96 protein-coding genes, 2 other RNA genes, 1 pseudogene and 1 other annotated feature (1 of these 100 only partly in view) are annotated in these 97,262 nt (G+C 41.7%); of the genes and pseudogenes, 72 read left to right on the forward strand and 27 right to left on the reverse strand.

What is annotated here, in order from left to right; genetic code table 11:
* Positions 1-191, reverse strand: partial view of an AraC family transcriptional regulator gene (locus tag NR125_RS13845; protein WP_009334259.1) — the 5' portion only. It extends 688 nt beyond the left edge of the window; only the first 191 of its 879 coding nucleotides appear in the window; its start codon is at positions 189-191; its stop codon lies beyond the left edge, outside the window.
* A 106-nt stretch (positions 192-297) separates the two neighbouring features.
* On the opposite strand from NR125_RS13845, the gene NR125_RS13850 reads away from it, so the two are divergent.
* From NR125_RS13850 to NR125_RS13870, 5 genes are all read left to right on the forward strand, one after another.
* Entirely contained in the window at positions 298-1,251 is a 954-nt protein-coding gene (locus tag NR125_RS13850; protein WP_009334260.1) for an EamA family transporter, read from the forward strand.
* 254 nt (positions 1,252-1,505) lie between these two features.
* Positions 1,506-2,507, forward strand: a complete 1,002-nt coding sequence (locus NR125_RS13855) for an LLM class flavin-dependent oxidoreductase (protein ID WP_009334261.1) — start codon at positions 1,506-1,508, stop codon at positions 2,505-2,507.
* Positions 2,508-3,009: 502 nt separating this feature from the next.
* A complete protein-coding gene (locus tag NR125_RS13860) occupies positions 3,010-4,572 on the forward strand; it encodes a spore germination protein (protein ID WP_009334262.1) in 1,563 nt (520 codons plus the stop codon).
* Between the two features lie 24 nt (positions 4,573-4,596).
* Positions 4,597-5,688, forward strand: coding sequence for a spore germination protein (locus NR125_RS13865; RefSeq protein ID WP_009334263.1), 1,092 nt, complete (start codon positions 4,597-4,599; stop codon positions 5,686-5,688).
* A complete protein-coding gene (locus NR125_RS13870) occupies positions 5,685-6,857 on the forward strand; it encodes a Ger(x)C family spore germination protein (RefSeq protein WP_009334264.1) in 1,173 nt (390 codons plus the stop codon). The genes NR125_RS13865 and NR125_RS13870 overlap by 4 nt, the downstream gene beginning before the upstream one ends.
* A gap of 325 nt (positions 6,858-7,182) precedes the next feature.
* On the opposite strand, the gene NR125_RS13875 is transcribed toward NR125_RS13870, so the two are convergent.
* Together NR125_RS13875 and NR125_RS13880 are read right to left on the reverse strand one after the other, a co-directional pair.
* Positions 7,183-7,335, reverse strand: a complete 153-nt coding sequence (locus NR125_RS13875) for a hypothetical protein (protein ID WP_198286706.1) — start codon at positions 7,333-7,335, stop codon at positions 7,183-7,185.
* 29 nt (positions 7,336-7,364) lie between these two features.
* Complete coding sequence (locus NR125_RS13880) at positions 7,365-7,619, reverse strand: hypothetical protein (RefSeq protein ID WP_256815510.1); 255 nt, start codon at positions 7,617-7,619, stop codon at positions 7,365-7,367.
* 141 nt (positions 7,620-7,760) lie between these two features.
* On the opposite strand from NR125_RS13880, the gene NR125_RS13885 reads away from it, so the two are divergent.
* Entirely contained in the window at positions 7,761-8,765 is a 1,005-nt protein-coding gene (locus tag NR125_RS13885; RefSeq protein WP_083805701.1) for a LysM peptidoglycan-binding domain-containing protein, read from the forward strand.
* A 32-nt stretch (positions 8,766-8,797) separates the two neighbouring features.
* Here the strand turns inward: NR125_RS13885 and NR125_RS13890 are convergent, their stop codons facing one another.
* Entirely contained in the window at positions 8,798-9,022 is a 225-nt protein-coding gene (locus NR125_RS13890) for a hypothetical protein (RefSeq protein WP_009334268.1), read from the reverse strand.
* A gap of 194 nt (positions 9,023-9,216) precedes the next feature.
* Between NR125_RS13890 and NR125_RS13895 the strand changes: the two genes are divergently transcribed.
* The 5 genes from NR125_RS13895 to NR125_RS13915 all read left to right on the forward strand — a co-directional run bounded on the left by NR125_RS13895 (position 9,217) and on the right by NR125_RS13915 (position 12,242).
* Positions 9,217-9,642 carry a VOC family protein gene (locus tag NR125_RS13895; RefSeq protein WP_019381306.1) on the forward strand — a complete coding sequence of 142 codons (426 nt, stop codon included), beginning with the start codon at positions 9,217-9,219 and terminating at the stop codon, positions 9,640-9,642.
* A gap of 43 nt (positions 9,643-9,685) precedes the next feature.
* Positions 9,686-10,105 (forward strand): hypothetical protein, encoded by a 420-nt coding sequence (locus NR125_RS13900; RefSeq protein WP_009334270.1) that lies wholly within the window; start codon positions 9,686-9,688, stop codon positions 10,103-10,105.
* 119 nt (positions 10,106-10,224) lie between these two features.
* Positions 10,225-10,782 (forward strand): GNAT family N-acetyltransferase, encoded by a 558-nt coding sequence (locus NR125_RS13905; RefSeq protein ID WP_019381308.1) that lies wholly within the window; start codon positions 10,225-10,227, stop codon positions 10,780-10,782.
* A gap of 215 nt (positions 10,783-10,997) precedes the next feature.
* Complete coding sequence (locus NR125_RS13910; protein ID WP_009334271.1) at positions 10,998-11,642, forward strand: DUF6944 family repetitive protein; 645 nt, start codon at positions 10,998-11,000, stop codon at positions 11,640-11,642.
* A gap of 12 nt (positions 11,643-11,654) precedes the next feature.
* The gene (locus tag NR125_RS13915) at positions 11,655-12,242 is read left to right on the forward strand and encodes a DUF6944 family repetitive protein (protein WP_009334272.1); all 588 of its coding nucleotides are present in this window, start codon (positions 11,655-11,657) and stop codon (positions 12,240-12,242) included.
* A gap of 165 nt (positions 12,243-12,407) precedes the next feature.
* Here the strand turns inward: NR125_RS13915 and NR125_RS13920 are convergent, their stop codons facing one another.
* Genes NR125_RS13920 through NR125_RS13930 form a run of 3 tightly spaced genes read right to left on the reverse strand, consistent with a single transcriptional unit; the run spans position 12,408 to position 15,544 of the window.
* Positions 12,408-13,499, reverse strand: a complete 1,092-nt coding sequence (locus tag NR125_RS13920) for an acetyl-CoA C-acyltransferase (protein ID WP_256815529.1) — start codon at positions 13,497-13,499, stop codon at positions 12,408-12,410.
* Positions 13,495-14,946 carry an AMP-binding protein gene (locus NR125_RS13925; RefSeq protein ID WP_217028357.1) on the reverse strand — a complete coding sequence of 484 codons (1,452 nt, stop codon included), beginning with the start codon at positions 14,944-14,946 and terminating at the stop codon, positions 13,495-13,497. Before NR125_RS13925 ends, NR125_RS13920 begins: the two co-directional genes overlap by 5 nt.
* Before the next feature lie 34 nt (positions 14,947-14,980).
* A complete protein-coding gene (locus NR125_RS13930; RefSeq protein ID WP_019381312.1) occupies positions 14,981-15,544 on the reverse strand; it encodes a biotin transporter BioY in 564 nt (187 codons plus the stop codon).
* A gap of 236 nt (positions 15,545-15,780) precedes the next feature.
* On the opposite strand from NR125_RS13930, the gene NR125_RS13935 reads away from it, so the two are divergent.
* From NR125_RS13935 to NR125_RS14030, 20 genes are all read left to right on the forward strand, one after another.
* Positions 15,781-15,921, forward strand: a complete 141-nt coding sequence (locus NR125_RS13935; RefSeq protein WP_198286707.1) for a hypothetical protein — start codon at positions 15,781-15,783, stop codon at positions 15,919-15,921.
* 196 nt (positions 15,922-16,117) lie between these two features.
* The gene (locus tag NR125_RS13940; RefSeq protein ID WP_009334276.1) at positions 16,118-16,936 is read left to right on the forward strand and encodes an alpha/beta fold hydrolase; all 819 of its coding nucleotides are present in this window, start codon (positions 16,118-16,120) and stop codon (positions 16,934-16,936) included.
* Positions 16,937-17,012: 76 nt separating this feature from the next.
* Entirely contained in the window at positions 17,013-17,795 is a 783-nt protein-coding gene (locus NR125_RS13945; protein WP_009334277.1) for an IclR family transcriptional regulator, read from the forward strand.
* A gap of 288 nt (positions 17,796-18,083) precedes the next feature.
* Entirely contained in the window at positions 18,084-19,361 is a 1,278-nt protein-coding gene (locus NR125_RS13950; RefSeq protein ID WP_251264999.1) for an MFS transporter, read from the forward strand.
* 147 nt (positions 19,362-19,508) lie between these two features.
* Positions 19,509-20,045, forward strand: coding sequence for a cupin domain-containing protein (locus NR125_RS13955; RefSeq protein ID WP_019381315.1), 537 nt, complete (start codon positions 19,509-19,511; stop codon positions 20,043-20,045).
* A 153-nt stretch (positions 20,046-20,198) separates the two neighbouring features.
* Complete coding sequence (locus NR125_RS13960) at positions 20,199-21,113, forward strand: VOC family protein (protein WP_256815511.1); 915 nt, start codon at positions 20,199-20,201, stop codon at positions 21,111-21,113.
* 23 nt (positions 21,114-21,136) lie between these two features.
* Positions 21,137-21,928: an SDR family oxidoreductase gene (locus NR125_RS13965; protein WP_019381317.1), complete on the forward strand. Its 792-nt coding sequence runs from the start codon at positions 21,137-21,139 to the stop codon at positions 21,926-21,928.
* A gap of 27 nt (positions 21,929-21,955) precedes the next feature.
* Positions 21,956-23,677: a thiamine pyrophosphate-binding protein gene (locus tag NR125_RS13970; protein ID WP_256815512.1), complete on the forward strand. Its 1,722-nt coding sequence runs from the start codon at positions 21,956-21,958 to the stop codon at positions 23,675-23,677.
* Between the two features lie 14 nt (positions 23,678-23,691).
* Positions 23,692-25,137 carry an aldehyde dehydrogenase family protein gene (locus NR125_RS13975; RefSeq protein WP_256815513.1) on the forward strand — a complete coding sequence of 482 codons (1,446 nt, stop codon included), beginning with the start codon at positions 23,692-23,694 and terminating at the stop codon, positions 25,135-25,137.
* Positions 25,138-25,149: 12 nt separating this feature from the next.
* Positions 25,150-25,932, forward strand: a complete 783-nt coding sequence (nadX, locus tag NR125_RS13980) for an aspartate dehydrogenase (RefSeq protein WP_035329820.1) — start codon at positions 25,150-25,152, stop codon at positions 25,930-25,932.
* Positions 25,933-26,024: 92 nt separating this feature from the next.
* Positions 26,025-27,332, forward strand: coding sequence for an aromatic ring-hydroxylating dioxygenase subunit alpha (locus tag NR125_RS13985; RefSeq protein WP_019381322.1), 1,308 nt, complete (start codon positions 26,025-26,027; stop codon positions 27,330-27,332).
* A gap of 37 nt (positions 27,333-27,369) precedes the next feature.
* Positions 27,370-27,879 (forward strand): aromatic-ring-hydroxylating dioxygenase subunit beta, encoded by a 510-nt coding sequence (locus NR125_RS13990; RefSeq protein WP_019381323.1) that lies wholly within the window; start codon positions 27,370-27,372, stop codon positions 27,877-27,879.
* 15 nt (positions 27,880-27,894) lie between these two features.
* Complete coding sequence (locus NR125_RS13995; RefSeq protein ID WP_009334287.1) at positions 27,895-28,680, forward strand: 3-(cis-5,6-dihydroxycyclohexa-1,3-dien-1-yl)propanoate dehydrogenase; 786 nt, start codon at positions 27,895-27,897, stop codon at positions 28,678-28,680.
* Between the two features lie 31 nt (positions 28,681-28,711).
* Positions 28,712-29,674: a VOC family protein gene (locus NR125_RS14000; protein ID WP_256815514.1), complete on the forward strand. Its 963-nt coding sequence runs from the start codon at positions 28,712-28,714 to the stop codon at positions 29,672-29,674.
* A gap of 100 nt (positions 29,675-29,774) precedes the next feature.
* On the forward strand, positions 29,775-30,101 hold the full coding sequence (locus NR125_RS14005; protein ID WP_019381325.1) for a hypothetical protein: 327 nt from the start codon (positions 29,775-29,777) through the stop codon (positions 30,099-30,101).
* Positions 30,098-30,658 carry a hypothetical protein gene (locus NR125_RS14010; protein ID WP_256815515.1) on the forward strand — a complete coding sequence of 187 codons (561 nt, stop codon included), beginning with the start codon at positions 30,098-30,100 and terminating at the stop codon, positions 30,656-30,658. Before NR125_RS14005 ends, NR125_RS14010 begins: the two co-directional genes overlap by 4 nt.
* Positions 30,659-30,767: 109 nt before the next feature.
* Complete coding sequence (locus NR125_RS14015) at positions 30,768-31,532, forward strand: alpha/beta hydrolase (protein WP_251156978.1); 765 nt, start codon at positions 30,768-30,770, stop codon at positions 31,530-31,532.
* 278 nt (positions 31,533-31,810) lie between these two features.
* Entirely contained in the window at positions 31,811-33,265 is a 1,455-nt protein-coding gene (locus NR125_RS14020; protein WP_256815516.1) for an ABC1 kinase family protein, read from the forward strand.
* 111 nt (positions 33,266-33,376) lie between these two features.
* Entirely contained in the window at positions 33,377-34,339 is a 963-nt protein-coding gene (locus NR125_RS14025) for a bile acid:sodium symporter family protein (protein ID WP_192908667.1), read from the forward strand.
* A gap of 349 nt (positions 34,340-34,688) precedes the next feature.
* Positions 34,689-35,141 carry a S1 domain-containing RNA-binding protein gene (locus tag NR125_RS14030; protein WP_009334297.1) on the forward strand — a complete coding sequence of 151 codons (453 nt, stop codon included), beginning with the start codon at positions 34,689-34,691 and terminating at the stop codon, positions 35,139-35,141.
* Positions 35,142-35,316: 175 nt separating this feature from the next.
* On the opposite strand, the gene NR125_RS14035 is transcribed toward NR125_RS14030, so the two are convergent.
* A complete protein-coding gene (locus tag NR125_RS14035; protein ID WP_251156976.1) occupies positions 35,317-36,990 on the reverse strand; it encodes a ribonuclease J in 1,674 nt (557 codons plus the stop codon).
* A 176-nt stretch (positions 36,991-37,166) separates the two neighbouring features.
* Positions 37,167-37,391: a binding site (T-box leader), on the forward strand.
* A gap of 45 nt (positions 37,392-37,436) precedes the next feature.
* Between NR125_RS14035 and proB the strand changes: the two genes are divergently transcribed.
* The 9 genes from proB (at position 37,437) to NR125_RS29920 (ending at position 48,089) form a co-directional block, all read left to right on the forward strand.
* Complete coding sequence (gene proB, locus NR125_RS14040) at positions 37,437-38,558, forward strand: glutamate 5-kinase (RefSeq protein WP_009334300.1); 1,122 nt, start codon at positions 37,437-37,439, stop codon at positions 38,556-38,558.
* Entirely contained in the window at positions 38,558-39,790 is a 1,233-nt protein-coding gene (locus tag NR125_RS14045; RefSeq protein WP_284951718.1) for a glutamate-5-semialdehyde dehydrogenase, read from the forward strand. Before proB ends, NR125_RS14045 begins: the two co-directional genes overlap by 1 nt.
* Before the next feature lie 92 nt (positions 39,791-39,882).
* The gene (locus NR125_RS14050) at positions 39,883-41,577 is read left to right on the forward strand and encodes a sigma-54-dependent Fis family transcriptional regulator (RefSeq protein WP_019381334.1); all 1,695 of its coding nucleotides are present in this window, start codon (positions 39,883-39,885) and stop codon (positions 41,575-41,577) included.
* A 186-nt stretch (positions 41,578-41,763) separates the two neighbouring features.
* On the forward strand, positions 41,764-42,756 hold the full coding sequence (locus tag NR125_RS14055) for a 2-keto-3-deoxygluconate permease (RefSeq protein WP_009334303.1): 993 nt from the start codon (positions 41,764-41,766) through the stop codon (positions 42,754-42,756).
* A 14-nt stretch (positions 42,757-42,770) separates the two neighbouring features.
* Positions 42,771-44,078 carry a four-carbon acid sugar kinase family protein gene (locus NR125_RS14060; RefSeq protein WP_217024528.1) on the forward strand — a complete coding sequence of 436 codons (1,308 nt, stop codon included), beginning with the start codon at positions 42,771-42,773 and terminating at the stop codon, positions 44,076-44,078.
* Complete coding sequence (pdxA, locus tag NR125_RS14065; RefSeq protein ID WP_192908663.1) at positions 44,065-45,072, forward strand: 4-hydroxythreonine-4-phosphate dehydrogenase PdxA; 1,008 nt, start codon at positions 44,065-44,067, stop codon at positions 45,070-45,072. The genes NR125_RS14060 and pdxA overlap by 14 nt, the downstream gene beginning before the upstream one ends.
* Before the next feature lie 133 nt (positions 45,073-45,205).
* The gene (locus NR125_RS14070; protein ID WP_256815517.1) at positions 45,206-46,465 is read left to right on the forward strand and encodes an ATP-binding protein; all 1,260 of its coding nucleotides are present in this window, start codon (positions 45,206-45,208) and stop codon (positions 46,463-46,465) included.
* A 101-nt stretch (positions 46,466-46,566) separates the two neighbouring features.
* Complete coding sequence (locus NR125_RS14075) at positions 46,567-47,646, forward strand: TDT family transporter (RefSeq protein ID WP_159346875.1); 1,080 nt, start codon at positions 46,567-46,569, stop codon at positions 47,644-47,646.
* Positions 47,647-47,996: 350 nt separating this feature from the next.
* Positions 47,997-48,089 carry a putative holin-like toxin gene (locus NR125_RS29920; RefSeq protein ID WP_019381338.1) on the forward strand — a complete coding sequence of 31 codons (93 nt, stop codon included), beginning with the start codon at positions 47,997-47,999 and terminating at the stop codon, positions 48,087-48,089.
* 30 nt (positions 48,090-48,119) lie between these two features.
* Here the strand turns inward: NR125_RS29920 and NR125_RS14080 are convergent, their stop codons facing one another.
* The 3 genes from NR125_RS14080 to NR125_RS14090 all read right to left on the reverse strand — a co-directional run bounded on the left by NR125_RS14080 (position 48,120) and on the right by NR125_RS14090 (position 48,998).
* Positions 48,120-48,446 carry a redoxin domain-containing protein gene (locus NR125_RS14080; RefSeq protein WP_226280775.1) on the reverse strand — a complete coding sequence of 109 codons (327 nt, stop codon included), beginning with the start codon at positions 48,444-48,446 and terminating at the stop codon, positions 48,120-48,122.
* 18 nt (positions 48,447-48,464) lie between these two features.
* Entirely contained in the window at positions 48,465-48,632 is a 168-nt protein-coding gene (locus NR125_RS14085; protein WP_009334309.1) for a hypothetical protein, read from the reverse strand.
* Positions 48,633-48,824: 192 nt separating this feature from the next.
* Entirely contained in the window at positions 48,825-48,998 is a 174-nt protein-coding gene (locus tag NR125_RS14090; protein WP_009334310.1) for an aspartyl-phosphate phosphatase Spo0E family protein, read from the reverse strand.
* Between the two features lie 276 nt (positions 48,999-49,274).
* Here NR125_RS14090 and NR125_RS14095 point away from each other — a divergent pair, with 276 nt between their 5' ends.
* The 5 genes from NR125_RS14095 to NR125_RS14115 all read left to right on the forward strand — a co-directional run bounded on the left by NR125_RS14095 (position 49,275) and on the right by NR125_RS14115 (position 56,873).
* A complete protein-coding gene (locus NR125_RS14095; RefSeq protein ID WP_372675461.1) occupies positions 49,275-50,114 on the forward strand; it encodes a glycerophosphodiester phosphodiesterase in 840 nt (279 codons plus the stop codon).
* Positions 50,115-50,480: 366 nt separating this feature from the next.
* Positions 50,481-51,743: an L-lactate MFS transporter gene (locus NR125_RS14100; RefSeq protein WP_009334312.1), complete on the forward strand. Its 1,263-nt coding sequence runs from the start codon at positions 50,481-50,483 to the stop codon at positions 51,741-51,743.
* Positions 51,744-52,003: 260 nt separating this feature from the next.
* Positions 52,004-54,364 carry an FdhF/YdeP family oxidoreductase gene (locus tag NR125_RS14105; protein ID WP_009334313.1) on the forward strand — a complete coding sequence of 787 codons (2,361 nt, stop codon included), beginning with the start codon at positions 52,004-52,006 and terminating at the stop codon, positions 54,362-54,364.
* A 1,010-nt stretch (positions 54,365-55,374) separates the two neighbouring features.
* Complete coding sequence (locus NR125_RS14110; RefSeq protein ID WP_009334314.1) at positions 55,375-56,256, forward strand: LysM peptidoglycan-binding domain-containing protein; 882 nt, start codon at positions 55,375-55,377, stop codon at positions 56,254-56,256.
* Positions 56,257-56,363: 107 nt separating this feature from the next.
* Complete coding sequence (locus NR125_RS14115; protein ID WP_019381340.1) at positions 56,364-56,873, forward strand: hypothetical protein; 510 nt, start codon at positions 56,364-56,366, stop codon at positions 56,871-56,873.
* A 45-nt stretch (positions 56,874-56,918) separates the two neighbouring features.
* Here NR125_RS14115 and NR125_RS14120 read toward each other — a convergent pair whose 3' ends face one another.
* Entirely contained in the window at positions 56,919-57,395 is a 477-nt protein-coding gene (locus tag NR125_RS14120) for a CBO0543 family protein (RefSeq protein ID WP_256815518.1), read from the reverse strand.
* Between the two features lie 192 nt (positions 57,396-57,587).
* On the opposite strand from NR125_RS14120, the gene ssrS (NR125_RS14125) reads away from it, so the two are divergent.
* A non-coding RNA gene (ssrS, locus tag NR125_RS14125) (6S RNA) lies at positions 57,588-57,783 on the forward strand.
* Between the two features lie 93 nt (positions 57,784-57,876).
* On the forward strand, positions 57,877-58,587 hold the full coding sequence (locus NR125_RS14130; protein WP_019381343.1) for a polysaccharide deacetylase family protein: 711 nt from the start codon (positions 57,877-57,879) through the stop codon (positions 58,585-58,587).
* 30 nt (positions 58,588-58,617) lie between these two features.
* Here the strand turns inward: NR125_RS14130 and NR125_RS14135 are convergent, their stop codons facing one another.
* Positions 58,618-58,893: a YqhV family protein gene (locus NR125_RS14135; protein WP_009334318.1), complete on the reverse strand. Its 276-nt coding sequence runs from the start codon at positions 58,891-58,893 to the stop codon at positions 58,618-58,620.
* A gap of 344 nt (positions 58,894-59,237) precedes the next feature.
* Between NR125_RS14135 and NR125_RS14140 the strand changes: the two genes are divergently transcribed.
* Both NR125_RS14140 and NR125_RS14145 read left to right on the forward strand, forming a co-directional pair.
* Complete coding sequence (locus tag NR125_RS14140; protein WP_019381344.1) at positions 59,238-59,936, forward strand: class I SAM-dependent methyltransferase; 699 nt, start codon at positions 59,238-59,240, stop codon at positions 59,934-59,936.
* A gap of 24 nt (positions 59,937-59,960) precedes the next feature.
* Positions 59,961-60,482 carry a GrpB family protein gene (locus tag NR125_RS14145; RefSeq protein ID WP_009334320.1) on the forward strand — a complete coding sequence of 174 codons (522 nt, stop codon included), beginning with the start codon at positions 59,961-59,963 and terminating at the stop codon, positions 60,480-60,482.
* Between the two features lie 9 nt (positions 60,483-60,491).
* On the opposite strand, the gene NR125_RS14150 is transcribed toward NR125_RS14145, so the two are convergent.
* Together NR125_RS14150 and NR125_RS14155 are read right to left on the reverse strand one after the other, a co-directional pair.
* Entirely contained in the window at positions 60,492-60,689 is a 198-nt protein-coding gene (locus NR125_RS14150; RefSeq protein WP_162272004.1) for a hypothetical protein, read from the reverse strand.
* Positions 60,690-60,791: 102 nt separating this feature from the next.
* Positions 60,792-61,523 (reverse strand): GntR family transcriptional regulator, encoded by a 732-nt coding sequence (locus NR125_RS14155; protein WP_019381345.1) that lies wholly within the window; start codon positions 61,521-61,523, stop codon positions 60,792-60,794.
* Positions 61,524-61,808: 285 nt separating this feature from the next.
* Here NR125_RS14155 and NR125_RS14160 point away from each other — a divergent pair, with 285 nt between their 5' ends.
* From NR125_RS14160 to chbG, 5 genes are all read left to right on the forward strand, one after another.
* Positions 61,809-62,114: a PTS sugar transporter subunit IIB gene (locus NR125_RS14160; RefSeq protein WP_009334322.1), complete on the forward strand. Its 306-nt coding sequence runs from the start codon at positions 61,809-61,811 to the stop codon at positions 62,112-62,114.
* Positions 62,115-62,116: 2 nt separating this feature from the next.
* Complete coding sequence (locus NR125_RS14165; RefSeq protein ID WP_019381346.1) at positions 62,117-63,451, forward strand: PTS sugar transporter subunit IIC; 1,335 nt, start codon at positions 62,117-62,119, stop codon at positions 63,449-63,451.
* Between the two features lie 12 nt (positions 63,452-63,463).
* Positions 63,464-63,778 carry a PTS sugar transporter subunit IIA gene (locus NR125_RS14170; RefSeq protein ID WP_009334324.1) on the forward strand — a complete coding sequence of 105 codons (315 nt, stop codon included), beginning with the start codon at positions 63,464-63,466 and terminating at the stop codon, positions 63,776-63,778.
* Positions 63,779-63,791: 13 nt separating this feature from the next.
* On the forward strand, positions 63,792-65,114 hold the full coding sequence (locus tag NR125_RS14175) for a 6-phospho-beta-glucosidase (protein ID WP_256815519.1): 1,323 nt from the start codon (positions 63,792-63,794) through the stop codon (positions 65,112-65,114).
* 475 nt (positions 65,115-65,589) lie between these two features.
* Positions 65,590-66,288 (forward strand): chitin disaccharide deacetylase, encoded by a 699-nt coding sequence (gene chbG, locus NR125_RS14180; RefSeq protein WP_009334326.1) that lies wholly within the window; start codon positions 65,590-65,592, stop codon positions 66,286-66,288.
* A 39-nt stretch (positions 66,289-66,327) separates the two neighbouring features.
* Here the strand turns inward: chbG and nagE are convergent, their stop codons facing one another.
* Positions 66,328-67,704, reverse strand: a complete 1,377-nt coding sequence (gene nagE / locus NR125_RS14185; RefSeq protein WP_256815521.1) for an N-acetylglucosamine-specific PTS transporter subunit IIBC — start codon at positions 67,702-67,704, stop codon at positions 66,328-66,330.
* Between the two features lie 290 nt (positions 67,705-67,994).
* Between nagE and nagB the strand changes: the two genes are divergently transcribed.
* Genes nagB through NR125_RS14200 form a run of 3 tightly spaced genes read left to right on the forward strand, consistent with a single transcriptional unit; the run spans position 67,995 to position 69,695 of the window.
* On the forward strand, positions 67,995-68,732 hold the full coding sequence (gene nagB / locus NR125_RS14190) for a glucosamine-6-phosphate deaminase (protein WP_026041826.1): 738 nt from the start codon (positions 67,995-67,997) through the stop codon (positions 68,730-68,732).
* A 14-nt stretch (positions 68,733-68,746) separates the two neighbouring features.
* Positions 68,747-69,484 carry an SIS domain-containing protein gene (locus tag NR125_RS14195; protein ID WP_009334329.1) on the forward strand — a complete coding sequence of 246 codons (738 nt, stop codon included), beginning with the start codon at positions 68,747-68,749 and terminating at the stop codon, positions 69,482-69,484.
* Between the two features lie 4 nt (positions 69,485-69,488).
* Positions 69,489-69,695 (forward strand): aspartyl-phosphate phosphatase Spo0E family protein, encoded by a 207-nt coding sequence (locus NR125_RS14200; protein ID WP_009334330.1) that lies wholly within the window; start codon positions 69,489-69,491, stop codon positions 69,693-69,695.
* A gap of 99 nt (positions 69,696-69,794) precedes the next feature.
* Here the strand turns inward: NR125_RS14200 and NR125_RS14205 are convergent, their stop codons facing one another.
* The 4 genes from NR125_RS14205 to NR125_RS14220 all read right to left on the reverse strand — a co-directional run bounded on the left by NR125_RS14205 (position 69,795) and on the right by NR125_RS14220 (position 74,278).
* Positions 69,795-71,735: an ABC transporter permease gene (locus NR125_RS14205; protein ID WP_071156129.1), complete on the reverse strand. Its 1,941-nt coding sequence runs from the start codon at positions 71,733-71,735 to the stop codon at positions 69,795-69,797.
* On the reverse strand, positions 71,725-72,486 hold the full coding sequence (locus NR125_RS14210; RefSeq protein ID WP_019383149.1) for an ABC transporter ATP-binding protein: 762 nt from the start codon (positions 72,484-72,486) through the stop codon (positions 71,725-71,727). Before NR125_RS14210 ends, NR125_RS14205 begins: the two co-directional genes overlap by 11 nt.
* A gap of 99 nt (positions 72,487-72,585) precedes the next feature.
* On the reverse strand, positions 72,586-73,590 hold the full coding sequence (locus NR125_RS14215; RefSeq protein WP_019383148.1) for a sensor histidine kinase: 1,005 nt from the start codon (positions 73,588-73,590) through the stop codon (positions 72,586-72,588).
* Positions 73,583-74,278: a response regulator transcription factor gene (locus NR125_RS14220; protein ID WP_009334335.1), complete on the reverse strand. Its 696-nt coding sequence runs from the start codon at positions 74,276-74,278 to the stop codon at positions 73,583-73,585. Before NR125_RS14220 ends, NR125_RS14215 begins: the two co-directional genes overlap by 8 nt.
* Positions 74,279-74,389: 111 nt before the next feature.
* Here NR125_RS14220 and NR125_RS14225 point away from each other — a divergent pair, with 111 nt between their 5' ends.
* Together NR125_RS14225 and NR125_RS14230 are read left to right on the forward strand one after the other, a co-directional pair.
* Positions 74,390-75,106, forward strand: a complete 717-nt coding sequence (locus NR125_RS14225) for a sulfite exporter TauE/SafE family protein (RefSeq protein ID WP_251157523.1) — start codon at positions 74,390-74,392, stop codon at positions 75,104-75,106.
* Positions 75,107-75,186: 80 nt separating this feature from the next.
* A complete protein-coding gene (locus NR125_RS14230; protein WP_019383146.1) occupies positions 75,187-75,654 on the forward strand; it encodes a hypothetical protein in 468 nt (155 codons plus the stop codon).
* A 50-nt stretch (positions 75,655-75,704) separates the two neighbouring features.
* Here NR125_RS14230 and NR125_RS14235 read toward each other — a convergent pair.
* Positions 75,705-77,486: pseudogene (locus NR125_RS14235) on the reverse strand (M4 family metallopeptidase).
* 227 nt (positions 77,487-77,713) lie between these two features.
* Here NR125_RS14235 and NR125_RS14240 point away from each other — a divergent pair.
* From NR125_RS14240 to NR125_RS14250, 3 genes are all read left to right on the forward strand, one after another.
* The gene (locus NR125_RS14240; RefSeq protein ID WP_019383143.1) at positions 77,714-78,430 is read left to right on the forward strand and encodes a DUF4047 domain-containing protein; all 717 of its coding nucleotides are present in this window, start codon (positions 77,714-77,716) and stop codon (positions 78,428-78,430) included.
* A complete protein-coding gene (gene sipW / locus NR125_RS14245; RefSeq protein WP_009334341.1) occupies positions 78,402-78,938 on the forward strand; it encodes a signal peptidase I SipW in 537 nt (178 codons plus the stop codon). The genes NR125_RS14240 and sipW overlap by 29 nt, the downstream gene beginning before the upstream one ends.
* Positions 78,939-79,014: 76 nt before the next feature.
* Positions 79,015-79,614, forward strand: a complete 600-nt coding sequence (locus NR125_RS14250; RefSeq protein ID WP_019383142.1) for a TasA family protein — start codon at positions 79,015-79,017, stop codon at positions 79,612-79,614.
* Between the two features lie 43 nt (positions 79,615-79,657).
* Here NR125_RS14250 and NR125_RS14255 read toward each other — a convergent pair whose 3' ends face one another.
* The gene (locus NR125_RS14255; RefSeq protein WP_009334344.1) at positions 79,658-80,917 is read right to left on the reverse strand and encodes a helix-turn-helix domain-containing protein; all 1,260 of its coding nucleotides are present in this window, start codon (positions 80,915-80,917) and stop codon (positions 79,658-79,660) included.
* 244 nt (positions 80,918-81,161) lie between these two features.
* The gene (locus NR125_RS14260; protein ID WP_256815524.1) at positions 81,162-82,406 is read right to left on the reverse strand and encodes a helix-turn-helix domain-containing protein; all 1,245 of its coding nucleotides are present in this window, start codon (positions 82,404-82,406) and stop codon (positions 81,162-81,164) included.
* A gap of 386 nt (positions 82,407-82,792) precedes the next feature.
* Here NR125_RS14260 and NR125_RS14265 point away from each other — a divergent pair, with 386 nt between their 5' ends.
* Positions 82,793-86,308, forward strand: a complete 3,516-nt coding sequence (locus NR125_RS14265) for a S8 family serine peptidase (protein WP_256815525.1) — start codon at positions 82,793-82,795, stop codon at positions 86,306-86,308.
* Positions 86,309-86,369: 61 nt separating this feature from the next.
* Here the strand turns inward: NR125_RS14265 and NR125_RS14270 are convergent, their stop codons facing one another.
* A complete protein-coding gene (locus tag NR125_RS14270; protein WP_256815526.1) occupies positions 86,370-87,572 on the reverse strand; it encodes an MFS transporter in 1,203 nt (400 codons plus the stop codon).
* A 1-nt stretch (position 87,573) separates the two neighbouring features.
* Entirely contained in the window at positions 87,574-87,969 is a 396-nt protein-coding gene (locus NR125_RS14275) for a MarR family winged helix-turn-helix transcriptional regulator (protein ID WP_083390446.1), read from the reverse strand.
* 391 nt (positions 87,970-88,360) lie between these two features.
* On the opposite strand from NR125_RS14275, the gene NR125_RS14280 reads away from it, so the two are divergent.
* From NR125_RS14280 to NR125_RS14295, 4 genes are all read left to right on the forward strand, one after another.
* On the forward strand, positions 88,361-89,080 hold the full coding sequence (locus NR125_RS14280) for a GTP pyrophosphokinase (protein WP_071156140.1): 720 nt from the start codon (positions 88,361-88,363) through the stop codon (positions 89,078-89,080).
* Positions 89,081-89,094: 14 nt separating this feature from the next.
* Positions 89,095-89,520 (forward strand): DUF5392 family protein, encoded by a 426-nt coding sequence (locus NR125_RS14285; protein ID WP_071156109.1) that lies wholly within the window; start codon positions 89,095-89,097, stop codon positions 89,518-89,520.
* Positions 89,521-89,533: 13 nt separating this feature from the next.
* Positions 89,534-90,142, forward strand: coding sequence for a TetR/AcrR family transcriptional regulator (locus NR125_RS14290; RefSeq protein ID WP_071156107.1), 609 nt, complete (start codon positions 89,534-89,536; stop codon positions 90,140-90,142).
* Positions 90,143-90,248: 106 nt separating this feature from the next.
* Positions 90,249-91,517: an L-lactate MFS transporter gene (locus NR125_RS14295; protein WP_009334354.1), complete on the forward strand. Its 1,269-nt coding sequence runs from the start codon at positions 90,249-90,251 to the stop codon at positions 91,515-91,517.
* Between the two features lie 420 nt (positions 91,518-91,937).
* Here the strand turns inward: NR125_RS14295 and NR125_RS14300 are convergent, their stop codons facing one another.
* A complete protein-coding gene (locus tag NR125_RS14300; protein WP_009334355.1) occupies positions 91,938-92,354 on the reverse strand; it encodes a hypothetical protein in 417 nt (138 codons plus the stop codon).
* A 141-nt stretch (positions 92,355-92,495) separates the two neighbouring features.
* Between NR125_RS14300 and ssrS (NR125_RS14305) the strand changes: the two genes are divergently transcribed.
* The 5 genes from ssrS (NR125_RS14305) (at position 92,496) to NR125_RS14325 (ending at position 95,895) form a co-directional block, all read left to right on the forward strand.
* Positions 92,496-92,692: non-coding RNA, 6S RNA (gene ssrS / locus NR125_RS14305), on the forward strand.
* Between the two features lie 105 nt (positions 92,693-92,797).
* Positions 92,798-92,938: a hypothetical protein gene (locus NR125_RS14310; protein ID WP_019383132.1), complete on the forward strand. Its 141-nt coding sequence runs from the start codon at positions 92,798-92,800 to the stop codon at positions 92,936-92,938.
* Positions 92,939-93,042: 104 nt separating this feature from the next.
* Positions 93,043-94,020 (forward strand): ring-cleaving dioxygenase, encoded by a 978-nt coding sequence (locus NR125_RS14315; RefSeq protein WP_009334356.1) that lies wholly within the window; start codon positions 93,043-93,045, stop codon positions 94,018-94,020.
* Between the two features lie 107 nt (positions 94,021-94,127).
* Complete coding sequence (locus tag NR125_RS14320; RefSeq protein ID WP_009334357.1) at positions 94,128-95,366, forward strand: MFS transporter; 1,239 nt, start codon at positions 94,128-94,130, stop codon at positions 95,364-95,366.
* Positions 95,367-95,415: 49 nt separating this feature from the next.
* Positions 95,416-95,895, forward strand: coding sequence for an SRPBCC family protein (locus NR125_RS14325; RefSeq protein ID WP_019383131.1), 480 nt, complete (start codon positions 95,416-95,418; stop codon positions 95,893-95,895).
* 178 nt (positions 95,896-96,073) lie between these two features.
* On the opposite strand, the gene NR125_RS14330 is transcribed toward NR125_RS14325, so the two are convergent.
* Complete coding sequence (locus NR125_RS14330; protein WP_256815528.1) at positions 96,074-96,949, reverse strand: AraC family transcriptional regulator; 876 nt, start codon at positions 96,947-96,949, stop codon at positions 96,074-96,076.
* Positions 96,950-97,262 lie beyond the last annotated feature (313 nt).

The following is a 97,262-nucleotide window of genomic DNA, read 5'->3' on the forward strand; positions in this document are numbered from 1 at the left end:
TCATTGATATGGACCATAGCTTCACCTTTTACAGTAAGGATAAATTGAATCTCCTCATGCCAGTGTAAAGGGATTTTGCCTTGGATATTATCTCCAATCTTCGTTTCGTAGCAGGCTACCGGCAACACCACCGTCCTGTGTCTCGTCAGTTCTTTCAGGCTTTTATCCACTTTAAAATCTTTAATCTGCAAAAAAGACACCTCAATATCGTTATATTTTTTTATTATATTTAGCTATATTTATCACAGGATTTGGATTATTATAACACTATTATTATATTTAAGGGTGGAATTTAACATGAATGGACGTTCAAGGAGCACGGGTTTATTGCTTGTTATTTTTGGAGCTTCATTTTGGGGTGTTGGCGGAACAGTTGCTCAAAAGCTTTTTCAGGAATTTGGAATCTCTGTTGATTGGCTAGTAACTGCCCGGCTTCTGACAGCGGGCATTCTTCTGTTAGCCGTACAATTTTTAATGAAAGACCGCTCACAGGTATTTGGAGTCTGGAAGAATAAAAGGGCGGCCATCATGCTCTTAATTTTTGGCCTCGCAGGAATGCTGGCTGTGCAGTATACCTATATGGCTTCTATTCATCATGGCAATGCGGCTGTTGCCACATTGCTTCAATATCTGGCACCGGCTATGATTATTATTTACCTGGTTCTGCGGAAACAATCGGTATTTTCGAGACAGGATTTTGTAACGGTTTCCCTTGCCCTGGCAGGATGCTTCTTTCTATTGACTAACAGTTCCGTTTCTCAGCTGTCCGTACCGGCACCTGCTATTGTGTGGGGTGTTCTATCTGGTGTGGCACTCGCGTTTTATACTTTGTATGCCATCCCGCTGCTGAAGGAATATGATTCCCTTGTCGTGGTTGGATGGGCGATGGTCATTGGCGGATCTGCATTGAGTTTAATCCATCCTCCATGGCAAATGGATTTCGGCAGGTTAACGGCTGAAGCTGGACTGTACTTGTTTTTTGTCATTATATTTGGAACGATGCTCGCATTCTGGTTTTATATTGAAAGTCTCCAAACCCTTTCTCCAACGGAAACCAGTCTTCTAAGCAGCCTGGAGCCCCTCGCGGCAGTATTTACTACCGTTATGTGGCTGAATGAACCATTCGGCATGTTCCAATGGGCGGGTACTGCCTGTATCTTTGGCATGATTCTGCTGCTGGCTTTGAATAAACAGAAACCAGCAAAGAACAGTGGTTGTGCTGAAAACGAAGAACCGCTAAAAGTGAGTTGAGAACCAGTCCCTTTAGAAGGAGGCTGGTTTTTTCTTCCTTCTGTTGGGGTAAAAGCTGAGATTGGACATCAAAACGATTTCGCTTATAAAATAAGGCTTTCTTACAAAAATCGAAAGAAAATCGCTCTTAACCTCTATAATTTCAAAACTTAATAAATTCTCCTCTATAATTTTGCTCACACTAAGCATTATATTTTGCTAAATTTATTTCGGTTGTTAAAATAAAATCAATTCTTCATGAAGGAGATTATAAAATGACTAATATACAAATACCTGTTTCTGTTTTGAACCTTGCCCCGATACGAGAAGGGAAGGACAGCAGGCAGGCGATCGAGGATCTTGCCGATCTGGCTCAGGCAACAGAGGAGATGGGCTACAAACGCTATTGGATAGCGGAGCATCATAATACGCCAACACTGGTCAGTTCTGCCACTGCAATTTTAATAAAACATGTATTGGAACATACAAAAACCATTCGCGTTGGCTCTGGCGGAATTATGCTGCCGAACCATGCACCATTAGTTGTTGCTGAGCAATTCGGAACGATGGCGACCATTTATCCGGATCGTGTCGACCTTGGTCTCGGAAGGGCGCCTGGAACGGATATGATGACGGCTAATGCGCTTCGCCGCTCGAAAAATGATTCTGTTTATACATTCCCGGACGATGTTAAGCAGCTGCTGGCATACTTTGGTCCATTAGAGGAGCAAAGCTATGTAAAAGCACATCCGGGAGTGGAAACTAATATTCCGATTTATATTCTTGGCTCTTCGACAGATTCTGCCTATTTGGCTGCTGAGCTGGGGCTTCCTTATGTATTTGCCTCACACTTTGCTCCAAGATGGATGGAGGATGCCATCCGGATCTACCGTGCCAACTTTAAGCCTTCGAAGTACCTCGAAAAACCATATATGATGGTATGCTTAAATGTCATTGCAGCGGAAACCGATGAGGAAGCCGAATTCTTATCAACCACAATGAAGCAGTTCTTCTTGAATGTTGTCAGAGGGACTTCCATGAAATTGAGCCCGCCAGTCAAGGATCTGGATTCGATCTGGAACCCAATGGAGAAGGAAGCGGCAGAGGGAATGTCAAGCGTGACCTTTATGGGGAGCAAAGAAACAGTCAGGGGGCAGCTGGAGCAGTTCCAGGATATGTACAATGTCGACGAAATCATGGCGGTTTCTTATATCTATGATGAAGAAAAACAAAAACGTTCATATGAAATATTTAAAGAAATTACAGACGGCAAATGAGCGGGGAAATTATTCCCCGCTTTTTTTTATTTAAAATTTGTTAAAGTCTTAAACGTCAATAACGGTCTAGCGGAAGCAGCCTGCCCCCTCAAGGTAACAAGTAAATCCTTGCTTTTTGGGAGTGCGAAAGGCGATTCCGCTTTTTGTATTTCTCGGGAAAGCGCAGGATTAGACTTTTCTTGCGCTGAAAGGTCGGAAAATGACTCTTTGTGGCGGAATTGATACGCTTACCTGAAAAAAATAAAAGACTGCATCGGGAACTCTATAAAAATTTCTTTAAATATGGTATTTGAATGGATGTTTGTATGTAAGAAGTGGAAGCCTAATCACAGCAGAAACATGATTTTAGCTTATTTAAAGGGTGAATAAAATGTGGAAAGCCATCGTTTCCCATCTGCCTGATTTGGAAATTTTCTTGCAGAGTTTTGCAGTGATCATTATACCGTTAGGGATTTTTAGGTTTTTTCACAAAATCGGACCCTCAAAGGAGGGTTCCTGAAAAATGAAAATGTCCCAAATAAACAAAAAACCTTTAAAAACCAATACCATGAAACATGTAAATCGGAATGAGGATGAAGGCCCTTATGAACTAACCGGTGAAATTCAAAGGGATATTCAACTATTTAAAAAGGAAATCGGACATAATTCGGACGTTCATTTTAGGGAGTTTAATATTGGGCTAACGAGTATACGGGCAGTACTAATCTATGTTGAGGGCCTTTCGGATAAAGAACTGATTGATAAACATATCATGAAGTCGTTAATGCAGGATTTTACAGGTGCAAAGGGTTATGGAAGACACGAGGCAGAATACAAATTTACAGTCGATTTTATAAAAAATCATATTCTGTCCCTTGGTGAAATCTATACTGCCTCCATGATAAAAGATACGGTGCCGAAAATTTTAAAGGGATCAGCTGTACTGCTCCTCGACGGAGCCTCTGAAATGCTTATATTGGGTATTGCAAATGGGAAAACAAGGAATATTGAAGAGCCTGTTTCCGAGCAGGCTGTCAGAGGACCACGTGAGGGCTTCACAGAAAATATCAGCGATAATACAGCTCTCTTAAGGAGAAACGGCGGAACAGAAAAACTGATATTTTCTAAGTTTATAGTCGGAAAGCGCTCTAAAAAAGACCTTATTGTAGCTTATATTGAAGATATTGCTAATCCTGCAATAGTTGAGGATGTTATGTCCAGAATTCAGAAAATTGACATCGATAATGTGATGGAATCTGGATATGTTGAACAGCTTATCGAGGATAATTATATGAGTCCTTTTCCACAAGCGCAGAATACTGAGCGTCCAGATAGAGTAAATGCTGCTTTAATGGAAGGGCGGGTGGCCATTCTCCTGGATGGCACTCCTTTTGCACTCCTTGTTCCAGTAACATTCAGCATGATGGTGCAAGCATCTGAGGATTATTATGAACGTTGGTATTCAGGCTCGCTTATTCGATTATTGCGTTTTCTTGCAATCTTTATTTCACTTTTTGGTCCAGCGCTCTACATCTCATTTGTTTCGTTCCATCAGGGCTTGATCCCGACGAAATTAGCGATGTCCATTATTGGCACCAGGGACGGGGTACCTTTTCCTTCTATAATAGAAGCTCTGATTATGGAAGTGGCAATTGAAATACTCCGTGAGGCGGGTTTGAGGCTGCCTAAGCCAATTGGACCGGCAATCGGGATTGTCGGAGCTTTAATTATTGGTGAGGCAGCAGTTTCAGCTGGAATAGTCAGTCCAATTATGGTCATAGTTGTTGCGGTTACAGCCATTTCATCTTTTGCTATTCCTGAATATAGCTTGGGGATTTCTCTGCGTTATCTTCGTTTTGCCTGCATGTTTTTTGCTGCTGTTTTTGGATTATATGGAGTTATTTTATTTTTCCTTTTTCTCAGCAGTCATTTAGTCAAGCTTAAAAGCTTTGGCGTACCCTATATTAGCCTGGCAGTCCCATACCGTCTGAGTGACTGGAAAGACTTTATAGTACGGTTCCCTTTAAAGGTCTTGAAACAAAGACCAAGTATGATGCACCCGAAAGATCCCACCCGGAAAGGATAGACTATTTCACAGGAGGTTATCCGCTTGAAAATTGGTTCAAAGGAAAAGCTTTCAAGTCCTCAAGCAGCTGTCATCCTGGTTAATTATATTCTAGCTGCAGGCATACTTACTTTACCGCGATCCTCTGCAGAAAAATTGGAGTCGCCTGATGTTTGGATAACAGTAATTCTTGGTGGTCTATTTGCAATGGGGGCAGGGGTAATAATCGTAAAGCTTAGCCAAAGGTATCCCGGCAGGACTATTTATAAATACAGTCAGGAAATTGCAGGCAAATGGGCAGGCAGTTTCATCGGCTTGATTATTATTATTTATTTCTTTAGCCTTGCTGCCTATGAAATAAGGGTACTTTCAGAAGTAACAAGTCTATTTTTGCTTGAAGGCACCCCTATTTGGGCGATCATTATGCCTTTTATGTGGATAGGCCTTTATCTGATCGGCGGCGGTATTGATCCAATTGCCCGTTTATTTGAATTGATTCTTCCAATTACCGTAATCATCTTTCTGATTGTCATAAGCATGAGTATTGGAATCTTTGAACTTGATAATCTCCGTCCGGTACTGGGCTCGGGAATTACTCCTATAATAAAAGGGGTGAGTACAACCGTTGTCGCTTTTTTAGGAATAGAGATTATGCTTATTATTGTGGCTGTTATGGATAAGCCTGCCCAGGCAGTGAAAGTAGTTTTGATTGGCACAGGAACTTCGATGTGCTTTTATTTGATCACGGTGGTGATGGTTATAGGAGGGCTGTCTGTGGATGGCGTTTTAACGAAAACCTGGCCCACAATTGATTTGATCAGGAGCTTTGAAATTCAAGGGCTCATTTTTGAAAGATTCGAGTCTTTATTGCTGACAATTTGGATTATGCAAATCTTTACTACCTTTACCATCACCTTTTATGCGGCTTCGCTGGGCCTTTCTCAAATTTTTAGAAAGAAGATCGGCCCATTTCAGTTTGGCTTGCTGCCTGTTATCTATCTGATAGGCATGATTCCTGCAAATATGAATGAAGTGTTTGCAATGGGGGACATGATCGGATTTTCAGCATTATTTTTATTTGGTGTTCTGCCCCTGGCATTGCTAATCATTTCAAAAATAAAGGGTGCTAAAGCATGAAACTGACTCAGAATGTCCTAATTATTATACTGGCGGTTATATCTTTATCCGGCTGCTGGAGCAGCAAAGAAATCGAGGAACTTGGACTGATAATAGGAACGGCAATTGATTTGGAAACAGAAGGGGAAGCAGATGATTGGGAAAGCGGAATTGCCAACGGGAATATCTTCAGACTAACGAATCAGCTTATTACGGCAGAGACAGCCAATAATGCAACCAATGGCGGGCAATCACAGGTAAGAGCTTATAAAAATATTACGGAAACAGGAGATGCGGTTCTCCCTGCGCTGAGAAATATGATTCTGCGGATTGACAAGCGTGCTTTTGGTGAACATGCCAAAGTAGTCGTTATAGGGGAGGAACTTGCCCGCGGCTACAATCTTAAACAGGTTTTGGATTTTTTTCGCAGAGAACAGGAGATGCGACCAAGCACGCTAATTGTTATTGCCAAAGGCAGTGCAAGTAAAACTCTGGAATCTGCTGAACCAACTGTAATTCCTGCAATCCAGCTTGTCGAAATGATACAAGGTATGGAACGGACTACGAAAATCCTGACTCCCACGCCAATCGCTAAAATAGAAGGGCAGCTGAATTCAGGAAATAGCTTTTTAATACAGACAGTTGCGACTGATAATAACGATAGAAAACTTACAGGTGCTGCAATGATTGACGGTAATACGAAAACCCTCCGCGCATTCTTAAATGATACGGAAACTGAAGGAGTAACCTGGATAAAAGGAGAAGGGAAAGGCGGGCTAGTAAGGAGCTCTGATGAAGAAGCAAGTCAGCCAATTGTATATGAGAGTTTGTCGATGAAAAGTAAAATAAAACCTTCTGTAAAAGGAGATTCGATTTCTTTCACGGTTAAAATTGAAACTGAAGGGCGTATAGGGGAGCATTGGGATATCGGTGGAAAAGCATTTGACAGCAAATACATGAAAAGGGCGGAAAAAGCTACAGAAAAAGAAATTGAGCGTTTGGTGAAAAGTGTACTGGAGAAAACGCAGGGTGAGTATAAAATGGATGTGCTGGGATTTGGAAGAAGCCTTCAAATCAGCTATCCTCAGGTATGGAATAAAGTTAAAGATAATTGGGATGAAACCTTTAGCGAAATACCGGTTGATTTCAGCATTAACGTCTCAATAAAAGAAATGGGTACATCCGGCTAATTAAGGGAGGCTGCCATTTTAGTGCAGCTGCCCTTTTATGGTTCAATATATTCTTCTTTATAGAGGGCAGGATTGGCTGCAGTATTCAAACTCTGTGCAGACGCCCACAATTTCGCCAGGAATCGCGGCATTATCTGCTGTGAAGGAAGAGTGCCATATCTCGAAAAGTAAACAAACAGTTTTAAATAAGTTCTTGCATTATGGGGCAGGTGAATTTCCCTTGCGTAGTAATCATTTTCCGTGGTGGTCGCAAAAGACGGGTTTCAAAGCCTGAAATAAACCTTGTACTCTTACCGTTATATTCATTTTGAATATAATGGATTTTTTAAATAATCGTGGGATCATCCGAGCCATCATAATTGGCCAGTCTGGCCTGCCGAAATGCGGGAACAGAAGACAGGTTTTCTGATATACCCAAAGCGTGGGCATATGCTTTATCATGTCCTTCATATAGAGGCTTGATATTTACATTCTCCATGATATCCACTAGCGGAAATTCCTCATTTCTCAAATACGGCGGCCTGAATATTTGTCTTCAAAGCTTAAGCCATCGAGTGAATCACAAACTAATGAAGTGAAAAAATACCACTGCCCATTGTTATCCAGGCTGACATCATAATCCTGTCCATCTTTTTCAATCTGGAAATCAGTAAAGCGGTCTTCACGGTCGAAAGTAAAATCTAAGTGCTCTTTTTCTGCTTGCCTGAATCCAAATGGAATCTGAATCGGTACACAAACCTCTGAGAAGTATTGATTTTTCATGTAATCCACACCTTGCATTCTTTTTTTAAATTTTCCCTGCTATCGAAAATACCCTGCAGAATTCTTAGTCATGCCAAAAAGTAAGGATAAATTCCTTTAGTTATATAAAAATAATAAAAACGAATGGAAAGGACACCGAGAATGAAAAAATGCATTTTTCTAGTCATCACTCTTTCATTAATCTGGCAATTCAATTGGACATCTGTACACGCCGAAAACAATCCCCGCAATATTTATGAGGTAAAGCAGGGGGATACCCTGACAATGATTGCAAAAAAATATGGATCAACAGCAGGGGACTTAAAGCAATATAACGGCTTGCAGTCAGACAGACTTTTAATAGGACAAAAGCTCCGTGTTCCAATCATGTACAAAGTGGCACGCGGGGATACACTCTGGAAGCTGGCGGGAAAATTCGATTCCGCCGTGCCGATTATTAAAGAAGCTAATGGGCTATCTGCCGACGGCTTGAATGCAGGGCAAAAATTAAAAATTGTTCCTAAGAAATTAGCCATGGATGGAAAGTTCGTCCTCATGACGAGAGAGGAATTCCGGGATTGGATATTCAATCAGAAATTTACGAGAAAAGTGGCCAAAGTTCAGCAGCATCATACCTATCAGCCATCTTACAAACAGTTCAATGGCTCAAATCATTTTGCTTTAATGAAGGGTATGGAAGAGTATCATGTAACCGGGATGAAGTGGAGTATGATCAGCCAGCAGCTGACCACTTTCCCGGATGGAAAGGTGGCTGTGGGAAGGCCGTTCGATATAGCGCCGGAAGGATCATTCGGACTGCAGAATAAAGAAGCTATGCACAAGATCGAAGCGGATGCGATAGCGATTGAAAATCTCGGGAATTTTGATGATAATCATATGACTGCTGAACAAAAAGAAACGATCGTGACAGTCACAGCTCTCCTGATGCTGAAATATGGCCTTGCGCCATCCATTGACAGCATCACCTATCATCATTGGTGGGATATTAACTCCGGAGAACGGGTGCTGGATAGCAGTCATGGACATGCAGTGAAAACGTGTCCCGGCACTGAATTTTTTGGCGGTAATTCTACTGCAAGCGCTAAGAATAATTTATATCCACTAGTTCGGAAAAAAATGCAGGAAATCAGAGGAACATTGCACTAATGAGAAAAACCCGCAGCTGGTGCGGGTTTTTCTCATCGTTTTTTCTTTTTCTTTTTATCATCTTCTGCTGCAAGCTTTGCTTTATTTACACTTTCGAGCTCTACTTGCACATGGATTTTACTTTCCGCGACTGCCGTTACGCTGGTCACTTTGCCTTTGCGTCCTTTGATTTTAACCTCTTCGCCTTGATTTGGGACACTTTTGCGAAGCTGATTTAATAAAACATTTCTCCCATCAAGATAATACACCGTAAACATTCTCATCACACCTTTTTTCTATGGAATGTGGTACAAGTTATTGCACCTTTCCTATAAAATATAGGCTTAGTGATAAAAATAGACCGATTATATTTATTTTTTCAAATAATAGTTGCGAACGTATGTTCTTTGTAGTAAAATTAAATTTGTAATAAATGTTAAGAAAAATGAAAAAATTAGGGGAGCTGATTAGAATGACAGTTAAAGTAATTCCTTATTTAGTGATGGACGGAAATGCGAATGAAGCGATTGAATTTTACAGAGAAGCGCTAGAAGCGGAAGTTCTGTATAAGCAAACATTTGAGGAAGGGCCGGAAAACCCTGAATATCCACTTCCTGATGAAGCAAAGAACCGCATTATGCATGCAACGGTAAAGGTTGGGGAGAATGAAATCATGTTTAGTGATACATTCCCTGGCCAGAATCATCAAATAGGCAATCAGGTGACCATTTGCCTCTCTACATCAGATTCTCAAAAATCGAAGAAATTCTTTGAAGCTCTGCAGCAGGGCGGGCAAGTGACGATGCCTCTTCAGGAAACATTTTTCAGCCCTTCATATGGCAGCGTTATCGACAAATTCGGAGTGAATTTTCAAATTTATACTGAAGGCGAGCATTGATTCGGGAAAAATAGAAGCCACTCCATATAATAGGAGTTAGAAAATGAGCATCGTTAATTATCTTGGCTGTAATGTTCTACTGCCAGTCAGTGATCCTGAGAGTGATGATGAGATCATAATAGGTGATTTCTTCTCAGATGAAGATATGAGGGCAGAGGTACATAAACATCTGTCAGCAAAATATATCTACGAGGTATCCTCTAGTCAACACGGCAGCATTTGGTTTAATAAATACTACAAAAAAGACTATCCAAAAGGGCATGAAGAAGGGCAGCAAATTTTCAAATTGCTATGTGCTTTTTTAGATCAGCACCTTGCATCAGGGGATTATTGTGAACTGTATACCTGCTGGGTTGGTGACGAATCGGAAGAACCTGAATACAAAGACTGTATTAACCTTCATGAATTTGATATCGATAAGATTGAAGTATTTGAAAAATCATTGCTTGTTATCAACAAATAAATGTCTGTTTGAGCCATTCTTTTATGGAGGAGGAATAGGCTCTTTTTTGTGGAATTGTTTAATTTTAGCATACTCAAGTTCATGATAGAATTATTTATCAAGTGAGAAAGGGAACTTTTATGATAATAAAATCAAAAGAACACATAGTTAATAATCTGAACTACATTATTAGATCTGCAGTCGAGGAAGATGCAAAGGAACTTTCTAAAGTAAGGGTGCAGATTGATGGCGAAACGGAGAATATGGACCGGGAAGCAGGCGAAGCATTTATAGATGAAACAGGTTTTAAAGAGTTAATTAATAAAGATTCCATGAGTAGCCGGAATATATTCCTGGTTGCTGAAGTGAATGGTAAAATTGCCGGCTTCTCCAGATGTGAAGGCAGCGAACTGAAAAGAAGCGGTCATAAAGTTGAATTTGGTGTATGTGTTCTCAAGGAATTCTGGGGCTTTGCTATTGGAAAAAACCTATTAGCACAATCTATTCAATGGGCGGACTCTAATCATATTAAGAAGATTACTTTAAATGTTCTTGAAACAAACGAGAAAGCGATAAAGCTGTATGAGCAAAATGGCTTTGAAATAGAAGGAATATTAAAAATGGATAAGCAGCTGTCTGATGGCAACTATTACAGCACCATCGCAATGGGAAGGATTAATGATAATACTCTAAGATGAATATTTTTCCTCCAAAGAAAGAAAAGAACATGAAGGAGCTAAAGCATAAAACACGGAGGAGCCGGCACGAAGCACTTTGGCTCGATGTTTCCTTGGATATCAAACCCCAGTTTACATGCTTGGACCCCGGCACTGCTTCCTGTCATTTCCGCAACTCCGTACCCCTTATTTATGAATTGAATATAATTTAACATACGTCAGCTAAGGAGTATGTTATGGACAATCAACTAAAAGAGATCGTCGGAGCCACTTTAGCTGCGATCGGAACGATCATTTCAGCTGTCTCAACCATACCCGTAAAGTCAAAAAAAATGGAAAAACTTTTTGATGGGCTTGATATCGTGGGAAACAGCCTCCAAGGAACAGGTAACGCTCTTCAGGCGGATGGGCAAAGCGGGCCATCACTTGAAAAGGTCGGCAATGAGATACAGGCAATCGGAAATAGTATAGTCATTGCCGGATTAACTTTGGATTTAAAGGAAGACAATGAGGATAAATTAGTGATCGCAGGGAATTGGCTTCAGGCTCTTGGCGGCGCCGCAGCACTTGGAGATGAATTTGAAGATCCCACTGCAGCCGGACAGCTTTTTAATATTAATGGAAACTTGCTTCAATCAATTGGCAACTCCCTTCAGGCATATGGAGGCACGATAAATCTCAGGGAAAAAGAGCGGGGAGATTCGGGAGAAAGCGCAAATAACATTATAGCCGTTGGAAGCTGGATTCAGGCAGTCGGCTCTGTTTTATCAGTAATCGGCCAGCTTCAGGAGGAAAATCAGGAGATTTCTTCTGATAGCAGTGAAGAAAACAATGAACCTGACTCAAAAACTTCTGTGTGGCTAAATGAAGAACTTCTTTAGAGAGGGGTAATCATGTATCTAGAAGGAGATGAGCTATTAACAATCGGAGCTTATTTTTTGGTTGCGGGCACATTTATTTCTGCGATTGGTGAAACCATGAAGCCAGATGAAAACAATTTGAACAAAAAATTAATCCGGGACGGTAACGGAGTCCAGGCGGTTGGCAATAGCCTGCAGGGATTTGGAAGGATAAGTGCAGCTGAAGGAAATGAAGAAGCTGCAAATCTATATGGAATTATCGGGAGCTTTACCCAGGCAAGCGGCAATTCCATCAACACTGCCGCAAACAATATCGAAATACAAAATCCATTAGTTTCTGTGGCAGGCTTTAATTCACTGGGCAGTACCATTCAATCGATGGGGGCAGCTTTGGAAGCTGCGGGAGTTGCAAACTCGGAAAATAATATACTCAGCAATCTCGAGACTCTGGGCTACTCATTAATTTCCGTATCGGCCATCCTCGACGCTATAGGAATTCTAATAGAAGATGAAGAGAGTATCCAAAAAAGACTGCTTCTGGCTGCAGGAGGATGGCTGGAATTCATTGGTGCCTCTCTTGGCGCCTATGTAATAATCAAGGCAGCTGAGGAAACAGCATGATTTTACATTAATAGAGAAAATAAACGTTTATCATGATGATATCAGTTGATATATGTAGAATATCAATATGCTAGCATTTGCTATCTTTGTGCGAATGTGTCGAATTTCCGGTGATTATACAAAAAAACCTGGAATAACACTACTCCAGGCAAGCTTACAGTTTTATCATACCCCTTCAAACAATACGGCAGCACCGACGCCGCCTCCGCTTCCAATCGCAGCTAATACATATTTGGAAGGAGGTCTTCTTTGGACTTCATAAAATAATTTTGTAATCATCACAGCTCCTGAAGCTCCATAAGGGTGGCCGATTGTTAGAGCACCTCCTTTAACATTCAGTATTTCATAAGGAATGGAAAGCTCATTGGCGCATGCTGCTATTTTTGATGCAAATGCTTCATTAATTTCGATTAAATCAATATCGTCAATTGTTAAATAATTTCTTTCAAGGATAGCTTGTATGGCTGGGACAGGCGCAGATCCCGGAAAGTTGGGATGTACACCTGCTACTGCACTATCGGCAAAACGCAGAATGGGCCTGTAGCCGTTTTTTATTGCTGTTTCTTCCTCCATCACCAGCACAGCAGCTGCCCCATCATGGATTCCGCAGCTGTTAGCTGCTGTTACAGTGCCATCCTTTTTAAATATAGGCTTTGCACGTTTAAGAAGAGTTTCCATTTTTCTTTTTCTAAAAAACTCTTCATCATGCAGATGTCTTCCAATTGGGATCATTTCTTCGGCCAGCAGTCCCTTTTCGAAAGCTTCCCAGCTCCGTTCATAGCTCAATTGTGCATATGTATCCTGACTTTCCCTTGATATGTTGTATTTCTCGGCTACATTTTCCGCTGCCGCACCCATATCGGGGTCTCCTATTTTTTCCGGGGAGAAGCGGGCCCTTTTGGAAAAGGGCGAGGTGCTGGCACTTTCGGTACCGCCCGCTATATAACAAGTCCCGGCACCTCCCTGGATGTAATAGCATGCCAATCGAATGGCTTCAAGACCCGCACTGCATTGCCTGTCCAGGGTTAAGCCCGGAACAGACAAAGGGAGTCCTGCTTCTAATGCTGACAAGCGGGCTACATTCCCGCCAGGTCCTACGACATTGCCCAAAATGACATCATCAATTTTATCTTCAATTCCTTCAGCAAGATAATTCAGAAGCGGGGCAGCAAGTTCATGGGGCTCATAGTCCTTAAGCATCCCATTTACTTTTCCAATAGGTGTTCTTTTTGCCAGTACAATCACTGCTTTCTTAATGGCTAATCACCTTTCTTTCGAAAGATTCCTTCAGCTGGGCACGGGCAATTTTTCCGCCGGCTGTGTAGGGCATTTCTTCAGTGAAAATCCATCTGCGGGGAACCTTATATGAGGCTAAATGTTTTTTACATAGGCGCTTTAACTCAAGGGCATCTGTTTTGCCTTTGATGACTGCAGCTGCAATTTGCCCCCAATATTGATCTTCCAGTCCTATCACAGCAACCTCCTCGACATCCGGGTGCAGACTGATCACTTTCTCAATTTCTTCAGGAAAGATATTAATAGCTCCATATAATATCATGTTCTTTTCGCGTCCGCTGATGTATAAATATCCTTTATCATCAACATAGCCCATATCATCAACGGTGGCCCATCCATCCTGATCCTGTATGGAATGGATTGTTTCATTTGAAAGGTATCCATCGAAAATAAGTTCGCTTCTGACAAATATTTTGCCAATTTCATAAGGAGCGAGTTTCCGGCCGTCTGTTCCTCTAATTTCGATTTCAACACCATGGCAGGGCTTTCCGACTGATCCTGCTATATCCTCATCCGCAAGAAATGTTACATAGCTCAATTCACTGGCTCCATAAAATTCGATCATGGAGAGCTGGGGGAATATTTTGCTGATTTCCAGCTTCGAAGTTTCATCCCATTTCGCACCTGAGGAAAAGATTTTTATAGGCTTCTCTATGATTCTTTTTTCTCTTAAAATAGCTGAAACCATGGTCGGAACTGTATAAAGTGTGCTGATGGGCTGCTCCTCGATACATGAGAGAACCTGGGCTGCACTGAATTTCTCGAGCAGGTGAACCGTTCCGCCCGTACAAAGCGTACTTACCGCGCCATACAAAAAATGAGAGTGGATAAGTGCCCCGGGAATCAGGACGTGTTCCTTCTCATTCATCTTAAAATCGTGATGGTTCACCTTGAAGCTTGCTGCCCAGGATCTATGGGAGCGGATAAATGCTTTTGGGATGCCGGTCGTGCCTGAAGTAAATCCCATATAAAATGGGCGGTTCCTTTCTGAATCGATGTGAAACGAAGTGCTTTGACCGCAGATTTCCTCCATGGCATCCTCCCAGATAAGCACGAAAGGGTGCAGGCTGGCAATCTGATCATAGTATTCTTTACCTGTGATCACGATAGAAGGGTTGGATATTTCAATCCGCTGCTTAAGTTCTTCGGCCTTCCATTTTAAGTCGAAAGGTACAGCTGTCCATCCAGCCATGGAGGCACCTGTGAATAATTGCAGAAAAGGAATTCCATTTGGCAGCAGGATTGCTGCAGTTTTATTGGTTACAGATAAAGAGTGAAGCCAGTTAGCGGTTTTGCAGAGATAAGAGCTCCATTCTTTATAGCTTAAAGTTTGGCTTTTCGAGATGATTGCTGCTTTATTTGGAGATTCTTCGGCGAGTTTTTTAATATTTGCTGTAATATTCGTCAACGGGTTGTCCTCTCCTTATGGAAAAGGAGACACCTTATAGTGTCTCCAGAGATTTAGAAAATTGCTTATTTATAATCGGATGCTTAAGCAGCCGGAATACCAGGAAAGAAGCGAGCGTCGCTTTTAACACATCTCCCGGAATATAAACCAAGCTTAATTTAATCGCATCAGACAAAGGAATATTCATCATAAAGGCCTGTACCGGAATTCCCAAAAGATAGATGAGGAATATGCCGACAGTCAGGTTTATGAGCAGGATATTCTTTAATTTTAACGTTTTGAAGCGTGAGAGTAAATACCCGATAAAAAATGCTGTAAGTGGATAGGAAATCAAATACCCTGCACTAGGCCCGAAGAATACACCAATGCCGCCGCGGCCTCCTGATAATAATGGTGCACCTGCAGCAACCAAGAGTAAAAACACTGCCATGCTGATTCCGCCAAGTCTGGCGCCTAAAATACCGCCGGCCAAAAGGACACCGAGTGTCTGCAAGGTTATCGGAACGGGTGTAAAAGATAGCATGATTGGAGGAACAAGACCAAGTGCTCCCATTACTGCTGCAAATAAAGCCACATAAGTCATCTCTTTAACTTTCATAATACCTCTCCAATTCAAATTAATAGGTTAACTGGTTTCATTTTATGGTTAACACAAATGTTTGTCAACCTAAAAAAAACGAAGTTTACAATCATGAGGATACAAGTTGGTTTAATGCTGTAAGTTTACTAGTATATATGTACTGAGCAGATGCAGCCATTAAATATTCATGTTTATTTTTTCTAAAATAAATCAAACTAAGCGGGTATCAAAATATTTTATAGGGGGTATTTAACGTGTCCAAGAAAAACAATACACCATCTGAACAAGTTGACCAAAAGGCATTATTGGACAATAAAGTGCAAGATGCGAGAAAAAACAACTTCGAAGAGGACCACATACGCAGAGTTACATCAAATGGTGCACAAGGTCAATAATTAGAAGCCCAGTTACAGAAATAAAAACCCGTTCTTAAATGATCGGGTTTTTATTGTTGCTTAAGAGACGGGGGCTATGATATAAAGGACAAGATATTTTTTGACTATTCAGTTGACTATTCCAGAATATGATTTATGATAGGGGTAACCGAAACATTGTTTTACTTACAAAACAAACATGTGTGGAGGTTATACAATGCCATTTATTGAAGTGAATGATTTAACGATTCATTATGAAGTTGAAGGAAATGGTGAGCCGCTTGTTATTCTTCATGGGCTGGGAAACAATTCACAATCCTGGAAAAAGCAGCTGGAAGGGTTAAGTAAGGAATTTACTGTTATTGCCTGGGATGCGCCCGGCTATGGCAAGAGCTCTGATCCAAGGGAGGAATTTACACAGTTCAGCCAATTTGCTGATGTTTTAAAGGGCTTTATTGACGGTTTGCATTATAAAACTGTTAATCTTTTAGGCCATTCAATGGGTTCAGCCATTGCTCTTGATTTCTGCAGCCGTTATCCTGATATGGTGACCAGGCTGATCATAGCCGATGCCACTCGCGGTGCCGCGGGGCAGAGTCAAGAAGAAAACGAAAGAAAGCTGAAGAACCGCTTACATAATATTGACACATTGGATCCAAAGGAGTTGGCTCAATTAAGGGTAAAAGAACTTCTTGCGCCAAACCCGGATCCTGAAGTAAAGAAGGAAGCAGAACGCATCATGTCCCAGGTGAGGCCGATGGGCTATCGCTCTGTGGCCTTTTCACTTTCAAATTTAAATCAAATGGATATTTTGCCTTCCATTCCTGTTCCTGTCCTTGTTATTTGCGGGGCATTGGATAAGGTGACTCCTGTAAGCGAATCTGAAATTTTCCATCAGTATATCCCTAATTCAATTCTGAAAACCATTCCGAAAACAGGGCATTTATGCTATCAGGAGAATGCGGACTATTTTAATGCCCTTATTTTGAATTTCCTGCAGGGAGCATACAAAAAAGAAGAATTAGCTGAAAGGTAACCATAGAGAAATATTTCCTATTTCTCTCCTGGTTTTGTTAATATGTTAGTAAAAATGTAAACAGGGGGTGACTTGCATGGCAAAAGAGGAGAAAGAGCGGTATAATGCCAATGCTCTGGTACGGGGGCTGGAAATCTTAAAGCTCTTTAATGAGGAGCGTCCAACTCTGTCACTGGTTGAAATTGCAAAAGAATTGAATGTTAGCCGAACAGTCCCGTATCGATTATTGTATACTCTCCAATCGCTTGGTTATCTTGACCAGGACGAAAACTCAAAGAGATATAGTTTAACGCCCCAGGTATTAGAATTGGGCTTTTCCTACTTAAGTACGTTAAAACTTCCGGAAATTGCCCAGCCATATTTGGAAACATTAAGAGATGAAACAGGGGCTTCCTGCCATTTATCTATTCTGGATGGGAATGAAGTGGTGTATGTTGGCAGTGCTCCTGTCAGAGGGGTATCTGCTATTAATGTCAATATCGGACTGAGGCTTCCAGCTCATGCAACAGCAAATGGTAAATTGCTGCTTGCCTATCAGCCGCAGGAAAAGCTGAAACAGCTTTTTTATGGATCCGAATTAAAACCGTATACGGATCGGACAAAAACATCCCTGGCTGATTTTCAAAATGAAATTGAAATAATCAGGAGAAATGGATACTCCATTACAAAAGGAGAGCTTCACCATGGGATTCAATCAGTAGCGGCGCCCATATTTGATAAAACCGGCAGCATTATGGCGGCTATTAATGTTGTAGCAACAGAGACAACATTCCATGATGAGTTTATTGAACAAGTAGCGCTGCCTAAAGTGCTTGAGATTTCAAAAAAGTTATCAGGATATATGGGATATCATTTATAAGAATAGAAAGAGTGGTTAAAAGCTTGCAGCTGCTGCAAGCTTTTTTTGTTTAGTATATAAAACATTTTTTAGTAAATGAAACAAATTATAATTTTTCATTGACTCAATTTTCGAAAAACTTTACACTATTGATAAGTGGTAAACATTGTTTTGTATGTAAAACATAATATGGCTGAAAGGAGGGAAGAAAATACCACCCAAAAAATTTTTTCTTATGAAGTATAATATTTGAAAAGCAATTGAAAGCGATTACAAAAAATGAATATGTTTCTTGAAAGGGGATCACAAATGCTGAAAGGGAACAAAAGATGGCTCTATATTGCTGTGCCTATATTCTTTTTCTGGTTTTTTGGACAAATTGATAAACTGGGAATCTCGGTTATTCAAACGGATCCTGGCTTCCTGAGTGATCTGGGGCTTACAGGGGCAGACAAAAATGCCAAAATTGGCTTAATAACATTTATCTTTACTATCTCTTACGCCGTTTCAAATATATTCTGGGGCTTTGTTATTGATAAAGCAGGTCCGCGGAAAACAGCTGTATTCGGGCTGTTCATTTGGACTGCGACCATGATTGCAGGCGGTTTGGCAACTTCCTATGAGATGTTTTTAATCAGCAGGGTAATTCTTGGATTCGGTGAAGGGATGATGATTCCGGTCTGCGGAAAATTCATTTCAAATTGGTTTAACCAGCGGGAACTTGGCCGGGCACAATCTACCTGGCTCGCGGGCAATTATTTCGGACCTGCCTGTGGTGCTGTTATATTGACTTTAGTGCTTGCAACCTTTCATTGGGAAGCTGCGTTTTTCTTCCTAGCTGCTTTTAATCTGTTTATTGTTATTCCAATGTTTTGGTTCCTTACTCGGGATACTCCTGAAGAACATTATGCAATTGATAAGGAAGAGCTTGCGTATATCCGCAAGTCTGATGGCACTGAAAAACCAAAGAAAAGCTTTGCACAGGACTACCGCTATTGGATCGTTTGGTTTGGCATGTTAATGTCATCGTTTTTGTTTTTCGGAATCAGCATTTGGCTGCCTACTTATCTCGTTGAGGCGAAAAGTTTCTCAAGAGAAGCAATGACGGGGATTACCTCATTATCCTGGCTGTTTGCTCTGGGCTTTGTCTTATCCTGCGGATTTTTGGCTGACAAAACAAGACGTCCAAGCTTGCTGGCCACGATTCTGTTCAGTTTAACGGCAGTCTTCTTAACAGCAGCTATTTTTGCACCACATCCGGTTCTGGCTGGTATTTGTATGGGACTCGCAATGGGAACTCAAGGCGGGGTGTTCCATTTAAGCAATTTATTTATCGTAAAATTTTCAACCCCGGAAACAGCAGGGCGCGCTGCCGGTCTTATGGGATTCACTAATATTTTAGGCGGTTTTTCAAGCTATATCATGGGATGGATGAGAGACCTTGCAGGCGGGGACTTTGGCCCATCGATTGTTATGCTTATCATTGCAGCAAGCTTAGGCTTCATCGCTTATATATTTACAATCAAAAAAGAGGCAGCTGAACTTCGAATTGAGCAGATTCCTCCAAATAGAAAAGTAATCGTATAATAGTTTCATATTTGAAACAAAGTTTTAATAATTTAATTTTTCTCAATATTTTTAATTGACATATTAAATATTGGGATTTATTATTAACCTGTAAGTAAAACATTGTTTTGTATATAAAACATAATGAAGATTTAGGAGTGATATTATATGTCAGCTGAAAAATTTGATGTGCAAGCTTTCGAAAAAAAATATGTAGCAAGGCTGCAAGATCGATCACTGGACTGGAATGTTCTTAAATTTCAAGAAGAAATTGATCCAAAGTACAAAAGGGCGCAAATGAGATATATTGGCCGCGGGGCAACAGCGAATAATGATTCAAATGTAATCGCAGCGGAACATTTCACACTCAGCACGATGGTGCTTCCAGCTGGATGTGTTGGACCTCTTCATCTTCACGATGATGTGGAAGAAGTATTCTTTATTCTTAAAGGGAGTGTAAAGGCTCTTATCCAGGAAGTAGGCAAGGATGAAGTACATGAAATTCGTCTGAATGAGCGTGACTGCATCAGTTCTCCTCCGGGAGTGTACCGCGGCATTCATAATGATGGCGATGAAGAAGCGTTAATGCTGGTTATGCTTGGAGCAGTAAAACCAAATCTTCCTACATATCCGAAAGGGAGTGCTCTTGAAGAGCTGCGCATTCAGCGTGCGAAAGAAAGAGAAGCTATCATCAACGGAAAATAATAGTTTCTGGCAAACTGGCACTCTAATGAATATAACCGGGATGGTCCGCTAAATTTAACTCTGCCTTCTCATCCCGGTTCCTTTAACAAAAAATGTTTCCTCGGCAGCCAATGATCGGAGGATTGTAAATCTATTATTTTGGAGGTGCATAGGATGTTAGGTATTACTCACTTGAGGCACATTAGTCTCATTACTCCAGTTCTTGAGGAGCAGGCTGAGTTTTACGAGAAGATTTGGGGACTTGATAAGGTATCCGAGGATGGGGATTCTGTCTATTTCAGGGGTGCTGGTTCAGAGAATCATATTTTAAATTTGAAGCGGGGAGAAAAAGCGGGGCTTCACCATATTGCATTTGGAATGGTTGATAAGAACGCCGTTGACAGGGCAGCGGAGATTCTGGCTTCCAAGGGTATCCCGGTTATTTCACCGCCGGGCTATTTAGATGAAGAAGGTAAAGGGTACGGACTTCGCTTTGCTGATCCGGAAAACCGCTGCATTGAACTTTCAGCATGGGTGGAAATGCACACGACTATCTGGAATAAGAAGAATGTGGATCCGGTGAAGCTGAATCATGTTGTCATGAATACGGCAGACCTGGATATGATTACAGATTTTTATACTAATATTTTAGGATTTAAGGTAACTGATTGGAGCGAACATCAAATGTCTTTCCTCCGCTGCAACAGGAAGCATCACTCACTTGCCTTCAATCAGGACCAGCATGCATCTGTCAATCATATTGCCTATGAGGTAGACACGGTGGATGAAGTCATGCGGGGGATTTCAAACGTCAGAAAAGCAGGTTATCAGGAGCTTTGGGGGCCTGGACGCCATGGACCGGGAAATAACATCTTCTGTTACTTTCAGGATCCTGCCAAATTTGTCATGGAATACACGTGTTATTTAGAAACCATTGAAGATGAGGAAGAATGGGTGGCTCGAGTATGGAAAAGGGTTCCACACCTGATGGATCAATGGGGAATAGCCGGACCTCCAAACCCTGAAGCACGTGCAGCGATGGGCGGAAAGCCTGATCCAGGTTGGGTTAACGTGAATGCATTAACCTAAAGCTATTTGAAAGGGGTATCGTGATGGACTTTGGTTTAAAAGGAAAAACAGCAGTCATAATGGGTGGGACTTCGGGAGTAGGCCTCAAAACAGCAGAAATGTTCCTTCAGGAAGGTGCAAAAGTTGCGGTATGCGGCAGAAATGCAGAGAGGAAGGATAAAGCATTTGACCATTTATTGCATTTCGGGCCACGGGAATCAATCTTTGCCGCCACTTGTGATGTAACAAATAAAGAGGATGTTAATCGTTTTGTCGATTCAGCAGCATCCCGGCTTGAAGGAATTGATATTTTAGTTAATGCCGCCGGACAAAGTGTTATGGGGTATTTCTTTGATATTACAGATGAGCAATGGCAGGAACAGATTCAGTTAAAATATTTTGCCATTATCCATGCGGTACGTGCTGTCCATCCATATTTAGTGAGGCGCGGAGGCGGAAGGATCATCAATATTAATGCGACGCTTGCAAAGGAACCTGAAAGACATATGGTTGCTACGGCCGCAACAAGGGCAGGTCTTTTAAACTTAAGTAAAACGCTTTCCCAAGAGCTTGCATCAGACAATATCCTGGTCAACTCCGTAAGTCTTGGATTAATCCGTACTGACCAGTGGGAACGCAGACGATTGAAAAATGCACCTGATATGGATGCCGAGGAATATTACAAAGATCTTGCAGTAAAGCGGGAGATTCCGCTGGGCAGGGTTGGAGAAGCAGAAGAAGTAGCCAGTGTCATTCTCTTTTTAGCCTCAAAGCAGGCAAGTTATGTTTCAGGATCAACCATTGAGACAGCTGGAGCGCTGGGGAAAGCGCTTTAATATTAAGCAAAGGCAGGAATGATTAGGATGAGCCAACAGGAACAATTGGTAATTGCACCGGTAAAAGCAAGTGAGCAAATGGAATTTACTGCAGCAGATGCAGTTGTGAAGGAACTCGTCCGTGCTGGTGTTGAGGTGGCATTTGGGATTGTAAGCATTCATAATATGCCGATTTATGATGCCATCCTCCGTGATGGAAGAATTCATCTGGTATGCTCCCGCGGGGAGAGCGGTGCGGCAAATATGGCAGATGGTTATGCCCGTGCGACAGGAAAATTGGGAGTGGTCATCACGAGTACGGGAACTGGTGCAGGAAACGCTGCTGGTTCACTGATTGAGTCATGGGCAGCGGGGGTTCCGCTCCTGCATTTAACAGGTGAGGTTGCATCCCCCTATTTGGGAACTGGAAGAGGCTATATTCACGAGTGTAAAGACCAGCTGTCTATTATGGAGGGTTCATGCAAAAAAGCTATGCGGCTAAGAAGGCCTGAACAGGCAGCTGCGGTTATCAGGCAAGCCATTAAGGAAGCTGCTGCTGCACCTTCAGGCCCTGTTTCAGTAGAAATCCCAATCGATTTTCAATCTGCGATTATACCGGATTACTCATTAGAAGAAGTGGATGTTTCAGTACAGGAAAACAGCACCATAGCGTATCTTCCAAAAGAGGCGATAACCAAAATCAGCCATGCCTGCCGTCCGGTCATTTGGGCAGGTGGGGGCGTCATTAGCTCCGGGGCTTCCAAAGAATTGCAGGAGCTTGCGGAAAGGATCGGGGCAGCCGTTATTACGAGCCAATCAGGAAAGGGCAGCATTCCGGAGGATCATCCTCAATGTATTGGCCATTTTGCATCATTTGAATTAACAAAAGATTTAGTGAAAAAATCGGATCTCCTGATCAGCATTGGAGTCAGATTTAGAGGGAATGAAACCTCCAACTGGAAAATAGAAGTTCCAGAAAATCATATCAGCATTGATGCTGATCTCCAGGCAATGAACAGAAATTATGCCGCGGCCATTGGGCTGGCAGGTGATGCTAAGCTTATATTGAGAAAAGTAAATGAAGAATTGGCTAAGGAATCATTATCACCTTCCAAAGATTATTTGGAAGAAGTGCTATCAGTAAGGAAAGAACTGCGTCTTCAGTTGAGAGCAACACTTGGACCATATGAAAAAATTGCTGATGCTATGCGTAAATTGCTCCCGCGGGATACTGTATTAGTGCGTGACGTTACGGTACAGGCAAATGTCTGGGGCAGCCGATTATTTGAAATATATCAGCCGCGTACATCCATACATGCTTCAGGCGGAGGAATTGGGCAAGGCTTGCCGACTGCAATCGGAGCACAAATGGGATGTAAGGATAGACAAGTTGTTTTATTAGCTGGAGATGGCGGCTTCATGGTCAATGTCGGTGAAATGGCAACTGCAGTACAGGAAAGCCTTCCGATAATCGTCATCCTGTTTGATGATGCAGGATATGGTGTTCTCCGAAATATTCAGGATGCCGCCTATGGACGGCAGGTTGCGGTCGATTTAGTTAGCCCCGATTTCGTTTTGCTGGCTCAGTCCATGGGATTTGCATCTGCAAAAATCGGTTCTCCGGAAGAATTCGCATCCGAGCTGGAGAAGGCAATGGACAGGAGAAAACCATCCATGATCGTAGTGGATATGGAAGCAGTCGGGCCAATGGCGAAACCATTTGGTGGGCCTCCTGGCGCGGCGGAAGCGTTCAAACCGAAAAAGTTGTAAGGGAGTGATTTGGGATGATTTCGACGTATCCATTTGTTTCAGGAAAATATTTAATAGCTGGAGAGTGGATCCAGACAGAAAAAACAGCCCATGTTCTTAATCCGGCTGATCATCAGGAAGTTGTGGGCGAAGTTGCCTTGTGTACAGAAGAACAGGTTGAATTGGCCATTTCTGCTGCAGCAAAGGCTTTTGAAACCTGGTCGAAAAGTGAGATTGAGGACCGGGCAAACCGGATGAAGCTCGCTGCCGACGAGATTAAAGCAAGTGTCGAAGAGAACGTCACTTTGCTGATCCGAGAAAATGGAAAAGTGCTGGTGGAAGCGAAAAAAGACCTTCTGCGCTGTGTCGATATTATGAAGGAAGCTGCCGAAGAGCTTTTGGAATGGTGGAAGCCTGAATCCATTCCCGGTTCCCAGAAGGTCCAAATCCGAAAGCGTCCCCGTGGGGTAACGGCAGTGATCTCTCCATGGAACTCACCAATGATCCTTACGTTTAAGCGGGTGATCCCAGCTGTTCTTGCCGGAAACACAGTCGTTGTAAAGCCGGCGACAAGCTGTCCGCTAACAATCATGTCATTCCTCAAGACAGTGGCTTCTTATTTCCCTGATGGAGTCATTAATGTTGTAACTGGTTCAGGAGGGCTGATCGGCAATAAGCTTTGCTCAGATCCGCGAATCCGAACCATTGCATTTGTCGGCAGTACCGAGACTGGGAAAGAAATCATGCGAGCTGCTTCAGGCACGGTGAAAAATGTCTACATGGAGCTTGGCGGAAATGATGCGGCTATTATTCTCGAAGATGCCAATCTGGATGAAAGCGCTATTAAGCGACTGCGTTTCGGAGTTCTTAGGGCAGCAGGCCAGGTGTGCTCAGCCATCAAAAGGATCTATGTCCATGAATCCCGATACGGGGAGCTGGTAGAAAAGCTTAGAAAAGAATTTCAGCATATTAAGGTTGGAAACGGCATTCAGCCTGATGCCGAGATGGGGCCTTTGAACAATAAGGCCCAGTACGAATATGTGAATGGGCTGATCGAACGTGCCAGAAAATCCGGAGCTACCGTCATCACAGGAGGGATTCAGCTTGATCCAGAGTCCTGGGATAAAGGCTATTACATACTGCCTGCAATCATCACCGGTGTGGATCAGAAAAGTGAAATTGTACGTGCTGAACAGTTTGGACCTGTCATTCCGATTCTTCCATTTAAAGAGGATGAGGAAGTCATCAGCCTGGCAAATGACAGTGAATTTGGTTTAAGGGCTTCTGTTTGGACAGAAGATGAATCCAAAGCACTTGAATTTGCAGACCGGTTAGAGGCCGGCGCCGTTTTCCATAATAATCATACCGTTTTTCAGGATCTCCATCTGGACTTCCCGGGCCTAAAGGAAAGCGGACTTTCACGAGAAACGCGGCATTGCGGTCTGGAGTTTTTTGCAGATTCCTATGGTTTTGCCAATTAGGGGGATACCGATATGAAATTAGCCTTAATAGGAGGCGGGAATATAGGCAGGTTCCTGCTTCAAAGCATTAATATAGACTGCTTAATACCGAATGCGAAAATTATTGGCCTTCATACTCGCTGCCAGGAACAGGCAAAGGAACTATCACGTGAATTTGAAGCGGAAATCTTTGAAGACGTGGAATCCCTTTTAAAATCCGATGCCGACCTGGTTATTGAAGCAGCAACTGTTGAAGCTGTAGAAGAGTATGCTGCTTCCATTTTGCTTTCAGGCAAAGATCTGGTTGTCAGCAGTGTTGGGGCATTGGCAGACCGGGAATTTTATAAGTGCCTTGAAGAAATCTGCATCTTAAATAATACGAAAATCCACTTGCCATCAGGGGCAATCGGCGGACTGGATATTTTAAAAGCTGCCAAATCGATTGGTGAGCTGGATTCTGTCTCCATTATCACCAGGAAGCCTCCTCAGGCACTTCCTGGTGCCCCGCTTAATGGGGAAAAGGTGCTTTTTGAGGGATCTGCCGCCGAAGCCATTAGATTATTCCCAAAGAATATCAATGTTTCCATTATCTTGTCTCTCGCGGGATTAGGTGCCGAGAATACCGGAGTTAAAATCATATCCGATCCAGCAGCAAGGAAAAATAGCCATACGATTGAGGCAGCAGGTTCTTTCGGAAAGCTATCGCTTCAAGTCGAAAATGACCCGATGCCTAATAATCCAAAGACAAGCTACCTGGCAGCTCTAAGCATCCTGGCTTCATTGAAGAATAGGGATGAGATGATCCGGGTTGGATAGATGTAAACTGGTGCAACAGCAGGAAGAGAATATTTCATTCTTTTCCTCGCTCCTTGGAGAAGCTTATTTTAAGACGAAGGGGGAATTTGCATATGATTAAAACGACAACTAAGAATTTAGAAGAAATGACCCAAAAAGAAACGATCGGCTACTTGAACGAAACAGTCCAGCCTGAGGCTGGATCCATTCCTGCCTTTATCCTCGCAGATCCTAAGATTTACGATATTGAGCATAAAAAGGTGTTTATGAAAACCTGGCTTTTTATTGGCCATGAATCAGAAATCCCGAATAAAAATGATTATATGTTAAGAGATTTAGCAGGCTACTCCATTATTATTACAAGAGATTCAGAGAATGAAATCCGCGGTTTTTACAATATGTGCACACACCGGGGGATGAAATTATGCCGTGCTGACAAAGGAAATAAATCTTCATTTGTATGTCCTTATCATGGATTTAATTTTAAAAACAATGGTGATCTTATTGGAGTACCTCTGCAGAAGGATATTTATGGTGCTGACCTGGATAAGTCCAAACTGGGACTTCACAAAATAAGGATTGAATCATATAAAGGCCTTGTTTTTGGAACCTGGAATGAAGAAGCTGAGTCTCTATCAGATTTCCTCGGCGATTTCAAATGGTATTTGGATATTTTAGCCGGACGTGCTGAAATGGAAGTCGTCGGCCCTCCGCAAAGGTTTATCATCCATTCAAACTGGAAGGTAGGAGCAGATAACTTTGTCGGCGATTCCTACCACACAATGGTCACTCATGGATCCATTGCAAAATTGGGCATGGTGCCCAGTGCGACATATTCCAAAAAGGGATACCAAATCCACACTATGAACGGGCATGGTTTAAATCTGGGTACTCCTAATCCTGACTTCGCATTCCCTGAAGAGCTAAAATCTGAATATAAATCCAATTTAACAGATGAACAATATGATGTGCTGGCCAATTTGAAAAATATGATCGGAAACATCTTTCCAAACCTGAGCTTCCTCATTTCACATACAAAGGTAAAAGGACAGCTGATTTCGAATACAACCGTTCGGATGTGGAGGCCAATTGGGCCAGATAAAATGGAAGTGATTGCCTGGTTCCTGGTAGAGAAAAATGCTGCAGAGGACTGGAAGAAACGTTCAAGGGATTCTTTCATTTTAACGTTCAGCCCTTCAGGCATTTTTGAGCAGGATGATACAGAAGTTTTTACTGACATCACCGCTGCCGCATCAGGGCCAATGCCTGTTATGAAAGAACTTGTTTACAATTATACGATGGGCATGCACCGGGAACCGGTCAGCGATTTCACCGGTCCGGGTGTTGTCTACGATGATAAGTTTTCTGAAGCAAATCAAAGGAATTTCTATCGCTACTGGCTTGATCTCATAAACGCTTAAGTAAACTGGAACGATGCCTGAAATGGGGGAATACGGAATGAGTTTAGAGAAAATGCTCGCAACCTATGAATTTGAACAATGGCTCTACAGAGAAGCTGAGCTGCTTGATCATATTGATTTTGATGGCTGGTTCAGCCTTATGCATCCATCCCTGATTTATCAAATGCCTGTACGTGTCAATAAGGAAGGCACCGAAAGGCCGGATTATGCGGAAGATATGTTTTCTTTTAATGATGATATAGATTTGCTGAGCCTGAGAGTCGAACGGTTAAAAACGGACTATGCTTGGGCGGAAATTCCTCCTTCCCGCACCCGCCGCTTTGTAAGCAATGTAAAACTGGCAGACTATGTCCCGAATGAAAAAGCATCTGTAAATAGTTATCTTCTAATCTATCGCAGCCGGAGTACAGACATTCATCATGACCTGATCTCAGGAGAGCGCCGTGATGAATTTACATATGAAGATGGCATCTGGAAATTATCAAAGAGGGTTTTCATTGTCGATCAAACAACACTCAATACCAGAAATCTCGCTATTTTTGTTTAAGGAGGAACATTCGTTATGGCACAGCTAAGCGGAAAATCAGTCTATTTGACCGGGGGCGCCTCTGGCATTGGAAAGGCTGTTACAGAGACTTTTATACAGGAAGGAGCCTTTGTAACTGTACTGGATAAATCAGCAGCTGGCCTCGAGCAATTGAAACAGGAATACGGGGATCGTGTTCTATGTATGGAAGGGGACGTCACTGAATACGGGGATCACATTAACGCCGTTCGAGCTGCTGTGGAAGCGGCGGGAAAACTCGATGTGTTCGTGGCCAATGCCGGCGTATTTGACGGATTTGCCAAATTTAGTGAAGTAACACCAGAGGCCATGTCAGATGCCTATGACCTGTTATTTACTATTAATGTTAAAGGCTATTTTAATGGTGCAAAAGCTTCTGCGGAAGAATTGAAAAAAACAAATGGAAATATGATTTTCACGGTTTCCGGAGCCGGCTTTTACCCAGACGGGGGCGGAGTCTGGTATACAGCAAGCAAGCACGCGCAAATCGGCTTAATGCGCCAGCTTGCCTTTGAATTAGCCCCGGACATCAGAGTAAACGCGGTGGCACCAGGCGGCACATTGACGGCACTCAATGTCATAGGCCCGCTTAAGCCGTTTGTGACAGCAGTCGATCCGGATACGAAAGCAAAAAGCATTAAATCCCGAAATCCCCTCCGCATAGCTATGACCAGCGAAGACCATGTTGGAGCGTATCTGCTGCTTGCTTCTGATCAATCCCGAGCCATTACAGGCGAAGTGATTTCCAGTGATGGAGGACTTGCTGTACGGGGATTATCTTAAAGGAGAAGCGTCATTTAGGAGGATTTTTTTTATGGCAGAAAGCAAAACTACTAAAGCGCCATTAGCTGGAAATCAGGAAATAAACCAGCTGGCTTTTGTTGTTCAGGATATTGATGAGGCTTGTGAGGCTTTTTCAAGTTTACTGGGAGTTCCGAAGCCCGAGTGGTTTTTAACAGGTGATCAGGAAGTATCAAAGGTAATTTACCGTGGAAACCCTACTGCATCAAGAAGTAAATTAGCATTTCTAAATACACCAACTGTTCAATTTGAACTTATTGAACCAAATGAAGAACCAGGCACGATGCGGGAGTTTTTGGATCGGGCTGGAGAGGGCATACACCATATTGCCTTTGATGTGGAATCCATCAGTGAACGAATGCCGCTTTTTGAAGAGAGCGGGTACTCACAACTGCAAAGTGGAGAATTTACATCCAGTGAAGGCAGATATGTTTATGCTGATACCTTGAGAGACTGCAAGATATTGGTTAAACTCCTGGAAAGCTCTGAGGCAAGAAATACTGCAGCTCCCCCTGATTCACTATGCCCCTTGCTTGGAACAAATAAAGTCGAGCAGCTGGCAATCGTGGTAAAAAATCTGGATTTGGCTGCAGAAGCTTACTGTAAGCTTCTCGGTGCCGATAAGCCACCCATTATACAATCAGGTCCAAGTGAAATGACGCAGGTCATTTTCAGAGGCCGGCCAACAGAAGGTAAATCAAGATATATGTTTATCAATACACCTTTCATTCAAATTGAATTAATCGAACCAGGTGATTCACCAAGTACTTGGCAGGAACATCTGGAGAAATACGGGGAAGGTGTCCATCATATTTCGTTCGTTGTCGATAACCTGAATGAAAAAATCAGATTGCTGGAAGAAATGGGATATCCTGTCATACAAACTGGCAACTTATTTAATGGGAAAGGCAAATATGCTTATATGGACACAACCTCAACATTCAAAGTGATTATTGAATTACTTGAGAGATATTAAAAAACGGCTGCACATAAAAGTGCAGCCGTTTTTTTTAGGGTGGCATCACCTCCTGTTTAATTGTAAAATAATACTATTCTAGAAATTATTAGGGGGATTTATGTACACTTACCAATCTTTTGTAACAGATGGAACCTTTACATTATTGAGGCCAGTGATTTCTAGTTTCCTATTAATTACTGTGGTTCTATTCGTTCTTGTTTGGCTTCCTAAAGCCTTGCAGGGTTTCTTGAACGGATTTACGGTTATGGCGGTTGCCCTCATTTCAATCATTATATCTGGCCAGGTACTATTTTTTGGAGCCATTCTTGCCGATGAGTTAGGGATGGGAGGAGGAAGCGGATTTTGGATGTTCCTTGTGATTGTCATCCTGGGAACCGTGAGCCCCATTATTTATTTCATGAGACATAGGGAGGCGGGATCGTGACCAGTTCTGAAATTAAGAAACTGAGAGTCAGGCAGCTCCTGCTCTTAAATGGCACCCTCCTATTCTTCTTAAGTGCGACTTACATTTTACAAATATTAATAGATATTACTTTTTCGCAAATGTTTATTTTCCTTGGCACGGTAACTCTGATTCAATCAATTGTGGGATGGGCAAAACGTAATTCCACTAAATCTATTCTTCCTGTTATCGAACAGATTGCCATCTATGAAAAAGAAAAGATGGGCAATGAATGGAGTAAGCAGCGGATTGTGGGGAGTATTTGGACATTGCTTTTTAGCAGCATACTATTTATCAATGCTTACTTCCATTCTGATTCCGGGGAAATTCTGAAAATAGAGCCGATGTTTTTATTTTTTCTTACAATTGCGATTCTAATCATGACCAATATCAGTATGGTCATTCACAGCAGGAAGGTGGATGTTGCTCAATCACCTGCAAACTTCACAGGGTACACACGTAACTCTAATGTAAGGGCTATTATCTTTGGTGCTTGTTACGCCATCCTTATCTTTGTGTTAATACTTTCTTTAGTCTAACCGCTCCATATATGTTTAGAGCGGTCTTTTTTCTTCTTAAATACAAGTTGACAGGTCGGAATAGTTGGTTATATAATGTGAGTAATTAATTCTGAGGGAGGAATAGATTATGAATGAACGTTATCCTGTTTTGGACGGTGCAGAATCATTCTACTATGAAGGCAATGAGATCGGGATTCTGATCACACATGGTTTTCTTGGAACTCCCCAGAGTGTACGGTTTTTGGGGGAGTCATTTGCCAAGCTTGGCTATACCGTCTTTGCTCCAAGGCTTAAAGGCCACGGCACACATTATAAAGATATGGAAAAAACCTCTCATGAGGATTGGTTTGCTGAAGCAGAAAAGGGGTATCAATTTCTAAAAGACAGATGCACATCTGTTTATGCTGCAGGTCAATCAATGGGTGGTGCATTGACCCTTTGGCTGGCAAATAAATATCCCGAAATTGCAGGTGTTGTGTTAATAAATGCCGCTCTCCGGGTTCCATGTTATGAATATTTAAAGGGGAAAACAAATCCCAGATACCTTGATGAAGGTGCACCAGATATTAAAAAAGAGGATGTAGAGGAAATTACGTACGGGAAAGTTCCGGTTCCCTCCATCTTCGAATTGCAGAAAATCATGGAAAGAACACCAGACTTATTACCATCCATTAAAACACCTGTATTAGGCTTTAAGTCGGTAGAAGATCATGTGGTGCCTGCAGAGTGTACAGATTTTATTTTGGAGAAGATTGGCTCCGTGAAAAAGAAAGCTATATCGCTCTATAACTCCTATCATGTGGCATCCATGGACAATGATAAAGAAAAGATTGTTAACATAACTCATCAGTATATTCAGCAGAATCAAGCAGGCAGCTTGTCCTTTGTGTAAGGACGGGCTGTTTTTTATGTCATGAAACCTTTTAAACATGATACCGTATAAAAAGAAAAGGGTATTCAGCCTGTAATACAGAATAAGACAGTATATTTTTCTAGGGAAGAAGATGATGGAAATGAAGGCGAGAAGTAAATTGCTCCGTATGTACAAATTGCTTTCTATGGCACTTCACATTATATTTCAAATTTACTGGTATAAATGGACCCGCAAATCAGAAGCAGAAAAAATTATGGTCTGGCATCGGGAAAAGATTCCGGACAACACTTTTTGAATTGGAAGGGCTGCTGATTAAGATTGGTCAGTTCATCAGCATTCGTTCTGATTTGCTTCCAAAAGCTTTCATCCAGGAGCTGCAAGACCTGACCGATAAGGTACCGCCATCGGAATGGAGTAAAATCCAGAGGATTTTAAACGAAGAGTGGGGGAGCGAGCTCTCTAAAAAGGTGGTGGCGATTGAAAAAGAAGCCATTGCATCAGCATCGATTGGGGAGGTATATAAAGGCGCTCTCCAGGACGGCTCAATTGTCGCCATTAAAGTACAGCGTCCTGATATTCAATCCATCGTACATACCGACTTCCGGACCCTAAGTATTCTTGTCTGGTTTGCGGATCGGTTTGTCCCTATTCCTAAGGGATTCCTTAATTTAAAGGTCCTATTTCAGGAGCTAAAGCAGGTTATTGAGCGGGAGCTTGACTTTACAAAGGAAAAGGATACCCTGCTTTATTTTAAGGAGCGATTTAAAGATAATGAGTTGGTTAAAATTCCCCGCGTGCATCAGGAGCTTTGCACTTCAAAAGTGCTTGTCATGGAATGGGTGGAGGGAAAAAGACTCAATGATTCAGCAGCGGTTGAAAAGCTTGAGATATCCCGTCACGATCTGGCACGCCGTTTGATGAAGATCTTCCTGCCGCAATGGCTGGAACCTGGGATGTTTCATGCCGATCCCCATCCAGGAAATGTGCTGTTTACAAGGGAGGGGAGGATCATTCTTCTTGATTTCGGCATGGCCGGGGAAATTTCAAAAAAAGATGCAGTCTCTTTTCAGAATTTAATTGAATCCATTCTCGCTAAAAACTACAGTAAAGCAGTCGAATGTCTGTCACAGCTGGGATTTTTGCTGCCGGAAGCTAATGCGGGAACAATGGAGAAGCTGCTGTCAGAATGGATGGCATTTGACCTTTCTCAGGTAAAAGATATGGATCTAGTGGCTCTTAAGCTTGAACTAAATGATATGATTGCTGCTCTTCCGATCCAGGTGCCAACCCGCTTTGTTTTTCTGGGCAGGTCATTTATGACAATAGAAGGGATTGTTCGCCATCTGGCACCAGAAGATGATCTTCTTGACCTTGGCAAACCAGTTTTTACAGAGTGGTTAAGCTCACAGGGGAATAAATGGTCATTCATTTGGAGCATTATTCAATCCCAGCCGCTCTTTAAAATTTTTCATTCAGCAGTGGAATTCCTGGAAACACCGCGTAAATTGGAAAAAATGAAAGAGGCCGGGCAAAGAAGGGATTTTCAGTTTACGATCTATGAAAATCGAAAAAAACAGCTTTTTCAGCTATTCATGCTAGGTTTAACTGGGTCTGGCTTTGGCATTTATTTAGAAGAAATGCTGATCATGCAATTATCCGCAGGCATCGCAGCCATTGCGCTTGCAGGGTTTGGAGTAAACAGCTGGAGGCTGGGAAAATGGCTGAAATATATGCCAGAAAAACGGAGATAATCAAAAGAGCCGAGTTTTGGCTCTTTTTTACTATTTTGATATATAACCAGCCAGATTATGATAAAATAATTAGTTAGGTAAACAATTATTCGGAAAAGGAGAGTACTCAGTGTGCTAATTCAAATCAATAAACAACTGGAGAAAATGATGCCATTGATTACTCCAATAAGCGTGGTTCTAGGTGTTATGCTCGCTGGTTATATTAAGGATTTTGCTTTTATCATCCCTTGGGTTTTTGCGTTTATGACGTTTTCAGGAAGTCTGAACTCCAGTTTTAGCAGTTTAAAAGAAATCCTTCATCATCCAAAGCCGCTTTTCCTCATATTGTTTCTGCTTCATATTTTGATGCCTCTCTTTGCATGGAGCACAGGTAAACTTGCGTTTGGTGATGATTCATTAACTATTACCGGGCTGGTATTGGCTATGGCCATTCCGACCGGCATATCGAGCTTCATCTGGGTTTCCATTTATCGCGGCAATATTCCGCTGACATTGTCCATCATTCTGGTAGATACCTTTTTGTCACCATTTATTGTTCCGCTGACATTGTCGATATTTTTCCAGAAATCTGTACAGATCGATGTTGTGCCGATGATGGCTGGATTATTCGGCATGATTGTTCTGCCTTCTTTTCTTGGCATGCTCTTCAATCAATTCGCAGGAAAAAGCGCTGCAGCCTTGAGCAGCCGGCTCTCTCCTTTTTCTAAGCTAGGAATGGCCATTGTGGTCATGCTGAATGGAGCTGTCGTCGCCCCGTATCTGAAGGAGGTAAATTTTAAATTGGTCCTCATCGGGCTTGCTGTATTTTGTGTGGCGTTTATGGGCTATCTTATCTCTTTCATCATCGCTAATTTACTGAAATACGATCAGGGCACGACTGTGGCCGTTACGTTTAATGGCGGGATGAGGAATATCAGCGTTGGCTCCGTCCTGGCAGTTACTTATTTTCCTGCTCCTGTTGCTGTTCCTGTGGTCATCGGTATGCTCTTTCAGCAGGTATTGGCGTCCCTGTATGGGATTATAATGAAGCGTCATTTCAGCAGGAAGGTTCTTCAGGAAGGTCATACTGTGTAAGGTTTAAGCTCCTGTTTCAGGAGCTTTTTTTGTTTGCCAATATATCATAAAAATAAATTTTTAATTAAATTATCCTTCCGCACATAAAAAAGCGTTATGCGCACATAAAATTTTTATCTGCACATAAAAATATTTTTCAATATAAAAGTGTGCCATCTGCATACAAAATTGGCTGAAATAATGGCCCAACAAGCAATTAAATATATAAATTTTACTAAATTTGAACAAAAAATATGATTTATCCCGAATTTTAACGGGTAGAATATCGTAGGGATATCGCCGGCATTGAAATTATCTTTAAAAAAAGTTATAATAAGACGTTGTTAACACTACCGAGGGGGAAGTTTTTTTGTCAATCGAAATTGGAAGTAAGGTACAAGGAAAAGTAACAGGTATTACAAATTTCGGAGCTTTTGTCGAACTGCCAGGCGGTACGACAGGTCTTGTTCACATTAGTGAGGTAGCGGACAGCTATGTTAAAGATGTGAATGAGCATTTAAAAGTTGGCGATGAGGTAACTGTTAAAGTGCTTAGCGAGAAGGAAGGCAAAATTGCCCTTTCCATCAAAAAAGCAGTGGACAGACCTGAAGGCCAATCTTCTTATTCTCAGCGCCCGCCGCGCCAGGGAAGAGATGATCGCCGCGGCGGTTCCAGAGATTTCCGTTCTAAAGGAAACTTTAAGCCGAAGGAAAGCTTTGAAGACAAAATGGCAAAATTCTTAAAATCGAGTGAAGAAAATATTTCTTCATTAAAGCGCAATACTGAAGGAAAGCGGGGCGGCCGAGGCGGACGCCGCGGTTAAGCAGCCCTTTAGATAGAGTGAAGCTTCAATCAGCGGGTGGTTTCCCAACTGATTGTTAGTTGAACCAATCTGGCCTATATGCTCAGTTAGACCTGAACCTCTGGATCAAAGGGTGGGGCTTACTGAGCATTAGACTGCGATAAAGGCAAGCCGTTTTAGGCTTGCCTCTTTTCGTTTATATTTCAATTATAATCGGCAGGATCATTGGTTTGCGCTTTGTTTTTTCAAATAAATACTGCCCAAGTGATTTCTTAATGCTCTGCTTGATGACATTCCACTGGCTTTTATCCTGTTCTGGAAGATCATTGACGGTTTTCTCCGCAATCCGATTTATTTCTCTCAGCAAATCTTCGGATTCCCGTGCGTAGACGAAACCTCGGGATATCGTATCAGGTCTTGATATCATTTTGCGCTCACTCTTGCTCATGGTCAGTACGATCACAATCATCCCATCCTCGGACAGCTGCTTTCTGTCCCGGAGCACGATGCTGCCAATGTCACCAACTCCCACTCCATCAACATAAGTATCTCCGGCAGGTACCCGCCTGGTCTGGCGTGCTTCTCCGTTCTCGATATCAACGACATCCCCATTTTTAATGATAAATGTATGCCCAGTTTCAACACCGATGGATTCAGCAAGCAATTTATGATGGTGAAGCATTCTATATTCACCGTGAATCGGGATAAAATATTTCGGCTTCATCAATGTGAGCATAAGCTTTAAATCCTCCTGATAGCCGTGGCCGGACACATGCATCCCTGTTGAGCTTCCTGAACCGTATATCACCCGGGCTCCCAGCTTGAACAGGTTGTCGATAATTTTAGAGACATCGCGTTCGTTCCCCGGGATTGGGGATGCTGCAAGAATCACGGTATCCTCAGGATGAATCTCTGCATCACGGTAATTTCCGGTAGAGAGCCGTGAAAGGGCAGCCATCGGTTCACCCTGGCTGCCGGTACATAATATGCACACCTTTTCAGGAGCCAGATTCATCGCTTCTCTTGGATTCACAATCATACCCTCAGGAACTGTCAGGTAACCGCGTTCAATAGCTACATCCACGACATTTACCATACTCCTTCCAAGCAGGACCAGCTTTCGGTTTGTTCTAATCACAGCGGCCACAACCTGCTGAACACGGCTCACATTGGAAGCGAAAGTTGAGATGATAATCTTGCGTGGTGCTTTCATAAATGCTTCCTCAATGTTTTCCCCGACAATATGTTCAGTTGGCGAAAAGCCAGACCGCTCAGCGTTTGTGCTTTCTGATAGCAGGGCCAGCACTCCACTGCGGCCGATTTCAGCCATCCTATGGATATCAGCATGCTCCTGATTTACAGGGGTTAAGTCAAATTTAAAATCGCCGGTATGGACAACATTGCCCTCTGGCGTCTTGAAAACAATGCCCAGACAGTCAGGGATGCTATGATTCACCTTGAAAAAGCTAACGCCTATTTTACCGAAATCAAGGCTAGAGTCAGAATCTATGGTTATAAGCTCTGAATCACCCAGCAGGCGATGCTCCGTTAATTTTAATTCAATCAGCCCAAGCGTAAATCGGGTCGCATAAACCGGCATATTGATCTTTTTGAGAAGATAGGCAACTCCGCCAATATGATCCTCATGTCCATGAGTGACAATCAGCCCGCGGATTTTATCCCGGTTTTCCTCAAGGTATGTGATGTCCGGAATGATCAAATCGATCCCCAATAATGTCTCGTCAGGGAATTTCCCTCCGGCATCAATCACGACAATATCGTCATCATATTGGATCACATACATGTTTTTTCCAATTTCATTGATGCCGCCCAGAGAAAATATGGATAGTTGCTTTCCGTTTGACTCCATATGTAAATCCTCCCACTAGTCATTTTTTATTAGCATTCCCGAATGTGCCTGCTTTATCATACTGTATTGCACACAGTTAGAAAGTTTGTCTGGGGATTTTAATCCTTTAAATCAGCGAATTAATTATTGACATAAAATACCGAAGGATGCATAATAATTCTAATTATAAGAAGAATTCAACAGCCATGACAGGGAACCAGTAAGTAGAACTCAGGCTAAAAGAGAGCAGGATTCACCGGCTGAAAGATCCTGCAGCCTGCAAAACTATTGAACCTAGCCCTTGAGCTGCCAGGCAAACCTGGCCGAATTTCCTGCGTTAAAGGATTTTCAAAGCGGGCACTTGCTGTGTGAAGTGCCAATGAAGGTGGTACCGCGAAAGACAAAGCTCTTCCGTCCTTTTTAAAGGGATGGGAGGGCTTTTTTTATTTGATTGGATGGTGGATAGCGTGAAAAGGAAACGAATTGTCGTCAAAATAGGAAGCAGTTCACTGACAAATACAAATGGAGGACTTTGCATCGAAAAACTTGAGGAGCATGTAGCTGCACTTTCCCGTTTAAAACAGCTTGGCCATGATGTCATCCTGATTTCATCTGGGGCAGTAGCAGCAGGTTTTGCTGATTTGGGCTATCCTTCCCGGCCTGTGACCATCGCCGGAAAACAGGCGGCTGCTGCAGTCGGGCAAGGGCTGCTGATGCAGGGATATACCGAAGAGTGTAAGAAGCATGGGATTGTAGCTGCACAGCTGCTGCTCACACGGCAGAACTTCCTGCACAAAGAGCAATATCAAAATGCACATGCAACTTTAGCGGAGCTTTTAAAGCGAAATATTCTCCCGATCATTAATGAAAACGATTCGGTGTCGGTGGAGGAGCTGGCATTTGGCGATAATGATATGCTTTCTGCTCTCGTAAGCGGACTTGTTCAAGCACAGCATTTAATCATTCTGACAGATATCAACGGCATTTATGATTCAAATCCGAGGACAAACCCCAATGCGAAAAAATATCATTTTATCACAGAAATCACAAAAGAAATGGTGAAAGCTGCTTCTGGTTCGGGCTCCAAGGTAGGGACCGGCGGTATGGTGACAAAGCTGGAGGCGGCACGGACAGCGCTGGCGCTGGGAGTGCAGGTGTTTATTGGAGTTGGCTGCGGACGGGAAAAATTAGTCGATATCCTCAATGGAAAAGGGAACGGCACCTATGTTGGCAACAGTTCAAAGGCGAGCGTTAGGACATCCAAACAGTGGCTGGCTCTGCATTCAGTACCTAATGGGAAAATTGAAGTGGACCAGGGTGCGGCACACGCGATGTTATCGCAAGGAAAAAGCCTTCTGCCTGCTGGGGTTACGAACATAACCGGGCACTTTCTGGTAAATGATGTGGTTGAAGTTGTAGGGCCAAAAGGAGTCATTATCGGCAAAGGCCAGGTTAATTTTTCATCTGAAGAATTGAGCGAAATCAAAGGCCTGCCAAGCTCTGAAGCCATGGTGATCGCCAACAGTGATCGCAGTGTGGTCATTCATCGTGATCATTGGGTAAGCCAAAAAAGAAGGGAGACGAGATAATGGAATTGATTCAAAAAGGGGAAAAAGCAAGGATAGCTGCGGGGAAGATGGCGAAAATGTCGACGGACCAAAAGAACCAGGCATTGGCATTAATTGCAAAACAGCTAATGGCTGAGAAGCACTTTATTTTAGCCGAAAATGAAAAAGACCTTGCTGCGGGAAAAAACAACAGAATGAATGAATCATTGCTCGACCGGCTTCGGCTTAATGAAGCCCGCCTTCAGGATATGGCGGACGCATTAATCCAGCTTACTCACCTGGACGATCCGGTTGGGGAGGTTTTATCCTCATGGGAACGTCCGAACGGACTCGCCATTACACAAGTAAGGGTCCCGCTTGGCGTTGTCGGCATGATATATGAAGCGCGTCCAAATGTCACGGTCGATGCATCCAGCTTATGTTTGAAGACTGGGAATGCTGTTATGCTGCGCGGAAGTTCTACTGCTATACATTCGAATAAAGCAATTGTGAAAGTGATTCATCATGCATTGGAAAAGAGCGACTTGCCTTCTGATGCTGTGCAGCTTATTGAGGATACGAGCCGGGAAACCGCTTCGGGGATGTTTAAACTGAACGAATACCTGGATGTCCTGATTCCGCGGGGAGGGGCAAAGCTTATTAAGACAGTAGTTGAAAATTCTACAGTCCCTGTACTTGAGACAGGTGCAGGCAATTGTCATGTCTATATTGATGAAAGTGCTGATAAGGAAATGGCGATAAACATTGCCATCAATGCGAAAACACAGCGTCCTTCCGTTTGCAATGCATGTGAAACGATCATTGTGCACAGAGAGTGGGGGGGCCTGAATGATCTTGTGCTTGCTCTGGAGGAAAAAGGGGTTACCATTCACGGCGATGAAGGTGTATGCGGAGAAAAGATCATTCCGGCTGTGGAAGAAGATTGGGCCACAGAATATTTAGGCTTGGAAGTCGCGTTGAAAGTGGCGGAAAGCGTGGATGAGGCAATCGTTCATATTAACCGCTACGGCACTAAACATTCTGAGGCAATTGTTTCTTCAAACCCAGATAATGTGGAAAAATTCCTGAATGAAGTCGATGCAGCGGCAGTTTACCATAATGCATCCACACGCTTCACAGATGGATTCGAGTTTGGGTTCGGCGCTGAAATCGGGATCAGCACACAAAAGCTCCATACCCGCGGTCCGATGGGACTGCCGGCTCTGACTTCGACAAAATATATTATGAAAGGGGATGGGCAGATAAAAAAATAAGCTGCCATTCCTTTTAATAAGACGAATGAGCCATTTTCCTATTTATTGGTGTCGTTTAGAAATGAATGGTAAGATACATTTAGGTGAATGTGATGAAAATAAAGACATTATTTATTGCCCCTTATCCTGCTATGCTTCCATTAATTAAGGAATGCAGGAAAGAGGAAAAAGATTTGGACATTAAAATAGCAACTGGAAACTTGGGGCAGGCACTCCCGCATGTGAAAAATGCCGAATCTGAAGGCATTGATATGATCATCAGCAGGGGTGGAACAGCAAAGCTGGTCCAACAGGAAACAAATATCCCTGTTATTGATATTCAGGTATCCGGGTACGATATGCTTCGGGTGTTAACCCTTGCCAATGATTTTCCAGGGAAGAAAGCGATTGTCGGCTTTTCCAACATAACGCTTGGCGCCAAAACGATTACTGACATATTGGATATTGGTATAGAGGTTTTTACGATTCAAAAGGAAGAGGAAGTAGAAGCCCTTGTTCATGAATTAAGGTCCAAGGGTTTTGAATTGATCATGGGGGATGTTGTAACTGTTGAGGCTGCTGCTAAAGCAGGGCTCGAGGGAATCCTGATACAATCCGGACGTGAAGCCATCTTTGATGCGTTTCAAAAAGCGAAATCCCTGTATGATTCGTTTCGCAGAAAACAGCAGGAAAACGACCTGCTCAGGGCAATTATTAAGGAGAATACTGACAATATAATCCTTTTTAACCGTAATGCTGAATGTGTATTTGAACAATGGAATACTTTTTCTTCCCCTCCCATACTCTTGAGTGATTTACAGAGTCTTGTACACCGGAAGGGAAATGCAGAATCCGTTGTAATGATTGAAGGTATAAAGGGAGATATGCTTAAAGTTCAGGTTTCAAGCCTTGAAATTGCCGGTGAAACTTATACTCAATTTATAATTAAAGAGCTTAATGATATAAAGAGTTCTTCAGAAAATCTTAACGTGGAATCAGTATCTCAGCTGCCGATGATCATCCATGAAAGTGAAGCAATGAAAGATTGTCTGGCTGCCATATCTGCAGGAAAAAACCGAAATCTATGGCTTTTAATTGGTGCTGCAGGCACTGGAAAAGGATTATTAGCACGCTATATCCATTACTTAAAGCACCAGGGGGCCGGTTTGTTTCTTTCTATACATGCAAAGGAAGCAAGAAGAGGCTTAAATCCCTTTGATGACGACATCCGATCCATATATATTTATGACGCTGAGGACATTTCTGCAGAAGAGAAATCCCGATTGCTCAACCAGTGTCAGAAATGGGCAGAATCGGGGAAAGAAGTGATCCTCTCTCTATCCAGTGAAATTCAAGAGTTGTACTCACTTCTTTTTAAAGAAGAAACAGTTCGCATCTATATCCCCTCTCTGTTAGAACGCAAGGATGATATAAGAGCTTTAACAGCATACTTTATTGCACATTTTCATCAGCAATATGGAACATCCGCAGTAAAAATAAGGGAGGATGCGATGGAGCTGCTGGAGCGTTATAACTGGCCTGGCAATACCGCTGAGCTGAAAGCATTCCTTTTTGATGTCTTGGCAGCTGAGAAAGGCTATATCATCAGTAAAGAAACGGTTTCAAGACAGCTGAATCGGAAGCAGCGTCCTGTCCAAATTGAAGATAGTCTGTTAACCGGAACACTCGATCAAATTGAAAAACGAATTATCGAAGCAGTTATGAAGGAAGAAAACCAAAACCAAACAAAGGTGTCAAAACGGTTAGGCATTAATCGGTCGACATTGTGGAGGAAGCTGAAGGAGTAATATTCAGCTTCTTTTTTTGTTTTATTATATGTTTAAAAATGCAACACAAAATAAAAAACTAGAAAATACCAAACTATTTTTCTGTAAAATGTGTTGAATTTTGCATTGAAAGCGTTTAATATGAAACTGTAATCGTTTTCACTAATTGTTTAAAATTGAAACAGATATAAAGGGGATGTTAAAATTATGAAGATCAAAGCAACTCTTGAGCGTATTCCAGGCGGGATGATGGTAGTTCCGTTGCTAATTGCAGCAGTGCTTAACACTTTTGCACCTGATTTGCTCCGTATCGGGAATTTTACTGAAGCATTGTTTGTTGACGGTGCATCAGCTTTAATCGCTTTATTCCTATTATGTACAGGTGCTCAAATTAATGTAAAATCATTTGGTGTTTCAATTGGGAAAGGGGCTACCCTTTTAGCAACGAAGTGGGTAGTTGGTGCGGCATTCGGGTTAATCGCTTACATGTTTGCAGGTGAAAATGGCCTTTGGCTGGGTTTGGCTCCAATTGCGATTATTGCAGCTATGACAAACAGTAATGGCGGCCTATTCGTCGCACTTGTTGGCCAGTATGGAAGCAAGGAAGACCGTGCAGCTTATTCATTGCTGGCTCTAAATGACGGTCCGTTTTTAACGATGGTTGCCTTATCTATCTTTGGAGCAATGGGCTTTGTTGATGGAATGTTCTCATTGCAATCATTCATTGCCGTACTGCTTCCAATCCTCGTCGGTATGGTATTAGGGAATTTAGATGAAGAAATGCGTGCATTCCTTGATAATGGCAGCTCCATGCTCATTCCATTTTTCGCTTTCGCCCTTGGAATGGGAATTGACTTCAGTGCTATTGTAGACGGTGGTCTATCAGGTATTATCCTTGGCCTGTTAACAGTATTCGTAACGGGTACAGCTGGATATTTAGTGTTTAAAGCGTTTAAGTGGAATCCAATTGTAGGTGCTGCTGAAGGCTCAACTGCCGGTAATGCTGTAGCAACACCAGCTGCCATTGCAGCAGCAAGTGCAGGGTTTGCACAGTATGCTGAATTGGCTACAGTTCAGGTTGCGGCATCTACAGTGACAACCGCAATCCTGCTTCCGCTGTATATAGCGTTTTTGGTTAAGCGTCTAGAGAGAAAAGGATATGAGTTTAAAGAAGGAAACCTGACGAAAGTTAACGGCTAAAGGATGTGGTTCTTGTGTTTGAAAAATTTGGCATTATTGCGGATGATTTGACTGGTGCTAATGATTCAGGAGTGCAGCTGGCGAAAAAAGGGCTGACTGCCACTGTTATGATGGATTATACCGGGAAAAACATTCAATCTGACCCTGATGTCTTAATTGTTGATACTGATAGCCGTGCAAAAACACAAGAAGAAGCATATGAAGCAGTGGAAAAAGCTGCTTCTCTTCTTTTTGAAAAAGGCTATGCTCATGTCTATAAAAAAGTAGATTCAACTTTAAGAGGAAATATAGCAGCTGAACTGGCAGCGCTTGAAGAGGTATATCGCCCGGAAATCATTGTTATTGCCCCTGCTTTTCCAAAAATGAATCGTACAACGGTATCTGGACATCATTATGTAAATGGTAAACTGATTACAGAAACAGAGTTTGGAAGGGATCCAAAGACACCTGTAACGGAAAGCTTTCTTCCTCGCATGTTAAATAAGAATGCAGGAAAAGATATTGCATTGCTTGATCTGGAATTGATCCGGGGAGAGAAAGCAGATATTCTTGAATTCATTGAAAGAGCTGTTGCGGCGGGGAAAACCTGGATTGTTTGCGACAGTGAAAGGGAAGAGGATCTGCAGGTAATTGCCGAGAGTTTCACAAGCGTTCAGAAAAAAACGATTTGGACTGGCTCTGGTGCTCTAGTTGAATATTTACCCGATGCTCTAAAGCTTAGATCTCATCATGAAAATGATCATGAGGAGAATAACATCAGGAAAACACTCACAGTTTCAGGGAGTCTGTCACAGGTTACAAAAAAACAGCTTACCCGGATTAGAGAACTTGATCAATCTTATTTTGCAGAAATCAATCCTGTCCAATTGGTTAATCAGACAGTGGATCTTGAAGAAGTCATTGAAGAAATTGGACAAAACCAGGATAATAGCCATTTTGTTGTTTATGTGGATTCTTCAGATCAGAACCGGGATGCAGCCCGTATAGCGGGAGAAGCAATAGGATTATCAGGAAAGCAGATTGGTGAAAGGATTGCCATGGGACTAGGGCAAATTGCAAACAGACTTGTAAATAAGTTCCCGGAACTCGACGGCTTGATTTTAACAGGCGGAGACATTGCAAAAGCTGCTTGTTCAGAATTGGGTATTCAGGAAATGGAGCTCCATACAGAAATAGAACCGGGTCTCCCTTTTGGCCGATTGCGCAGCAAAGAAAGAAGCTATTGGGCTGTTACAAAAGCAGGGGGATTCGGAAATGAGCAATCTCTGGCTAACGCAATACATTATATGACAAGAAAGGTTGAGTGCAATGAGTCAAACTAAACCAGTAGTAGGCATTACAATGGGGGATGCAGCGGGTGTAGGGCCGGAAATTATTTTAAAAAGCCTGGCAGAGGCTGAAATGTATGAAATAAGCAACCCGCTTGTCATTGGTGATAGAAAAATTTTAGAACGGGCCAAATCATTTGTTGACAGCGGGCTTATTATTGAAACAGTAACGGCAGAGCAGATAAGCGAGATCCCTTATAAGCATGGAGTAGTACATTGCCTTGATTTGGACCTGTTGCCGGAAGACCTTCCCATTGGCCAGGTATCTCCTGAAGCTGGAGACGCAGCATTTCAATATTTGGCTAAAGCGATCGAAATGGCAAAAGAAAATCGAATTGATGCGATCTGCACTGCACCTTTAAACAAGGAAGCCTTGCAAAAGGGCGGCCATATGTATCCAGGCCATACAGAAATTTTAGCGGATTTGACCGATACAAAAGATTATTCCATGATGCTATCTGCACCAAACTTAAGGGTTATTCATGTGACAACACATGTCGGAATTATTGATGCAGTTAAAATGATCAATCCTGAAAGAGTGTACCACGTGCTGAAGCTAGCCCATGACACATTGAAAAAAGCAGGCATTGAATCACCTAAAATTGCTGTTTGCGGAATCAATCCTCATGCAGGCGAAAATGGATTATTCGGGTATGGCGAAGAGGAAGAAAAAGTCATTCCTGGAGTGGAAAAAGCACAGGCAGAGGGGATTAATGCTGTAGGGCCGCTGCCGGCTGACACATTATTTTTCAGAGCTGTCCGCGGCGATTTTGACATTGTCGTAGCCATGTATCATGATCAGGGTCATGGGCCAGTTAAAGTATTAGGGCTGGATGCCGGGGTTAATATCACCGTCGGCCTTCCCATCATTCGTACAAGCGTTGATCATGGTACAGCCTTCGATATTGCCGGAAAAGGCATAGCTGACGAGAAAAGCTTAATGGAAGCCATGCGTCAGGCAGTAGAGCTTGCACCAAAGAAAAAATAGCCTGATTTTAACCTGCTCGGGCCCCCGGGCGGGTTTTTTTATAGAATTTAATAGATAAATTTTTTTGAAAATGATATCGTTAACCTCACAATTGATGCTAAAATAATAGAAAAAACACAAAAAAGAGGAATATATGAGTAAACGGACAGGTCAAATTTCACTTGTGCTTATTTCGGTTTTATTTACCTCATATCAAACCATTTTCTCGCAGGAAACGTTTTTTACTTTTGATTTTATTCTATTTACCTGTATTGCCTGGTTTGTCGGCTGGCAGTTTGACAAAAGCAGGTACTACGCAGAAAAAGCGCGGGCCAGCGAGAAGAGCCACAAATTGCTTCTGGAATCACTGCCGGTTTCCGTGCTCATACATAAGGACTTTGAAATTTTGTATGCAAACTCGACTGCAGTTGCCGAATTGTCGTCATCAGATAAAGGTGCATTAATTGGCAGGGCGCTGCTTGACTTTATCGAGTTGGACTATATGGGACGTTTGCAGGAGCGTTATCAGTACATTAAGTCAGAGAAGCAGCTTTTAAACAATATAGAATATAAAATAAAACGTTTTGATGGAACCACTAGATTTTTTGAAGTTTCATCACTTTATGTTGAATTTGAAGGGAAAGAGGCCATACTCTCAATTGGAACTGATATTTCTGATAAAAAAGAGGAACAGGAAAAGCTCCTGCAGAAATCAGAAAAGCTGGCACTTCTTGGCCAAATGGCAGCTGGAATCGCTCATGAAATCCGTAACCCTCTTACTTCGATCAAAGGGTTTGTTCAGCTCTTCAAGTCAAATAGCCAGAAAGATGAATACTTTGACATTGTACTTTCAGAATTGGACCGCATAAATGGAATCGTCGGCGAATTTTTAGTGCTTGCAAAGCCGACTGCAGACATTTTCGAAAAGCAGGACCTTACTAAATTAATCAACGAAGTGATTCTTTTGAGCAGCACCCAATCCGTATTAAACAATGTCGAAATAGCAGCAGAAAATAATCTTCACGCCCCAATGATTCATTGTGAAAAGAACCAGCTGAAACAAGTATTCCTCAACATTATTAAGAATGCCATTGAAGCAATGCCAGGCGGAGGAGAGTTAAACATTAAAGTGTTTAAAAAGTCTGGCAACACTATTTCCATTCAATTCATCGATCAGGGTGTTGGCATATCAGAAGACCGGATTTCAAGTCTGGGGGAACCTTTTTATACGACAAAGGAAAAAGGAACAGGGCTGGGACTGATGATTTGCTACAAAATTATCGAAAACCATAATGGCCGCTTAATAGTCGAAAGTAAAGTTGGGGAAGGCACCAAGATTGAGATAGAACTCCCCTATGAAGGGGATTCGATACATGCAGAAGATGATCAAAACGGAAACATCGTTTTAATTTAAATGGTGGAGCGGGACCTGACAGTGCATGAAAATGTGCTGTTTTTTTATTATCCGCAGCGCATGCATAGGATGTTATAATTAAAATAAAATCCATTCTAACGGTGATTATAGTGTTTTATTTCATTTTGCTGGGCCTTTTGTTTATAGGGGCTGTTTTCGTTATCATTCGTAAAAAAATAAATATTAATACTGCTGCAATGGCGGCTGTGATGGCGTTTGGCATTGTGACACAGGGTGTTTTACTGAATTTCTTCGGTTTGTCCTTCTTTTTGGGGAGCATCGGCAAGATTATCAGCATAGCAGATATAGCCTTATGGATGGCCATCTTAGTTTCGATCGGCATGACCATTTATAAAGGAGAGTTTAAGAAGCTGCATTACATTAATCCAATTAACCGTTTCGGCATTGGAACCTGGGTGGCCGGCACGTCGATTTGCGGAATCATGTTCTGCAAGCAATTTGGAGCAGGTGCAGAAGTCCAGGCGCTGGCCATTCTGAATGCGGGATTATGGATTATTTATATTTGGATTAGTTTAATAGGCTTCAAAGAGCTCAAGGATACATCTATTGGTCAGCAGACGCATGGAGTTTTGCTGCTGACGGCGGTCAGCACACAATCTCTTGTTCTCCTTTTCAATACTGTCTTTGCAGATGTACCTGGATTTCTGAATGCCGCTCTTATTTTTTTAGGGCTGCTTTTTTATTTCATTAGTGCGTGGTTTATTCTTAAACGTTATGCCATACGCGGCTGGAACATTGCGAAAGATTGGAATAATACCAATTGTATTTTTCACGGTGCCCTGTCCATCAGCGGGCTCGCCATGTTCAAATCCGGCCTTGTAACCCAACAGGCGGCTGCTTGGTTTTGGCTTGCCGTTTTCCTGGTTTTCATTGTGGTGGAGATTATTGAAATAGCAAGGGCGATTTGCCGCAGTCTAATATATGGCTTGAAGGAAGGCATCTTCACATACGATGTGACACAGTGGAGCCGAATCTTCACTTTTGCGATGTTCTTTACGTTTACCTTTTTCATAGAAACCCCGGTACAGGCAGTAATATTGAATACAGGCGTTTGGATCATTTTAATGTTATTGATCATTGAATTATATTTAAGTGTTGATTCAATTAGAAGAAAACATGTCCGGATTCCGTTGACATCCAGAAAGGAAAGGTCGGTATAAGAGCTAAACGTACATAAATTTTTCTATCCGCAAGTAAAAATCGCTTATCCGCAAATAAATTTTTCTATCCGCAAGTAAAAATCACTTAACCGCACATAAATTTGGAAAGCATATGTAAATTCAAGCTTTTCACAAATAAATCAGATAAAAACGCGCATTAAGATAGGGCATTTTTCGAGGCAAGCATAAGAAAATAGCGGCTTTTCACAAAAAAAGAGCCAGTCACATGCAATTTTGCAATGCGGCTGGCTCTTTTTAGGCCTTTTGGACGGATTTTCAAATGGGCACTTATCCTGAGTATAGGACAAGTTTGGTTCCGGGAAGGCTGAAGATAAGGAGGCGATGTATAAATGGGTACCTTTGAAGTGTTGTCTTTGATGATCAGTTTCGGTATGTTTGTTATCGCCATGCTCCAGTTCACAAATAGAGACAGGGATTCATAAACACGCTCTCAAGCGTGTTTTTTTTCGTCTTTATTTGGAAAGCCCCTCATATTCTTTCTTAATATCTTCTGCGGTTTTATCGATTTCTTCTCCCCAATGGTCATTGACCTTGTTGAACACAATATTGCCTTTTGTATCCATTAAAGCGTAGCCTCTATAGGCTGATTCGCCATTTTTCATATCAGCCCTTTCAATGAGCTGCATTTCAGGGTCTGACACAAATGGGAGGCTGTGTCCCATTTTTTCTTCAAGAGCATTATACAGCTCAAGCTGCTGCTCAGGCTGATCATTGCTTACGATGTACACGTTGACGTCCAAGCCTTCTAATTTATCCATATTCTGATGCAACTCGACCAGTTGCTGCTGACAGAGTCCTCAGGTGTATGTAGTGATAAAGAAGAAAACACTTGGCTTGTCCTGCGGGAAGGTAACTTCATTACCGGTCTGGTCCTTTAAGGTGATCGCTTCCTGTGCCTGATCTTTACCGCAGGCTGTCAGAACAAGAAGGACGATTCCTAATAAAATCATGAATTTTTTCTTCATAAGATCTCCAATTCCTAATAGTTGTTATCCTATCATTATGGCTATATTTTTAGCTTTTCTCAATAAAAATGCTTAAGTGAAAGGATGTTTTTCTACGATTAAGCGCTCAATCATAAAACAAACACACCCTTTTTATAAGAGTGTGCGTTTTATGGAATATTTATTACTTTTGAGGTAATAACCGGGGATGTTCTAATGGATGAATTTGCTTCGCTGCACTTTATAAATGAGCTTATCGAGCTCCTCTGAGTACATGAGCGTTTCAGGGTGTGACAATCCCTTTCTTTTTCCAACAGAAATCATCTTTTTACGCAGGGCATCGATGTCATGATGAAGTTTTTTTATAGCAGTCGAAGGTGTGGTCATTGATTCGGCTCCTAATCAGGGGATGAAATACTATATTCTATTATCGACAAATTAAACCGCAAATAAACAGATTCGACAAAACTTATAAAAAGATTACAAGTTTCTACAATATGGATTTTCTAGTGAAAGAGACCTATTCCGAAATGCTTGTATTAATATTCCTGTAATCTATTATTCTTCCAGATTTTACATCGAATTATCACAGGGTTAATATTTCGTCCCTATTCTTAATATGTAAACCATTATAGATAGGGGACGGAGACTTTGAAGAAGAGAATGATTTCTGTTATTGGTGCAGCAGTTATTGGGCTAAATGCGTTTGGAGGAGGTGCGGCATTGGCAAAAGATATACATAAGGACATTGTAAATGTTTCACATCGCGGGGCTTCTGCTTATGCACCTGAGCATACCATCGCTTCATATGACATGGGCGAGAAATTGCATGGGGATTATATTGAAATTGATTTGCAGATGACAAAGGATGGTCATCTCATTGCGATGCATGATGTGACGCTTGACCGGACGACTAATGGTACAGGGTCCGTAAAGGATTACACTTTAAACGAAATAAAGCAGCTTGATGCAGGCAGCTGGTTCAACGAAAAGTACCCGTATGCATCAAAAGCGGAATACGAAGGCTTAAAGGTGCCGACACTTGAAGAGGTTTTCAAGAAATTTGGAAAAAACAACAGCTACTACATTGAAACAAAATCACCGGATGTTTATCCTGGCATGGAAAAAGAACTGCTTCGACTGGTTGATAAGTATAAGATTAATAAAGAGAAACTGCTTGTCCAATCTTTTAGCTCTCAAAGTCTTAAAGTGATGAATGAATTGGATCCCTCCATTAAGCTGGTTCAATTAATCTCTTATAAAGCAAACGCAGAAATTACCGAGGCAGAGATTAAGGAAATCAAGCAGTATGCAATGGGCATCGGTCCTAATCATACGTATCTAAATGAGGAATATGTGCAAAAGGTTGTGAACAGCGGCCTTGAACTGCACCCGTATACTGTCAACGACAAGGAAAGAATGAAGCAGCTGATTAATTGGGGAGTAACCGGCATGTTCACAAACCATCCGGATCTGCTGCATGATGTAAAAAAAGGGAGATAAATAGAAAGAACTCCGGGAATCGTTTCCGGAGTTATTTTGTATAATAACCAACACTGCCATAGTGAAAAATTGCTAAAAAGGGCTTGAACATGTTATTTCAAAGTGATATGATTTTTAATAGTTCAAAAATCTGTCACATTTTGATTTGAGATAGCGAACCTGTCGTCGGTTAAAATGTCATCAGATTCCATTTTGATTAACAGTTGGTCCTTTAGGCAGCGAATCCTGCTTGATACTAACCGTCAATCCTGCTTCCGCATACCCAAATTCGGGAATGCGGGAGAGATTGACGGTTTTTTTATTTCAAGAAACAATCCTGTAACCGCTTTAAAAAGCAGGATACGAGCATTATGAGGGGGAAAAAGAGTGAAAAAGACAAAAAATCGGTGGCTGATTGCCGCCTCGGCCGTAGGGATTCATATCTCAATCGGTTCGGTTTACGCTTGGAGCAACTTTACCAATCCATTGATTGAGCAGTTTGGCTGGACATCAAAGGAGGTACAGCTGACCTTCAGTTTGGCGATTCTATTTTTGGGGTTGTCAGCCGCATTCCTTGGCCACTTTGTTGAAAAGCATGGTCCCAAAAAGGCTGGCCTTCTGGCAGCAGGATTCTTTGGAGCCGGCATGCTTGGTGCCGGTTTGGCAGTAAATATGGGATCATTGCCATTTTTGTACATAACCTACGGTGTTCTTGGGGGTATTGGTTTGGGAGTCGGCTATATTGCACCGGTCTCTACACTGGTAAAATGGTTCCCGGACCGCCGCGGATTCGCAACCGGCCTTGCCATCATGGGATTTGGCTTCGCTGCAGCGGTAGCGAGCCCGGTCATGGATGGACTGATTAAATCTGTTGGGACAGCTAACACGTTCTTTATTTTAGGTGCAGCTTACTTAATCATCATGACATTATCATCTTTATATTTAGAAAGACCGCCTGCCGATTGGGCACCTGAAGGCATGAAAGAAAAAGCTGCAGCCGGAAAAATCAAAATCAAACAGGATTTGGCACAGTTAACGGCGAATGAAGCAGTAAAGACATCCCGGTTTTATTATTTATGGATCATGCTATTCATTAATGTAACTTGCGGAATTGCGATTCTGTCAGCTGCAAAGCCGCTGGCACAGGAAAGCATAGGCCTGACAACGGCAGAAGCAGCCACGCTTGTCGGCGTACTCGGCATCTTTAATGGACTTGGCCGTCTGGCATGGGCATCCATTTCTGATTATATCGGTCGCCCAAACACGTATACGATTTTCTTTGTATCACAGATTGCCCTATTCCTGCTGCTGCCGATAACAAAAGAAGCCATTCTTTTCCAGATTATGCTGGCCATTGTGTACACCATGTATGGCGGCGGATTCTCATCCATCCCGGCATTTATCGGTGACGTTTTCGGAACAAAGCAGCTTGGCGCCATTCACGGCTACATTCTTACAGCATGGGCTGCCGCAGGACTTGCAGGTCCAATGTTCGCAGCGTGGATGAAGGACTCAACAGGAAGCTATGCTTCAAGTCTAACTAGCTTTGCAGGACTTTTTGTGATTGCACTCATTGTGTCAATCCTGATCCGTTTTGATATTAAAAAATTGCGCAAGCAAAATGAAGCAAGTGAGCGTATGGCAGGTTAAATTTAATAAAAACAGCATGGAAAAGCATTCAGCCCCGCTTCCGCTTTTCCATTGGTATGGCACTTGGCAGCGAACCTGCTAAAGACTAACCGCCGCAGAAATCAGCAACTATTAATTAGAGGCTTTTTGCGGTGGTTTTTTATGAAAAAAGGGCAAATTTATTCCATTTACCCATATACAATAATAAATGCTATTTGAACATTGGAAATTAAGAGATTCAGGATCTCTATTAAATAGAAAAAATCAAGGGAGTGTTTCAGGTGGGAAAAACAAAACATCCAGGACCTCAGAATAAAAAGGCAATGCCGGATCCGAAGCATTGGGTGAGCCCAATTCCATTTGGTCTTGGTAAAATAAAGCCGAAACATATGAGGGATACAGCAAAAATCCTATGGGAAAACAAAGATAATATTGGGTATGCCGCAAATATTTTAACGAAAGGTGTGTGTGACGGATGTGCCCTTGGCGTTTCCGGTCTTTATGACCAGACACTTAAGGGGCCGCACGTATGTACAACAAGGTTAAATGTCCTTCGTTTGAATACTGCCGGAGCAATCAAACCGGAAATTCTGCATGCCGATATCGATGAGCTGCGCAAATATGACAGCACCGAGCTTCGTAAATTGGGCCGCATTCCTTATCCAATGATCCGCAGAAAAGGAGAGCGCACATTCTCCCGGATTACTTGGGATGATGCCATGAACATGATTGCTGAAAAAATGAAGGTGCTCGATCCTAAACAGTATGCGTTCTACCTGACTAGCCGGGGAATTACGAATGAATCTTATTATGTGGCCGGCAAAGTTGCCCGCTTCCTTGGAACGAATCACATCGATAATGCGAGCCGCATTTGCCATTCGCCTTCTAAAACCGCTTTAAAGCGTTCCATTGGAGTAGGAGCTTCCACAGCCAACTATCTTGACTGGATCGGAACGGATGTCCTGTTATTCTGGGGCAGTGTGGCATCAAACAGCTCGCCTGTATCATCCAAATATATGCTTGAAGCGAAGAAGAACGGCACAAAAATTATCGTCGTCAATCCATACAGAGAGCCGGCAATGGACAAATACTGGATTCCGTCAAATCCTGAATCTGCTTTGTTCGGCACAAAAATTGCAGATGATTTTTATCAGGTAAATATCGGCGGAGATATTGCCTTTATGCACGGGATTATGAAACACTGGTTTGAAATGGAGAAAGCGGAGCGCGGTTCTGCCATCAATCATAAGTTTGTGAACGAGCATGTAAATGGATATGAAGATTTGAAAAAGAAAGTAAAAGAGCAGTCATGGGAAGAGATTATTAAATCTTCTGGTGTAAGCAAAGAGCGTATCATCGAGCTTGCTGAACTGCTTGCGAACAGCAAAAATGCCGTCTATGCCTGGGCTCTTGGACTGACCATGCATTCCTTTGCGACTGATAACATCTCACAGGTTGCCAATCTTGCGCTGCTTCGCGGTCATCTGGGCCGAAAGCATAATGGGCTTATGCCATTCCGCGGACATTCATCTGTGCAGGGAAGCGGTGAAATGGGGGCAGATCCATTCGTATTGCCTGGCGGTGACTTTTACGGAGACAATTTTACCCGCATTCAAAATCTTTGGGGATTCGAGCTTGAGAAATGGCAGGGTGATATTGTCGGGGTGACACTGGAGAATATCCTGCTTCCAGAAGACCATGAACGGAAAATCAAGCTTTACTATCTTTCAGGCGGCAACTTCCTTGAGACTATGCCAGATCCTGATTTTATTGAAAAAGCTCTATCTGAACTGGATATCCGTGTTCACCAGGATATTATTTTAAATACGTCTACACTGGTTGATGCGAAAGAAGCGGTCATCGTGCTTCCTGCTAAAACCAGGTACGAGCAGGAGGGCGGCGGTACGTCCACTTCAACGGAACGCATGGTGTATTTCAGTCCGGAAATTGAAGGGAATAAAAATAAAATTGAAGAGGCACGCGAGGAGTGGAAGATCTACATTGATCTTGCCAAACGTGTAAAGCCTGAAACTGCTCATCTCGTTGAATTTAAAAATGCACAGCAAATCCGTGATGAAATTGCTGTGGCTAACCCTAGTTATGATGGCATCCAGCATCTGAAAAAAGCAGGAGATGTCTTCCAGTGGGGCGGAGCATGGTTATGCGAGGACGGCATCTGCCCTACACCGGATGGAAAAGGCACACTTATTACTGTGGATATTCCAGACCTTGGAAAGAAGGAAGGGCAATTCATTGTTACGTCACGCCGCGGGAAGCAGTTTAATTCCATGGTCTATAAAGAGGTGGACCCGCTGAATGGAGCCGGACGATATGATGTATTAATGAACGCAGAAGATGGAAAGGACTTAAGCATTGCAGAGGGTGAAGGGATTGTCCTATACAATGGATTCGGTGTATTCCAGGGAAGAGCCAAATTCGTCGACATCGCCCGCGGCAACGTCGAAGTCCACTTCCCGGAAGGAAACTTCCTATTGCCAAGAGGCCGCTACGAAAAATTCGCAGGTATCCCTGACTATAACATCACGGTTACCCTTGAAAAAGCAGACCGCTACAATGCACGCAAAGATGTGGAATATAACGAAAAACACATTGCTGAAGATGAAATAGATGCACCAGCATAAAGGGGAGAGAGATGGCTTAGGGCCATCTCTCTTCTTTGTGTGAAGAGGTGATTTTAAGAGGAGATGGGGATTGAGGGCCAAATTGAATATCTTAATGAAAATGGCAGTTAAACCGAGTGAATAAAGGCGAAAGGGGAAGTGCCTTAGGAAAAATGGTAGTTAATCTGAATGAATAACAACGAAAAGAGAGTTACCTTGAGTAAATGGTAGTTAATCCGGGTGAATAACGACCAAAAATGGGAGGCATCAGGAAAAATGGTAGTTAATCCGAGTGAATAAAGCCGAAAAGGGAGCTGTCTTAGGAAAAATGGTAGTTAATCTTAATTAATAACGACGAAAAGAGAGTTACCTTGAGTAAATGGTAGTTAATCCAGATGAATAACGACCAAAAAAGAGAGGCATCAGGAAAAATGGTAGTTAATCCGGGTGAATAACGACGAAAAGAGAGCTGCCATAGAAAAACGGTAGTTAATCCGAATGAATAACGACGAAAAGGGAGCTGCCATAGAAAAACGGTAGTTAAACCGAATGAATAACGACGAAAGGGAGCTACAATAGGAAAAATGGTAGTTAATCCGAATGAATAACACCGAAAAAAGAGAGGCATCAGGAAAAATGGTAGTTAATCCGGGTGAATAACTACGAAAAGAGAGCTGCCATAGAAAAACGGTACTTAATCCTAATGAATAACGACGAAAAGGGAGCTACCATTGGAAAAATGGTAGTTAATCCTAATGAATGAAGCCGAAAAGAGAGCTGCCATAGGAAAAATGGTAGTTAATCCGAGCGAGTAACGCCTAAAATCGATCGGCCATAGGGAAAATGGTAGTTAATCCGAATGAATAAAGCCGAAAGGAGGCTGCCTTAGAAAAAACGGTAGTTAATCCCAATGATAACGATGAAAAAATGCAGTTAATCTCTAACCACTAATGCTGCCCATTTTCCAAAATAGGCTCGTCATCCTGCGACATCCATTATTTCACTTCGTCATATATAGTGAGGTGAAAATAATGAAGAAAATCAAACAGGCAATTGCAGCAGGAGTCATTTCTCTGGCAGTTATTTTTACAGGGGGAGCAGTATTTGCGGACCACAGCGGAGATAAAGAAATAGCTGTCGTGAAAAAAGGGGACACACTATATTCCCTGGCTAAAAAGCATCATATGAGTGTGGCACAAATTTCGGATCTGAATGATTTAGAAGGTACAACAATCTATCCGGGACAGCGTCTCATTCTATCCGGAGAGGAAGCTGGATATCATAAGATTATTGCCGGTTCTTTCAGCAAAAAAAAGAATGCGGAAAAGCGGGCAGCACTACTAAAGAAAAAAGAGATCCCTGCCGCAATTGGCACCGCTGTCATTGATGGCAAAACCTATTACCGTGTGCAGGCTGGTGCATTTAAAGACAAAAAGAATGCTGTGAAGCAACTGGAGGCAGTCAAAAAGGCAGGAATTAAAGATGCCTTTATTCTTTCGAAAGAAGAACTTCATATTTTTGGCTTAAAACCAGGAGATGCTTTTGCTGAGATAGTATCCAGAATGGGCATGCCAAAAAAGACTGAAACCCAGCTCAATATTAAAAGCCTTTACTATCAGAGTGATGGGGCCGGGCTAAGGGTAACCTTAAATAAGAAAGATGGTACAATAGGCAGTCTAGCTGTATATCCAGAATATTTAAGCCCGCGTATGTTTCCTGCGCTTCCCTTTACCAAGGACGAAGTAGTAAAAATGTACGGTGATTCTGACAAGACAAAAACTGTAACTTGTTACGAATCAGCAAAGTGTGAAGAGTTAACCTACCAGCTTGATCATTTGGAACTCAAAGCCCGGATTGACAGGGATCAAGCCACTGTTCAGTTTCTTGAAATAACCGATCTCAATTATCGATAACCCAATTGGAGGCCTCCTTTAGCCTCCGTTTTTTTTGAAGGAATATTCTTCCTTTTGGAGAATACTTATTTATCTGGGTATTTTTTACCAAATCAGGAGGGAAGGTAATGGAGCAAAAAAAATGGACACCGCTAAAGGAAATGGACGGATCGAATACGCTGGTCTGGGGCGATAAGCCGGAAGTGCTGCCAGAACAGGCATTTATCTCCCTGACAAGAGGGAAAGGACTAAATCTCATTCAACTGTTTATTAATCAGGTGCTGACATTATTGGTAATGAATCAGATGAGAAAAGCGCCTGGTCTTATTTATGCGGAACTAAATGGAGAACTAAAGAAATGGAAGGGAAACGGGCAGACAATGACGGTTTGGGACGGAAAGCTGATGCCTAAATTTCGAAATCGCAATACACATGCTTTTGCGATGAAATTTTTCACATGGATCATCCATCGGAAAAACACTAAAAACTACTATCTTACATACTCTGCAAATGAGACAATCCCTTCCGTTGCTGAAGTGAAAGATATCTTAAGACAGTTCGGCAAGTTTTATGATGGAGGTGTTCTTGCAAGGAAGGCTTCACCACCCGGCTTTGGGGAAGAAAAGAAGTCTTCATAGATAAAATATAAACACAGTTCCCGATTACTTTTTTGGAGCTAGTGTTTATTGGTTTTCCGAAGATTTACGAATTAAACCCATTATTCCTCGTGTCATTAAAAAAGTTGCCATAATGGTTACAAAGCTATAATAGGAATTCCATGATTTCTTATATCTGATAAGCTGTGTATATTTTTCAAGAAAATGTTCAGCCATTGCGGAAGGAGCACTGAAGATCAGGGACTTTAACAAAATCCCCTTAACTCTATTCTTCATGGTTAGCTGATTAAAATAAACACACGTTATCGGGAATATTATATAGCTGAATAGCACGCTGACATCAAAAGTTTTAAACAGATTTACCGGGTATTTTAGATAGCCTTTACGCACTAACAGATTATCTAAAAAGGTGGCAATATAGCTTTTTAAAAAGAATATGATAAGCCATTCCTTCATTGGGGGTTTTCTAATCAAATTAAAGAAAGACATAATTCCAAATATAAATAACAAACGCAATAGATTTCTTTCGAATTTTCTTCCCAATTGTTAATCCCCCTTTTACACAACCTATAGTCTTCCTTTATTGTTAAGTTGTTTAACCTGCATTATACGATATTTCCAGAGGTTTCGATTGTAAAAAACCATTATTTTTGTATAGGGGAGTGTTAGCTGGGGTTTTAAAGAGCAGGAAAACATTTCTATTGAAATCATCACTTAATTATTTTATTATAATAAAACAAGCTGCATTGTACGTAATCATACTAAAGTTTTAACCTTTAAGCTGAAATAGGGAGTTTAACATCGGAACAGGAATGACAAGCCTCTGTCTATATGACAAGGAGGACATGCAGGAATGTTTCTGCGGACACCCACTTTGAGGAGTGGTGGTTTAAAACTTTCTTATAACAGTTACGGCAAGAGCGGCTCCATACTTATATTATCAAACCAGTTTCCAATCGGGGGCTGGTTTTTTTATTATATAGAAATTATAATTACCCTGAAACTATAGCTGTCAGGAGGAATTATGAAAAAACTGCTAAAAATCAGCATTTCTATCATTCTGATCTTGGGGATTTGCTTTTTGCTGTTTGAAATTTCCAAGTCAAGGAACTTTCAGTTTTTCGGAGGCCTTGTAAATAAAGCAGAAACAGAGGAAAAAGTGGCAGCATTAACATTTGATGATGGACCAGGCGTCAACACGGAGGAAATATTGGATATTCTGCGGGAAGAAGACATTAAAGCCACTTTTTACCTAACAGGGCAAGAGATTGAGCAACATATGGACGATGCCAAAAGGATTGCGGGAGAAGGGCATGAAATTGGCAATCATTCATATTCTCATACACGGATGGTTCTAAAATCTCCCTCTTTTATTAAAGATGAAATTGAGAAAACAGATGATTTAATCAGGCAGACAGGCTATGAAGGAGAAATTCATTTTCGGCCTCCATACGGAAAAAAACTGTTTTTTCTGCCTTACTACTTATCTAAACATGAGCGTAAGACGATCTTATGGAACGTTGAGCCTGAAAGTCATCCGGAAATAGAAGGGGATGCAAATAAAATCACTGAGCATGTGGCTGAGAATATAGAACCAGGCTCCATCATTCTTCTTCATGTCATGTATGAGAGCCGGGAAGAGTCTTTGAAATCTGTTAAGAAAATTATTTCTTCATTAAAAGAGCAGGGTTACCATATGACTACGGTTTCCGAATTGCTGAAACATCAGAAGTAGAGCTGTCCGTACAGCTCTTTTTTTATTGGATTAGTTGCCTTTTACCCCATAAAGAATGCAGCCGACTCCGCAAAGCACCCATAATATCTTGCTTAGTGAAACTTTATCTGCCATTCCAGTTAATCCGATCACTGTCGTCAAGAGAAGCACAGGCGGTCCAATCAGGGCAAGTGAACTATTCACAACCAGTGCTTTTTCGATATCATTCATTTTTATAATCAATAGTGCAACAAAAATTTCAATACTTCCAGAAATAAGCCGCAGAATCGCCATCCCAAGAATCGCCTTATCAAGAAAAATAAACATCATGTACCTCCTATACCTTCTTGTCAGTCATTATATGTAAGCTGCTCTAAATGAAGGACAGGTTTTGAGAAGAAAGTATTTCATAAATATTACAAAAATGACGAAATAGGAAAGGGTGAAGATCGCCAAATGTGCATAGTGAGCGTTTCCGGGCGTTTTCAAATGTAATAAGACTTAAGTACTTATTAGACTTTTTGTTTTAAAAATACCCCCTTACAGGATCGCTATTTGGAAAAATAATGAAGGGACAGCAGCTCATTTTTGCATAAATAATCTATTTTTAACGGAGCTGTAATCCTTGAATATGAGGGTTTTAGTAAAATAAAGGAAAGGGGGTCATTGCCATGGATAAAGCGATTTTACATATCGACGATTTACTGGAAATGCTGGATGGATTGTTAAGAGAACCAACAGCCTTCTGGGAAAAATTTTATGAAGACCGGGACAAAGAGGTTCCATTTTTCATAGCGAAGGGGCCGGATGAAAACCTATATGAGTATGTTCAAAATGGATTGAGGCCTGGAAAAATCCTTGAGATTGGCTGCGGTCCAGGGAGGAATGCCATTTTTCTGGCGAAGAATGGAGCCCAAGTGGATGCCATTGATTTTTCCAAAAAGGCGATCAAATGGGCCGCTGAAAGAGCAAAGGAAGCACAAGCCGATATAAATTTTAAATGTGTATCTTTTTTTGACTTCCATTTTGAACCTCACACCTATGATCTTATTTATGACAGCGGCATGTTTCATCATCTTCCCCCGCATAGAAGGCTGACATATTTGGAAATAATCAAAGCTGCACTGAAGCCGGGCGGAAAGTTCGGACTTGTTTGCTTTAATACTGATGGCGCGCTTCCTACTCCGGACTGGGAGGTATATCGCAGCGGCAGCTTAAAGGGAGGCATCGGGTATACGGAAGAACGCTTGAAAGCGATCTTTCACAATGACTTTCATTTCATGGAGATTAGAAAAATGAAAAAGATTCTGCAGCCTAGTAATCTATTTGGAGAAGATTTTTTATGGGCCTGCTTAATGAGGCTAAAATAGAACTTTTCAAATTAGGAGGAGATCATGACAAGGATAGTGGCAGTTACTCCATATAATCCCGATTGGCCAACCTTATTTAAAAACGAGGCAGCACTCCTCAAGAAGATTTTTAAAACAGAGATTCTAGACATTCATCATATAGGCAGCACGTCCATTCCAGGTCTGGCAGCAAAGCCGGTCATTGATATAATGCCAATCGTAAATGATATTGAGAAGGTTGATCGCCTTAATACTGAAATGATTTCTCTTGGGTATGAACCACGCGGAGAAAACGGACTGCCTGGCCGGCGGTATTTCGAGAAAGGGGGCAATCAGCGGACCCATCATGTCCATATCTACGAAAAAGGGAATCCTGATATCACCCGGCATCTTGCATTTCGTGATTATTTAAGATTAAACGGCGAAGAAGCAAAACAATATGGAGCTTTAAAAATGGAGTTAGCGAAACAGTACCCCTTTAACATTGAGGCATACATAAAGGGGAAGGAAGCACTGGTGCGGAAAATTGAGATGAAGGCAATAAAGTGGCATGGGGCATTATGCTAAGTGAATCCATTATTCATCTATCAATTTAAAAAAATGAGGACCTATATCTAATCGGACAGCAAAAAGACTAACGGCTGCTTGCTCGTCCGAATCAGGCACACATTCGGACAGCAAAGGCCAAATCGCAGGTGATGGTGTCCGAACAAGGCAGGCATTCGGACAGCAAAGGCCAAAGTCCAGATCACGCTGTCCGAACCAGCTACGCATTCAGACAGCAAAATCCAAATCGCAGATCCCGGTTTCTAAATCAGCTGCGCATTCGGCAGCAACAAGTGTATTCCGGTATTTACAGTATCCTCCGCCAAACTATTATTCATAATTCCGTTCAATAATAAAATGAGCATAGTCCCCGCGGAACATCGTTTTGGAATACTCGATTAAGCTTCCGTCTTCAATATGGGCATATGTTTCAAGAGCGAAACACGGTGTTTCAGGTTTGATTTTTAACAGGTTACTAATTTCCTCTTCCGGAAGTGAAATTTCTAAATGCTCGATTGTCTTTTTGATTTTCAGGTTGTATTGAGTCTGCAGCAAATTGTATAAGGATTTTTCACAGGCCTGCCGGTTCAAGCTGGGGGTCTTTTTCCATGGCAGAAAGGCTTTTTCATATTGAAGCGGCTCGTCATCCGCATATCTGATCCGTTCGAGTACATTAACGGGATCGCCTTCTGACAGCTCAAAGACATCTGCTAAGAAGGGATCGGCAGGGATGACTTCAAGGTTTATTACTTTTATAAGCGGGTTTTTTCCCTGCATCGCCATTTGCTTTGAAAAGTTTTCGACTGTAGAAGTCAGCCGCTGTTTAACTTTATTGCTTGATACAAATGTGCCTCTGCCTTGCTGGCGATAAATATGGCCTTCTGTGCTCAGCTGCTGGAGTGCTGTTCTAATGGTCGTCCGGCTGACCCCATATTTTTCACAAAACTCCGCTTCTGTCGGCAATTTTGTATCCGGTTTGAATGCTCCATTTCGAATAAGTTCAAGAATACTTTCTTTAACCTTCAAGTGCAGGGCACTATCCTCGGTGAAACCGTCTTTCATCCCCGTTCCTCCTACTCTGTTCTTCTTTCTATTATTCCATAAAACATATTGTCATATCAATTCCAAATTAATTTGTAATAACAAATTTTAAAAATGTATTGAAAAATTAATCATTTGTCATTACAATTAATTTCAAGCATAGGATATTGAAGGGGGGTGAGTGACTTCAAAAAAGGAATATTTTTCGATTGAATTAACTGAATAATCTGTTTTATTGATGGTACTATTAGAATAAGCAATCATTCTATTATTTTGAAATCGCTTACACAGAAAAGGGGGTCAATGATGAATATTTTGTTATGCTGTTCGGCAGGAATGTCTACTAGTCTTCTAGTGACTAAAATGCAGGCAAGCGCTGAAAGCCAGGGAATCGACTGTAAAATTTGGGCTGTCGGCAACGGGGAGGTTAGAAATCATATTGATTCGGCAGATGTACTGCTGCTGGGACCGCAGATCCGGTTTATGACCGAGCAATTGAAGAAAGAGGCAGGCGGCAGGATCCCTGTAGCTCCCATAAACCCCATGCATTATGGCTTATGCAATGGAGAGGAAGTATTGAAGCAAGCTATGTCATTAATAAAGGGTGAATAGTGATGATGACGTTTATTGAGAAATATATCATGCCTTATGCTATGAAATTCGGCAATAACAGGCATTTGCTTGCTATCCGGGATGCCTTGATCGGGATGATTGCCATCACGATGGTAGGATCATTTGCTGTTCTGTTTAATAATTTAGGGGAAATCATTAAGCCATATGGAAGACTCATGGAAAGCATTTTCGGCGAATCCTGGAAAACACTGGGCGGAGATATTTGGTGGGGCACGTTTGCTTTCTTGACCATATTCGCCGTTTTTGGCATATCCCACAGGCTTGCCAAATCCTATGGGGATGATGGATTCGAGGCGATGCTGGTTGCCGCAGCCTGCTTCTTCCTCTTAGTCCCTCAGGTAGGCCAGGTGCCGGATACAGAAGGTGTCTGGGGGTTCATTGGCTATGGATACTTTAATGCTACGGCTTTATTTACAGGGATTGTGGTGGCCCTTCTTGCAACAGAAGTATTTATACGTCTGAGTAGGGTAAAAGCCTTTATTATCAGACTCCCGGATGGAGTACCTCCTGCCGTTGCAGGAGCATTTGCCAAATTGGTGCCGGGCATGCTGACGATTTTCATATTTGGAGTGGCAGGCCTTCTGTTCAGAAAAATGACAAATGGGGAATTCTTAAATGACTGGCTAAATGCAACCCTTGTCGCACCTTTGACAAATGCAGCTGATTCCCTGCCATTTGCGATACTTATTGTCTTTTTGGTTCATGGCTTCTGGGCGGTTGGCCTTCATGGGCCTAATATTCTTGGAGGTGTAACAACGCCTTTATTCACATCTCTCGGGACCAAAAATACAGATTTATATGCTCAGGGTGTGGCAGATCTTGATAAATATGCAATTCTGGCAGGTCCATTCCTGGATGCCTTCGTTTATCTCGGCGGGTCTGGAGCAACGCTTGGCCTTATCATTGCCATGTTTATTGCAGGAAGAAAGAGGCACAAGCAAATGCTGGCATTGGGAACACCGCCTGGAATCTTCCAAATCAATGAGCCATTATTATTTGGCCTTCCGATCGTGTTAAATCCAATCTGGCTAATACCGTTTATTTCGGCACCTGTCATTATGACTGTAGTCGCGTATCTGGCGATTAAATGGGGGCTTGTTTATCCGGTCGTTGTGGCAAGCATTCCCTGGGTGACGCCTGCAGGTATTGGCGGCTATCTTGCTACAGGAGGACATATCTCCGGTGCAGTACTGGCACTTGTGAATTTAGCGATTTCCATTGTCATTTATCTTCCATTCGTATATGTAACAGGGAAAATGGATGAAAAGAAACTGAAGCAGGTGCAGCCAGAACAAACACCAACAATTCAAGGTTAGGCGGGTTAATGAATGGATAAAGAAAAGCTTTATCAAATATCATTTCAGCTTATTTTGCACAGCGGGAATGCCAGAAGTCTGGCAATGGAATCCATCCAGAAAGCAAAGGCCGGAAAGTTCGAAGCAGCGGAAGCAAAAATCCGGGAAGCCGAGGAGGAGTTTGTGCTGGCACACAGACATCAAACTGAGTTAATTCAGGGGGAGGCTTCCGGAGCTCAATTCGATCTGCCGATAATTCTTGTCCATGCACAGGATCATTTGATGAATGCACTGACTATTAAAGACATGGCACAGGAATTTATCGACTTATACAAGAAACTTGACTAAGAGAGGTAAACGAATGGCACAGCAACCAGATAGTATAAAAATAGCCGTAATAGGCGGAGGTTCAAGCTATACACCTGAATTGATTGAAGGCTTTATCAAAAGACATCAGGAATTGCCTGTCAGGGAAATTTGGCTTGTGGATGTGGAGGAAGGAAGAAAAAAGCTCGAGATTGTCGGGCAATTAGCGAAGCGGATGGTTGAAAAAGCAGGGGTTCCCATACAGATTGAGCTTACTTTAGATAGAAAAAAAGCACTGCTGAATGCCGATTTTGTTACAACCCAATTCCGTGTCGGGCTATTGGATGCAAGAGCAAAGGACGAGAGAATTCCGCTGAAATATGGAGTGCTGGGCCAGGAAACCAATGGCCCGGGAGGATTTTTTAAGGCACTCAGAACCATTCCAGTCATTATGGAGATCTGCCGTGAAATAGAAGAATTGTGCCCAAACGCATGGCTTATCAATTTTACCAATCCGGCAGGAATGATCACAGAAGCAGTCCTGCGATACAGCAAAATCAAAAAAGTGGTTGGTTTATGCAATGTACCCATTGGGATGGAGATGGGGGCAGCCCAATTAATGAATGTGGATCACAGCAGAGTAAGAATTGACTTTGCGGGTCTCAACCACCTTGTATACGGTCTTGACGTCTATGTCGATGGAGTGAGCGTCAAGGAAGATCTGCTGAAAAAGCTTACGGACAAAGAACAATCGATCACGATGAAAAACATCCATGCGATGGGATGGGAACCGGAATTTTTGCAGGCATTGAATGTGCTTCCTTGTCCTTACCACAATTATTACTATAAAACACGTGAAATGGTGGAAGAAGAAGTAAAGGCAGCATCAGAAGGCGGAACTCGGGCTGAAGTGGTTAAAAAGCTGGAGGAAGAGCTCTTCCTGTTATATCAGAATCCAGATCTTGCTGAAAAGCCGCCGCAGCTGGAAAAAAGGGGAGGGGCTTACTACAGTGATGCAGCATGCAGGCTGATTCATTCCATCTATACTGATAAAAGGGATATACAGCCGGTTAACACCCGAAATAATGGCGCCATTGCAGGCATTCCGTCTGAATCAGCTGTTGAGGTCAGCTGCATGATAACGAAAGACGGGCCAAAGCCGTTAGCGGTCGGAGAACTCCCAGTTTCAGTAAGGGGACTGGTTCAATCAATTAAATCCTTTGAAAGGGTGACCATAGAAGCCGCCCTGACTGGTGATTACAATACTGCTCTTCTAGCGCTGACAATCAATCCGCTGGTTGGTTCCGACAGGATAGCTAAAAAGATACTGGATGAAATGCTCGAAGCCCATCGTACCTATTTGCCGCAATTTCAATAAATTAGACGCAATCAGGTCCAGAGAGCGCAAAAATGCAAGGGTCAGACGCAAATGACATAAATATCGGCGCAATAAAGAAACTGAACAGCGCAATTAAAGCAAATCAAGACGCAATCAGGCCCCGAGAGCGCAAAAAAGCAAGGGTCAGACGCAAACGACTTAAATATCGGCGAAATAAAAAAAGAGAACAGCGCAATTAAAGCAAATCAAGACGCAATCAGATTCCGAGAGCGCAAAAAAGCAAGGGTCAGACGCAAACGACTTAAATATCGGCGCAATAAAAAAAGAGAATAGCGCAATTAAAGCAAATCAAGTCGCAATCAGATCCCGAGAGCGCAAAAAAGCAAGGGTCAGACGCAAACGACTTAAATATCGGCGCAATAAAAAAAGAGAACAGCGCAATTAAAGTGAAAATTGGCAGGGCAGCAGATCGTTTCATGCTGCCTTGCAGCTATGTAACCGGAGGAGAATAACCATGATTAAGCTCATCGTCAATGCTGATGATTTCGGCTATAGTCCCGGAGTTAACTATGGAATTTTGCACAGCCATCTATTTGGAATTGTCAATTCCGCCACCATGATGATGAACATGCCCGGAACCGGGCAAGCCCTGGCAATGGCCAGACAATACCCGGGTTTACGAACTGGCGTCCATTTAGTCCTGACATGCGGGAAGCCGTTATTATCCCATTTAAGAACTTTAACGACTAAAGATGGATACTTCAGATCACAGGCAGATTTGGACGGAATATCCGCACTTGAGCTCGAGCTTGAATGGTCTGCACAAATTGACCGTTTTATCGAGGCTGGTATTGTGCCTTCCCATTTGGATAGCCATCATCACGTTCATACACGCGAAGAGTTTCTCCCAGTGATTCAAAGCCTTTCCAATAAATACGATCTCCCTTTCAGAGTCAATGGCGACTTTCCGCTTGAAGGAGTCAAAAGTTATTCTAACAGATGCTTATTCGATTTTTACGGAGATGGCATTCAGGAAGATTATTTCAGCATGCTGGCAGAAAAGGCGGAAGACGGGGAAACAGTGGAAGTCATGTGCCATCCGGCATTCGCAGATCAATTGCTAATGGAGGGGTCATCTTATAATTTAATGCGGTTAAAAGAGCTGGAAATACTGTGCTCCACAAAGCTTCCACCAGATATAAAGCTGCTATAAGAAAAACAGTGTCCGGCAAGGGACACTGTTTTTTAGTCATTACTTCTTAATTTTCTTCATTTCATCTGCTACAAATTCCACATCTGTACCAACAATGATCTGAAGGTTTGTCTTGCTTAATTTCATGATTCCTTTTGCGCCATGTGTTTTCAGTGCACTTTCCTTAACCTTTTCCATATCAGCAATATTTAAGCGGAGGCGTGTTGCACAGTTATCAATGGAAGTGATGTTGTCAGCTCCGCCAATATCTTTGATAAAATGGCTGGCCATAACTTCATACTTATTATTGCCCTGACTGGCAGGTGCCTCTTCTTCTTCAACTACATCTGTTTCATCTTCACGGCCAGGCGTTTTCAGGTTAAACGCTTTTATTAAGGCATAGAAGATAACGAAGTAAACAATGGCGTAGATGACGCCAATTCCTAAAAGCAGCAGCGGCTTTTCAGCGATATTAAAGTTCAGCGCATAATCGAGTGCGCCTGCTGAGAATGTGAAACCATCGCGGATTCCCAACAGAGACGTAACCCACATGGAAACCCCGGTTAAGATGGCGTGAACTCCATATAGAAGCGGTGCAATAAACATAAATGAGAACTCGATTGGCTCTGTAATACCAGTCAGGAATGAAGTTAGTGCAAGACCAATGAACATTCCTGATACAGCTTTCCTATTTTCAGGCTTAGCTGTTGCAATGATTGCAAATGCTGCAGCTGGAAGACCGAACATCATAACAGGGAAGAATCCAGTCATGTAAGCGCCTGCTGACGGGTCTCCGGCGAAGAAGCGGGCAATATCTCCATTAACTCCTTCAAATTCGCCGAACTGGAACCAGAATAAACTGTTCAATACGTGGTGAAGACCCAATGGAATTAGCAGGCGGTTTAAGAATCCAAATAGACCTGACCCTAAAGCACCGAGACCAATGATCCAGTTGCCCAATGAATCGATTGCGCCCTGGATTGGAGGCCAGGCAAAACCTGCAATGGCAGCCAGCAGAATCATCGTTACGGAAGTAATAATCGGAACGAAGCGTCGGCCGCTGAAGAATCCAAGCCAATCCGGAAGTTTGATATCATGGAAGCGGTTATATAATAATCCAGCAATAATACCGGCAATAATACCGCCCAGTACTCCCATATTTATATTTTCATCGATGGCAATTGCTCCTTCTGTTAATACAAGAAAACCGATGGCGCCTGAAAGGGCAGCTGCTCCATTACTGTCTTTCGCGAATCCCATGGCAACCCCGATGGCAAAAATAAGTGCGAGGTTGGCGAAAATGGCATTGCCGGCATTTGCGATAAACGGAATGCCCAATAAATCATCTTGTCCAAAGCGGAGCAAAAGACCTGCGGCAGGCAGGACGGCAATCGGAAGCATTAATGCTTTACCAATTCTTTGTAAGAATCCTAACATATAGATCTCTCCTTAATAAAAAATAATGAATAAGAAAGCGTTTTACTAAACTGTCGTAATCATACCAAAATATAAATATAGTTGTCTATACCATTTTAAAATAAAAAATTCTTAAGATCAGGATTTACGTTCTTATGTTAAGACTTTTCTAACAATGAAATTGGTATAGACAACTATACTTTGGGGTGATACGATATTTATTATAAATGGGTTTATTTAATTACTATATTTTGCATTTAAAAGTGCAAATATATTCTTATTCAGCTTTTTAAGCAAGGAGGAAACTCATGATGGAGATTATTAAAGTAAACAGCTATGAAGAAATGAGTAAAACCGCAGCAGATTATATCATCAGGAAGATACGCCAGCATCCTGAAGCAACACTGGGATTGGCAACCGGAAGCACTCCTGTGGGAACTTATAAAAGGTTGATTGAAGATCACCAGGGCAACAAAACAACATATAAAAAAGTGACAACTTTTAATCTGGATGAGTATATCGGTCTTTCAGGGGAAAATCCGCAAAGCTACCGTTATTTTATGGATTCAGTATTGTTTAATCATCTGGACATCCAGAAGGAAAATACTTTTGTCCCTAATGGTACTGCTGAAGATTTGGGAGAAGAATGCCGTAATTATGAAAGTAAGCTGAAAAACCATGGCGGCATTGATCTGCAAATTTTGGGAATCGGCAATAATGGACATATTGGCTTCAATGAGCCTGGAACGTCTTTTTCATCTAAAACTCATATTGTTGATTTAGCAGATTCTACAATTAAAGCCAATGCCAGGTTTTTTCATACGATCGAAGAGGTGCCGACCCAAGCCATTACAATGGGAATCTCAACGATCATGCAGAGCAGGGAGATCCTTCTTCTCGCTTCAGGTGAAGCAAAAGCAGATGCCATTCAAAAGCTTCTTGGAAATGGAGTTAATGAACATTTCCCGGCATCCATCTTAAAAAATCATCCAAACGTGAAAGTGATTGCCGATGAAGCGGCTCTAAGCGCATCAAAAGTCTCGGTATAAATGGGGTTGTAGCAATGCTTGCGAAATATCTGAATGAAGTAAAAGAATTATTGACCCTTGTGGAAAAAGAAGAAGGTCAAAAAATGAAAAATGCCGCCCGTGCATTGGCTGAGTGTATTCAAAACAATGGGATTATTCATGTATTTGGATGCGGACACTCTCATATGCTCGGGGAAGAGCTGTTTTACCGGGCAGGTGGGCTGGCCCCGATTAAGCCTATTTTTGTAGAGGATTTAATGCTTCATAAAGGAGCGGTCCGTTCCTCTTTAATGGAAAAACAAAATGATCTTGCCGGAAGCTTTATGGAAAATGCTGATATCCGGCCTGGTGATGTGGTCATTGTAGCATCAACATCAGGACGGAATCCAGTCCCAGTCGATGTAGCTGAAATCTCAAAAGAGAGTGGAGCATTCGTCATTGGGATCACATCCCCGCGTTATGCGAATACACAGTCCTCCCGGCACAAAGACGGAAAATACCTGTATTCATCTGTGGATTTAACAATTGACAATCATATAGAACCAGGGGACGCAATGATGGAGCATTCAGCTTTGGGGATCCGGTTTGGCTCCGCTTCATCTATTATTGGCTTTGCAATTGTAAACAGCCTGATGGCGGAAGCAGTGGAAGTGATGATTAAAAACGGTTATGAACCGCCTATCTTTAAAAGCGGCAATGTAGACGGAGCAGAACAGCATAACCGCGAGCTGGTTAAAAAGTATAAATCCCGAATTCCGCTGCTGGAAGGATAAAAAAATGGAATTGATAAAGGCAATCGAACAGACCAGACAAGCTATGATTGATTGCATTTATTCAAGGGGACTAACTGATGAAAAGACCTTGAAATTAAGCCGGGAACTGGATAAGTTAATTGTTGAATCACAGCTAATCAAAAGTTATAAAATGAGACAATTTGCAAATAAATGCGAAGAAATTGCAAACAAATCGGAAATTAGGAAATAACCTTAGAAAACCTGCAAAAAAACAGCTGGAACTTGCAAACAAACTCTGCAAAACTGCAAATAAAACCGCTCAGGCCAGCATACCTGAGCGGTTTTTCTATTATAGTGCATCTTTTATCACTTTTTTCGAATAGATTACAGACAAAATTCCGAAAATCGAATAAAGCACTGTGTAAAGCACCATAACCAGGATCATCGGCATCCAAAGCTCGCTTCCGAAGAAGAACCAGCCGGATTGTACGGCAAAGTAGCTGTGCAGAAGGCCGACGATAAGCGGAATTCCAAAGTTGAAAGCCATTTTGGATTGAATTCCGCGCAGCAGGTCTCCCTGTGTAAAGCCAAGTTTCCGCAGGATTGTATAGTTTGGTTTTTCATCCTCACTCTGATCCATTTGTTTGAAATATAGAATACAGCCTGAAGTGACCAAAAAGGTTAAACCGAGAAACCCGACAATAAACATGATCAGTCCCATGTTCATTTTTTGCCTTGTGCTCATCTCTTGCTGGGAATCGGCTCTGCCGCTGAATTCCATTTCTTTGAAGAGTGTATTGGCTTTTTCAATATCGCTGTCACTCTTCATATCCACTCCGATGAAAAGCGAATCTTCATCCTGGAGTTCAGGATTTAGATCAGCTTTCAGGTCTTCATATACCTTCTCATCCACAATAGCAACAGGCAGACCGCCTGATGTAAAATAAAACGGGAGAACAAAATCTTTTTTTAACCCTAAATATTTTTGTTTAATCGTGTTTGTTTTTCCCATGAACTCAAGTTCTCCTGAGTCCTTGAGCGTCATAAATTTCTGCAGTGCATCATTATATCCTGTCAGTACGGTTTCTTTTGGAGAAAGCTTAATGCCATCTATGGATGTTTCGCTTACAACAGGCAAGATCATGTTTGGTGAATCAAAATTCATTTCTTCCAGATTGACATCCAGAATGTCCTTCATATTAGCATCTACATGCAATAACTCAATACTTTTTTCCTTATATTCTAATCCCTCTTTTTGAAGGCTCCCGGTAAACTTCCCTGCATCTTCCTTGTCAGTGAACGAAAAGTGGGAGGGGAGGCTATCCTGGGCTGATTTTTCCGCTGAGTAGTAAGAAATATAGCTTAATGACAGCAGCCCGATCGCAAGGGCGGACACAGTTGTAATAATCGTTAAAAGCAGTGCACTCGACTTCATGCGGAACATGATGGAGGACAATGAAAGCACTTCGTTTACATTCAGGTATCCATCTTTCCTTTTTCGGATCAGGCTGGCGATAAAGCTTACCGATCCTTTATAGAAAAGGTAGGTTCCAATGATAACGGAAGCAAGAATAACCACCATCGCGAGGAACAGCTCGTTCATGGATGTGAAATCCCCGCCGAATAAAAGGGAAGAGATATAATAGCCGGCAATGATCAAGGCTAAACCAAGCACGCCCAATATCATTTCCAAAATGGACAGCTTTTTGACTTTTCCTTCTGCAATCGAAACCACCCTGAATAAAGATAGAATGGTTTGCCTTTTGATAAAAACAAAGTTCATCAGCATGATGAAAATATAAATAACCGTAAAGACGATGACAGTCTGCAAAAGCGCCTCACTTGAAAAGTGCAATGATGCAATTCCCTCAACACCTGTCAATTTAAAAAGGACCATCAGTATTAATTTCGAAACCGAAAAACCGATAAAGATTCCAATGATCAAAGAACCAAAATACAGCAGGAGATTTTCCAGGCTAAGGAGCCTGAAAATTTCATTTTTTGTCATTCCTATCAGCTGAAAAAGCCCGATTTCTTTGCTTCGCCTTTTGATAAAAATAGTGTTGGCGTACAGAAGAAAGATGGAAACGATCGCCACGAGCAGAATAGAGGCTGTTTTGATTGCTGCTGCACCTTTAATCGAGCCTTTTGCTTCGGACATCGATGGGTCATATTGAAGGGTGACAAAGGCGAAATAAAGCGCGACACTGAAAATGAGGGCGAATACATAAAGATAATAATTTTTCAGATTCTTTTTCAAATTGCGGAGGATGATGGTATTAATGCTCATGCTGTACACCGCCCAAAACGCCCTGTGTTTTCATGATATCTTTGAAAAAAGCCTGTCTTGATTGATCACCCTTATTCAGCTGAGTATAAATCTGGCCATCCTTGATGAAAATAACCCGGCTGCAGAAGCTTGCCGCCACAGGATCATGGGTGACCATGATAATCGTTGCTTTCCTTTTCTGATTTAAATCACTTAACTTATTCAGTAAGTCTGATGCTGATTTCGAATCCAGCGCACCTGTCGGCTCATCCGCGAAAATGATGCTTGGTTCATGAATGAAAGCACGGGCTGCGGAAGTCCGCTGCTTTTGCCCGCCGGAAATTTCATTAGGGTATTTATCCTTTAACTCGAATATTCCGAGCTCACTCGCAACCGCTGCAAACTTTTCATCTGCTTCTTTTTTTGGTGTTTTGCTGACGGAAAGGGGGAGAAGGATATTTTCCTTTACTGTCAATGTATCCAGGAGATTATAATCCTGAAAAATAAACCCGAGGTGCTTCTTGCGGAACTGTGCGAGCTGCTTTTCCTTCAGTCTTGTCATTTCCTTTTCTTCAATCTTGATTTCTCCGCCGCTAACACTGTCAATAGACGAGAGTACATTGAGAAGAGTGGTCTTCCCAGAACCTGAAGCGCCCATAATGCTTACAAATTCACCCGTTTCAATTTTTATATCAATTCCTTTTAATACTTCCTGCCTATTAAATTTATTGCCGTAGCTTTTATGAATTTTTTTGGCTTCTAGTACAAACATGTGTAACCATCCTTTCTTTGATAGCTTTATTATAGAAGGTAACGTATATGTAATTCCTTCGATTGAACGAACAAACAGCAAAAGCATGTGACATTTTTGTCACATGCCTGTTATGCTGACGAAATCATTGCGCGTAGGGAAGACTAGTGTCATGATTGTGCCTTTGCCTAAACAAGACTCTACATGGATTTTTATTTTTAGCTGGTCTGCGGCTTTTTTGGCTAAATATAACCCCATGCCTGTTGCTGCGTTTTCATGATGATTTGCAGTGGAGGTGAACCCCTTCTCAAAGATTCGAGGCAAATCCCTCTGATCGATGCCTCTGCCAAAATCCTGAATCCTCAAGGATATTTTACTGTCTTGCAGGAAACTCGAAATCAAAATGTCTGTTTCCTCACTATACTTCACAGCGTTGGTTAAAAGCTGGCGTATGATAAAACTGAACCATTTTGCGTCGCTTAGAGCTTCTGTTTCTTCCATTTCCATATCAAAGCCAATGCCTTTTTGCATGCACCAGGACTGCAGAGATTTGATTTCGCTGAATAGGATGTCTTCGAGATGAATCATTTCAATATATAAGTCATTTTCCATTGAAGGAATCCGCTTTTGATGCAGCTGCTGATCAAGAAGAAGGTGGATGCGCAGCCATTCATACGTTAGGGCGGATTTCAGATTCTGATCCCCAATCCGGTCAATCATGAGATGCATGGCAGTCAAGGGTGTTTTTACTTCATGAATCCAGGACAGCAGTTCATCTTTTTCCTGCTCGAGAAGTGTCCAGTTCTGGGTGAACTCCTTTTTAAACCGTTCGGTTTGGCTAACCAGGCCCGACTCCATTATTTTTTCAAATGGGCTTTCAGGCTCCGGTATGCTCGATAAATCTAAATTATTTTCCCGCTCGGCTACTTCTCTGTAAAATCGTGTTTCTTTCTGATAACGGAGAAAGATGAATCCTGTGAAAATGATTGCAGATAAAAAGGTGTAATAAAGGAAGGGCTTAAAGGATATGGCCGAGTCCATATATACTACAAAGGCGGCAAGCACCTGAAGGAAACCGAACAGCAGGATCCAGCTTAACCTTTCTCTGATATATTTCCTAAACATGCGAGGCATCCTCTTCAATTGCCATATATCCCTGGCCGACCTTTGTTTCGATCTTTGCGCCAAGCCCGATGTCATCAAGCTTCTTCCTTAGTCTATTAATATTGACCGTAAGAGTATTGTCACTAATGAATCGTTTGTCATCCCATAGGCTATTAATGATATCGTCCCTGCTGACAATTTGATTTTTTCTTTCTATCAAAAGCTTTAATATGTAAATTTCATTTTTCGTTAATTCTATGCAGCCACTCTCATTTGTAACGGTATTCTTTTCGAAATCAACCGCCGCATCGCACCAGGTCTTTAGGTTATTCTGAACGGCACTATAGTTATAGACGCGTCTGAGGATTGCCTGTATTTTGGCAATCAGGACTTCGAAGTGGAAGGGCTTTTGGACGAAATCGTCAGCGCCAAGCTGCATGGACATGACCATATCTGTTGGATGATCCCGGGATGACAGGAAAATAATCGGCACATTCGAATGTGATCGAATCATCCGGCACCAATGAAACCCGTCGAACTTCGGAAGCTGGATATCGATAATGACCAAATCGGGCTGAATGCCGGCAAACTCCTTCATGACTCCACTGAAGTCCTGAATTCCATGGACTTCATAAGACCACTGGGAGAGGCGGTCTTTGATTTCAGAAAAAAGGGAGGCATCATCCTCAATTAATAGCACTTTAAACAATCAACTCACCACACTTTTGCATATTCCTTCCATTATTGTATAGGAAAAGACCAAAGTGTGCCAGATTGTTTCCAGGCTGTGTTAAAATAGGGTAAAAAGCAGGTTTTGTGCATGGAAATCTTTCTTTTCATCTTTATTATTTTAATTGCATCCATTCTGCAGACAAGCACGGGATTTGGTTTCTCGATCCTGGCCACACCGTTTTTGCTGCTTCTTTTTGAACCTAGAGAAGCCATTCAAATTAATTTGATTTTATCTTTAATGATTTCTGCCGCATTATTTTCAAAAATCAAGAAGGATACAGACTTTGGAGTTTTGAAAAGGTTTGCAATTGGAAGTGCAGCCGGGCTGCCTATCGGAATTTCCATTTTTTTATTTTTGGATATTTCCAGGCTGAAGTTAGCTGTCAGTTTCATTATTTTGCTTTTAACGATCCTTTTGATGGCGAATTTCCGTGTGAAAGAAACAAGCCGCAGGGATTATTCAGTGGGCGGATTGTCAGGAATAATGACAACCAGCATTGGCATGCCCGGCCCGCCGCTCCTGTTGTATTTTTCAGGAACTGATACCCAAAAAGAGCGGCTTAGGGGAACTACCTTGGCTTTTTACTTGTTTATCTACTCCGCAAGTCTGGTATTTCAGATAATCTTTGCAGGGACCAATAAGACGATTTGGCTTTCAAGTTTGTATGCTTTGCCGCTGGTGCTGCTGGGTCTATACTTGGGACAAATTTTATTTATTAAAATCAATCAGCGTTTTTTCAAGGTTTTTACATACAGTATCTTGATTTTCACAGGGATTTACCTGCTGGTTGAGAGTGTGAGGTAGGAAGCCGGCATGAAAAGAAAGGCGGGGCTAATAAAATAGTGCTAATTAGAATTAAGCAAATCACGAAAAGGGGTCTGTTCTTGAGTAAAAAACTGATCTTTTGGATCCTGTCCTTCCTGTTTTCATTCTTTGGTTTTTACCTGATAGAACACCTTTTTACGGTAAATCCGCATGTGACTTCCGGCAATGGAAATTTAGGCATCCTCGTAATCTTTCTTTTTACACCTGTTTTTATTTCCAGCTGGGTCTATACTTTTAAGCTTGTAAAAACAAAGATGGTGAAAGATGGTAAAATAACTGTAGGAATTCTGCTTTTTTCACTTGCCGGCTGTGTTTTGCTGATGATTGAAATGAATGATTACACAAGTGAGCTGATCACTGCTCTAGGCGGGACGCCGGATAACCCGGATTCAAGAATTTACCGTTTTGGCTGGTTCAATCAATACACAAATAGTCTTTACTTTAATGTTTATACCTTTTTCTTATCCCATATCGTAACCGTCATTTTAGGCATCCTTTCAGCTATAAGAAGGACAAAAATATATTAAAAAACTCGCCGAAGCGTGGCGAGTTTCTCTTTATTTTTTAGAAGGCAGTTTTATTGGACGCCAACAGCATCATATGCTGCCATGACTGCGTTTACCTCAGCGGAAGGCTGTCCGTTTCAATCCGGATGCAGGTCTCTTGCTACCTGGATGGCTGCCTGGCGCATTTGGCTGAAGTCGGAGCTTGCTGTCAGATAATGGGTAAGTGCTCTGTAGAAAATCTTCTCGGCTTTTGTTTTTCCGATGCCTGTAACCGAAACATCGTAATGAGTGCCTCCATCTGTGATCAGGTGGGCTGCTTTGTTGTTGATGCTGCTGTTGATATGGACACCGCCTTTATCAAGTTCTCCAATATAACGTTTGCTGTAATGATCAGGGTAGTAGCCTGATTCTGTATAGCCGCCGATATAGACCGAACCTGGATCACTCATGGAACGGAGACCGTCACCTGGTGTAGTTGGCGTCCAAATATCCTCGCCCAATAACCATAGGTCTTCACCTGTTTTATTTTCAGCAAAAGCCCCTAAAATATCTGCAATGGATTCATTGATCGCACCGGATTCATTTTCATAAATTAAATCGGCTGTATTGGTGATCACTCCATGTGTCATTTCATGCCCGATTACATCCAGGCCCCCGGACAGGGAAATCATCCTGGTTCCGTCTCCATCTCCGTATAGCATTTGCTTGCCATTCCATGCAGCATTATTCCACTTCGAACCGATATGGACAGTTGAAACTAATTTCATTCCTTCGCCATCAAGGGAATCCCGGCCATGTACCTTTTTATAATAATCATAAACTTTTCCTGCGTTCACATGGGCAGACACCGCAGAAGGATCATAGAAGAAGTTGTTTCTGCTTTCCACCTCGAATCCGGTCATTCCAAGCAGGGCTGAAAGGATTATAAACGCGTTTTCAGGCATGCGGTTCGCTTTAAATGTATGGACACCTTCAGATCTTGTCCCATCGAATAAATAGTGCGTTCCTGTTTCCGGGTCTTTAACCGCCTGGAATGATTGAAGTGTCCCGAAAATATCCATTCCTCTTGCTTGAACAGGTTCTGAAACAGTCGGAAGTGCTTTCGGTTCAGGCTGGGAAGAAGCAGTCTGCTGTGCCTCAGGTTGTTCAGGTAAAGATGGTGTCAGTTCCGTGATGGCATTATAGCTATGAATGATGTTTCCAGTTACAGCATCTACAAAATAATGCCAATACCCTGGTGCCGGCGCTGAGGTGGAAGCTGTTACATAATAAGCCAGATGCTTTTGCCCGTTATGCGGATAAATAACAAGTTCTCCTTCTATACCATCATAACTCTTCACTTCTCCGATCTTATCTTCAATGCTTTCCTTTGCCTTTTCCAATGCTTCATCTTCGCCCAGTTTCGCCTCTGTAGGAATAATGGAACGTGCCAGATTTGGTGTAACTTTACCGAAGAAGGCTGTCACATTGTTTTTGTCGTCCAAAGCAATGGTCTGCTGTGCTCCGTATACCGGTATTCCGTTGTATTGCTCTACTGTTCTGAAATGGTGTGTGTTTGTCTGCTTATCATCGAATTGATCAATGATTTTGAATTGATCCTTGGCCTCGTAGCCGGCGTTTTTGAATAAGTTCGCCTTGGATTGAAGGAATGCATATACAGCTTCTTCCTTGCTCAGTCCTTCAGGAGCTTGCCAGGTCCCAATTATGTAGGAAGGCGTCTTTAATTCCTGATGATACTTAACGATTTCTTCATTTGCCAGCACATTTTTTGCGGGCAGTGATAGTCCCGAGATGGAAAACGAAGCTGCCAGAACTGCAGGGAGTACTTTCTTTTTTAGCTTATTTCTTTTCAAACTGATCACCTCTTAGTTTGGATTGGTATTTCAAGGTCAATTATTCTGAAAATTCCACGAATGGTCAATTGGGTTATAGGGATCAGTGATATGCCTGTCTTTTATGAATTCGGAAATCAAAATAGCCTGTATTTTGCCTTGGAATACCGCAAAATAACCCAATTTACTTTGCACATGACCTCTCGTATGCTTGTTCCACAGACACCTTTTCGGGAGGAGAGCGGGGGATGAAGAAGGGATTGAATAAACTCATTTTGCCGTGTCTTTGCTGCCTGAGTTTTTATACAGGCACTCAGCTTGTCGGGAAAACAGAAGCTGCCTTTACAAGCCAGGCAGAGGCAAAGCCTATTATAATTTCCACTGCTTTTGTTTTCCCATCATATATTCACGGGCTTGAAGAGGAAGCCAGGATAAACAGTGAACAAATACTAAAAGAACACGCCGGTTTAGAAACATTTGTGAAGAACGGGCTGTTAAATGAGACCGCAGATCCGTCCTCCGAATTTTTGAGAAAAAAAGAACAGATAACAGCCAGCTTGAAGAAACTTCATAGAATAAGAGCTGAACTGGAAAAACTGTTTCTAAAAGCAGAAAAAAAGGAAGGATATGAGTTTGTAAGTAAGGGTTTCATTAAAGTAGACAAACTCCTTCTGCGAATAAATGATTCTCTTAACCTTCAGGAGCTGGAACAGCTTTTTTATCAAAAATTGCAGGAGCAAAAGAAGAAGCAGCAGCAGGGAGAGGACATTAAGACAAACGAATTGGAAACGGATGATCAATTAGAAATGCCTATCAGGAAACAGGAAAATCAGGTGATTGAACACAAAGAGCCAGCTGAGGAACAAGCGAATCCTGCGGAAGAACAGACTGACAGCAAGGACAATAAACAGAAGGATGAAGAGGAGGAAATAGCCAATGAAGAGAGCCTTGAAAATACTGAGTAAATGTATCAGTGCAGCAGGATTGATGCTCCTGTGTCTGCTTGCTGTTTGGGTGATATCCTCAAAAGCATCCGGAGGAGAACCGTCCCTTAAAGGTTATCAGGCAAAAGCTGTTTTATCGGGATCCATGGAACCGACTTTCATGACAGGGTCCATCATTGTAGTGAAACAGCCGGACAGAAATTTAAAAAAGGAAGATATTATTACATTTAAATCAGGAGATAAATTAATTACCCATAGAATTGTCGAAGTAAAGAAAACGAAAGCCGGGGTTTTATATCAAACAAAAGGCGACAACAATGACGCTCCGGATATGGAATATGTCCAGCCTAAAAATATAGCCGGTAAATATGTAGGTTTTACCATCCCATATGCAGGCTATGCGGCTGAGTTTGCAGCATCCAAAGAAGGTTCCGCACTCCTGCTGTTTATCCCGGGACTGCTCCTGCTGCTATCTGCTGCGAGGACAATTTTTCTGGCTCTTAAAGAATACGAAACTAAAAACGCTTAATACTCCGGTTATGCCTCTTATTTGCCACAGGTAATAAGAGTTAAATAAATTTATAAGATCCAAAGGAGGAAGAAACATGGGATTTGCAAAAAAGGTAAGTAAAGGACTTTTGACAGCTGCTTTAGGTTTTTCATTAATGGGTGGGGGTACATACGCTTACTTCAGCGATACGGAGATTACGAATAACACGTTTGCAGCAGGTACCCTGGATTTGGCGGTAAACCCTGAAACAATCGTCAATATTGGCGATTTAAAACCAGGTGATGAAGTTTCACGTGAATTTACCATCACAAATAGCGGCACTCTTGATATTTCCAAGATCTTGCTGCATACAAACTACCAGGTAGAAGATGCAAAATTAAATGGAGCTGCAAATGCAGATGATTTCGGGAAGCATATAAAAGTGACCATCCTATATAATCAGGCCAACGCAACCGTACAGGTTGCAGAGACGACTTTGTATGAACTGCAATCACAAACTCCAGATTTAACAGCCATTGATAACTTTGTAGGCGGGGGAACAGTGCCGGATGGCCTGGCCCCTGGGGAAACCGATAAAATTATTGTGCTGTTCGAATTTGTCGATAACGGAGGGGATCAAAACGAATTCCAGGGAGATGCGCTGCAGGTGGAATGGAAATTCAATGCACAACAGGCTGAAGGAACAGTAAAATAGAAATGGACGGAAAATCCCTTGAAAGAATATTCAAGGGATTTTTTTACACATTAATTAATTCATTGCCTTCAAGCAGCCGGTTCAGATGAATGGCTTTTTCATGATGACCTGTCTCGATGTAATATTCATAAAGCTTTTTGCCATACCTGCGCATAAGAATTATATGCTTAATTTTAACAAATTCAGGGAAAGCCTTTTCTTCCAAATACTTAAAATATTTCTCGCGCTGATGATAAAGCTGATACTTAGAAAGTTTAAATAACGACAAGTATAAAGTGCTTTTAAGCTCCTTTGAAACCTGAATCCCTTCGCATGCTTTTTTAAGGAGAGCTGTTTTGCCGGATAATTTGCCTTCTACACAGGAATTAAGGTAAGAGTATAATCGCTGAAGATAAATGATTGTATTCCTGTCAGCTAAACGCAAAGCCTGTTTATAGCAATCCTTTGCCTTAGCATATTGTTCCCTGTTAAAATACTCAAATCCTAAATTATTGTATAGGAGCCCTTTATAGTCATGATATCCAATTCGTTCACAGTCCCAGATTAAATGATGATAACGTTCTGCCAGTTTATCCATGTCGGTTAAAATATCACTGCTGATCTGCAGGAGGATAATGGATTCAGCTTTTATCGCCATCGTATAGTTATTCGTGTTTTTGAAGTGCTGCAAAGATTTTTCTGCAAACATGTAAGCCATGATTTTTGAGTCAATATAATGATAGGCAATTGCCAAGTGATAAAAGTATTCTTCATTGCCATATTCATTTATATCGATATTTTTTAAGACCTGAAGTGCCTTTTGCTGATTCGTGCAATCAGGTTTTATTGCTTGATTAATATAATACATCCCTTGAACATGGTAAAATAAATTTCTCTCAAAAAGGGAGAGGTGATGAAACTCATGGCTAATTTGCTTAATAATCCGGGATACATCCTCTAACTCCTGATGCAGCAAATGGTATCTTGCCTTTAAAAGCAGATAGTGGGCTGCATATTTAGAAGACTGAATAAAAGGTGTACTTTCCAGTTCATTTTTTATTTCCTCAGCCCTGGCTAATCTATACATAATGATGGCTTTATGCCATTCCTGCAGGCGCTTATCCAAATCCCGAAAATATTCAACTTCCTTTTGAATGTCAATATTTAGAACCGCAGAGAAAAGTGAAATAATTTCCGGTGAATAGGCTGTTTTCCCTCTTTCGATTTTGCTTACATGGGTAGGAGTACAAATCCCTTCTCCTAACATAGCTTGTGTAAGACCAGACTTTTCCCGGTAGAATTTAATAATTTCCCCCTCCAGCATGTGATCCTCTCCTTATCTATTAATAATAGGTGAATTATGCCAGGCAGCTGTTCTTAAATACTTAATTATCTTTTATCTAATATTTTCCTTTTTGGGGGAATTTTTAGGGGCATAAGACATAGCGCCTTTTGGGGAGACGAACCATGGATTAGTCCAAAAGGCGGACTGGGAGAGAGCGGAAAAAAAAGTACAAACAGAAAAGTCTTCTATGGGATTATAGAAGACTTTCCTCACTCAATTATATTTAATGAACGTGGGGTTCAAAGTATTTGGCTGCAAGCGCGCTTGCTTTTTCATGCTGTGACGACGTCCTATAATAATGAAACAGTTCTTTTTCATAGAGAGAGATTAATGTGCTATTCCCTAATTCATGAAGGTGGGGAAGGAATGTATTTTCTAAAAAGAGATAGTAATCATTTATGTCTTTATCTTCTAAAAGGATATCGAGCATATAAAAAACATATTGATAGGTTTTATTTTGAAATTGTTCAGCCAGTCTGTGGCCATCGTCCAGCAAGAATCTGAGATTTTGTTTCTTATAATGATCCAGATTAAGGCAGCTATGAACATACCCTCTAATAGCGCTTAATTTTAAAGGTGGGTTTGGATTAACCTCGGATTGTTCCAATAGCTTTTTGTAAACCTCGCTCGCTTCTGAATAAAAGCCTTTTGCAAAGTATTCAACGGCAAGATTATGCCAAAGGTTCATTTCCCTGGCTTCTTCTTTATGAGCCCGGCAGGATTTGATTAATGTATGATACTGCTTAACGGTTTCTTCAAATTGGCAAAGGTCGTATGTACCCATTTGTATCAGTAAAACGGTTTCTGTATCAAGAATTCTTTTAAAATTATTGGTTTCCCGAAAATAGGATAGTGCAAGAGTACCATAGTGATAGGCTTTTACCCTATCATTCATCAAATGAGAAGAGGTTGCGAGGTGAAAATAATATTCATGGTTATTATATTCTTTAGGGTTAATATTCTTTAAATGGGCAATGGCTTCTTTGCAATTATGTAAGTTTAGAAAATAAATGCTCCATGTATGCTCGAGAAGATTCCGTTCAAAACGGTCAAGGGTGACCCAGGCTTTTTGGCAGCTGTCTAAAAGCGATTTGCCTTTTTCCTGCTCTCCTTGCATCAGGTGATAACGAGCCAAAATGATTGAATGAAAATATTTTGTTTCCGAAAAATGCAGGTAAGGATTTTGGGCTAATTCCTCTTTAATTAATTCTATATCTTCTTTTTGCTGTTTAACCATGGCCTCCAGCCACTCATGAAGTTTTGTCTCCAGCATATTAAACTTTTGAAGCTCTTTAATAAGATCTATATTCAGCCGTTTACAGATCAAATTAGTAACTTCTGACGAATATTGTGAATGGCCCCGCTCTATTTTACTGATATGAGTCACAGAACAAATCCCTTCGCCCAGCTGCGTTTGGGTCAATCCAGCACGTTCCCGGTAATATTTTATAATTAAACCTTCCTTCAAAACAGCATCCCCCCTGTGTTTGTGGCTATTATCGTAGCATACCTTATCGGCTAGAAACAGATAGCCAGGAAATGTCAGATGTCTGTTTTTCCCAAGGGTTAGTGGAATATTATTCCTAAGAGGTATTTTAAGATTTCAATTTGGGGTAATTAAGAAAGCCTTTTTTACCAGAAGGTGAGAAGGTTAATAGAAAATAGATACAGAAATGCGCCTTTTATACTGTTTAAATAGAAAGAGATTCTTCGATCTGGATATAAAGTTCTGAAATTAAACGGATCCCTCTTTTTAGATTCCCCCAATTTACTTCTCTCAGACCCGGCACTACAATAAATTTTAAGAAAAGTTAAAAAATATTGAATTTTTCCAGGGGAAAGGGCGGGAGAGAAATGAAATTGAAAAAAGGGGTACCCTATAAAGTGCTGGCTTCTGCATTGGCAGCAGCAATGCTTTTCGGGGGAACAGTCTCAGCACAAGGAGCTCAAGAAGATCAGATCCAGGCTCCAAGTGTCGAAGACATTGTTAAGCAGGGACAGAAAATATTTTTGGACCACCAATATCAGACCAAAGCAAATGCAGTGGACAAGCTGGGATATAAGGATCTGAATGAAAAAGGGTTAACGAAGCCATATAAGCCAAATGAAATTTTACGTATAATTGTTGAGGTCGAACAGCCAGCAGGTACTGAAAAAACGAAACAAAGCAAAAAAAGTAAAATGAAGGCAAAACAAGACGAGGTTATTTCTAAGCTTACAAAGAAAAAATCTATCAAGAAAGTGAAGCATCGCTTTTTTGAAGGGTTTAATGGTTTCAGTCTGGAAACTGAGTTTCGTAATTTAAAAGAAATTCAGGAGCTTCCTGGTGTCACGAACGTGCATATTGCGAGAACATTTCAGCCATCCATGAGTGCCAGCAAGGAGCTAGTGCAGGCGCAAAAAGTCTGGGAGCAGCATGGCTATGAAGGAGAAGGGCTGCTTGTTGCTGTAGTTGACTCCGGATTGGACTATACGCACCAGGATATGACATTGACGGATGAAGGGAAAGACAAGCAGAAATGGTCTGAGGGAGAAATCAACGCAAAACTCGCTGAAACGGGTATTAATGACATCTGGTATAGTGACAAAGTGCCCACAGGCTATGACTGGGCCGATGAAGATACGGATGTCATTCCCCGCGGACAATATGGAAGTCCGCATGGCATGCACGTTGCAGGTACTGTAGGTGCCAATGGCGATGAAGAAAATGATGGGGTTAAGGGGATTGCTCCTGGTGTACAGTTATTAGCTGAAAAAGTATTTTCTGATAATGGCGGAGGAGCTTATGAAGATGATATTATTGCTGGAATTGAACACGCTGTGGCAATGGGGGCTGACGTCATTAACATGAGCCTTGGATCAGATGCCGGCTTTGTTGGAGAAGAAAATGATCCGATCCAAAAGTCAATCCGGGAAGCAACTGAACGGGGCACTCTCGTGGTAGCAGCTGGAGGCAACTCATCTTACAGCACAAAAAATAATATTATGGAGGCCTCTGCCAAGCCGTATGCAGAAAATCCGGATATCGGAACAGCAGGAGAACCTTCTGTCAGCCCATTTGCGCTATCAGTAGCATCCTATGAAAATACTAAATTGCATATGAATGCACTTAGTGATGAAAACGGATTGCAGCTTCCATACCAGGATCAGACCCATGTAAACTTCAAGCTTTCAAAAGTTCTATCATCTGGAGAAAGCTATGAAATGGTATATGTAGGGGAAGGGAAGACGGCTGATTTTGCCGGGAAAGATGTTGCCGGCAAGATAGTCGTAGCAAAACCAAATCAAAAATATGGTTTATATTCATATGTACAATCTGAAGCCAGAAAAAATGGTGCCAAGGCGGTTATCCTTGTACCGCCTCATGACGAAGCTGATTATCCTTTCTTGTATTTTAGCCCCTACCTAACTCCTGCAGCAACAACCAGCAAGGAGGTTGGGAACGCCTTAATTTCGCAGCTGTCCAAGGGACAAACAGTGAAGATGAAGATGAGCAAAGGTGTTTGGGTGGATAATGCTGAAAAAGATAACATGTCAGACTTTTCATCTTTTGGAACGCCGCACACACTTGACTTCAAACCTGAACTATCAGCACCTGGCGGTGGGATTTATTCCACTGTTCCCGGCAATGAATATGAAATAATGAGCGGTACGTCCATGGCAGCACCTCATGTCGCAGGCGGATCAGCTCTGCTGCTTCAGGCTTTATATGAAAAAGGATTGCCGCAATCCAAAGAAACGGCATTAAAAGCGAAAATCGCCTTAATGAATACGTCAAAAATCATTCAGGATCCGCGGGCAAACAACCAGGTCCCTTACTCACCACGCATACAGGGATCCGGTTTGATGCAAATACAAAATGCGATCAAAACACCTGTACTTGTCACAAATAAAAATGCTCCTTTGGAACAGGCAGGGGCGGTTGCTCTAAAAGAAATGACCGGAAACAAAACACAATTCAAACTGAATGTGGAAGCATTTCAGGATGCAGGCGTGAAAGATTTGGAATATAAAGTGTTCGTTGATGTTTTAACAGACGAAACTGAAACAAAAGAGTTCGACTTGGATAATGACGGTAAATTGGATACCAAAGAATATTTAACGATGACCAGCAAGCGGATTTCAGGTGCTTCTGCCATCGTAAATGGTGAAAAAGTGACCGGCAAAGAAGGAAAATCGCTTAAAATTAAGCCAGGACAAAATAAGAGTTTGGATGTACAGATTCAATTGCCGGATAAAGTAAAAAAGGGCACATTTATCGAAGGATATGTCCGCCTTGTGCCAACAGGTAAAAACAGTGATGCCGCTGTGCCGCTGACAATTCCATATATGGGCTACTTTGGTCAATGGGACAAGCCGCAAAACCTCGACCCTGCTGCTTGGGAGAAAGATGCTTTCTTAGGATATACAGTCTTATGGAACGATGAAGGGGCACAGTTCCCGATGGGATATGATCCGAATACCGGAACATTTAATATGGATCGTATTGTCATTTCTCCCAATGCTATTTTGCCGGGTGTTTTCCCATCCTTTACAGCTCTCCGCAACTTACAAAAAACCGAAATGTTCGTTGAGAATGATAAAGGTGAAATGATCAATTATTTAGGCGACTTCAGTGAATATACCGGCAAGCCATGGAAGTTCCGAAAAAATATTATGGCATTCGGGGATTATTTAATTAACGGATATTTATGGGATGTTAAGAATCAAGATGGGCAATTCGTTGAAGATGGAACCTATCAGTATGTAATCAAAACAACACTTGATTACAAGGATGCCAAACCTCAGGAAGTAAGGCTACCGGTTCAAGTAGACTCAGTCGCGCCATTAGTCTCGGATATTCAGGTACAGCAAAAGGAAGGCCAATATGAGATTTCCTTTAAGTCAGAAGATAACGAAGGGGGAAGCGGCTATAATGGCGCAATCATCTGGTATAACGGGAAGTATATGCCGCTCGAACCTGGAAAAACTTCAGCCCTTGTAAAAGAGGAACCGAAGAGCGTTGTCGTATTAGGTATCGACCATGCATTTAACCAGAGCTATGCTGTATGGGGGGATCCTTCCTATATTAATGAAGGAATGCTGGTAAGCTACTTCAGTGTTTATCCTAATAAAAATGTGAATGCAAACACGCCTGCCGGCATCAATGCATTTGCAAACAACCGCGTAAACTGGACAGTGAACATTAAAGATGAAGCAGGAAAAACCGTTGACACAATCAATGTGGAAAACGAACATGAAATTCACTTGAAGTGGACTCCAGATGCAGATCTTCCGAATGGGACTTATACCATTAGTGCGGATGTATCAAGTAAGCAGGGCTTTACAGTGACTACGAGTCCTAAAACAGTTACAGTATTTCAGAACTAAACGATCAAGAGCCATGGACGGTAAAGGTCCATGGCTCTTGATATTTTGCAATGACTTAGATTCAAGCTGAAACAGATGTATTCATTTTTTTTAAGGCTGCAGCTTCCTTCTTCCCATGAAGGAAATAATACAAAATGGCTGATAATAAAACAAAGATTGCCATCATTCCATAGAGCTTGCCATAGCCTGTAATTGGAATAATGAATCCCAGCAAATAGGGACCGAATCCCAAGCCTGCATCTAGAAAGATAAAGAATGTTGACGTCGCCAATCCCATCCGATGAGCGGGTGTCAGCTTGACGGCCACTGCCTGGGTGCAGGACTGCATGTTGCCAAAGCCAAGCCCAACTAGCGCTCCAGCCAAAAGTAAGGTAAAACTGCTGTTTGCTGTGCTAAGCACAAACATGCCTGCCGCAAATAAGATAAAAGCTGGGTACATAACATAATTTGCTCCTTTAAGATCCATCAGACGCCCGGTAAATGGGCGTGAAACCAGGACAGCGGCCGAGTAGATGAGAAAGAAAAAGCTCGCAGCCTTGACTAAATCGACTTCTATCGCATAAAAATTGATAAAAGAGAGGACTCCGGAATAACCGAATGCGATTGCCAGTGTGATGAACGCAATCGGGACTGCTTTTGGCTCGATAAAACTGGAAATTTGGAAGCCCTGCTTTTTCACACCTGAGGCTTCTATTGAAGGAACGTATAAAAAGAAGGATGTAATCAAAGCAATGATGCCAATGGCCAAACAGAAGACAAAAATCATTTGGAAAGAAACTTTTTGCATCATCAATAAGCCAATAAATGGCCCAACAGCTGTCGCCAGCGTTGTGCTCATGCTGAAGTAGCCAATTCCTTCCCCTTTGCGTGCTGCCGGAATAATTTGTGCAGCGATAGTCCCGGTCGCCGTACTTGCCACACCTAAAGCAATGCCGTGTATAAACCTGGTAACCAGCAGGAAAGCAATTCCAATGTTCACGAAATATAAAAGAGTCGTCAGTGTAAAAAAGATCAATCCGATAAAAAGTGTTTTCTTACGCCCTATGTTATCAATGGCTCGCCCGATATAAAGCCTGCCAATGAGCGTTCCAATAATAAAGATGCCCGTCACAAGCCCTGCCTGGCTAGTTGTGGCACTATAGTAATCCACTGCAAAGACAGCAATGGTCACCATCAGCAAATAGAAAATCAATGTTAAGAAAAAATTAACAGATGACACGATAATAAAATCCTTTGTCCAAAGCTTCGGTCTAGGCTGATTCAATTTATAACTCTCCCTGCATTAAATTATTGCGGATTTCGCTCATCAGACGAATCCCTTCGAGCTGTTCCTCCTCTGAAATTCCTCTTAGAATTTCCCGTTCAAATTCATCAATAGCTGCGCGGACTTCCTGATAAACCTTCCTGCCAGTATCAGTCAGCTGCATTCTTTTTTCCCGTTTGTCTTTAGTCGGAACAGGTTCTAAATAGCCCATCTCCTCCAATTTTGCAATCGTCCTTGTCACTGTTGGTTTTTCAACGCCAAGGTAATGTGAAAGCTCCACCAATGTAACTGAAGCATCATTATTCAAGTAATACATGATGGACCATTGAGCCCGGTATAAATGATGCTTGCTTAACGCATGGTTCAGCCTATTCTCAAATGGGCGATACAATAGCACAAGCTGGTGAAAAAACTTCTGAAATGTTTCGATCTGAAAAACCTCCCAATTTAGTTACTTTGAGTAATAGTTATCGAGAGTAACTAATTATTTATTATACAGCTTTAATCGTTAACATGTAAATAGGCAAGATCTTTGTTTCTAAAACAGCTATCCATAATCAAAAGAAGGCAAATTTGTGACATCGTGTCATATTCAGTTGACGTGTGACACGATGTCATATACAATTCAATTGTAAGGATGACACAGTGTCACATTGAGGTGAAAGCATTGTCCAAAATTCAATTGCTTATTTCAAAATTGCAGAAACAGGGAGTAAATGCGGCAATCTGCAAAAAGCCGTCCAGTTTTAAGCCACCAAAAAATAAGGCTAAAATTCAAAGGAGTCCCTATGGTCACAAATACGCCTGAACAAATTACATTAAAGGAGCTTAGGACAGATTTAGTGCGTTTTATGATGTCCCACAAGTTCGCATTGGAAGAAATAAATACGAAAATAAATATTCTGAAAGAAGAATTTCAGTATGTGCATGACTATAATCCGATCGAGCACGTAAAATCACGAATTAAATCTCCAGATAGTATATCTAAAAAGCTGCAAAGAAAAAAATTGGAGATTTCCTTAGAATCCATTAAGCAAAATATTAGGGATATTGCGGGCGTCCGCATTACATGTTCCTTTATATCAGACATTTATAAAATCAAAGCCATGCTTGAAGGCCAGAAAGATATAACTGTGCTCGAATGCAAGGATTATATTCAGCATCCAAAGCCAAATGGCTACCAGAGCCTTCATCTGATTGTCCAGATCCCCATTTTTATGTCTGACAGGGAAGAACTGGTTCCTGTAGAGATTCAAATCCGGACGATTGCCATGGACTTCTGGGCAAGTCTCGAGCACAAGATTTACTACAAGTACAATAAAGAAATTCCGCAAAGAATAGTGAATGAACTGAAAGAGGCAGCTGACACGGCTTCACGCCTCGATCGGAAAATGGAAAACATCCATGAGGAAGTGATTGGCCTGAAACAGCTTGAAGATGATGAAGCCATGATTTTCCCGCCTGAAAGCCTGCAATTTCTGCTGGCCAATAAAGGGATTAAAACTTAAAGGAGACGAAATAGATGCAAGTGTGGACAGATATGCCGAATTTCGTAAAAAGAGAACTGGAGCAGCTAGAAGAAAAAATATCTCCCATTATGAAAAAAGCATCCAGATATATTTTTTGGTCAACACCCTTGATTATTCTGTCATTAATCAATCTCATGACCTTGTTTTTCACCGTTCAGGATGAGAAAACTTCGCCGTTAACCATTCTGATTTACGCCATCATTGGTGCGCTCGGTTTCGCGCTTTCTAAAGAAGGGAAACATCAGCAGCTGGAAATTCAAAAGCTGAGCTCACAGTATATTAAAGAACGGATTACTAAGAGCCAATGGGCTTCTGACCCTATTAAAACGAGATATCAAGCATTGATCAATGAGAATCCCAGAAAGGCAGTCCCTTATTTTATCCAATTCTTAAAGGAGGAAAAAAGAGACTGGCAGTAAGGAGGAACCGGAATTGCCCAAAATAACTTTTTTCAATTTGGCTGAAGACAAACGAGAAAACTTAGTCCATGCGGCCAAAAAGGAATTTGCCCGCGTCCCGCTTTATCAGGCATCCATATCCAATATCATAAAAGATGCCAAAATCCCCCGCGGCAGCTTTTATCAGTATTTTGATGACAAAGAAGATGCGTTTTTCTACTTATTGAATAGCCATGTTTCTGCTTATAAGCTACACTTTCTTGAAATGCTGCGCAAAAATAATGGCGATATTTTTGATGCGATGATCGACTTTTATACAACCATCATTACAGAGGAAAAAGAAAATCTGCAGTTTCTGAGGAACTTATTTCTTAATATGACGCATCGAATCGAAAATGTTATGGCAAGAAGCTTCGGTGAAAATGACCTGAATGAGGATTTCAAGAAAATCAGCAATCTGATTAATAAGGAGCGGCTGAATATACAGGACGAGCATGAAATTTTTCATATGATGCAGATCATTTCCTCTGTCACATTCCACAATATCGTGAAAAAATTTGCGGGAGAACTGCCATTCGAGGAAGCTGTAAATAATTACAGAACAGAAATCTATTTATTAAAAAAAGGGTTTGTCTCAGGATGATTTTCGGAAAGCCTGTCTCTAAAAGGATTAGAGGCAGGCTTTTTTGGGAAGGTAAAAAATAGCATGGAGCTTATAAATAAAACAATATTCAGGAAAGGGGTTATTTATGGCGAACAAGAATAGATGGCTGATTGCCCTTTCAGCTGTCGCCATTCATTTATCAATTGGTTCGGTGTATGCGTACAGTGTTTATCAAAACCCATTGAAAGAAACGCTTGGCTGGGAAAAAACCGACGTCTCACTGGCATTTACCATTGCGATTTTTATCCTTGGGATTGCGGCAGCTTTTTTTGGCCGGTTTGTGGAAAAGCGGGGACCAAGAGTTTCAGCCATGATTGCCGCAGTCTTCTTTGGAATTGGGATTATTGGGTCCGGATTCGCCATACAATTGGAGAACTATGTCCTATTCCTCATTTTCTTCGGTGTCATTGGGGGACTGGGCCTCGGCTTCGGCTATATTGCACCTGTCTCCACATTGGTTAAGTGGTTTCCTGACAGAAGGGGACTTGCCACAGGAATGGCAGTTATGGGCTTTGGTGCAGGGGCCCTGATCACAAGCCCCATTGCAAGCAGATTAATGATTGCAACTTCGATTCCGACAACCTTCTATGTCCTGGGAATCAGTTATTTTATTCTAATGATTTTGGGAGCGCTTTATATTGTAAAACCGCCTGAAGGATGGGCACCTGAAGGAATGGAGGAGAACAGGGAAGAGCGGCCGGTAAAGGCAGATCTGGCACAGCTGACTGCCAATGAAGCGATTAAGACGAAGCGTTTCTGGCTTCTATGGATTATGATGTTCATCAATATTTCTGCAGGCATCATGATTCTCTCAGTTGCCGCACCAATGGCCCAGGAAATCACTGGGGCAAGCGCGATCACGGCTGCAGGCATCGTCGGCATAATGGGCCTCTTTAATGGAGGGGGAAGAATTGGCTGGGCATCTGCATCGGATTACCTTGGAAGAGGAAATACATATATGACCTTCTTCCTGATACAGGTTGCTGCATTCTTCATTCTTCCATTCATCACAAACTCTTTTATCTTCTCTGTATTCCTTTATATCATTGTTTCATGCTATGGAGGCGGGTTTGCATCCCTTCCGGCCTTTATTGGAGACCTGTTTGGAACCAAACAGCTTGGCGCGATTCATGGTTATCTGCTTACCTCGTGGTCCATCGCGGGAGTAGTCGGCCCAATGCTCGTATCCAGCATATATGAAAATACGCAAAGCTATACGATTACTTTCTATGTGTTTGGCACCATGCTTGCCATCGGCTTCATCGTCTCACTGCTGATGAAGCGGGACATCAAGAAAATCAGAACTGCAAAGATGCAAAAAAGAGCAAGCGGGCAGCTGTCACTAAATAATTGAAGGAGTAGCACCGATTTCCTTTCATAAAGGAAAAGGTAAAGTATCTGCGTCTATTCTGAAGCCTATTCTTGAGATGTATTAAAAAGGTAATTGCTAATAATGGTGGATGGATTGCAAATTGGCTGGACTTGCCAAGGGGACGGCTTAAGATCCCCTGCTTGTTGCAGAGCAAAAAAAGCAGTTGTTATAGAAGGGCCTATGACTTCCTAATAAGGAGAGCAAGAGAAAATGGTCGCCATGGAAGGCCCATGAAGCCGAAAAATGAGAAGTAGTGGGGAAAACGGTCGCCATGGAGCGCTCATGAAGCCCAAAAATGAGAGGTAGCGGAGAAAACGATCGCCATGGAGCGCTCATGAAGCCGAAAATTGAGAGGAAGCAGAGAAAATGGTCGCCGTGATGGTCTCATGGCAGACCTGCTCTCTACTTTTTAATCAGGAGCTCTTTTAATGTTTGAGACTTTTCTTTCCCTAAGGTTCCTAAAGCATTCTTGTCTCTGTCAAAAATCACTGCAGATCCTTCTTCTTTGTTGAACCATATTAAATACTCAGTTAAACTTTCTGGCATATTTTTATCGTATGTAAAGAATAAAGTGGCTATAGCATCTTCATTTTCATCCATTTGGGGCTTTATGTTTTCCTCCCATTCAATTTCCCCAATTATATCTCTTATGGTTTTAATCTTTTCTTTTTCTGTTATTATGATTTCTTCATCACTGTTTCCACTTGTAAAATCAACTCTAGTCAGCTGGCTCAGGTCAAGCTCATTTGGGACATCCTTTGAACATCCGATAAGAAGAAAGATGGCAATTGCGGATACCAGGCTATGGAGTTTTTTCATATAGAATCCCCCGATCGTTTCATTAGTGTAAAATATTCAACAAACAACTTTAAACCCCTGTTAAAGAACTCAAATTATTGTTTATAACAAATGAATGAGCATGCCCATTGAAAAATCCGCCAGAATCCGTTAATATATTAATACAAGCTGCATTGTTCGTAATCATAATAAAGTTTTAACCTTTAAGCTGTAATAGGGAGTTTTACATTGAAACGGGAATGACAGGCCTCCGTCTATACGACAAGGAGGACAGGCAGGAATGTTTCTGCGAACACCCACTTTGAGGAGTGGTGGTTTAAAACTTTCTTATCATTATTTACGGCAATGGCGGCTGTACATACGTAAACTGAATCAGTTCCCAAGGGGAGCTGGTTTTTTTGTGTTTAGAAATCAAAATTCTGGTTAAACCAAGATAAACGACATATTTAACAGGAGATGTAAAAATGAAAGAAATTACGGAAAAGAGATTTTGCGAAGTCTGCGGAAAAGAAACTGTCCACATCGCCAGGGAAGATGCACTGGAAATTGAATACATCTGTAAGGAATGCCATCATGAGGAAGACATCATAAAATCCTTTTTTTAAAGCCCCGGTGATATTGACACCATCAGTAAGCCGTGATAAAGTAAAATTATCTCGAATTAAAGATATTTTATTTTAAGATAAATAACAACGGGGAGGAAGTTCACTTGAATCATTTAAAAGGTATTCACCATGTTACAGCCATTACAAGCAGTGCGGAAAAAAATTATGAGTTTTTCACTTATACATTAGGAATGCGTTTAGTAAAGAAGACCGTAAATCAGGATGACATTCAAACGTATCATTTATTTTTTGCGGATGATACAGGAAGTCCGGGAACGGATATGACATTTTTTGATTTTCCTGGTATTCCACAGGGATCTCACGGAACGGATGAAATATCGAAAACTTCATTCCGGGTTCCGACAGATGAAGCACTCAATTATTGGGTAAAGCGGTTTGACCGCTTAGAGGTTCCACATTCAGGCATCAAAGAGCAGTTCGGCAAAAAAACCCTGTCATTCACGGATTTTGATGATCAGAAATACCAATTGATCTCGGATGAGGACAATAAAGGAGTACCATCAGGCACACCTTGGCAGAACGGGCCCGTTCCGCTAGAATATGCGATCACTGGTCTGGGACCGCTTTTTGTAAGAGTAGCTCAATTTGATTACTTTAAGGAAATGATGGAAAAGGTGCTGCATTTTAAGGAAATTGCTCAAGAAGGAGATTTCCATTTATTCGAAGTGGGTGAAGGGGGAAATGGGGCACAGGTGGTAGTGGAATATAACCCGTCTCTTCCCCAGGCGCGCCAGGGCTATGGAACAGTCCATCACGCAGCATTCCGCGTGGAAGATAAGTCTGTTCTCGAGGAATGGGATCAGCATTTGAGAGGCTTTGGCTTCCAGACTTCAGGATTTGTGGATCGCTTCTTCTTCGGTTCTTTATATTCCCGGGTTGCTCCGCAGATTTTATTTGAATTCGCGACGGATGGCCCTGGATTCATGGGTGACGAGCCATATGAAACACTTGGGGAAAAATTGTCCCTGCCGCCATTCCTGGAGCCGAAAAGGGACCAAATCGAAAGCTATGTCCGTCCGATCGATACAGTAAGAAGCACAAAGAATCTTGTAAAAGAATAATTAGGCCAAAGGCACCTGTCGTTCCATTGCTTTAACGCAGTGGAGGACAGTTGCCTTTTTTTAGCGTATAATGGAGGGTATTCTTTAGAAAATAGGAGCAGAGGGCAGTGGAGAAACATAAAAGCAAATACAGGTGGCTTGTCTTTGGAGCGGTTTTATTTACATACTTTTTAATCGTGAGCCAAAGGACAGCTCCCGGTTTAATTACTGATCAATTAATGAAGGAATTCGGCGTGACAGCTGCGGCCATTGGGCTCCTGACGAGCATCCAATTTTTCGCCTATGCCAGCCTGCAGGTTCCCATTGGAATATTATCCGACCGTTTTGGTCCTAATGTGTTTTTAATCTCCGGGACTCTTCTTAACGGAATCGGGACTTTATTATTCAGTTTTGCTGCGAATGAATACATCCTTTTCGCGGCAAGAATGCTAGTCGGAATAGGTGATGCGACAATCTGGATTAACGTTGTCATCATTTTAGGCAGATGGTTTAAGGTAAATGAATTTGTAAAATTGCTTGGTTTTGCGGGCATGTCGGGTAGCTTTGGATTTTTGCTCGCGACTGTGCCATTTTCCATTTGGATTTCCATATGGGGCTGGCGCATTCCGTTTTTGGCAGTGGGCATTATTTTGACCATCCTCTCCTTATTGCTGTATTTCATTTTAATTTTGCAGCCTTCCCGGATGGGCATAGAACCTAAGAAAACAAAAGGTAAAAAGGAGCCAGCAGAGAAAACAGCAAACATATTAAAGAGAATTTTTTCTGACCGTCAGGCATGGGCCACGTTTTTGTGTCACTTTGGCGTGGTTGGTACTTATGTTGGCTTCATCGGTTCATGGGCAGTGCCATATGGAATGGAAATGTATGATTTGACCCGTTCCGAATCCAGCCAGCTAGTCATGATTGGACTGATTGGGGCAATTATTGGTGCTCCGTTAATGAGCTTCATATCAGGACGGATGGGCAGCATCAAACGCCCTTATCTTTTTGCCCACATAATCGTCGTTCTCGGTTGGGCAGTTTTTCTTGTATTCCAGGGCAAACCTCCATATCTGCTCCTGATTGTTCTTTTCCTGATCATGGGTTATGGGAATGGTGCAAGTACACTGACTTTTGCGATTGTCAGAAAATCATTTGACATTAGAGATGTAGGTGTCGTTTCAGGTTTTGCCAACACCGGCGGCTTTCTGAGCGCAGTTTTGCTGCCATTTATTTTCGGAAAAGTTTTGGATACATTTGAAGCAGGATACCAGTATGGATTTATTATTCCGGTCATCTTTTCATTGATTGGATTGATGGGTGCAGGGTTAATAAAGGAAAAAGGACGCCAATTGGTTAAAGGTTAATTTTATGCAGTATTTTGAGGACAAATCATGCAAAAAAGGAGACGAGAGTATGAAAGCTTTATTAAAAAAAGAAACAAATGGCTATACTGCTGTCTTTGAACGAAACCTGAAACATCCCAGGGAAGAAATCTGGGCGATGCTTACTGACAATAATCAGCTGAAAAAATGGTTTCCGGAGCTGCAGGCTGAGGAATTAAAGAATGGTGGAAAATTCAAATTTGATATGGGTGATGGCAGCTTTGAGGAAATGGAAATCCTCGGGTTTGAAAAGCCTGCGATCCTTGAATACACATGGGGTGATGATATTGTCCGCTTTGAGCTTAATGAATTCATGGGCGGGACAGAGCTGATTTTAATTGAAAAAATCAGTGAAATCACAGATCATACACCAAAGGATCTTGCAGGATGGCATGTGTGTCTAAATGTGATTGGACGTCTGCTTGATGGAGTAATAGATGGCAGCCGGAAAGACGAATGGAAAAATTGGTATGAAGAATATAAAGCAGCAACTGAGGCCATAAAGCACTAATACAGAAAAAGGCTGATAAATAATCCAAAGTAGTTCAGATAATGTGTAGCAAATCCGAAAACACAGGGTAAATAACAGTTGAGATAAAAAAAGGGTGGGGTCAACATTAAAGGAAACCCCAACCTTTTTTATTTTTATGTGAGATATTCGAAAAACATTTCTGTAAATAGAATAATCATCAAGGTGTATCGTTAACTTTTTTTTTTACTGCCATCCAAACCTCGCTATATACATTTTCCGATGTACCGTTGTACTTTGTAAATGAAATCCCAGGTAGTTCTGCTGGTTCATAATCTGATGAAGGCAGCCATTCAGAATAAATTTTTGCGGTAGTTTCTTGAAGTGTAGAAGGAAATGGTCCTTGGTTAGGGAAAATGGCCCATAAACTTTCTTCAATAGGAATTTGCTCTAAATGATCGAATGGATTTTCTTTTGTAGTTGCAAATCCTATCATATGTGTTAAATACCCTTTTTCTTCTAAAAAACCATCATCAAAATCATACGATACATTCAACACTTGATGAGGATATAAATCCGCTAATTGATGCATTTGATTTCTTTGTTGTTCGGTAATTGTCTTCGCTAGTTCTATGATAGCATTATTTTCACCTTCGAATTGAATAGGCACCCTTTTCGATACACCAACAATATTAAACATCTCTTTCTTTTCAATCTTGAATTCCATTGAAATTCCTCCTCTTATATCAATAAAGAATGAGAATTTGGGAAATGATTTTTGAATTTTGTTTTTAGTTACTTCTGAAGGCAAGAATCCGCTCCATTCACGAAAGGCTCTTGAAAAACCTTCAATGGATTGATAACCATATTTGCAGGCAATATCTGTTACTTTTGCTCCGTTAATCAGTTCAACATTTGCAACTGATAATCTCCTATTTTTGATGTACTCATTCAATGACATTCCAGCCATATATGAAAACATTCTTTTGAAATGATAATCAGATAGCCCTACAATTTTTGATATTTGCTTTCCGGAAATTTCTTCGGTTAAATGTGTCTCAATATAATCCATCAAATGATTGAATTCTTGTAACATTCATTTCCCCCCCCTTCACAAATATATAATAACGATAAAAATCATAATTCACTCGATATTTTCTATACGGAATATATCGGAACGCATTTCCGTTAAATATAAAGTTACAATCCGGTTTCGTTAGTAAAAGTGCATTTTTTTATATAATTTCATTATTTACATTGCTATTTAAATATATTTCCTTATAAAAGTTGATGTACCAATGAAAAAAGCATATCAATTACAAATTGATATGCTACAGACTGTCGACAAACTCGATGAAAATCGTGCTTGTCTGCAGTCTTTTTTATTTTAAAATAGAAGTAATACAATG

This window comes from Cytobacillus sp. Bac17, from assembly GCF_024519925.1.
GTDB classification, from domain to species: domain Bacteria; phylum Bacillota; class Bacilli; order Bacillales; family Cytobacillaceae; genus Cytobacillus; species Cytobacillus pseudoceanisediminis.

Excerpts from the sequence above, each read along its gene's own strand:
- NR125_RS13995 (WP_009334287.1), top strand. The coding sequence starts at position 27,895 with ATGGCACAGCTAAGCGGAAAATCAGTCTATTTGACCGGGGGCGCCTCT.
- NR125_RS14140 (WP_019381344.1), top strand. The coding sequence starts at position 59,238 with ATGGATAAAGCGATTTTACATATCGACGATTTACTGGAAATGCTGGAT.
- NR125_RS14150 (WP_162272004.1), bottom strand. The coding sequence starts at position 60,689 with ATGCGTAGCTGGTTCGGACAGCGTGATCTGGACTTTGGCCTTTGCTGT.
- nagE (WP_256815521.1), bottom strand. The coding sequence starts at position 67,704 with ATGTTAGGATTCTTACAAAGAATTGGTAAAGCATTAATGCTTCCGATT.
- NR125_RS14215 (WP_019383148.1), bottom strand. The coding sequence starts at position 73,590 with ATGTTTAGGAAATATATCAGAGAAAGGTTAAGCTGGATCCTGCTGTTC.
- NR125_RS13945 (WP_009334277.1), top strand. The coding sequence starts at position 17,013 with ATGGCAAAAGAGGAGAAAGAGCGGTATAATGCCAATGCTCTGGTACGG.
- NR125_RS13940 (WP_009334276.1), top strand. The coding sequence starts at position 16,118 with ATGCCATTTATTGAAGTGAATGATTTAACGATTCATTATGAAGTTGAA.
- NR125_RS13895 (WP_019381306.1), top strand. The coding sequence starts at position 9,217 with ATGACAGTTAAAGTAATTCCTTATTTAGTGATGGACGGAAATGCGAAT.
- NR125_RS14115 (WP_019381340.1), top strand. The coding sequence starts at position 56,364 with ATGGAGCAAAAAAAATGGACACCGCTAAAGGAAATGGACGGATCGAAT.
- NR125_RS14165 (WP_019381346.1), top strand. The coding sequence starts at position 62,117 with ATGATGACGTTTATTGAGAAATATATCATGCCTTATGCTATGAAATTC.
- NR125_RS14225 (WP_251157523.1), top strand. The coding sequence starts at position 74,390 with ATGGAAATCTTTCTTTTCATCTTTATTATTTTAATTGCATCCATTCTG.
- NR125_RS14205 (WP_071156129.1), bottom strand. The coding sequence starts at position 71,735 with ATGAGCATTAATACCATCATCCTCCGCAATTTGAAAAAGAATCTGAAA.
- NR125_RS14160 (WP_009334322.1), top strand. The coding sequence starts at position 61,809 with ATGAATATTTTGTTATGCTGTTCGGCAGGAATGTCTACTAGTCTTCTA.
- NR125_RS13955 (WP_019381315.1), top strand. The coding sequence starts at position 19,509 with ATGTCAGCTGAAAAATTTGATGTGCAAGCTTTCGAAAAAAAATATGTA.
- NR125_RS14000 (WP_256815514.1), top strand. The coding sequence starts at position 28,712 with ATGGCAGAAAGCAAAACTACTAAAGCGCCATTAGCTGGAAATCAGGAA.
- NR125_RS14070 (WP_256815517.1), top strand. The coding sequence starts at position 45,206 with ATGAGTAAACGGACAGGTCAAATTTCACTTGTGCTTATTTCGGTTTTA.
- NR125_RS14210 (WP_019383149.1), bottom strand. The coding sequence starts at position 72,486 with ATGTTTGTACTAGAAGCCAAAAAAATTCATAAAAGCTACGGCAATAAA.
- NR125_RS13975 (WP_256815513.1), top strand. The coding sequence starts at position 23,692 with ATGATTTCGACGTATCCATTTGTTTCAGGAAAATATTTAATAGCTGGA.
- NR125_RS13950 (WP_251264999.1), top strand. The coding sequence starts at position 18,084 with ATGCTGAAAGGGAACAAAAGATGGCTCTATATTGCTGTGCCTATATTC.
- NR125_RS14130 (WP_019381343.1), top strand. The coding sequence starts at position 57,877 with ATGAAAAAACTGCTAAAAATCAGCATTTCTATCATTCTGATCTTGGGG.
- NR125_RS13915 (WP_009334272.1), top strand. The coding sequence starts at position 11,655 with ATGTATCTAGAAGGAGATGAGCTATTAACAATCGGAGCTTATTTTTTG.
- NR125_RS13870 (WP_009334264.1), top strand. The coding sequence starts at position 5,685 with ATGAAACTGACTCAGAATGTCCTAATTATTATACTGGCGGTTATATCT.
- NR125_RS14005 (WP_019381325.1), top strand. The coding sequence starts at position 29,775 with ATGTACACTTACCAATCTTTTGTAACAGATGGAACCTTTACATTATTG.
- nagB (WP_026041826.1), top strand. The coding sequence starts at position 67,995 with ATGGAGATTATTAAAGTAAACAGCTATGAAGAAATGAGTAAAACCGCA.
- NR125_RS14300 (WP_009334355.1), bottom strand. The coding sequence starts at position 92,354 with ATGAAAAAACTCCATAGCCTGGTATCCGCAATTGCCATCTTTCTTCTT.
- NR125_RS14035 (WP_251156976.1), bottom strand. The coding sequence starts at position 36,990 with ATGGAGTCAAACGGAAAGCAACTATCCATATTTTCTCTGGGCGGCATC.
- NR125_RS14310 (WP_019383132.1), top strand. The coding sequence starts at position 92,798 with ATGAAAGAAATTACGGAAAAGAGATTTTGCGAAGTCTGCGGAAAAGAA.
- NR125_RS14090 (WP_009334310.1), bottom strand. The coding sequence starts at position 48,998 with ATGACCACACCTTCGACTGCTATAAAAAAACTTCATCATGACATCGAT.
- NR125_RS14155 (WP_019381345.1), bottom strand. The coding sequence starts at position 61,523 with ATGAAAGACGGTTTCACCGAGGATAGTGCCCTGCACTTGAAGGTTAAA.
- NR125_RS14045 (WP_284951718.1), top strand. The coding sequence starts at position 38,558 with ATGGAATTGATTCAAAAAGGGGAAAAAGCAAGGATAGCTGCGGGGAAG.
- NR125_RS14195 (WP_009334329.1), top strand. The coding sequence starts at position 68,747 with ATGCTTGCGAAATATCTGAATGAAGTAAAAGAATTATTGACCCTTGTG.
- NR125_RS13875 (WP_198286706.1), bottom strand. The coding sequence starts at position 7,335 with ATGGAGAATGTAAATATCAAGCCTCTATATGAAGGACATGATAAAGCA.
- NR125_RS13860 (WP_009334262.1), top strand. The coding sequence starts at position 3,010 with ATGAAAATGTCCCAAATAAACAAAAAACCTTTAAAAACCAATACCATG.
- NR125_RS14145 (WP_009334320.1), top strand. The coding sequence starts at position 59,961 with ATGACAAGGATAGTGGCAGTTACTCCATATAATCCCGATTGGCCAACC.
- NR125_RS13960 (WP_256815511.1), top strand. The coding sequence starts at position 20,199 with ATGTTAGGTATTACTCACTTGAGGCACATTAGTCTCATTACTCCAGTT.
- NR125_RS13850 (WP_009334260.1), top strand. The coding sequence starts at position 298 with ATGAATGGACGTTCAAGGAGCACGGGTTTATTGCTTGTTATTTTTGGA.
- sipW (WP_009334341.1), top strand. The coding sequence starts at position 78,402 with ATGAAGAGAGCCTTGAAAATACTGAGTAAATGTATCAGTGCAGCAGGA.
- NR125_RS14255 (WP_009334344.1), bottom strand. The coding sequence starts at position 80,917 with ATGCTGGAGGGGGAAATTATTAAATTCTACCGGGAAAAGTCTGGTCTT.
- NR125_RS14265 (WP_256815525.1), top strand. The coding sequence starts at position 82,793 with ATGAAATTGAAAAAAGGGGTACCCTATAAAGTGCTGGCTTCTGCATTG.
- NR125_RS13930 (WP_019381312.1), bottom strand. The coding sequence starts at position 15,544 with ATGAAAGTTAAAGAGATGACTTATGTGGCTTTATTTGCAGCAGTAATG.
- NR125_RS13880 (WP_256815510.1), bottom strand. The coding sequence starts at position 7,619 with ATGAAAAATCAATACTTCTCAGAGGTTTGTGTACCGATTCAGATTCCA.
- NR125_RS14280 (WP_071156140.1), top strand. The coding sequence starts at position 88,361 with ATGGTCACAAATACGCCTGAACAAATTACATTAAAGGAGCTTAGGACA.
- NR125_RS13900 (WP_009334270.1), top strand. The coding sequence starts at position 9,686 with ATGAGCATCGTTAATTATCTTGGCTGTAATGTTCTACTGCCAGTCAGT.
- NR125_RS14110 (WP_009334314.1), top strand. The coding sequence starts at position 55,375 with ATGAAGAAAATCAAACAGGCAATTGCAGCAGGAGTCATTTCTCTGGCA.
- NR125_RS14330 (WP_256815528.1), bottom strand. The coding sequence starts at position 96,949 with ATGTTACAAGAATTCAATCATTTGATGGATTATATTGAGACACATTTA.
- NR125_RS14325 (WP_019383131.1), top strand. The coding sequence starts at position 95,416 with ATGAAAGCTTTATTAAAAAAAGAAACAAATGGCTATACTGCTGTCTTT.
- NR125_RS14095 (WP_372675461.1), top strand. The coding sequence starts at position 49,275 with ATGATTTCTGTTATTGGTGCAGCAGTTATTGGGCTAAATGCGTTTGGA.
- NR125_RS13885 (WP_083805701.1), top strand. The coding sequence starts at position 7,761 with ATGAAAAAATGCATTTTTCTAGTCATCACTCTTTCATTAATCTGGCAA.
- NR125_RS13965 (WP_019381317.1), top strand. The coding sequence starts at position 21,137 with ATGGACTTTGGTTTAAAAGGAAAAACAGCAGTCATAATGGGTGGGACT.
- NR125_RS14250 (WP_019383142.1), top strand. The coding sequence starts at position 79,015 with ATGGGATTTGCAAAAAAGGTAAGTAAAGGACTTTTGACAGCTGCTTTA.
- NR125_RS14015 (WP_251156978.1), top strand. The coding sequence starts at position 30,768 with ATGAATGAACGTTATCCTGTTTTGGACGGTGCAGAATCATTCTACTAT.
- NR125_RS14135 (WP_009334318.1), bottom strand. The coding sequence starts at position 58,893 with ATGTTTATTTTTCTTGATAAGGCGATTCTTGGGATGGCGATTCTGCGG.
- NR125_RS13890 (WP_009334268.1), bottom strand. The coding sequence starts at position 9,022 with ATGTTTACGGTGTATTATCTTGATGGGAGAAATGTTTTATTAAATCAG.
- NR125_RS14285 (WP_071156109.1), top strand. The coding sequence starts at position 89,095 with ATGCAAGTGTGGACAGATATGCCGAATTTCGTAAAAAGAGAACTGGAG.
- NR125_RS14170 (WP_009334324.1), top strand. The coding sequence starts at position 63,464 with ATGGATAAAGAAAAGCTTTATCAAATATCATTTCAGCTTATTTTGCAC.
- NR125_RS29920 (WP_019381338.1), top strand. The coding sequence starts at position 47,997 with ATGGGTACCTTTGAAGTGTTGTCTTTGATGATCAGTTTCGGTATGTTT.
- NR125_RS13985 (WP_019381322.1), top strand. The coding sequence starts at position 26,025 with ATGATTAAAACGACAACTAAGAATTTAGAAGAAATGACCCAAAAAGAA.
- NR125_RS14085 (WP_009334309.1), bottom strand. The coding sequence starts at position 48,632 with ATGAAGAAAAAATTCATGATTTTATTAGGAATCGTCCTTCTTGTTCTG.
- pdxA (WP_192908663.1), top strand. The coding sequence starts at position 44,065 with ATGAGTCAAACTAAACCAGTAGTAGGCATTACAATGGGGGATGCAGCG.
- NR125_RS13990 (WP_019381323.1), top strand. The coding sequence starts at position 27,370 with ATGAGTTTAGAGAAAATGCTCGCAACCTATGAATTTGAACAATGGCTC.
- chbG (WP_009334326.1), top strand. The coding sequence starts at position 65,590 with ATGATTAAGCTCATCGTCAATGCTGATGATTTCGGCTATAGTCCCGGA.
- NR125_RS13905 (WP_019381308.1), top strand. The coding sequence starts at position 10,225 with ATGATAATAAAATCAAAAGAACACATAGTTAATAATCTGAACTACATT.
- NR125_RS14240 (WP_019383143.1), top strand. The coding sequence starts at position 77,714 with ATGAAGAAGGGATTGAATAAACTCATTTTGCCGTGTCTTTGCTGCCTG.
- NR125_RS13970 (WP_256815512.1), top strand. The coding sequence starts at position 21,956 with ATGAGCCAACAGGAACAATTGGTAATTGCACCGGTAAAAGCAAGTGAG.
- NR125_RS13910 (WP_009334271.1), top strand. The coding sequence starts at position 10,998 with ATGGACAATCAACTAAAAGAGATCGTCGGAGCCACTTTAGCTGCGATC.
- NR125_RS14175 (WP_256815519.1), top strand. The coding sequence starts at position 63,792 with ATGGCACAGCAACCAGATAGTATAAAAATAGCCGTAATAGGCGGAGGT.
- NR125_RS13855 (WP_009334261.1), top strand. The coding sequence starts at position 1,506 with ATGACTAATATACAAATACCTGTTTCTGTTTTGAACCTTGCCCCGATA.
- NR125_RS14200 (WP_009334330.1), top strand. The coding sequence starts at position 69,489 with ATGGAATTGATAAAGGCAATCGAACAGACCAGACAAGCTATGATTGAT.
- NR125_RS14055 (WP_009334303.1), top strand. The coding sequence starts at position 41,764 with ATGAAGATCAAAGCAACTCTTGAGCGTATTCCAGGCGGGATGATGGTA.
- NR125_RS14295 (WP_009334354.1), top strand. The coding sequence starts at position 90,249 with ATGGCGAACAAGAATAGATGGCTGATTGCCCTTTCAGCTGTCGCCATT.
- NR125_RS14050 (WP_019381334.1), top strand. The coding sequence starts at position 39,883 with ATGAAAATAAAGACATTATTTATTGCCCCTTATCCTGCTATGCTTCCA.
- nadX (WP_035329820.1), top strand. The coding sequence starts at position 25,150 with ATGAAATTAGCCTTAATAGGAGGCGGGAATATAGGCAGGTTCCTGCTT.